This is a genomic window from Paenibacillus anseongensis (assembly GCF_009757995.1).
GTDB classification, from domain to species: domain Bacteria; phylum Bacillota; class Bacilli; order Paenibacillales; family NBRC-103111; genus Paenibacillus_E; species Paenibacillus_E chondroitinus.
Genome location: NZ_WSEM01000039.1, coordinates 1 through 115,343, shown reverse-complemented (window position 1 = coordinate 115,343; position 115,343 = coordinate 1). Strand labels below are relative to the sequence as shown.

At 41.6% G+C, this 115,343-nt stretch carries 115 protein-coding genes and 6 pseudogenes (1 of these 121 running past the window's edge); 91 read left to right on the top strand and 30 right to left on the bottom strand.

Annotated features, from left to right (window positions below; genetic code table 11):
- The 8 genes from GON05_RS35790 to GON05_RS35755 form a co-directional block, all read left to right on the top strand.
- Positions 1-126 carry the end of a 2-keto-3-deoxygluconate permease gene (locus tag GON05_RS35790; protein ID WP_157326257.1) on the top strand. 834 nt of this gene lie to the left of the window's left edge, so the window shows 126 of its 960 coding nt (coding positions 835-960); its start codon lies beyond the left edge, outside the window; its stop codon occupies positions 124-126.
- 33 nt (positions 127-159) lie between these two features.
- On the top strand, positions 160-1,470 hold the full coding sequence (locus tag GON05_RS35785) for a four-carbon acid sugar kinase family protein (protein ID WP_157326256.1): 1,311 nt from the start codon (positions 160-162) through the stop codon (positions 1,468-1,470).
- On the top strand, positions 1,467-2,465 hold the full coding sequence (gene pdxA, locus GON05_RS35780; RefSeq protein ID WP_157326255.1) for a 4-hydroxythreonine-4-phosphate dehydrogenase PdxA: 999 nt from the start codon (positions 1,467-1,469) through the stop codon (positions 2,463-2,465). Before GON05_RS35785 ends, pdxA begins: the two co-directional genes overlap by 4 nt.
- Before the next feature lie 137 nt (positions 2,466-2,602).
- On the top strand, positions 2,603-3,106 hold the full coding sequence (locus GON05_RS35775) for a GNAT family N-acetyltransferase (RefSeq protein WP_157326254.1): 504 nt from the start codon (positions 2,603-2,605) through the stop codon (positions 3,104-3,106).
- Between the two features lie 17 nt (positions 3,107-3,123).
- A complete protein-coding gene (locus tag GON05_RS35770) occupies positions 3,124-4,995 on the top strand; it encodes a heparinase II/III domain-containing protein (RefSeq protein ID WP_157326253.1) in 1,872 nt (623 codons plus the stop codon).
- Between the two features lie 121 nt (positions 4,996-5,116).
- On the top strand, positions 5,117-5,551 hold the full coding sequence (locus GON05_RS35765; RefSeq protein ID WP_157326252.1) for a YciI family protein: 435 nt from the start codon (positions 5,117-5,119) through the stop codon (positions 5,549-5,551).
- Positions 5,548-6,834 (top strand): RNA polymerase sigma factor, encoded by a 1,287-nt coding sequence (locus GON05_RS35760; RefSeq protein WP_181646456.1) that lies wholly within the window; start codon positions 5,548-5,550, stop codon positions 6,832-6,834. The genes GON05_RS35765 and GON05_RS35760 overlap by 4 nt, the downstream gene beginning before the upstream one ends.
- Positions 6,815-7,156 carry a DUF1801 domain-containing protein gene (locus GON05_RS35755; RefSeq protein WP_157326251.1) on the top strand — a complete coding sequence of 114 codons (342 nt, stop codon included), beginning with the start codon at positions 6,815-6,817 and terminating at the stop codon, positions 7,154-7,156. Before GON05_RS35760 ends, GON05_RS35755 begins: the two co-directional genes overlap by 20 nt.
- 59 nt (positions 7,157-7,215) lie before the next feature.
- Here the strand turns inward: GON05_RS35755 and GON05_RS35750 are convergent, their stop codons facing one another.
- Both GON05_RS35750 and GON05_RS35745 read right to left on the bottom strand, forming a co-directional pair.
- The gene (locus tag GON05_RS35750) at positions 7,216-9,018 is read right to left on the bottom strand and encodes an ABC transporter ATP-binding protein (RefSeq protein WP_246239779.1); all 1,803 of its coding nucleotides are present in this window, start codon (positions 9,016-9,018) and stop codon (positions 7,216-7,218) included.
- 31 nt (positions 9,019-9,049) lie between these two features.
- Positions 9,050-10,798 carry an ABC transporter ATP-binding protein gene (locus GON05_RS35745; protein WP_157326249.1) on the bottom strand — a complete coding sequence of 583 codons (1,749 nt, stop codon included), beginning with the start codon at positions 10,796-10,798 and terminating at the stop codon, positions 9,050-9,052.
- Positions 10,799-10,976: 178 nt separating this feature from the next.
- Here GON05_RS35745 and GON05_RS35740 point away from each other — a divergent pair, with 178 nt between their 5' ends.
- A complete protein-coding gene (locus tag GON05_RS35740; protein ID WP_181646455.1) occupies positions 10,977-11,792 on the top strand; it encodes a nucleotidyltransferase domain-containing protein in 816 nt (271 codons plus the stop codon).
- Positions 11,793-11,839: 47 nt separating this feature from the next.
- Here the strand turns inward: GON05_RS35740 and GON05_RS35735 are convergent, their stop codons facing one another.
- Positions 11,840-12,415: a CBO0543 family protein gene (locus tag GON05_RS35735; protein WP_157326247.1), complete on the bottom strand. Its 576-nt coding sequence runs from the start codon at positions 12,413-12,415 to the stop codon at positions 11,840-11,842.
- A 158-nt stretch (positions 12,416-12,573) separates the two neighbouring features.
- Between GON05_RS35735 and GON05_RS35730 the strand changes: the two genes are divergently transcribed.
- Together GON05_RS35730 and GON05_RS35725 are read left to right on the top strand one after the other, a co-directional pair.
- A complete protein-coding gene (locus tag GON05_RS35730) occupies positions 12,574-12,876 on the top strand; it encodes a hypothetical protein (RefSeq protein WP_157326246.1) in 303 nt (100 codons plus the stop codon).
- A gap of 15 nt (positions 12,877-12,891) precedes the next feature.
- Positions 12,892-13,350 (top strand): hypothetical protein, encoded by a 459-nt coding sequence (locus tag GON05_RS35725; RefSeq protein ID WP_157326245.1) that lies wholly within the window; start codon positions 12,892-12,894, stop codon positions 13,348-13,350.
- A 72-nt stretch (positions 13,351-13,422) separates the two neighbouring features.
- Here the strand turns inward: GON05_RS35725 and GON05_RS35720 are convergent, their stop codons facing one another.
- The gene (locus tag GON05_RS35720) at positions 13,423-14,301 is read right to left on the bottom strand and encodes a LysR family transcriptional regulator (protein ID WP_127457218.1); all 879 of its coding nucleotides are present in this window, start codon (positions 14,299-14,301) and stop codon (positions 13,423-13,425) included.
- 135 nt (positions 14,302-14,436) lie between these two features.
- Here GON05_RS35720 and zwf point away from each other — a divergent pair, with 135 nt between their 5' ends.
- The 4 genes from zwf (at position 14,437) to GON05_RS35700 (ending at position 20,544) form a co-directional block, all read left to right on the top strand.
- Positions 14,437-15,960: a glucose-6-phosphate dehydrogenase gene (zwf, locus tag GON05_RS35715; RefSeq protein ID WP_157326244.1), complete on the top strand. Its 1,524-nt coding sequence runs from the start codon at positions 14,437-14,439 to the stop codon at positions 15,958-15,960.
- Positions 15,961-16,006: 46 nt separating this feature from the next.
- Positions 16,007-17,356, top strand: a complete 1,350-nt coding sequence (locus GON05_RS35710) for a glucose-6-phosphate isomerase (RefSeq protein ID WP_157326243.1) — start codon at positions 16,007-16,009, stop codon at positions 17,354-17,356.
- 15 nt (positions 17,357-17,371) lie between these two features.
- Entirely contained in the window at positions 17,372-18,790 is a 1,419-nt protein-coding gene (gndA, locus tag GON05_RS35705; RefSeq protein WP_127457221.1) for an NADP-dependent phosphogluconate dehydrogenase, read from the top strand.
- 122 nt (positions 18,791-18,912) lie between these two features.
- Positions 18,913-20,544 (top strand): hypothetical protein, encoded by a 1,632-nt coding sequence (locus GON05_RS35700; RefSeq protein WP_157326242.1) that lies wholly within the window; start codon positions 18,913-18,915, stop codon positions 20,542-20,544.
- 51 nt (positions 20,545-20,595) lie between these two features.
- Here GON05_RS35700 and GON05_RS35695 read toward each other — a convergent pair.
- The 3 genes and pseudogenes from GON05_RS35695 to GON05_RS35685 form a co-directional block, all read right to left on the bottom strand.
- A pseudogene (locus GON05_RS35695) lies at positions 20,596-21,410 on the bottom strand (ABC transporter permease).
- A complete protein-coding gene (locus tag GON05_RS35690; RefSeq protein ID WP_157326241.1) occupies positions 21,407-22,420 on the bottom strand; it encodes an ATP-binding cassette domain-containing protein in 1,014 nt (337 codons plus the stop codon). The pseudogene GON05_RS35695 and the gene GON05_RS35690 overlap by 4 nt, the downstream one beginning before the upstream one ends.
- An 87-nt stretch (positions 22,421-22,507) precedes the next feature.
- Positions 22,508-23,200, bottom strand: coding sequence for a Dph6-related ATP pyrophosphatase (locus tag GON05_RS35685; RefSeq protein WP_157326240.1), 693 nt, complete (start codon positions 23,198-23,200; stop codon positions 22,508-22,510).
- A 210-nt stretch (positions 23,201-23,410) separates the two neighbouring features.
- On the opposite strand from GON05_RS35685, the gene GON05_RS35680 reads away from it, so the two are divergent.
- Positions 23,411-23,866, top strand: coding sequence for a DinB family protein (locus GON05_RS35680; protein WP_157326239.1), 456 nt, complete (start codon positions 23,411-23,413; stop codon positions 23,864-23,866).
- Between the two features lie 150 nt (positions 23,867-24,016).
- Positions 24,017-24,445 (top strand): HIT family protein, encoded by a 429-nt coding sequence (locus GON05_RS35675; RefSeq protein ID WP_157326238.1) that lies wholly within the window; start codon positions 24,017-24,019, stop codon positions 24,443-24,445.
- Between the two features lie 61 nt (positions 24,446-24,506).
- Here the strand turns inward: GON05_RS35675 and GON05_RS35670 are convergent.
- Positions 24,507-24,650, bottom strand: a pseudogene (locus GON05_RS35670) (SDR family oxidoreductase); the annotation flags it as partial.
- A gap of 97 nt (positions 24,651-24,747) precedes the next feature.
- Between GON05_RS35670 and GON05_RS35665 the strand changes: the two are divergent.
- Together GON05_RS35665 and GON05_RS35660 are read left to right on the top strand one after the other, a co-directional pair.
- Complete coding sequence (locus GON05_RS35665; protein ID WP_157326237.1) at positions 24,748-25,641, top strand: LysR family transcriptional regulator; 894 nt, start codon at positions 24,748-24,750, stop codon at positions 25,639-25,641.
- Between the two features lies 1 nt (position 25,642).
- A complete protein-coding gene (locus tag GON05_RS35660) occupies positions 25,643-26,404 on the top strand; it encodes a spermidine synthase (RefSeq protein WP_157326236.1) in 762 nt (253 codons plus the stop codon).
- Here GON05_RS35660 and GON05_RS35655 read toward each other — a convergent pair.
- Positions 26,367-27,215 (bottom strand): nicotianamine synthase family protein, encoded by an 849-nt coding sequence (locus GON05_RS35655; RefSeq protein ID WP_157326235.1) that lies wholly within the window; start codon positions 27,213-27,215, stop codon positions 26,367-26,369. The genes GON05_RS35660 and GON05_RS35655 overlap by 38 nt on opposite strands.
- A 119-nt stretch (positions 27,216-27,334) precedes the next feature.
- Here GON05_RS35655 and GON05_RS35650 point away from each other — a divergent pair, with 119 nt between their 5' ends.
- Positions 27,335-27,919 (top strand): GNAT family N-acetyltransferase, encoded by a 585-nt coding sequence (locus tag GON05_RS35650; protein ID WP_157326234.1) that lies wholly within the window; start codon positions 27,335-27,337, stop codon positions 27,917-27,919.
- Positions 27,920-27,973: 54 nt separating this feature from the next.
- On the opposite strand, the gene GON05_RS35645 is transcribed toward GON05_RS35650, so the two are convergent.
- From GON05_RS35645 to GON05_RS35630, 4 genes are all read right to left on the bottom strand, one after another.
- Positions 27,974-29,059 (bottom strand): Ger(x)C family spore germination protein, encoded by a 1,086-nt coding sequence (locus tag GON05_RS35645; protein ID WP_157326233.1) that lies wholly within the window; start codon positions 29,057-29,059, stop codon positions 27,974-27,976.
- A complete protein-coding gene (locus GON05_RS35640; RefSeq protein ID WP_157326232.1) occupies positions 29,046-30,125 on the bottom strand; it encodes a GerAB/ArcD/ProY family transporter in 1,080 nt (359 codons plus the stop codon). The genes GON05_RS35645 and GON05_RS35640 overlap by 14 nt, the downstream gene beginning before the upstream one ends.
- Positions 30,118-31,452, bottom strand: a complete 1,335-nt coding sequence (locus GON05_RS35635) for a spore germination protein (RefSeq protein ID WP_157326231.1) — start codon at positions 31,450-31,452, stop codon at positions 30,118-30,120. The genes GON05_RS35640 and GON05_RS35635 overlap by 8 nt, the downstream gene beginning before the upstream one ends.
- Positions 31,453-31,601: 149 nt before the next feature.
- A complete protein-coding gene (locus GON05_RS35630; protein ID WP_157326230.1) occupies positions 31,602-32,027 on the bottom strand; it encodes an SRPBCC family protein in 426 nt (141 codons plus the stop codon).
- A gap of 227 nt (positions 32,028-32,254) precedes the next feature.
- Here GON05_RS35630 and larA point away from each other — a divergent pair, with 227 nt between their 5' ends.
- The 17 genes from larA (at position 32,255) to GON05_RS35545 (ending at position 47,890) form a co-directional block, all read left to right on the top strand.
- Complete coding sequence (gene larA, locus GON05_RS35625) at positions 32,255-33,520, top strand: nickel-dependent lactate racemase (RefSeq protein WP_157326229.1); 1,266 nt, start codon at positions 32,255-32,257, stop codon at positions 33,518-33,520.
- Between the two features lie 156 nt (positions 33,521-33,676).
- The gene (locus GON05_RS35620; protein ID WP_246069324.1) at positions 33,677-34,138 is read left to right on the top strand and encodes a MarR family winged helix-turn-helix transcriptional regulator; all 462 of its coding nucleotides are present in this window, start codon (positions 33,677-33,679) and stop codon (positions 34,136-34,138) included.
- A 43-nt stretch (positions 34,139-34,181) separates the two neighbouring features.
- Entirely contained in the window at positions 34,182-34,553 is a 372-nt protein-coding gene (locus GON05_RS35615; protein WP_246239740.1) for a VOC family protein, read from the top strand.
- Between the two features lie 13 nt (positions 34,554-34,566).
- Positions 34,567-35,010 carry a GyrI-like domain-containing protein gene (locus tag GON05_RS35610; RefSeq protein ID WP_157326228.1) on the top strand — a complete coding sequence of 148 codons (444 nt, stop codon included), beginning with the start codon at positions 34,567-34,569 and terminating at the stop codon, positions 35,008-35,010.
- A gap of 21 nt (positions 35,011-35,031) precedes the next feature.
- On the top strand, positions 35,032-36,339 hold the full coding sequence (locus tag GON05_RS35605; RefSeq protein ID WP_157326227.1) for an ankyrin repeat domain-containing protein: 1,308 nt from the start codon (positions 35,032-35,034) through the stop codon (positions 36,337-36,339).
- A 133-nt stretch (positions 36,340-36,472) separates the two neighbouring features.
- On the top strand, positions 36,473-37,051 hold the full coding sequence (locus tag GON05_RS35600; RefSeq protein ID WP_157326226.1) for a TetR/AcrR family transcriptional regulator: 579 nt from the start codon (positions 36,473-36,475) through the stop codon (positions 37,049-37,051).
- A gap of 80 nt (positions 37,052-37,131) precedes the next feature.
- Positions 37,132-37,950, top strand: coding sequence for an SDR family NAD(P)-dependent oxidoreductase (locus tag GON05_RS35595; protein WP_157326225.1), 819 nt, complete (start codon positions 37,132-37,134; stop codon positions 37,948-37,950).
- A gap of 126 nt (positions 37,951-38,076) precedes the next feature.
- Positions 38,077-38,283 (top strand): hypothetical protein, encoded by a 207-nt coding sequence (locus tag GON05_RS35590; RefSeq protein WP_157326224.1) that lies wholly within the window; start codon positions 38,077-38,079, stop codon positions 38,281-38,283.
- A 677-nt stretch (positions 38,284-38,960) separates the two neighbouring features.
- Positions 38,961-39,866, top strand: a complete 906-nt coding sequence (locus GON05_RS35585) for a helix-turn-helix transcriptional regulator (RefSeq protein ID WP_157326223.1) — start codon at positions 38,961-38,963, stop codon at positions 39,864-39,866.
- A gap of 428 nt (positions 39,867-40,294) precedes the next feature.
- A complete protein-coding gene (locus GON05_RS35580; RefSeq protein ID WP_157326664.1) occupies positions 40,295-41,728 on the top strand; it encodes a DHA2 family efflux MFS transporter permease subunit in 1,434 nt (477 codons plus the stop codon).
- A 101-nt stretch (positions 41,729-41,829) separates the two neighbouring features.
- On the top strand, positions 41,830-42,543 hold the full coding sequence (locus tag GON05_RS35575; protein ID WP_157326222.1) for a glycosyltransferase family 2 protein: 714 nt from the start codon (positions 41,830-41,832) through the stop codon (positions 42,541-42,543).
- 289 nt (positions 42,544-42,832) lie between these two features.
- Positions 42,833-44,191: an ABC transporter substrate-binding protein gene (locus GON05_RS35570; RefSeq protein ID WP_181646454.1), complete on the top strand. Its 1,359-nt coding sequence runs from the start codon at positions 42,833-42,835 to the stop codon at positions 44,189-44,191.
- Between the two features lie 74 nt (positions 44,192-44,265).
- The gene (locus GON05_RS35565) at positions 44,266-45,156 is read left to right on the top strand and encodes a carbohydrate ABC transporter permease (protein WP_157326221.1); all 891 of its coding nucleotides are present in this window, start codon (positions 44,266-44,268) and stop codon (positions 45,154-45,156) included.
- Between the two features lie 14 nt (positions 45,157-45,170).
- Positions 45,171-45,998 carry a carbohydrate ABC transporter permease gene (locus GON05_RS35560; RefSeq protein ID WP_157326220.1) on the top strand — a complete coding sequence of 276 codons (828 nt, stop codon included), beginning with the start codon at positions 45,171-45,173 and terminating at the stop codon, positions 45,996-45,998.
- 141 nt (positions 45,999-46,139) lie between these two features.
- A complete protein-coding gene (locus tag GON05_RS35555; protein ID WP_157326219.1) occupies positions 46,140-46,751 on the top strand; it encodes a class I SAM-dependent methyltransferase in 612 nt (203 codons plus the stop codon).
- A gap of 28 nt (positions 46,752-46,779) precedes the next feature.
- Positions 46,780-47,355: a histidine phosphatase family protein gene (locus tag GON05_RS35550; protein ID WP_157326218.1), complete on the top strand. Its 576-nt coding sequence runs from the start codon at positions 46,780-46,782 to the stop codon at positions 47,353-47,355.
- Positions 47,356-47,359: 4 nt separating this feature from the next.
- Positions 47,360-47,890: a GNAT family N-acetyltransferase gene (locus tag GON05_RS35545; protein WP_157326217.1), complete on the top strand. Its 531-nt coding sequence runs from the start codon at positions 47,360-47,362 to the stop codon at positions 47,888-47,890.
- A 44-nt stretch (positions 47,891-47,934) separates the two neighbouring features.
- Here GON05_RS35545 and GON05_RS35540 read toward each other — a convergent pair whose 3' ends face one another.
- Positions 47,935-48,096, bottom strand: coding sequence for a hypothetical protein (locus tag GON05_RS35540; protein ID WP_157326216.1), 162 nt, complete (start codon positions 48,094-48,096; stop codon positions 47,935-47,937).
- 147 nt (positions 48,097-48,243) lie between these two features.
- A complete protein-coding gene (locus GON05_RS35535) occupies positions 48,244-48,576 on the bottom strand; it encodes a nuclear transport factor 2 family protein (protein WP_157326215.1) in 333 nt (110 codons plus the stop codon).
- A gap of 130 nt (positions 48,577-48,706) precedes the next feature.
- Here GON05_RS35535 and GON05_RS35530 point away from each other — a divergent pair, with 130 nt between their 5' ends.
- The 3 genes from GON05_RS35530 to GON05_RS35520 all read left to right on the top strand — a co-directional run bounded on the left by GON05_RS35530 (position 48,707) and on the right by GON05_RS35520 (position 49,746).
- Positions 48,707-48,805, top strand: a complete 99-nt coding sequence (locus tag GON05_RS35530) for an SRPBCC domain-containing protein (protein ID WP_309491978.1) — start codon at positions 48,707-48,709, stop codon at positions 48,803-48,805.
- A gap of 97 nt (positions 48,806-48,902) precedes the next feature.
- Positions 48,903-49,328: a MarR family winged helix-turn-helix transcriptional regulator gene (locus GON05_RS35525; RefSeq protein ID WP_157326214.1), complete on the top strand. Its 426-nt coding sequence runs from the start codon at positions 48,903-48,905 to the stop codon at positions 49,326-49,328.
- 73 nt (positions 49,329-49,401) lie between these two features.
- Complete coding sequence (locus tag GON05_RS35520; RefSeq protein ID WP_157326662.1) at positions 49,402-49,746, top strand: DoxX family protein; 345 nt, start codon at positions 49,402-49,404, stop codon at positions 49,744-49,746.
- 46 nt (positions 49,747-49,792) lie between these two features.
- Here the strand turns inward: GON05_RS35520 and GON05_RS35515 are convergent, their stop codons facing one another.
- Complete coding sequence (locus tag GON05_RS35515; protein WP_157326213.1) at positions 49,793-50,704, bottom strand: haloalkane dehalogenase; 912 nt, start codon at positions 50,702-50,704, stop codon at positions 49,793-49,795.
- Between the two features lie 120 nt (positions 50,705-50,824).
- Between GON05_RS35515 and GON05_RS35510 the strand changes: the two genes are divergently transcribed.
- The 7 genes from GON05_RS35510 (at position 50,825) to GON05_RS35480 (ending at position 59,902) form a co-directional block, all read left to right on the top strand.
- Positions 50,825-51,790 carry a right-handed parallel beta-helix repeat-containing protein gene (locus tag GON05_RS35510; RefSeq protein ID WP_157326212.1) on the top strand — a complete coding sequence of 322 codons (966 nt, stop codon included), beginning with the start codon at positions 50,825-50,827 and terminating at the stop codon, positions 51,788-51,790.
- Between the two features lie 183 nt (positions 51,791-51,973).
- Positions 51,974-53,518 carry a response regulator gene (locus GON05_RS35505; RefSeq protein ID WP_181646453.1) on the top strand — a complete coding sequence of 515 codons (1,545 nt, stop codon included), beginning with the start codon at positions 51,974-51,976 and terminating at the stop codon, positions 53,516-53,518.
- A complete protein-coding gene (locus GON05_RS35500; protein WP_157326210.1) occupies positions 53,515-55,248 on the top strand; it encodes a sensor histidine kinase in 1,734 nt (577 codons plus the stop codon). The genes GON05_RS35505 and GON05_RS35500 overlap by 4 nt, the downstream gene beginning before the upstream one ends.
- A 110-nt stretch (positions 55,249-55,358) precedes the next feature.
- A complete protein-coding gene (locus GON05_RS35495) occupies positions 55,359-56,318 on the top strand; it encodes an ABC transporter permease (protein WP_246239737.1) in 960 nt (319 codons plus the stop codon).
- A 36-nt stretch (positions 56,319-56,354) separates the two neighbouring features.
- Positions 56,355-57,242 carry a carbohydrate ABC transporter permease gene (locus GON05_RS39580; RefSeq protein WP_157326209.1) on the top strand — a complete coding sequence of 296 codons (888 nt, stop codon included), beginning with the start codon at positions 56,355-56,357 and terminating at the stop codon, positions 57,240-57,242.
- 18 nt (positions 57,243-57,260) lie between these two features.
- A complete protein-coding gene (locus GON05_RS35485; RefSeq protein ID WP_157326208.1) occupies positions 57,261-58,853 on the top strand; it encodes a type 2 periplasmic-binding domain-containing protein in 1,593 nt (530 codons plus the stop codon).
- 134 nt (positions 58,854-58,987) lie between these two features.
- A complete protein-coding gene (locus GON05_RS35480; protein WP_157326207.1) occupies positions 58,988-59,902 on the top strand; it encodes a phosphotransferase in 915 nt (304 codons plus the stop codon).
- A gap of 70 nt (positions 59,903-59,972) precedes the next feature.
- Here GON05_RS35480 and GON05_RS35475 read toward each other — a convergent pair whose 3' ends face one another.
- From GON05_RS35475 to GON05_RS35465, 3 genes are read right to left on the bottom strand one after another with little or no spacing between them, the layout of a single operon-like run.
- On the bottom strand, positions 59,973-60,401 hold the full coding sequence (locus tag GON05_RS35475) for an SRPBCC family protein (protein WP_157326206.1): 429 nt from the start codon (positions 60,399-60,401) through the stop codon (positions 59,973-59,975).
- On the bottom strand, positions 60,398-60,928 hold the full coding sequence (locus GON05_RS35470; protein WP_157326205.1) for an SRPBCC family protein: 531 nt from the start codon (positions 60,926-60,928) through the stop codon (positions 60,398-60,400). Before GON05_RS35470 ends, GON05_RS35475 begins: the two co-directional genes overlap by 4 nt.
- Positions 60,925-61,254, bottom strand: coding sequence for an ArsR/SmtB family transcription factor (locus GON05_RS35465; RefSeq protein WP_157326204.1), 330 nt, complete (start codon positions 61,252-61,254; stop codon positions 60,925-60,927). The genes GON05_RS35470 and GON05_RS35465 overlap by 4 nt, the downstream gene beginning before the upstream one ends.
- Before the next feature lie 146 nt (positions 61,255-61,400).
- On the opposite strand from GON05_RS35465, the gene GON05_RS35460 reads away from it, so the two are divergent.
- On the top strand, positions 61,401-61,664 hold the full coding sequence (locus tag GON05_RS35460) for a hypothetical protein (protein WP_157326203.1): 264 nt from the start codon (positions 61,401-61,403) through the stop codon (positions 61,662-61,664).
- Positions 61,665-61,727: 63 nt separating this feature from the next.
- Here GON05_RS35460 and GON05_RS35455 read toward each other — a convergent pair whose 3' ends face one another.
- A complete protein-coding gene (locus GON05_RS35455) occupies positions 61,728-62,696 on the bottom strand; it encodes a DMT family transporter (protein WP_157326202.1) in 969 nt (322 codons plus the stop codon).
- A gap of 116 nt (positions 62,697-62,812) precedes the next feature.
- Here GON05_RS35455 and GON05_RS35450 point away from each other — a divergent pair, with 116 nt between their 5' ends.
- The 7 genes from GON05_RS35450 to GON05_RS35420 all read left to right on the top strand — a co-directional run bounded on the left by GON05_RS35450 (position 62,813) and on the right by GON05_RS35420 (position 71,710).
- Complete coding sequence (locus tag GON05_RS35450; RefSeq protein WP_157326201.1) at positions 62,813-64,168, top strand: aminotransferase-like domain-containing protein; 1,356 nt, start codon at positions 62,813-62,815, stop codon at positions 64,166-64,168.
- Between the two features lie 70 nt (positions 64,169-64,238).
- Positions 64,239-65,693 (top strand): spore germination protein, encoded by a 1,455-nt coding sequence (locus GON05_RS35445; RefSeq protein ID WP_258567609.1) that lies wholly within the window; start codon positions 64,239-64,241, stop codon positions 65,691-65,693.
- A 24-nt stretch (positions 65,694-65,717) separates the two neighbouring features.
- On the top strand, positions 65,718-66,806 hold the full coding sequence (locus GON05_RS35440; protein WP_157326199.1) for a GerAB/ArcD/ProY family transporter: 1,089 nt from the start codon (positions 65,718-65,720) through the stop codon (positions 66,804-66,806).
- A complete protein-coding gene (locus GON05_RS35435; RefSeq protein ID WP_157326198.1) occupies positions 66,803-67,885 on the top strand; it encodes a Ger(x)C family spore germination protein in 1,083 nt (360 codons plus the stop codon). The genes GON05_RS35440 and GON05_RS35435 overlap by 4 nt, the downstream gene beginning before the upstream one ends.
- 101 nt (positions 67,886-67,986) lie before the next feature.
- Positions 67,987-69,072 (top strand): GerAB/ArcD/ProY family transporter, encoded by a 1,086-nt coding sequence (locus GON05_RS35430; RefSeq protein ID WP_157326197.1) that lies wholly within the window; start codon positions 67,987-67,989, stop codon positions 69,070-69,072.
- Positions 69,073-69,077: 5 nt separating this feature from the next.
- Positions 69,078-70,562 (top strand): spore germination protein, encoded by a 1,485-nt coding sequence (locus GON05_RS35425; RefSeq protein WP_157326196.1) that lies wholly within the window; start codon positions 69,078-69,080, stop codon positions 70,560-70,562.
- Positions 70,559-71,710, top strand: a complete 1,152-nt coding sequence (locus GON05_RS35420; protein ID WP_157326195.1) for a Ger(x)C family spore germination protein — start codon at positions 70,559-70,561, stop codon at positions 71,708-71,710. Before GON05_RS35425 ends, GON05_RS35420 begins: the two co-directional genes overlap by 4 nt.
- 7 nt (positions 71,711-71,717) lie before the next feature.
- On the opposite strand, the gene GON05_RS38945 is transcribed toward GON05_RS35420, so the two are convergent.
- Entirely contained in the window at positions 71,718-71,888 is a 171-nt protein-coding gene (locus GON05_RS38945) for a hypothetical protein (protein WP_181646452.1), read from the bottom strand.
- Between the two features lie 76 nt (positions 71,889-71,964).
- Here GON05_RS38945 and GON05_RS35415 point away from each other — a divergent pair, with 76 nt between their 5' ends.
- The 9 genes from GON05_RS35415 (at position 71,965) to GON05_RS35375 (ending at position 83,399) form a co-directional block, all read left to right on the top strand.
- Positions 71,965-73,476 carry a spore germination protein gene (locus GON05_RS35415; protein ID WP_157326661.1) on the top strand — a complete coding sequence of 504 codons (1,512 nt, stop codon included), beginning with the start codon at positions 71,965-71,967 and terminating at the stop codon, positions 73,474-73,476.
- Positions 73,473-74,660 (top strand): Ger(x)C family spore germination protein, encoded by a 1,188-nt coding sequence (locus GON05_RS35410; RefSeq protein WP_157326194.1) that lies wholly within the window; start codon positions 73,473-73,475, stop codon positions 74,658-74,660. The genes GON05_RS35415 and GON05_RS35410 overlap by 4 nt, the downstream gene beginning before the upstream one ends.
- Entirely contained in the window at positions 74,657-75,775 is a 1,119-nt protein-coding gene (locus tag GON05_RS35405) for a GerAB/ArcD/ProY family transporter (RefSeq protein ID WP_157326193.1), read from the top strand. The genes GON05_RS35410 and GON05_RS35405 overlap by 4 nt, the downstream gene beginning before the upstream one ends.
- Before the next feature lie 150 nt (positions 75,776-75,925).
- Positions 75,926-76,504, top strand: a complete 579-nt coding sequence (locus GON05_RS35400) for an LURP-one-related family protein (RefSeq protein WP_157326192.1) — start codon at positions 75,926-75,928, stop codon at positions 76,502-76,504.
- A gap of 135 nt (positions 76,505-76,639) precedes the next feature.
- Positions 76,640-77,827, top strand: a complete 1,188-nt coding sequence (locus GON05_RS35395) for an epoxide hydrolase family protein (protein ID WP_157326191.1) — start codon at positions 76,640-76,642, stop codon at positions 77,825-77,827.
- A gap of 378 nt (positions 77,828-78,205) precedes the next feature.
- Positions 78,206-78,868 carry a hypothetical protein gene (locus GON05_RS35390; protein ID WP_157326190.1) on the top strand — a complete coding sequence of 221 codons (663 nt, stop codon included), beginning with the start codon at positions 78,206-78,208 and terminating at the stop codon, positions 78,866-78,868.
- Positions 78,858-80,840 (top strand): hypothetical protein, encoded by a 1,983-nt coding sequence (locus GON05_RS35385; RefSeq protein ID WP_157326189.1) that lies wholly within the window; start codon positions 78,858-78,860, stop codon positions 80,838-80,840. The genes GON05_RS35390 and GON05_RS35385 overlap by 11 nt, the downstream gene beginning before the upstream one ends.
- A 13-nt stretch (positions 80,841-80,853) precedes the next feature.
- Positions 80,854-81,843 (top strand): ATP-binding protein, encoded by a 990-nt coding sequence (locus GON05_RS35380; protein ID WP_157326188.1) that lies wholly within the window; start codon positions 80,854-80,856, stop codon positions 81,841-81,843.
- Positions 81,844-81,878: 35 nt separating this feature from the next.
- Positions 81,879-83,399, top strand: a complete 1,521-nt coding sequence (locus GON05_RS35375; protein ID WP_185157270.1) for a hypothetical protein — start codon at positions 81,879-81,881, stop codon at positions 83,397-83,399.
- 206 nt (positions 83,400-83,605) lie between these two features.
- Here GON05_RS35375 and GON05_RS35370 read toward each other — a convergent pair whose 3' ends face one another.
- Entirely contained in the window at positions 83,606-84,601 is a 996-nt protein-coding gene (locus GON05_RS35370) for a DGQHR domain-containing protein (RefSeq protein WP_157326186.1), read from the bottom strand.
- Between the two features lie 19 nt (positions 84,602-84,620).
- Entirely contained in the window at positions 84,621-85,103 is a 483-nt protein-coding gene (locus tag GON05_RS35365) for a DUF6042 family protein (RefSeq protein ID WP_157326185.1), read from the bottom strand.
- 237 nt (positions 85,104-85,340) lie between these two features.
- Between GON05_RS35365 and GON05_RS35360 the strand changes: the two genes are divergently transcribed.
- Together GON05_RS35360 and GON05_RS35355 are read left to right on the top strand one after the other, a co-directional pair.
- A complete protein-coding gene (locus GON05_RS35360) occupies positions 85,341-85,694 on the top strand; it encodes a helix-turn-helix domain-containing protein (protein ID WP_157326184.1) in 354 nt (117 codons plus the stop codon).
- Between the two features lie 55 nt (positions 85,695-85,749).
- On the top strand, positions 85,750-87,150 hold the full coding sequence (locus GON05_RS35355) for a TniQ family protein (protein WP_157326183.1): 1,401 nt from the start codon (positions 85,750-85,752) through the stop codon (positions 87,148-87,150).
- A 165-nt stretch (positions 87,151-87,315) separates the two neighbouring features.
- Here the strand turns inward: GON05_RS35355 and GON05_RS40205 are convergent, their stop codons facing one another.
- Entirely contained in the window at positions 87,316-87,435 is a 120-nt protein-coding gene (locus GON05_RS40205; RefSeq protein ID WP_420819861.1) for a DUF7695 domain-containing protein, read from the bottom strand.
- A gap of 391 nt (positions 87,436-87,826) precedes the next feature.
- Between GON05_RS40205 and GON05_RS35350 the strand changes: the two genes are divergently transcribed.
- From GON05_RS35350 to GON05_RS38940, 4 genes are all read left to right on the top strand, one after another.
- Positions 87,827-89,941 carry an ATP-dependent nuclease gene (locus tag GON05_RS35350; RefSeq protein WP_157326182.1) on the top strand — a complete coding sequence of 705 codons (2,115 nt, stop codon included), beginning with the start codon at positions 87,827-87,829 and terminating at the stop codon, positions 89,939-89,941.
- Positions 89,926-91,866, top strand: a complete 1,941-nt coding sequence (locus GON05_RS35345) for a UvrD-helicase domain-containing protein (RefSeq protein ID WP_157326181.1) — start codon at positions 89,926-89,928, stop codon at positions 91,864-91,866. Before GON05_RS35350 ends, GON05_RS35345 begins: the two co-directional genes overlap by 16 nt.
- Before the next feature lie 557 nt (positions 91,867-92,423).
- Complete coding sequence (locus GON05_RS35340) at positions 92,424-93,068, top strand: transposase (RefSeq protein ID WP_246239735.1); 645 nt, start codon at positions 92,424-92,426, stop codon at positions 93,066-93,068.
- A 546-nt stretch (positions 93,069-93,614) separates the two neighbouring features.
- Positions 93,615-94,577, top strand: a complete 963-nt coding sequence (locus tag GON05_RS38940) for an immunoglobulin-like domain-containing protein (protein WP_181646451.1) — start codon at positions 93,615-93,617, stop codon at positions 94,575-94,577.
- A 101-nt stretch (positions 94,578-94,678) separates the two neighbouring features.
- Here the strand turns inward: GON05_RS38940 and GON05_RS35330 are convergent.
- Positions 94,679-95,884 (bottom strand): annotated as a pseudogene (locus tag GON05_RS35330) (IS110 family RNA-guided transposase).
- A 371-nt stretch (positions 95,885-96,255) separates the two neighbouring features.
- On the opposite strand from GON05_RS35330, the gene GON05_RS35325 reads away from it, so the two are divergent.
- The 13 genes and pseudogenes from GON05_RS35325 (at position 96,256) to GON05_RS35265 (ending at position 104,767) form a co-directional block, all read left to right on the top strand.
- Entirely contained in the window at positions 96,256-97,008 is a 753-nt protein-coding gene (locus GON05_RS35325) for a hypothetical protein (RefSeq protein ID WP_157326180.1), read from the top strand.
- A 24-nt stretch (positions 97,009-97,032) separates the two neighbouring features.
- Complete coding sequence (locus GON05_RS35320) at positions 97,033-97,284, top strand: DUF7660 family protein (RefSeq protein ID WP_246239734.1); 252 nt, start codon at positions 97,033-97,035, stop codon at positions 97,282-97,284.
- 116 nt (positions 97,285-97,400) lie between these two features.
- Entirely contained in the window at positions 97,401-97,862 is a 462-nt protein-coding gene (locus tag GON05_RS35315) for a GNAT family N-acetyltransferase (RefSeq protein WP_157326179.1), read from the top strand.
- Positions 97,863-98,035: 173 nt separating this feature from the next.
- Positions 98,036-98,383, top strand: coding sequence for a VOC family protein (locus tag GON05_RS35310; protein WP_157326178.1), 348 nt, complete (start codon positions 98,036-98,038; stop codon positions 98,381-98,383).
- A 177-nt stretch (positions 98,384-98,560) separates the two neighbouring features.
- Entirely contained in the window at positions 98,561-99,361 is an 801-nt protein-coding gene (locus GON05_RS35305; RefSeq protein ID WP_246239732.1) for an SDR family oxidoreductase, read from the top strand.
- Positions 99,362-99,469: 108 nt separating this feature from the next.
- Positions 99,470-100,033, top strand: a complete 564-nt coding sequence (locus GON05_RS35300) for a hypothetical protein (protein ID WP_157326177.1) — start codon at positions 99,470-99,472, stop codon at positions 100,031-100,033.
- 178 nt (positions 100,034-100,211) lie between these two features.
- Positions 100,212-100,727 carry an AAA family ATPase gene (locus tag GON05_RS35295; RefSeq protein ID WP_157326658.1) on the top strand — a complete coding sequence of 172 codons (516 nt, stop codon included), beginning with the start codon at positions 100,212-100,214 and terminating at the stop codon, positions 100,725-100,727.
- A 152-nt stretch (positions 100,728-100,879) separates the two neighbouring features.
- Positions 100,880-101,875: a serine hydrolase domain-containing protein gene (locus tag GON05_RS35290; protein ID WP_157326176.1), complete on the top strand. Its 996-nt coding sequence runs from the start codon at positions 100,880-100,882 to the stop codon at positions 101,873-101,875.
- A gap of 339 nt (positions 101,876-102,214) precedes the next feature.
- Positions 102,215-102,538: a GNAT family N-acetyltransferase gene (locus GON05_RS35285; RefSeq protein ID WP_246239731.1), complete on the top strand. Its 324-nt coding sequence runs from the start codon at positions 102,215-102,217 to the stop codon at positions 102,536-102,538.
- A gap of 40 nt (positions 102,539-102,578) precedes the next feature.
- A pseudogene (locus GON05_RS35280) lies at positions 102,579-102,934 on the top strand (NUDIX hydrolase).
- Between the two features lie 102 nt (positions 102,935-103,036).
- Positions 103,037-103,486 (top strand): hypothetical protein, encoded by a 450-nt coding sequence (locus GON05_RS35275; RefSeq protein ID WP_157326175.1) that lies wholly within the window; start codon positions 103,037-103,039, stop codon positions 103,484-103,486.
- A 190-nt stretch (positions 103,487-103,676) separates the two neighbouring features.
- Entirely contained in the window at positions 103,677-104,456 is a 780-nt protein-coding gene (locus tag GON05_RS35270) for a hypothetical protein (RefSeq protein WP_157326174.1), read from the top strand.
- A gap of 83 nt (positions 104,457-104,539) precedes the next feature.
- Entirely contained in the window at positions 104,540-104,767 is a 228-nt protein-coding gene (locus tag GON05_RS35265; protein WP_157326173.1) for a hypothetical protein, read from the top strand.
- A gap of 170 nt (positions 104,768-104,937) precedes the next feature.
- Here the strand turns inward: GON05_RS35265 and GON05_RS35260 are convergent, their stop codons facing one another.
- The gene (locus tag GON05_RS35260) at positions 104,938-106,239 is read right to left on the bottom strand and encodes an IS1380 family transposase (RefSeq protein WP_181646450.1); all 1,302 of its coding nucleotides are present in this window, start codon (positions 106,237-106,239) and stop codon (positions 104,938-104,940) included.
- Between the two features lie 138 nt (positions 106,240-106,377).
- Here GON05_RS35260 and GON05_RS35255 point away from each other — a divergent pair, with 138 nt between their 5' ends.
- The 8 genes and pseudogenes from GON05_RS35255 to GON05_RS35220 form a co-directional block, all read left to right on the top strand.
- The gene (locus GON05_RS35255) at positions 106,378-106,650 is read left to right on the top strand and encodes a hypothetical protein (protein WP_157326172.1); all 273 of its coding nucleotides are present in this window, start codon (positions 106,378-106,380) and stop codon (positions 106,648-106,650) included.
- Between the two features lie 47 nt (positions 106,651-106,697).
- Positions 106,698-106,904 (top strand): type II toxin-antitoxin system HicB family antitoxin, encoded by a 207-nt coding sequence (locus tag GON05_RS35250; protein ID WP_157326171.1) that lies wholly within the window; start codon positions 106,698-106,700, stop codon positions 106,902-106,904.
- A gap of 548 nt (positions 106,905-107,452) precedes the next feature.
- Positions 107,453-108,076 carry an IS110 family transposase gene (locus tag GON05_RS35245; protein WP_309491963.1) on the top strand — a complete coding sequence of 208 codons (624 nt, stop codon included), beginning with the start codon at positions 107,453-107,455 and terminating at the stop codon, positions 108,074-108,076.
- A 50-nt stretch (positions 108,077-108,126) separates the two neighbouring features.
- Positions 108,127-108,504 carry a hypothetical protein gene (locus GON05_RS35240; protein ID WP_157326170.1) on the top strand — a complete coding sequence of 126 codons (378 nt, stop codon included), beginning with the start codon at positions 108,127-108,129 and terminating at the stop codon, positions 108,502-108,504.
- A 377-nt stretch (positions 108,505-108,881) separates the two neighbouring features.
- Positions 108,882-109,247 carry a TetR/AcrR family transcriptional regulator gene (locus GON05_RS40200; protein ID WP_157326169.1) on the top strand — a complete coding sequence of 122 codons (366 nt, stop codon included), beginning with the start codon at positions 108,882-108,884 and terminating at the stop codon, positions 109,245-109,247.
- Positions 109,142-109,399 (top strand): hypothetical protein, encoded by a 258-nt coding sequence (locus tag GON05_RS35230; RefSeq protein ID WP_185157281.1) that lies wholly within the window; start codon positions 109,142-109,144, stop codon positions 109,397-109,399. Before GON05_RS40200 ends, GON05_RS35230 begins: the two co-directional genes overlap by 106 nt.
- Before the next feature lie 138 nt (positions 109,400-109,537).
- Positions 109,538-110,386: an alpha/beta fold hydrolase gene (locus GON05_RS35225; RefSeq protein ID WP_157326167.1), complete on the top strand. Its 849-nt coding sequence runs from the start codon at positions 109,538-109,540 to the stop codon at positions 110,384-110,386.
- A 217-nt stretch (positions 110,387-110,603) separates the two neighbouring features.
- Positions 110,604-110,756: pseudogene (locus GON05_RS35220) on the top strand (IS3 family transposase); the annotation flags it as partial.
- A 321-nt stretch (positions 110,757-111,077) separates the two neighbouring features.
- Here GON05_RS35220 and GON05_RS35215 read toward each other — a convergent pair.
- The 4 genes and pseudogenes from GON05_RS35215 to GON05_RS35200 all read right to left on the bottom strand — a co-directional run.
- Positions 111,078-111,389 (bottom strand): annotated as a pseudogene (locus GON05_RS35215) (GNAT family N-acetyltransferase); the annotation flags it as partial.
- A gap of 66 nt (positions 111,390-111,455) precedes the next feature.
- Entirely contained in the window at positions 111,456-112,523 is a 1,068-nt protein-coding gene (locus GON05_RS35210) for a Ger(x)C family spore germination protein (protein WP_157326166.1), read from the bottom strand.
- Positions 112,520-113,596, bottom strand: a complete 1,077-nt coding sequence (locus tag GON05_RS35205) for a GerAB/ArcD/ProY family transporter (protein WP_157326165.1) — start codon at positions 113,594-113,596, stop codon at positions 112,520-112,522. Before GON05_RS35205 ends, GON05_RS35210 begins: the two co-directional genes overlap by 4 nt.
- Complete coding sequence (locus tag GON05_RS35200; protein WP_157326164.1) at positions 113,589-114,908, bottom strand: spore germination protein; 1,320 nt, start codon at positions 114,906-114,908, stop codon at positions 113,589-113,591. Before GON05_RS35200 ends, GON05_RS35205 begins: the two co-directional genes overlap by 8 nt.
- Between the last annotated feature and the right edge of the window lie 435 nt (positions 114,909-115,343).

Genomic DNA, 115,343 nt, shown 5'->3' with positions numbered 1-115,343 from the left:
TATGCTCCGCTTGTACCCTCTGCAACCGCATTGGTAGCTTCTTGCGTGATCGTGACTGCCATCCTTGTGCCAATCGTAACCGCTTGGTATGCCAAAAAAATTGGAGCTAAGAGCCAAATCAACTAAATCGTTCGAGATTTGCATGGGAGGAACTGCACCATGAAACAAATTGCCATCATTGCAGATGACTTGACCGGAGCTTCCGACTCAGGTGTACAATTTGCAAGAAAAGGGCTGCAAACGCAAGTGTTTTTTGATATCGAGCAAATTTCTAAATCACAACAGACGATGGAGACAATCGTCATTGATACCGACAGCCGTTCCACTCTGCAAGAGATCGCGTATGCCAGGGTGAAAGAAGCGGCACGTCATATCGATCAAGCGGCTTTCCCGCATATTTATAAGAAAATGGACTCTACGCTTCGAGGAAATCTGGGCGTTGAAATCGACGCTGTGATGGATGTCATTCCGTATGACTTTGCTGTCGTTGCCCCGGCTTTCCCTACAATTGGCCGTACCACATTACAGGGTGTACATTATCTGAACGGTGTTCCGGTCAGCGAAACCGAAATCGCCAATGACCCTAAATGTCCAGTCAAAGAATCCGATTTAGTGAAATTATTTGCTTCGCAATCCAATCGTAAAGTCGGCCTTATTCCTTTAGAAATCCTACATGCAGGAAAAGATCAGGTGCATCTAAATATTCAATCACTCCTTGAGACAGAAACGGAACTCATCGTTTTTGATGCTGTAACGGAAGAAGATGTCCAGCATATCGCGGAATGGGTTGCCCAAACCAGCTATAAAATACTATGGGCGGGTTCTGCTGGATTGGCTGATTTCCTGCCTGATGCTTTATCGCTTCCTGTTTGTACAAGTGATTCTGCGCCGCAATTATCAGGCGGGACGAAACCTGTGATGTTAGTCGCAGGAAGCATCTCACAGGTGACTCGCGGGCAAGTGGCCGCTTATAACAGTGATCCGCAAGTCATTGCTGTAGAATTAGATACGGTACAAGCGATTGCTTCCGAAGAAGGCTTAAAGGCTGAGATTGAACGATGTGGGAGAGAGCTTCAGACTGCATTACGAAACGGTTTGGATGTCTCCCTATGCGCAAGTTCATCTCCTGATCAGGTTCGATTGACGAAGTCAGCAGGTTTACAAAGAGGATTAGACTCGACGGAAGTATCCAATCAGATCTCGCATATTTTGGGTGCAATCGCCTCAGAAATTATGGAGAGTATCGAGCTGCAAGGGGTTATTTTAACAGGAGGAGATACGGCAAAAGGTGTATGTAAGCATTTGGGCGTATCTTCTATCCAATTGATAAAAGAAATAGAACCAGGTATCCCGTTAGGCCTCCTAGTTCGTAAACAACCCGTATGGGCAGTTACAAAAGCGGGAGCTTTCGGGAAAGAGCATAGCTTATCCAAGGCTAAAAAAGCATTAAAGGGGGAAACATTTCAATGAATAGACCAATTATAGGCATTACGATGGGTGATGGAGCAGGTGTAGGCCCGGAAATCATCATGAAATCACTGAAAGATGCCCAAATTTATCAGACTTGCCGTCCTTTTGTCATTGGTGATGCTAAATTATTAGAGAGAGCGGATCAGTTCGTTCAAACAGGTCTTCGTGTTCGCCGAATTGCCTCTGTGGAAGAAGCGCAGTTTGAGCCCGGAACAGTGGATTGTTATGATCTAGACTTATTGCCGGCTGATCTTCCAATTGGCCAAGTATCCAAAGAAGCCGGACATGCCGCATTCATGTATTTGAAACAGGCGATTGAACTGGCTAATGCGGGAGCAATTGATGCGATTTGTACCGCACCACTGAATAAAGAAGCGCTTCATAAAGGTGGACACATTTACCCAGGCCATACCGAAATTTTGGCGGATTTGACGGGTACCGAGGATTTCTCCATGATGCTTTCCGCACCAAAATTGAAAGTCATTCATGTCACGACTCACGTTGGTATTCTGGATGCTGTACGTATGATCAATCCGGATCGTGTCTATAAAGTCATCCGAATGGCTCACGAAACTTTGCAAAAAGCCGGCTATGTGTCGCCTAAAATTGCCGTCTGCGGGATCAATCCGCATGCAGGAGAGAACGGACTTTTTGGTTACGGTGAAGAAGACGAAAAAGTCGTTCCGGCCGTCAAAAAGGCGCAAGAAGAAGGCATTCAAGTCGTAGGACCTCTGCCTGCAGACACGCTATTCTTCCGTGCAACGCGGGGAGACTTCGATATCGTCGTTGCCATGTATCATGATCAAGGACATGGTCCGATCAAAGTATTAGGCCTAGAAGCCGGCGTAAATATTACCGTTGGTCTTCCAATCATTAGAACCAGCGTAGATCACGGTACGGCGTTCGATATTGCCGGCAAAGGAATTGCTGATGATCAAAGTCTGAAAGAAGCGATTAAGCAAGCGATTGAGTTAGCTCCTAAACGCGAACAATAAGAGTTCGGTTCATAAACCTCTGGATAAGGCCATTGTGCCGTGTTCAGAGGTTTTTTGCCGTTGGATCTTAAAAGGGTTTAATAATGAAATGAAGAATAGTAAAAGACAGGAAATTAGAAGCCAGGAGGAGTCGAGTGATGTATATAAGAGTTTTGGAGGAGTTCGATGCCAGGTTGTATCAAGAATTACGATTAAAAGCCTTGAAACTCAGCCCTGAGGCTTTTGGCTCGACTTATGAAAGAGAAGTGCAATTAACGTTGGATACCTTCGTAGAGCGAATTAAACCAATGGATGGGAAATTTGTACTTGGCGCTTTTGATGAAAACGGATCGCTGGTTGGCAGCGTAAGATTTGTTCGAGATACCGGCATGAAAAGCAACCATAAAGGAAATGTCTATGGGATGTATGTCGCACCGGAAGCAGGCGGGCAAGGTTTAGGAAAAAAACTGATGCTGGAATTGATTAGAAGAGCAAGCAGTTATGAGGGAATGGAGCAAATCAATTTAATCGTTCTGTCTGACAACGTTATTGCCAAGAAACTGTACAAGTCCTTAGGTTTTGAAATCTATGGTATTGAACATAAAGCATTGAAGTATAACGGGCAGTATTTTGATGAGGATTTAATGGTTCTGTACATATAACGTAGAGGATGAAGCCGATGTTAGCAGATCGTTACGATGCTGAAATTGTGAAAGAGGTTTTGCTGTCCAGGGAGCTTTATAAACCTTTTCCAACTAGTGAAGATCGATCAGAATGGTCTGAGCTTCCACAGAATCTGAAACGGTTTTGGATTAATAAGGGCGAAAACAGGCTCAATTATTCATGGCCGACGATGACAGCCTCACAGTACATGGACTTCAGTAGAACTGGGAACCGCGTTAGATATGACACAGTTTTATTGGATCGAAGACAGGATCTTGCTTCTTTGGTTATTGCTGAATGTATTGAGAACCAAGGGCGTTTTATGGACGACATCGTCAATGGGATCTGGTGCATATGCGAAGAAACATTTTGGGGAATCCCTGGACATGGTTATATGATGAGGAGACAGGATCCCCTACCCGATGTATCAGACCGAATCATTGAACTATTCGCTGCTGAAACGGCAGCACTGCTGGCTTGGACGTATTATCTTCTGAAAAATAAACTGGATGCTATGAGTAGGATGGTATGTGAGCGTATACATCTTGAAGTGAAAACCCGGATTCTTGATCCCTATTTACATCGTACTGATTTCTGGTGGATGGGATTCCATCAAGAGAAAATGTTGAACAATTGGACTCCTTGGTGCAATTCCAATTGTCTGATGGCCTTTTTACTCTTGGAAGACGACCAGCAGCGTCGTGAAGCAGCGGTTATCAAAGCGATGTGTAGTTTAGACATGTACATCCAACGACTGCACCCCGATGGGGGATGTGAGGAAGGACCGAAATATTGGATCTTTGCTGGAGGCATGCTTTTAGATTGTCTGGAACTGCTATATGGTGCTACGAATGGAAAGTTGGATGTCTTTCAAGAGCCTCTGATTCAAAATGTGGGTCGTTATATTTACAAGGCGTATATTGATGGCTCCTTTTATGCCAACTTTGCTGATTGCTCTCCTAAAGTTCAAGTTCCAGCAGATCTCATGTACCGATATGGGCTCAGAATTGAGGATGCTAGACTGTCTGGACTTGGGGCTATAGAGTTGAAGAAAAAGCGTGAGAAATCAACATTCGTGCAGTTTTCCATCATGTATCGTCAATTGTCAGCCATCTTTCATTACTCAGAAATGGAGCAGTATATCGGTGAATTTCCTTACCTTAGGGATACTTGGTTTGCCGGGATGCAAGTTATGGCTGCGAGGGAGCAGGAAGGTTCTTCCGATGGACTGTATCTCGCGGCTAAGGGTGGTAACAATGATGAGAGCCATAATCACAATGACATTGGACATTTTATCGTATATTGCGATGGTTCTCCCATGATTATTGATCCCGGGGTAGGGACCTATACGTCGAAAACATTCTTTTCAGAGCGTTACAGCCTATGGACGATGCAGTCTGCTTATCATAATCTGCCGCTTGTGAATGGGGCCCAGCAGCTGGCTGGCAGACCATATGAAGCTGATCAAGTCCATTATCACCAAGAGGCGACAATGGCTTCGATCACGATGAACATAGCAAAGGCCTACCCGGAAGCTGCAGGGATCACTAGTTGGAAACGTGCAATTAAACTCATTCGTGACTCAAATCCGTATATTGAAATTCATGATCAATTTCAATTAACGCACATGTCAGACGATATTACACTAGTGTTCATGACCCCACATTCACCGCAGATCGAGGGGATAGGCAGCATTGCGTTGCAAGATGTGAACAATCATGGATTAACTATCCGATACAATGAAGAATTGTTTGCGATTTCAGTCGACACCATTATTCTGGACGACGAAGTCATGAGAGAGGCATGGGGTAGCCAGTTGTACAGGATCATGCTTAGTGCAAAGACAGCTGTAAACCATGGCGATTCTATTATCAAAATAAGTAAATAAAATTTTTTTTGGTAACGTGTTGATTCTGCCATTTTTAATTCGTCGTTCTTATAGAGTGTAAGATTCTTCCCAGATGTCATGCAGCTGGCAAAACCAATACAAAAATCGGAGGGATACATTTATGAGATTCATGATGATCGTTAAAGCTACAACAGATTCAGAGGCAGGGAACAAGCCAAGTCAAGAGCTGCTTGACGCTATGCAAAAGTATAATGAAGAATTAGTGCGAGCAGGCGTTTTGCTCGCTGCCGATGGCCTGCAGCCAAGCTCTAGCGGCATACGGATTTCTTACCCGGAACCTGGTGGCAAACCGAAAGTGGTTGATGGCCCGTTCACTGAAGCCAAAGAAATGATCGCCGGGTATACGTTAATTGAAGTTAAGTCCAGGGAAGAAGCGATCGAATGGGCGATGCGCATGCCGGATCCTCATGGTTTTGGCCAAGGGGAAATTGAACTCAGACAGGTGTTCGAGATGGAGGAACTAGCGGACAATCCGGAAATACTTGCGAAAGACGCAGCCCTTCGTGAGCAAATACGGGAGCAGCATAAAGCGTGAACTTGTCCCAAACTCATCGAACCCTCGATACCATATGGCGAATCGAATCGCCTAAAATTATCGCGGGATTAACGCGAATGGTGCGCGATGTGAGTCTCGCAGAGGATCTTGCCCAGGATGCTCTGGTGATTGCTCTCGATCGATGGTCCGATCACAATATTCCAGATAATCCGGGCGCATGGCTGATGACAACGGCCAAACGGCGAGCCATTGATCATATGCGCAGAAATAAACGACGTGATCAAAAGTATATGGAGATTGGACACCAGATGGAATTATTTAATGAAAATGAACATTGGGACGGGGAGATCGGTGATGACATCCTCCGATTGATCTTTATGACTTGCCATCCCAGCCTATCGCAGGAAGCAAGAGTTGCACTGACCCTCCGCCTGTTATGCGGGCTTACGACGGGAGAGATTGCGCGATCTTTCCTCGTTGCGGAGTCAACGATTGCCCAGCGAATCGTGCGGGCCAAGAAAACCCTGAGTACGGGAAAGGTTCCCTTTGAAGTGCCGACTGAGGAACTTAAAGACCGTCTGACTGCTGTGCTTGAAGTCATTTACCTCATGTTCAATGAAGGGTACTCGGCAACATCGGGGCAGCATTGGATCCGCCCCTTATTGTGTCAGGAGGCATTGCGGCTCGGACGTGTTCTGGCTGAGATTGCAACGGAGGAACCTGAGGTGCATGGACTTGTCGCCTTGATGGAGATTCAATCTTCCCGGTTTAAAGCACGGGTTAACACCGAGGGAGAACCCGTGCTTCTCATGGATCAAAATCGAGCACGTTGGGATTATTTACTGATTCGACGAGGTTTGATGGCTCTAGAAAGAAGCAAGAAGCTAGGTAAGCCTCTTGGTCCATATACACTTCAGGCCGCAATTTCGGCCTGTCATGCACAGGCGCGGACACCTGCAGAGACGGATTGGGTCCGGATTGCTGCACTCTACGAAGCGCTTTCGAGGGTATCACCGTCGCCGATTGTTGAGCTAAACCGGGCTGTGGCTATTTCAATGGCGTTTGGTCCAGCATTCGGATTACAGATTGTTGACGAGCTGCAGTCGGAGCCATCCTTAAAGGAATACCATTTGTTACCGAGTGTTCGCGGTGATCTCTTGGTTAAGTTAGGACGGGATGATGAGGCCTGCAAGGAATTTGATCGCGCCGCATCCATGACAAGGAATGAACGTGAAAAGGAATTTTTATTGAAACGGGTGGAAGAAATTAAATCTGCAAAGTTAGCAAAGGAGAAGTTACAATATGAATCCGGAAGTAACTGATTTTATTGAGGCGTTGAAAGAGCCGTGGCAGAGGGACATGTCTGTCAAACTGCGACAAGTTGTCCATGAAGTCGTCCCGGACGTGCATGAACGCATGCAATATAAGAAACCACATTTTTTGAAAAATGGCAAATACGCCGCCGTCATATCTACGTCCAAAGACGCTGTAAGCTTCACCATTTTTAATGCTAATGGGTTAACTTTCCCGAACGGACTATTCGACGGTCCACCGGAAAGAAAGACGATGAAGCTGAAGCAAGGGCAAGCCTTTGATCCCGAGCTGTTGTCCTCCTTAGTTAGCCAAGCTGCTGCAGGACTTTAAGCTAATATTGTCAAGAAAACAGCCCCAGGTATGCTAAGCATCCTGGGGCTGTAGTGTGTCTATTCCGCTGCACTTTCGAGATTTTTAAACTGATTGGAAAACATCCGGGAATACGTACCATCTTGGCCCATCAAAACGTTGTGACTGCCTTGCTCGGCGATTTCGCCACGATCAATAACCATAATCGTATCCGCATCCCGAATCGTATTCAACCGATGCGCAATAATGAAACTCGTGCGCCCTTTCATGATCGAGAGGAGGGCTTCCTGAATATGCAATTCCGTCCGCGTATCAATGCTGCTCGTCGCCTCGTCCAGAATGAGAATGGAGGGATCCGCCAGGATGACGCGCGCAATCGCAAGCAATTGGCGTTGCCCTTGACTTAAATTACCGCCGTTCTCGGAGAGCGGGGTGTCGTAACGCTTCGGCAGCCGGCTAATGAAGGCATCAGCATTCGCGAGCTTCGCAGCGGCAACCACTTCAGCATCGCTGGCATCGGGCTTGCTGTATTTGATGTTCTCCTTAATGGTGCCGGAGAACAGATACGTATCCTGCAGCACGATGCCGAAACTGCGGCGTAGACTGTCACGCGTGTATGATTTAATATCGCGTCCGTCAATCAAGATCGTACCGCTTGTAGCGTCATAGAACCGGGTCACCAAATTGACAATCGTCGTCTTGCCTGCGCCTGTTGGTCCGACGAGTGCGAGGCTGCTGCCAGCCGGCGCATCAAAGCTGACTTGATTGATAATCGGCATATCCGGCCGATAGCCGAAGGTGACGTCCTGGAAAGTGACATGTCCGACGGGTTTTACCAGTTCGATCGCGCCGGGCTCATCTTCAACTTCTTCCGCTTCGTCCAAAACTTCAAAAGCACGTTCTGCCCCTGCAACACCCGATTGCAGCACGTTGTACGTGTTCGCGATCTCATTAAGCGGCCTCACGAATTGGCGCGAGTAGCTCAGGAAGCTGGCAATAACGCCGACGGTGATGTGGCCTTTCACGGCTAGAATGCCGCCGACAATCGCAACTGCGGAGAAGCCGATATTATTGATAACGCTGAGGAGAGGCATCAAGAAACCGGACCAGATTTGCGCTTTTAGCCCAACCTCATAAAGCTTTTCGTTCACGTTATTAAATTCATCGATAGCTTTCTTCTCACGGTTAAAGGCTTTAACAACGAGAAGACCGGAAATCGTTTCCTCAATGTGGCCATTCAGCTTACCGAGCTGTGCCTGTTGGCCTTTAAATAACACGCTCGTTCGCCTGGTAATGGTTTTGGCGAGGAAGAACACGAGTGGCACGGTAATAAGGCTCGCCAGTGTCAGGGTAGGGCTTAAGATCAACATCATCACTAACGATCCAACGATGGCTATGGATCCTGACATCAGCTGTGTAGTGGACTGTGAGATCGAGTTGCTCACGTTGTCAATATCATTCGATAGCCGGCTCATGATATCCCCGTGAGAGCGTCCGTCGAAGAAAGCAAGAGGCAGCTTTTGCAGCTTCGCAAACATCGTTTGCCGGAGTCGCTTCACGACGCGCTGTGCCAGCCCGGCCATGACCCAGCTCTGCAGGAAGGTAAGTCCGCCATCCGCAATGTACGTAGAGATGAGTACGATCAGCGTCACATTTAGGACACTATAGTCAACTTGGCCTACAGCCATTGCGTCAACGGCTACACCAATGAGATAAGGGCCGGCCAAGGTTAAAGCGGAGTCGGCAATAATGAACAGAAAGACGATCGTCAGCCATTTTCGTTCGGTGCCTAAATAGGACCATAGACGGCGTAGGGTGCCTTTAAAATTTTTGGGCTTCACGGCAGGAGCGCGGCCTCCCCGACCAATCGGCCCCGTGATCATCGGGACGTCAGGGGCTGGTTGACGCGATCCTTCATTCGGCTTTGACATGATGAGGCAGCTCCTTTCCGAATTGAGATTGGAAAATTTCTACGTAGACGCGGCAGCTCTTCATCAATGTCTCATGTGTGCCGATGCCGACAATTTCGCCATCGTCCATCACTATGATTTTATCTGCGTCCATCACCGAGGTAATCCGCTGCGCAATGAGTAGACAGGTGACACCAGATGCGAAAGATTTCAGAGATTCTTTAATGTTTGTCTCCGTCGTCGTGTCCAGGGCGCTTGTACAATCGTCAAGAATCAGTACATCAGGCTTGCGAACGAGCGCACGGGCAATCGACAATCGCTGCTTCTGGCCGCCAGACAAGTTCACGCCGCGTTGGCCAAGCATCGTTTCATACCCCTCGGGAAACGAAGTAATAAAGCCATGGGCTTCTGCCATTTTGGCAGCTTGCATAATCTCGTCAAGTGTTGCATGCTCATTGCCCCAGCGTAAATTCTCTTCAATCGTTCCACTAAACAGAATTGATTTCTGCGGTACGATGGCAATCTGATCACGCAGCTTAGCAGGATCAAGTTTTCCAATGTCCACTCCGTCTACACGGATCGTACCGGCGCTTGTATCATAGAATCGGGGGATAAGGCTCACGAGACTGCTTTTCCCGGACCCGGTAGATCCGATGATACCAATTGTTTCACCGGGCAGGCAGGTGAAGTTAATATTTTTCAGTACAGGATCTCCAGATGCACCCTCATAGGCAAACGAAACGTTTTCAAAATCAATCTGACATCCTTGACGACCAGTTGGCAGTGCAGCAGCGACGTCCCATGTCATGGTATTGACCTGATCGAAAACTTCGCCGATTCGATTGGCAGAGGCTTTAGCTCGCACGAATAGGTTGAAAACCATGGAAATCGTCATCAGCGCAAACAAAATTTGTGTCATGTAATTGACGAATGCGACGATATGTCCAACTTGCATTTGACTGTTATTCACGCGCCAGGCTCCCAGCCATAACACGGCAGCGATCCCGAAATTGACGCTGAGCAGGATAGAGGGGTTAAAAATAGCCAACAGCCTCGTCACCCTTATGGATTTGTTCTGATATTCGATATTGGCCTGTTGAAACTTTCCCGTCTCGTGATCGAACCGGTTAAAGGCTTTGACGACGCGTACGCCGGATAGATACTCCCGCATTACCCGATTGACGCTGTCCAGCGCCTTTTGCACGCCTACAAACCGAGAAAAACCCACTTTCAAGTTCAACGCAACGAGCACGCCGACAATTGGGACAACGATGAGCAGTACGACGGACAAATTAGGGTTGAGTCGCACAGCCATAATGAGACTCCCGATGCACAGAAGGGGAGCTTTAACAAAAATGCGCATAAGTCCATTTACAAAATTTTGCACCTGCGTCACATCATTCGTCAATCGCGTAATTAATGACGCGCGTTCGAATTGCTCGATATTCGCGAACGAGAGCGATTGGATTTTTTCGAATAAATCCCTTCTTAGCTCCGTGCCGAATTTCTGTGAAACATGGCTTGCCACAATATTGCGCATCGAGGCTGCAACAGCCCCAAACGCGGTGATGATCAGCATCAATCCGCCCATACGGAGCACGTAATCCAGCCGTTTCTCCGCAACACCCACGTCCAAGATGTGGGACATAATTGTTGGTTGCAGCAAATCCGCGAGCGCTTCCAACGTCACGAAAAAGACAGCAACCAGAAATAGCTTCCAGTGCTTGCTGACATAAATCTTCATAAAACCCATCGTGTACACTCCTTTTTCCGTGGTCAACCCTTCACTTGAACATTACTCCGATTTTGGCAAATTGTCATCAATAGTATTGTTAAAACTGGAAAAAGGGCGTTTTTATTTTTCTCTTTATTCCAGAGTTTTCAACCTATATCATAAATTGTGAATGAGAGGTGGGATTGGAGGAGGCACGATGGTACCTGCGTTAGTAGAACAAACCATGCATCAGTTAATTCACTCATTAAACACTCGAACGTCGAACATTACAGCTATTTATTTGTATGGTTCAGTTGCGTTAAAAGATTATATCGAGGGTTCCAGTGATATCGACTTTATCGCTATAGTACGAGAACCATTTTCGCAGACGGATGTTCAAGCCATTATCGAAGCTCATAAAGAAGTTGAAGCTGCGATTCCAAATACGGATATTATGGGGGCTTACATCCTTTTCGAGGATCTCAATAGAAAACAGGGTGACATTAAACCTTTATTGACTTACTTTGATAAGCAAATCCATAGAGATGGCAGGGGAGCGGATTTAAATCCGATAACTTGGTGGATAGTAAAAAAACACGGTATCCGAGTGTATGGCTCTGAAATAACGTTCAATTACGATTTGGATAAGGATACATTGCTCAGTTACGTCATAAATAACTTAAATAGTTACTGGTCTGGTTGGATCACTAGGTTAGAGCAAAAATTGCAGACTGTTCTAGAGGCGCAGCAAGAACTTGAATCTCAGCAGCTCGATCAAGCAATCGAGTGGTGCGCACTGGGCATGTTGCGGCAGCTGTTTACGTTAAAAGAGCAGGATATCTCGAGTAAAGTTGGTGCGGGACGTTATGGGCTTCAACATGTACCGGACAAGTGGCATGGGATCATTGAGGAGGCTATAGCGATAAAGCGACTTCAACCCAATCGGTTGTATTCATCACAAATGGAGCGTTTGACTGATTTAATAGCTTTGCTTAAATTTATTCAATTGGAAGCTAATCGTGTATATGAATAAGACTCTAAACCCTCGACTGTTCAAGAGGCTAGAGTCTTTCTTTTTTACTAGGCTTTCCTAGGATTTCTTTGAAAATAAAGAAACAAATCCGTTATCAGCTTGGCAAGGATCGTAACCAGGAAGTAAAGCAGAAATAAATAAAAGTAATTCATTTTACCGTACAGATGAAATAAATCCACGGTTGATAACAATGGTTTTAAAACAAAAGCGAAGGCGGCGCACATCAGTGCACCAAATAAATAGTAATTTTTTTTATGATTCAGGGTCCACTGATAGAGCAGCATCAGCACAACCGGATTAAAAGCAGCATCCATCGTGATACTTGTTGGCAAGTAAGGCATGATTTTATAGGGAAATCCCCAAATATAATTTCTTTCTCCATACAGATGAATATAGGTAGCCATGACATGTACGCTGAAGCCATAGAAACCGATTTGCAACGCTCTCTTGCGATCGAGAACGAACCAGAGAATGACTAAGGGAATAACGAACATAGCCAAATTGACCCAGAATTCCCATGTCTGAGCGTTGGAATATTGTACCCAATAATCGATCCAGGAGTGGGACAGCGACTTCTCTTTATTTAATAATTCCTCGTACACATGCTGTTGCTCTGGCGTCATAGAAGATCTCCCTGCATGTCTTTTTGTTATTATGCGCGCTTCGCACGATTTTACACGGGACGATGGAAAATTTATCTTTAGTTTCGACACCACCCCCTGAAATCGACAAAATACGACGAATCGTTTAAAAGCTATGCATAATTAAGGAGTGAATCAAGATGGCGAATACTTACAAACGCTTCATTCAAAATCAACTCGAAAAAGCGAAATCTACCGCTTCCGAATTCATTACTTCAAGAAGTGACGAGCAAGATGAAGACACACTAGAACTAAGTCCTGACACATATGATCAGCTGAGAGTAATCGCTAATATGCAGCATACGACCGTACAGGAAATCGTCAATAGCATCATTACTCAATACCTGGAAAGCTCCCCCTATGAAATAACCCATATCTCGGTGGATCAAAAGGAAGATAACCCGCTATTGTATTTGGATGGCATTTGCAAATTAGAGGATTAGGAGTGCTGACGACATATGGATAACCACATGAATATACAGGATGCCATTTTCCTGGATGGTACAGCTTTAGCCGCGTTCATGAACCCTGAAGATCCCAGTTATGCGAAAGCTCGTTCTTTGTTTCTGGATTTTCATGATCTGGAACGTAATTACGTGACGACCAACTCGATTATATTTGATCTTCACGAATGGCTGCGCAATGCGTACAGCTACCAGCGGGCCGAATATTTTCTGAGTGCCATCGATAAAGCCGTGAGTAAAGGCAAGTTGACACTGATCTCCAGCAGTCCTGAATTCGAAATGGAATCGCGCAGATTACTGCTAGACAGGCCCGAACTGCGGTTCTCGCTAAGTGAAGCATTCACTGCTGTGACCATGTCCTATTATCAAGTGAAACGGATTTTTACTTTCAATCGCAATTTTATGATGCTTGTTAATTTGGATAAAAGCTTTCGCATCATCCCTTCAAACTAATCATCTTAAGCGAAAAGAGGCAATCCCAGAGTCATTTCATGACGGAGGGAGAGCCTCTTTTTTGTTTGAACTCTATTGAACCAACTCTATGAACCTTCTTGCTGAAATAGAAAGAGGCATGTTGCGCATCGTCATAATCCCTACATGAGTAGGCGGCAGCTTCACATCCAATTGAATTTCGAAGAGGGAGCCTTCTTCCAGCTCTTTCGAAATAAATTCCTTCGTCACGTAGGATATCCCTAGTCCTTTCCGCGCAAACTCGATGAGAAGCTCCACGCTGCCGACCTCGATTTCAGGCTTAAGCTTATAGCCGTAGCTTTGGAATAATTCCGTAATGGCCATTCGTGCCCGGCTGTTGCGCGAGAATAGAATGACGGGATATTGTAGCAGCATTTCCAGGGATAATGTCTCGCCCTTCAACTGTTCGTAACGCGGCCCCGCCACAAAGCAATCCTTAAGCTGAATGCTTTCCCGTACTTCAAGCTGGGCATCAACAATAGGCATACGAACAACGCCCAAATCAATCCTGCCTTCTTTAAGAAAAGAGATAATTTCCGGTGTAGTCCCATGATTCAAGTGCAGCTTGATGCCTGGGTGATTTTGATGGAATTCTTCCAAATACGGGAGTAAATAATGTTTGAAAAGAGAGTCGCTTCCGCCGATCCGCAGCTCGCCGCTGTCCAGATTTTTGAGCGCCGCCATCTTCTCCTCAGCTCTCGATATGAAGTTCTGAGACTGCTCGATGTAGGAATAAAGAATCGCACCTTCTTGCGTTAAAGCAACACCTTTGGAATTCCTGTAAAACAAAGCGAGACCAAAACTGTCCTCCAGCTGCTTGATGGCGTGGCTAACGCTAGGTTGGGTAATATACAGGGCTTTGGCAGCCTGTGTTAAACTGCCTGTTTTCGCTGCCCAATAAAAAACTTTGTATAATTCGTAATTATTTATCATAGATGAGGTCTATATCTCCTCTGAAATATAATGATTTCTTTTATAGGTGGTAATTATATTATAGTGGAGTTACGAAAAAGAAACCAGAGCTTCTAACTGATTGAGGGAGTTCTGTTGGAAGGAGAAGAGAAGAAAATGGAACCTACTACATTTGTCTTATTTGGAGCGACAGGGGATTTAGCCAAAAGAAAGATTTACCCCGCACTGTTTAATTTGTTTGTCGATAATAAACTACCGGAATCCTTCTCTTTAATTGGTCTGGGAAGAAGAGAGCTTTCAGATGAAGCCTTCCAGGCGAATGTCGAACAATCTATCCATACTTTCTCCAGGCGTAAAACAAACAATCCTGACTTATTGAAAAACTTCTTACGCACATTCCGTTATAGTGTACTTGACATAGATCGTAAAGAAGATTATCAGAAGCTGCTGAAGCTCATTGAACAACGGGAAGAAGAACTCCGCATTGTACCGAATCGCATGTTTTACTTATCCGTAGGACCTGAATATTTCGAAAAAATTGCTGCGAATATCAAAGAAAGTGGTCTAGGTACCGCAGATGGTTGGAAACGCCTGGTGATCGAGAAACCGTTTGGCCATGATTTACAATCCGCTCGGGATTTAAATGAGCAGCTAAGCAAAGCTTTTGCCGAAAATGAAATCTATCGTATTGATCACTATCTTGGCAAACCCATGGTGCAAAAACTCGAGGTTATCCAACAGTCCAATCCAGTCCTTCACGCGATATGGGCTAATAATTACATTGCCAACGTTCAGATTACGGCAAATGAAACCGTTGGTGTTGAAGAGAGAGCAGGCTATTACGATCATGTAGGCGCGGTAAGAGACATGTTCCAAAACCATATGCTGCAATTACTAATGATGCTTACCATGCACCTGCCTAATGTCAGCAACTCCGAGTTGGTTCGGTTTAAGAAGAAAAAAGTGATGGAAAACCTCGAACCGCTGCTCAAACAGGATGTTGGCGCCAATGTGATCCGCGGGCAATACAAAGAAGGATCGATTGGAGGTAAGCAAGTCGTAGGTTATACCTCGGAGCCAGGGATTGCCAGCACCTCCATGAACGATACATTTATTGCCGCTAAATTGCAGATCGACGATTTCTTCTGGCGCGGCGTTCCGATTTATATCCGGACAGGAAAAAGAATGCATGAGAAATCAACACGGATCGTCATTGAATTTAAAGAGCCGAATACGAATCTGACTCAACATCATGACGAAAGCCAAGTGCCAAATCTTTTGGTATTTGAAATTAGTCCAAATGAAAGTATCACACTGCAATTAAATTCGAAAGATCCTTCCAAGAACGGGAAATATAAACCTATCCAAATCGACTTTCACGAAAGTCAGGAGGATGTTCCCGAAGCTTATGAAAACTTGATCTATGATGCTTTGCAAGGAGATCCTACGTTCTTTGCGCATTGGGACGAAGTTGAATTGGCCTGGGCATGGGTTCAACCGATCCTGGACGCTTTCCAAGAAAATCTAGTCCCGCTTCATCACTATGCCGCGGGCACGAATGGTCCCGCTGAATCCGATGCCTTATTGGCGGCGAATGGCCATCATTGGTGGTTTGATTCCAAGATTGAACAAGTAAATCAATCAAGTGAAGAAAAATATTTTGCCCATCATACAAACTAATTGACGATTTATTCCCTGCATGCAGGTCTAAAAGGAGAGGTTCCAGATGGCTATTTCATTTAATTATTCCAGCGCTTTACCGTTTGTTCAGCAGCATGAAGTTGATTACTTCAGTGAATTTGTGAAAGTGGCGCATGACATGCTTCATGAGAAGAAAGGTCCAGGCTCCGATTATCTCGGCTGGGTGAATCTGCCGCTTCAATATGATAAAGAAGAGTTTGCAAGAATCAAAGAGGCTGCACAGCGCATTCGTTCCAATTCCGATGCCTTGATCGTCATTGGCATTGGCGGCTCCTACTTAGGCGCAAGATCCGCGATCGAAGCGTTGTCTCACACTTTTCATAATCAAATGGATGGAAATACACAAGTTTATTTTGCCGGTCAAAATATCAGCTCCACGTATATCACGCACTTATTGGAGCTGCTGAAAGATAAAGATGTTTCCTTGAACGTCATCTCCAAATCGGGAACAACGACGGAACCGGCTATTGCATTCCGCATCCTGCGAGATTATATGGAGAAAAAGTATGGGAAAGAGGAAGCCAAAAAACGCATCTATGCGACAACAGACTCTTCTAAAGGTGCGTTGAAAAAGCTGGCTGATGAAGAGGGCTATGAAACCTTTGTCATTCCTGACGATGTTGGCGGCCGTTATTCCGTTCTGACTGCGGTAGGACTTCTGCCGATTGCTGCAGCAGGGCTCGACATTGATCAAATGATGGCTGGAGCCGCGGCGGCTGCACAGAAATACAATAATGCTGACCTGGCTACCAATGAAAGCTATCAGTATGCAGCGGTTCGAAACGCCCTATATCGTAAAGGGAAAAGCATTGAGCTGTTGGCGAACTTTGAACCGTCCTTACATTATGTTTCCGAATGGTGGAAGCAGTTGTTCGGCGAGAGCGAAGGCAAGGACCAGAAGGGTCTATATCCGGCGTCTGTGGATTTCACGACTGATTTGCACTCCATGGGTCAATATGTCCAAGAGGGCCGTCGCGATCTGATCGAAACGGTGCTTTCTGTGAAGAAGCCGAAAATCGAGTTGACAATTGAAAAGGATTCCGCCAATTTGGATGGTTTGAACTTTATTGCGGGCATGACGATGGACGAAGTGAACAAGAAGGCGGCGGAAGGCACGCGACTTGCTCATGTTGACGGAGGCGTTCCGAATCTGATCGTTGAATTGGATGCACTGAATGAGTATACGTATGGCGAAATGGTTTACTTTTTTGAGAAAGCTTGCGGAATCAGCGGCTTGCTGCTTGGTGTGAACCCATTTGATCAGCCCGGCGTTGAAGCGTATAAAGTCAATATGTTCGCTTTGTTAGGCAAACCTGGTTTTGAAGCGCAAAAAGCCGAACTACAAAAACGTATCGCTGCAACTGAGCAAAAATAAGAGGAGGAAATTACGATGAGCAAACAGCAAATTGGTGTGGTTGGATTGGCCGTGATGGGGAAAAACCTGGCATTGAATATCGAGAGTAAAGGTTTCTCCGTTGCTTTATATAACCGTTCTCCTGAAAAAACGAATGAACTTTTAGAGGAAGCGCCAGGAAAGAACTTTGTAGGTACTTACAGCGCTGAAGAATTCGTGCAATCCCTTGAGTCACCGCGTAAAATCTTAATTATGGTTAAAGCAGGCCAACCTACGGACGATACTATCAATTCACTAATCCCTTACTTAAGCCCAGGAGATATCCTCATCGATGGCGGTAACGCTTATTTCCCTGATACGCAGCGGAGAAATAAAGAACTTCAAGCCAAAGGATTCCGTTTTATCGGTGCTGGTGTTTCGGGCGGTGAAGAAGGGGCTCTGAATGGACCTGCGATCATGCCAGGGGGACAAAGAGACGCGTACGAATTAGTAGAGCCAATCTTGACGGCTATTTCGGCCAAAGTGAACGGTGACCCATGTTCCACCTATATTGGAGCAGACGGCGCAGGACATTATGTTAAAATGGTTCACAACGGCATTGAATACGGCGATATGCAGCTTATCGGCGAAGCGTACCACTTATTAAAGGATGTACTGAACTTAAGTACAAGCGAATTGCATGATATTTTCACGGAATGGAACAATGGCGAGCTTGATAGCTATTTGATCGAAATCACTGCCGATATTTTTGCGAAAAAAGATCCGGAAACAGGCAAACCGATGGTGGATGTGATCCTGGATTCGGCTGGACAAAAAGGAACAGGAAAATGGACAAGCCAAAGCTCATTGGATTTGGGAGTTCCATTGTCCATTATTACGGAATCCGTGTTCGCCCGTTTTATCTCAGCAATGAAAGAAGAGCGTGTAGCTGCAAGTAAACGTCTGAATGGTCCCGCGGCGTCAAGCTATGACGGTGATCCGAAGGAATTCATTGAAGCTGTTCGCAAAGCACTCTACACAAGCAAAATCGCTTCCTATGCGCAAGGTTTTGCTCAAATGAGAGCTGCTTCTGACGCGTATGGTTGGGACTTGAACTATGGTAACATCGCGATGATTTTCCGCGGCGGCTGTATTATCCGCGCAAGATTTTTACAAAATATCAAGGATGCTTATGATCGTGACCCTGCATTGAAAAACTTGTTCCTCGACGAGTACTTCGGCAAAATCGTAGACAACTATCAGGATGCATGGAGAAAAGTTGTTTCGGTAGCTGTGACAAGAGGGATTCCGGTTCCTGCTTTTGCTTCCGCGTTAGCCTACTACGATAGTTACCGCACAGAAAGACTGCCTGCTAACTTATTGCAAGCACAAAGGGATTATTTTGGGGCTCATACATTTGAGCGTGTAGATAAAAAAGGCAGCTTCCATTTTCAATGGATGGAAAACAACGAATAAATCGCATAGTCGTGTGTAAGAAGGAAGCCGCATAATTGCGGCTTCTTTTATTTGCGCAACAATCGGATAGGTACTTACGTCTAATAAGCTGTTAGACAAACACAAAGATGAGGAGCTTTGGATTGGGAAATCGTACCTTATGGAAGTTGTTTACTGTTGTGCCGTTTCTGGCGGCTGTGCTCTTGATCGGAATCATACATACGGTGATGTTGGCCAGAGAACAGGTGATGCCGTTCGCAGAACCTTATGGACGAGCGACTTTATTGCCTGAGCTCGCTTCCCAAGCAGGTCCTGTTCAAATGACCGGGAACCAATCTTTTGCCTATCGTTCAGGAAATGAATTGATCTATGTGAAGATTGACAATGAGGGCCGGAGCAGCTCAGTAGTACGACCTGTGCCGGACACGGAGCTTTTTCAGTCCTATCGCCTTATTGGTGAGGCAGAAGCGGTCTGGATCGGTGCGAGCAACAAGTTGTATGCGAGTGAATGGGATAATGGGAACTGGTCCCCGAGAAAATTGCTGACTGAAACCGAAATGAATGGCGTTCAGACCCTACAGGCAGGAACGGACAAAACTGTACTTCTCACATATAACGATGAGGCGCTCTTTGTAGGTATATCGTCTGGAGGGGATGCTTCAGATTGGATAAAGCTTAATGCAAATGGAATTAAGCAGGTACAAGGTTTTATGGATAAAAACGGCATGCTGTCCGCTGTTTATGCGACTAGCAAGGAAGGGAACACCGCCCTGCACGTTGTCAAGCTGGATACCAAATCCGGGAAAACGGTCGTCATGGAGAAGCTCAAAGATTTGGAGTTGGTTAATAGGTATTTAGAGGATTATACGTTGTATGCAGACAACTCTTTACTCAGGGTCGCCTATACGATCAGCTCAGCTAAGTCAGGGAAGAGTAGTTTACAGATGCTCACATTTCCTTGGGATCAACCTGCTGATGTACAAGATGAGCGAATAGATCTTCCAAGCTCTGAGACCAGTGATTCAGATACAATCTTACAACCTATCTTCTCTGAAACAGATACTGGCGAAGCCACACTTATCGTTTCATCCGTTTATGAAAAAAGTCGACGTATGAGCAGCCAAGAGGTGTATCAATTAAGTTTTCATGAAACTCAGCTGGAATCATCAACAAAAATCAGTCAAAATGACGGATTTGCTCAATATCCTAAGCTTGTGCAAAGTTCGGATACTCGCCTAGCTGTTTGGCTTGATTCAGCGAACGAAGCGTCTTACCGTGTCTACTACGCGACAGATCAACAGCCTTACCGGGAGAGGATGAACCGGCTAACAGCAGATGATCTGCGAACAGCTGCCGAGAATGTTCCGCTACTTTGGGGGATCGGCCTTGTCACATGGTTTCTAAGCTTGAAGTGGATCTTCTTGCCAGGTATCTATCTGCTGGTGCTCAACGCTTTTTGGCAGCATCAATACGATTCCCGCCCTCGGTTGCATTTTTTCATATCACTTGGCATGTATGTTGGAGTTAAGGCGCTTTTAGTTGGAGATTACCGAAAGGCTGCGGCGCTTCAAGTGATGCCGGACGTACTCCAGCCTATCCTAGTCTACTTCAGTATGCTGGTTATTATGGCTTTTCTTGCTTATGTAAGTACGCGGCTATGGCGAAAAGGGCTTGGTGATCGTAATATTGGTTTGGAATTGTTCTATTTTGCGCTTCTCGATATCTTTATGACGAATTTATGGTCTTCCTATTTTATGTCCCCTGCAACTTTCTAACGATGAATAAGGCTGCCACGTAACTGAGTGGCAGCCTTGCTGTATTATCTTTTAAGTTCTGCGCATATAGGCAATTACCGTGATAGGTGCAAAGATGGCCACAATGACAATCGCTCCAAAAAGTGAGATGGTGAGATCCCAGCCGACAGTGCCCGCGTTGGCAAGTTCTCTTACGGCGGAGACGAGGTGAGAGATCGGATTGATTTTAACAAACCATTGAAGCCAACCTGGCATGGTATCCACAGGAACGAAGGCATTCGAAAGAAACGTAAGAGGGAAGAGAACAAGCATTGATATCCCTTGAACGCTTGAGGCTGTTCGGGCAATCACACCGAAGAAGGCGAAGATCCAGCTGATAGCCCAAGAGCAGAAGATGACAAGAAGCGCAGCAATCGCCACATGTCCCAAACCACCCTCAGGACGATAGCCCATGATAAAGCCCATGGAAAAGGTGAGAACTGTAGCAATAGTATACCGGATCGTGTCAGCCAAAACGCTCCTGCCAAAGGCGCAATCCTCGCGATAGGCAATGACTTGAATCGGTCGAAAACGCCTTTATCCATATCCTCCCGCAGCTGGACGCCAGTGACGATGGAGGTCGTGATAACGGTCTGCACGAGGATGCCAGGAATAATGACGGGCAAATAGCTCACCACGTCGCCCGAGATAGCACCGCCGAAGATGTAGGTGAACATGAGCGTGAAAATAATGGGCTGCAGTGTGACATCGAACAATTGTTCAGGCGTGCGCCGAATTTTCAGAAGTCCTCGATAAGCCATCGTTAACGAGTTGCGCACCGATTGGCTAAAGCTTGTATGGTTCTTCAATCTGCGCTCAGCAGGTGGTAGAATCGTAGTGTTCTTCATACGCGGACCTCCTGTCTGCTGTTCGACTCATCCGATAGTTGGGAAGTATCCCCAACACCTTGACCGGTTATGGTTAAAAATACTTCATCAAGCGTCGGTTTCTGCACACTCATCTCCGCCAAATGAATGCCGGCTTCTCGCAAGGAAATAAGCAGGTCCGTGACAAGATCCGCGTTGGTCATGGGTGCAGTAATTTTTCCAGATGTCACCGTAGGGCGTACCTTGAGCACTTGCTCGATGATCCGGCAGGCAACCTCGATATCTTGCGGATTGCTCACGATTAATTGCAAAGATGAGGTGCCTACGGAGGCTTTCAATTCATCCACAGTTCCTTCAGCGACAACACGCCCGCGATCGATAACCGCTACTCGGTCCGCGAGTTGATCGGCTTCTTCGAGGTACTGTGTGGTTAGAAGGATGGTAGAACCTGTGTTCACCAACCGGCGGATCGTGTCCCACATTTGTGAACGCGTACGTGGATCCAGACCTGTCGTAGGTTCATCCAGGAAAATAAGAGGGGGCTGCGCGATTAGGCTCGCGGCCAGATCCAGTCGGCGGCGCATACCACCGGAGAAGTTTTTCAATGGTCGTTTCGCGGCTTCAGTCAAGCCAAATTCCTCCAGAAGTTCTTCTGTTTTGTTCCTGGCCTCTGCACGGCTTAGACCAAGAAGCCGGGAGAAGATCATCAGGTTTTCTGTAGCGCTAAGCGACTCATCAACCGATGCGTACTGGCCGGTCACTCCGATTAATTGACGAACAATCTGCGACTCTTTCACAACATCATGGCCGAATATTTTCGCCGATCCGCCATCTGGCCGAAGTAAGGTTGCCAGCATGTTAATGGTGGTCGTCTTGCCGGCGCCATTAGGACCCAGTACGCCATAGATGGTACCGGCAGGTACGCTCAAATTTACGCCGTCGACCGCGCGGTTTTGGCCAAAAGCTTTGAAGAGCCCACGTGCTTCGACTGCCAGTACTTCAGAATTTCGCTCACTGAATGTCAGTTCCAATGCAATTCCTCCTACATAATGAATTACTGTGGATTATAACTTGCATTTATAAACTGTATATAAACGGAAATTCATGGGAAATCACGACTAGACATGGTCCAGCGTCAAAGGCAAAAAGGCATATTCGCCGTGCGTGATAATCTCACCTTGGTGTACGCTTATGCGTTGTTTGAAAAGAGGACCATCAATGACCGTGGTATGGAATTCGCCACCCTCGCCACAAGGATCAATCCCGCGGGCTACAAGCTCCTCCACAAAAGCTAGGGTTAACGTTCGACCAAGATCATCTTCCCGCATTCCTAACGTTAAATTAACGGTAACAACAATTGAAACAAAACCTAAGCGAATGAATTCCTCAACGGTTTCACGGTGATCCATTTCCCATAGCGGCATACCTAGTTTCAGTCCGACAATGCTCGATACTTTGTCCTGCCAACAACCATGAGCCGTCAACTCGAGATCTCCCGTGACTAGCACCTCCGCACCTTGCTTTTTAGCATCTTCTAAAAGGTGGATAAACACTTCTTCGTAATCAGCCCAACTTGCCGGTGCCGTGTAGACAGGCAAACCAATGGATTCGGCTTGAGCCTGTATAAGATCGGGTGGTGTCCCGTGTGATCTAGAACGTTTTCCTTCCTCCTCCAGCATTACGATCAGGCCAAGAGCTTTTCCTACTTTCATTGCTTTATAAAGTGCCAGGACACTATCTTTTCCTCCGCTAAAAGAGGCGATAAATCGCTGGCCATTAGCGCCATTTTTCCAGTCTACGACCGCTGTCATTCCTTGCATCCCCTTTTGTACACCTAAGTTTTTATTGCCTAATTCTATCATGAGTTGCTCAAAAAGAATGCCAGTAATAGAATTAACAACTATTATAATTTGATATCAGGATATGAGATATTCAATATCAGCATTATGTATTATGCAAGATAGGAGAAGGTATTGTATATTTCTTGAGAATGATTATTCTAACTTAGGAGAGTTGAGCAAATGAGAAACGATTTTATTTTCCATATTTTAGATAAACATCTCGAACAATTCATTGAATTGGTTGAAAGTTGTCCAGCAGACAAACGTAAGGTTGTTCCAGAAGGTTTTGTCAACAGTATACATTGGCACATTGGACATGTACTCACGGTTACTGAATTTCATGTATTCGGTCTTTCTGAGCAACCACTCGTCCTTCCAGCCAATTACCAGGAGTTATTTGCCTACGGCTCGAGACAATCCCATTGGCAAGAAGAACCGCCAGCATGGGACTTCTTAATTAATCAGTTGAAAGAACAGCGTAATCAAATTCATCAGTTGTTGAAGGATAAATTAGAAGCGCCGGTGAAAGACAACTTTTTGAAAGGTGAAAATTTTGGAGAGTTGATTGTTTCAACGGTGCTGCATTTAGTTAATCATCTAGGTATCGTATGGGCAATGTTAAAAGTATTGAAATAATCGTTGAATTCCATACAACAACGTTAGAAGGCAGCCGTCCCAGGTGGATTGGTTGCCTTTTTCAATTGGAAGGCAGGATAGCACGGAAGCAGTGAAGAATTTTATATGAAAAATTTGGCCAAAGGCAGCTTCAGGAGGGAATGAAAGTCGATGAATCATGAATTAGAGTGCTTAGGCTGTAGATTAGCACATGGTCTTGAGCCAACGCATGTCGTATACGAGGATGAGCATGTGACGTGCATCTTAGTCATTGACCCATGCAGTGAGGGACATAGTATTATTTTGCCCAAAAAACATTATGCGGATGTTGACGAGTTGGACTTGGAAACTGCCCAATCTGTGATGAAGGCCTCAGCTAACTTATCGAAAGGATTAAAAACGTTATTCCACCCAGATGGAATCAGCATGATGCAAAATGGGGGAAAGTTTAGCGATTTAGGGCACTTCCACATGCACATCTGGGCTAGATATGAGAATGATGGGTTCTCATGGATTGACCCGTTGGATGTTGGCGCAAGGGAACGATTTACGGAGACAAGAGAGATACTCGCAAGCGCGATTGCTAACTTAGGAAAGTGATAGCAAAGAGCTCTAAGGAATTTCAAATTCTTAGAGCTCTTTTTATATAAACAAATAAAAATCAAATGGTTGACAACGTTCCGCCATCAATCACATATTCGCTTCCTGTAGTGGAAGCTGCACGGTCGGAAACCAGGAAGGCGGCAAGCTCAGCCACTTCTTCCGGCAAGCCCGGACGCCTAATCGGAATGCCTCCGAGGGAATTATTTTTCATGACAATCTCTTCAACCTTGCTTCAATCATTAGCAGTATGTATGATAACAACAGGAATGATAACTATTATGCATTTAGGAGAGGCAATTATGGAGCTTACTCAATTAGAATATTTCCTGAAAGTTGCCAGGATCGAACATCTGACGAAAGCCGCGGAAGCTTTATCCGTCACACAACCTGCACTTAGTCATTCGATCTCAAAGCTTGAAGCTGAGCTAGGCGTACCGTTGTTTGAGCGGAAGGGCAGAAACCTGCAAATTAACCGTTACGGAACCATGTTCGCGAAGCGAGTTGAGAAGATTTTGCAAGAGGTAGAGCGAGGAAAACAGGAGATCGAAGAATGTTCCAATCCTGAGTCGGGGATCATCTATCTTTCTTATTTAAATATATTAGGTGTAGGTTTAATTCCTCAATTGATACGTGAATACCAGAAAGCTAACCCGAAAATCACCTTCGAGTTGACACAGGGAGATAAGGGGGCCATTCTGGAGCAGGTCGAGAAGGGCTTCTCCGATGTGATGATTACCTCGGAAAGACCCGTCAGCGACACCTATGAATGGGTGCCAATCCTTTCGCTGCCGTTGTATCTGGTGGTCTCTTACGATCATCGTTTTGCGGGCAGGGAATCCATCAGCTTAAAAGAAATTACAGGGGAGCCGTTCGTGGGCTTGAAGCATAACTGCTCTTTAAGAGACTCGCTTCTCACCCGTGTCCATCACATGAATTTCACCCTCGCGTCCACCTACGATGCGGAGGATCTTCCAACGGTGGCCGGTTTCGTAGCGGCAGGTCTTGGCGTTTCTGTGCTGCCCAAAACATCTGGATTGCACCTGGAAGGTCTGGAATGGATACCAATCCAAGAGGAAGGTTGGTTATGGGAAGTTGGACTGCATATCAAAAAAGACCGGTTTCTGTCCCCGGCCACGCAGAAATTCGTCAGCTTTCTGAAAGAAAAAGCAGACCAACCAGAAAGGAATCGATAACTTGGAGTTACTTTTCAAAACGTCTAGCCCTAATCATGAGATTTCCGTTTACGACACTACTGAGCTGTATGGTGAAAAGGGAAGGTTTCGAGTCCTGGAGTTCTCTAATAGTGCCATCCAAGGTGCGATGGATTTGAATGATCCGACACATATCTTATTTGAATATCCACGAGCTATTATTCATCTAATTGAATACAACATCCCGTCTATCGAGAAAATGTTTATTATCGGACACGGGATTGGGACGATAGCTGGCTATTTTTCAGAAGAGCAATGCAAGGTAGTAGAAATAGATGAGACCGTGGTGGAGTTGAGTAAAAAGTTTTTTGGATACAGGAAGGATAATGTCAGATTAGGTGATGGCCGTCAAATCCTCGCGAATGAAAAGCAGAATGTTTATGATGCAATTGTCTTGGATGCTTTTACTGAAAAAGGAACACCCACTCATTTGATTTCGAAGCCATTTTTTGAAATTTGCAAAGAAAAGCTTGATCCTTCGGGACTGATCGTCATGAATCTGTTTGGTAAAGGCGACAATGACCAACTCGTGAACGCTATTCATTCAACGCTAAGCGAGGAATTCACTTATATAAAAGCATTTATTCTACCATCAGAAGGCGCAGCTGATATTCAAAATTTCTTGCTTGCAGGAAGTCAAGAGCCGATTGGGTTCCAAGCTCGGCATATGGCAGGCTTTACGCAGATAGAACTAGGTCAAGGATATATCATTCGGGACAAAGTCGATAGAAGCGAGCTGAATTGATCACTCGATTTGCGATCGGCGATGTCCGGCCAAGGAGTCGCCATCCAGCCGCGGCGATAGCTTCCTCGTTGATCGCTTCATACATGAGCTGTCGGATGCCTTCCGCAGTCCGTATAACGACCAAGGCATTCGGATTCGTCCGGCGGATTTGTTCAAGTGTTTTATCCTTCTGCGTAACAAGGCTTGCAATAAAAACATGCTGGTAAGAAGCATAATCGAAGTCCGCACCATCTCCTTGCACGACTTGCACGTTATCGCTTAAATGAATGCGTTCCATCATGGAATGTGCAGCCTCGCAAGCATCCGGATCCATATCCACACAGGTGACGCTCACATTCCATCTAAGATGGAGCAGTATCGCACTCAGCGGCAGAGGCCCGCTTCCGACAAAAACAATCGGCGTAGAAATCTCTTCGGACCGAATGATCCTGCGCAGCTGTTTCAGTTCCTCGCCAACAAGACTGTCATAATTTCCCCAGTTTTTATATTGGAATAAGCTCGCTAACCCGAATTCGGGCTGATCGCAGAGGCGTCGCGAGTCGAACAACTCCATGCCGTACTCAGCTTCGGACAGCTTGGCAAGCAACCCTTTTTGGCGTGTGGCGACTTCAACATTCTCCATCACATACTTGACTTCTTCTGGAGTATATACTTGCCTAAGTGCCTCTGTGAAAATAGAAATCGGTTTCGTGATCGCGGAATTTGAAGGGGTCAGATCCGACTCCCGTTGAAGGACATCATAGGTTTCTTTTACAAGAGCTATCAAATCTGATATCCGCTTAGACGGCTCTGTCGTAGAACAATATTCCATAAGCGTTTACCTCCTGTCCATTTCCGTACAATTGCTTGAACCCAATATATTCGATAAACTCATTATTTAGAAATGAATTCCTGCTTTTAGACAAACCATTCCTATAGGAGGTAATTGCGATGAGTATCAAAGCATCCAGCCCGATTTTATACACGATACCAGAAAGCTTTGAGAGTGAACGTTTGCTAATAAGAGCTCCCTTATGGGGAGATGGTGCGATGGTTAACGAAGCAATTAGAGAAAGTATGGATGAATTGCGTCCCTGGATGCCGTGGGCTAGACAAATTCCCACCGTTGAAGAGTCCGAAATAAACATCCGACGTGCCAGGCTGGAATTTTTAGATCGGACTGATCTTAGATTACTTCTGTTTCTGAAGGAAACCGGTCAACTCATTGGCAGCAGCGGTTTACATCGCATTGACTGGGAAGCTCGCAAATTTGAAATTGGTTATTGGTTGCGTACACCTTTCAGCCATAAAGGTTATATGACGGAAGCCGTAGCCGCTATCACGAATTATGCCATACATGAGTTGCACGCTAATCGTATTGAAATTCGATGTGACGGTCGCAATACAGGAAGTTCACGTGTTGCTGAACGTCAGGGATTCACGTTGGAAGGAATTCTTCGACAAGAGAAGTCTGCGCAAGATGGTACTTTGAGAGATACAATGGTTTTTGCAAAAGTTCGCGGTGTCGAGTTTTAGTTCATCTCAGAAAAAGAAAAAGGAACCTGAGGTCATCCACAGGTTTCTTTTTTGTCATTTCGTTAAATTTGAACGCATTTTGATTAAACCTTCATTTTGGATATCTGTATGAAATTGAAGTTCCATTTTCAGCTGAGGGTAGTATTCGGTTCGCCAATTCTGCAAATCTTTTCTTGGAATGATGGTACGAAAACGCTGCCCAATTCCTAGAATGTCAGCTTCACTCTTTTGGATTTTTGAAAATAGCATTTGAAATCTTTCTGTAATTAGTTTTTCTAATTCTTGTATAATGAGCGTTTGGCTTGGATTTCCTTTTGTCTCCAGGACGACAACTTTCAATTTGATTTGTGTATGCATATAAGGTTTATTGTCAACAAGCTCGCTATTATATTTCATCGAATTACTAACAATTAAGACACTCGCATGATCCATGACCTCGATTTTTCCCTGTGTGCTTTCCTTGTTGAAGGCATTATACAGAAGGGTTTCGTCGGATGTGATCTGTTCAACCATCTTCCCATTTCTAATAACAGATGAGCCTATATAGTCACATGGGGAGGATTGACCTGATTTAATAATAGGGATCGCAATATCATTGGTGTACGAATATATACTACGATAAATTTGCCAGATCTGTGCTCGAGCAATCTGTGGGTTCCAACCCGCATTTTTTTCGAAAAAGTCGTAAACAAACGCTTGTTTGGGGACTGTTGTTTTCTTTTCATTGGCTAAATACTTTTCAATCTCTTCATCGCAGATAACAACGTACGCTTTAAGCGAAATTTCCCCGTTTCTCATGAAACCAGCGATAATATCTTTCAATCCTTGCTGAGCAAGTTTTTTTTCAATAAGAATGACTTTAATATGGAATAAATCGATTTGTTTTTCTTTATTCATACTGATTTTATCTACCGCTTGGCTGATTGTTTTACCAGTTTCACTGATTAAATTCAGTTTTATCATATTCTGATCCAACTCAGGGTCTTGCAGGATGACTTTGTACTCATCATTTTGCTTGCTTATAGCCATAACCAGTGGTAAAGTACGATGATTTATGTCCTTATTATCCCAACAGCCGCTCAGCGTAATTACCATACTTAGAAGTACAATAACTTGCAACGAAGACTTAATTGAGTTCATGCCCCACCTTCCTTTTAAAACGAAGCCCCAGAAAATAAATAGACAACGGAACGGAAACTAAAACAAAAAATCTTAAAGGAGTGTTCCATAGAAATAGATTGCCGACGCTATTCCAATCCGGAATCATTAAACAGGAAACAAAGATAACAACCGAGATCGCGAGCAGTAGATAAAACGGCTTAATGATTGGTAAACACTTGCTTATAATGCGATTGGCCTGCCATAACGTAATGGAAATGAATAGCATGCTGAAAGTAATCAGTGTAAGCAAGAAAAACATGGTCACTCTGTCAAACATGAACCAAGAAATATTAATGGTCTCCACAACAACGACAAAAGGAAAATGAAGAGTTACTGCTGTTGCCTCCCCGAAGGTGAGAATAGGAATATAGACGGAGAAGATAAAGAAGGGAATAAGAAAAAGGGCTGCAAGAAGAATTTTTTTTCTTTGATACGTAATAACAGGTTGAATGAAGCCTAGAAACAAGAAGCCACCTGCGAAGGCAAAAAAGCTTTTAAAATAAGAGGGTTTCGTCAGGAACGAGAAGTCTTGTTCGAAAAGGGGAAAGGAGTAGTACCAATTAATGTTCTGAAACGAAGTGAAACTAATCATAGAAATTAGAGGCAGAAAAATAATTGCCAATAGTACCCCAGTGCGAAAAATGGCTTCAATCCCTTTAGCTGCAAGATACGTTGACACAAAAAGTAATAACATCATGATTGACCATAAAGGGGTATTGGATAAAAAAACGATACAAATGATTTCAGAGTAAGCGCGAACGGCTAGAATGGCGATGATAAAAAAATAAAGTGTAACTGGCAAAAGAAAAATGATAGCAGCTGCTTTTCCTGCATTGAGGTAAATCCGAATAATGTCCCACTTCGGGTAAAAGCTTAGACCTTTCATATAGATTGAAATAACAACAAAATGAACAATAATTCCTATTACAATAGGAATCCAATGTGCGGAGTCTGTACTTCCAATAATATCTTCCGGATATAGGAAAAAAATAAGCCCCAAATGAGTAAGAAGGTACATAAGCATGACGGAAATGCTTTTATCCATGATTGCTCCGATCCTTTGCCACATTGATTTGAATATAGGGAACTCCAAAAGTATTTAGACTTGCCAAGTAGGCGCATACCAGGACTAAACCCGCTAACATGCCTAACACCCCATACATGGCAGCTAGGACTACAATTAGATATTTAAATAAACGGATGGAAAGCGAATTCTGAAATCCAACCACCGTTGAATTCGCAATTGTCGTGGCGGCCAGGATAATCAGGATGAGGTTACTCACTAATTTGGCAGCAACGATAGCTTGACCCAATATAATCCCGCCTACCATAGTAATTGTGGGCCCGATACTTTTGGGTAATCTGACGCTGGCTTCCACAATTAATTCTAGAATAACTAGGATCAGCAGGATTTCTACAAGGGCAGGGTATGGCACACTATCACGGCTTTGAGAGACCGCTAACGCAAGTTCTATTCTCAACACCTCGGGATTAACGGCTACGAGGGCTACATATAAAGCAGGAACAATTAACGTCATCAAAACGCCAATGATTCGCAAAAATCGGACTGACAGCATTAAAGGAAGCGGATAATTGCGATCGTTTTCCATTGCAAACATATCCCATAACAAACTAGGCAGAATAAGTGCTAAAGGTAATCTATCTACAAATAGTACGACTTTCCCCATACGCAAGCATTGAGCTGCCTCCAGAGGAAGTTCTGTCGTTTTAAATTTAGAGAAGGATTCCCAGGCGGAAAATCCCATCGTTTTTGATAAGTTTTGTAAATTGTGAACTTCCTTATCCAGGTTCATTTCGAGTTGACGAACAATATTATTCACCAACTCCATTTGCACATGGTTCTCGCAATACAGAAGCGAAATCTTTTTTTTCTCATCCTTGCCAACATAAACCGATTTGACAAAAAGTTGATCTGTGCTTACTTGTTTCCTGACAATACCAATGTTTTGTTCAATATCTTCGACAAAGGAACTTAGCGGCCCCTGAAGAACGTTTTCATTCGTAGGAGGTTCAGTAAACCGATTAAGCAATTTGGGTATCGGCTGCGACACAACAAATTTGTTGTATTTAGCGAAAAATAGGATTAATTTCCCCTGCAAAATAGATGAGATGAGAACATTAATATCACTCTCTTTGACTTCCCCGAACAAGCTTAATAATTCTTCCTCTGTTATATTTACAGAAATTGCCTTTTCTATGTACATATGCATAGCTTCTCGAGACTCAGTCAAGTCGACCAATGTGTTGAAGCCCATTAAGATAACAGAGTTATTCATAAAATAATCCTGTTGAAGAAAGAAATCATCGTTATTCAGAAACTTAGCTGTAATTTCTTTTATTAATGGATTCATTGTCCTGAGTCCCCTTTATCTTTCAAAACTTTTTGTTATAATTTCCCACCGGCAAGGAATATATACAAAGTTAATCAGCAAATGAAATGACAAAAAACCTCCCGTAAGTAAGGGAGGTTTCCAATCAATTCAATCTATATCACCAAATCTTATTTGGCAGTTTCGCTGTATTTTTTAAAGTTGTCTAGAAACGCTTGCCAGCCAGCTCGTTGCATTTCAACAGGATTTGCGCTTTCAGCATCAAATGATTCAATTACCTTAGTATCGTTATCTTGACGAATAAATGAGATCTCAACTTTTCTTCCATCGCCCATGGTGTAAGAAATGAATTCATGCGTTCTCACTTCATCATAAACGCCGCCTAAGTCAAATCCAAAGCTTCCATCCTTGGCTTCGAGTCTTGTAACAAATGTTCCGCCAACCCTTAAATCATTTTCGGCTCTTGGCGCGTGCCAGTCATCAGAGGCGAAAGACCATTGTGTAATATGTTCTGGTTGTGTCCAAAATGCCCACACTTGTTCAACTGGTGCATGTACTGTAGTTTCAACCGTTACTGTCTGTTTAGCTGTTTCCATAACGATTACCGCCTCACTCTAAGTATTTTGATGAACAATGGTAATTATACCATTAAATAACGGTTAGCCATAATGTTAAAAGTTGTCCGCGGTCGCCAGGGTTGTTCCTGTAAAAATGGAGAAGTCTATGGCTAGTTTTCTATGTTATAATTTTACTATTAAACGCTTTCACAACACTTGTAAGCTATAAAACTGCTCAATTTCATGTTCACGATGGAGGGAAAGTTATGCAAACGACTCTGCTGTACGGTAAAGGAGCTTTATCTGTTAATGTGCCAGACCATTCGATGATTATCGAACCCTATCATATGGAAGGATTGCAAGAAGAGAAACAAGCCGTTCTGGAAGCTCTCAGACATCCGATTGGATCGCCGCCTTTGGCTGAGTTGGTCAAATCTACGGATAAGGTTGCCATTGTCATTAGTGATATTACACGTCCAACACCTAACGAGAAGTTGGTCCCGTGGATTCTTGAAGAGCTGACTCACGTGCCTAAAGAAAATGTTGTCATCATTAACGGTACGGGAACGCATCGCGATCAAACAGAGGAAGAACTGATTCAAATGTTGGGCAAGTCGGTTGTCGACAGTGTCCGTGTGATTAATCACCATTGCCACAACAACGATGAACTTGTGAAGGTGGGGCATAGCCAGTTTGGGTGCGATGTCTATCTCAATAAAGAGTATGTAGAGGCAGATTTCAGAATTGTTACAGGTTTTATTGAGCCTCACTTTTTTGCAGGTTTTTCTGGAGGACCGAAAGGGATCATGCCTGGTATTGCTGGAATCGAAACCATATTGACCTTTCATAACGCCCGAATGATCGGAGACCCATTGGCAACGTGGGGGAATATGGTAAATAATCCGCTGCAGGATATGACCCGAGAAGTCAATCGGATGTGCAAGCCTCATTTTATGCTCAATGTGACACTGAATAAATCGAAGGAAATCACGCAAGTTTTTGCCGGTGAGTTGTTTGAAGCCCATGATCAAGGGTGTGCTTTCACCAAACAGCATGCCATGATCCCGGTTGAGGGACGGTTTGACGTTGTCATTACTTCCAATTCGGGCTACCCGTTAGACCAGAATCTGTATCAGGCAGTCAAAGGGATGAGCGCGGCCCATAAGATTGTTAAAGAGGGTGGAACCATCATCTGTGCCTCAGAATGCTCGGATGGGATTCCGAACCACGGCAATTATGCGGAAATTCTACAGATGCGAAAAACACCCCATGAGATTCTCGACATGATTAACGACGGAAGCTTTCAAAAGTTCGATCAATGGCAAGTACAAAAACAAGCGGTCATTCAGGTCTGGGCCGATGTTTATTTGTACTCTTCATTAGCTGATGAAGACGTCGAAAAAGCGATGTTAAAAACGACTCACGATATTGAAGTTACATTGGAGCAATTGAAAGAGAAGTATGGCGACAAGATGACGGTAGCCGTTTTGCCTTTGGGACCTTTAACCATTCCATATGTGAATGAGGAGTAAGCTTCAATAAATGCTTGATGTTCGTTGCGTTTTGACCTGTAAAATGGTTGATCTATACGGGCGTCAAGCCTATTTGTATAAAATTAGTTGCAATAACATCCTATATGCCATATGATGAAATTAGTTGCAATGACATCCTATTTAAGGAGGAGCAAATTGAACGATCATTGGAAGCCTGCTAACAAGGACAGCACGGAATCACATGGGCAATATATCTCAGCCATCTATCGACACATGCAGATCCTGATCTCATCTGAGCTGCAACCTTATCGCATTGGAAGCGGTCAGTACATCTTCTTGATGTCAATAGCTTTTCATCAGCCCATTACACAGAAAGCGTTAAGCGAGAGGCTACTCATTGACAAGACGACTACAGCTAAAGCGATTGCGAAGCTGGAGGCAGAAGGATATGTTCGTAGGGAAGCCGATCCCGCGGACAATCGCTATCAACTACTCTATTTGACAGAGTCAGGTCGTGAGGTGGTGCCCAAAGTACAAGAAGCATTGAGCCGCGTCAAGAGTAAAACCCGAAAAGGTATTTCGGATGAGGAGTATGACTTGTTGAACGACCTTTTGAAGACTGTTCTTCACAATCTGAGTGAACAAGAAGACGTGTAGTGGCAAGCGCTTAATAGTAAGAACAAAATTAAGGAGGATGTACATGATGATAGCGATCCCTTTTATTGTAGTGGAGAACTGTAAAGACGAAATTAATTACTACCAAAGCATTTTTGGTGGTGAGATTATTATTCTGCGCAAGCAAGGTGAAGTGGTGTTAAACGCGGACCTTCATGTGGGGACGGCAACGCTTAAATTTGCCGATGTTCAAGCGGCGAAACCGGCGTTGAAAGGTGACTATGTGAGAGTTTTCCTGAAAATCGATTCGGAAGAATCGTTCCGGACGATTTATGAAGCATTGGCAACCGGCGGGACAATTCTTACGGAAATATATGAGGCTCCATTTAAAGGTTTACTGGCGATCGTTACTGACCGGAACGGCGTGTGCTGGGTGCTATCCTTTTATCGAGAGTAGAAGGGAGATCATAATGGAACCAGTCATTTTCAATCAAAGAAAAATGGTTACATTGTTCGGCTTTTCTAAAACGCATGATCAACAAAAAAGGTATAGTGATACGATTTTCGAATTGCTGGATAAAGTTTGGAAGGAAGTACGTGAGAAGGGGCTTTCTCATAAGGGAATGAACCACGTAGTTTATGAAAATGGTCACCATGTATTTGCCGGCATTGAGTTGGTTCTTCCTCCGAATGAAGATTCATTACTGGAGAAGAAGGATGTTATTTTAGAAAAATATGCCTATTGCAAACATATCGGATCCTATAGCGAGCTAGATAAAACTTATGAAAGCATTCGTGCAAAAGTGAATGCTTCAGATGAATATCATGAGCTTCCGTTATTGGAAGTGTATGGACATTGGAATGAAGATGAAACCAAACTAGAAACGGAGATTTTCTATAATCTCAAATCATAGTAGAAGAGGAAGGATGCTTACGTGACGGAATCGTTTAATGATTCTCTTCCTAAGGTTGATCTGGACCCGAAGGTAATTCAACAATTCAAGCAGGCGGTTGATCGCAATGACCCCGAAGCTGTAAGACAGATTTTTCAAACCCATCCATCGCTTGTTTCACGGATAGACGAACCAAGCTTTGCCTTTGATACACCAGCGATTGTGATTGCTTCATACAGAGGTAACCGACAGATGGTTGATGTGCTGCTGCAATTCGGGGCGGATATCAATGCCAAGAGCAGCTGGTGGGCCGGCGGATTTGGCGTTCTGCATCATGACCATCATAACTTGTCTCGTTACCTGATTGAACGAGGAGCACGTGTCGATCCACACGCTGCTGCAGCATTGGGTATGCTAGACGTCTTGCAAAAGATGGTGGAAGAAGATCCAGAGGTTGTCAATCAGCGTGGTCCAGATGGACAGGTTCCTCTCCATTATGCCGCCTCATCTGACGTCATCGATTTCCTGCTGGATCACGGGGCTGACATTGATAAGCGGGATATTGACCACTATAGTACGCCTGCTCAATATGCGGTGAATAAACCTGACAAATGCAGACATTTGATTCAACGTGGTGCTCAGACGGATATCTTTATGGCCGTTCAGTTGGGAGACCTTGAACTTGTTCGCAGGATCCTTAACGAGAATCCGAATGCTCTTCAAGCTCAGGTAGGAAAAGGGGAGTTTACCTCCGGTGAATCGAACGGTGGGCACATTTATGAGTACATGATCAGTGCTGGAGCGAGACCGTTTTTCCTCGCGGCGCATCTGGGACATGAAGCCATTACGGAGTTGATGCTGCCGTACAGTTCAGTTGAGCAGCGATTGTTGCTCGCTTGTATGCGGGCGGATACCGAAACCGTCTATAACATGTTGAAGGAGCATCGGAATATCATCCAATCCCTGGATTCGGAATACCAGAGTATGATTGCGAATGCAGCATGGGATCATCGAATAGAGGCTGTGCGACTCATGTTGGATGTTGGTTTTCAGCCAGATGCACGGCGAAATGAGCATTCGATGACGGCCCTTCATCATGCGGCGATCCGGGGTGACAACGAAATTGTCCAATTGCTGCTCGAACGTGGAGCATCCATCGATATTCGTAATGAATATGGGGGAACTCCGCTCAATAGCTGTATGTGGGGCTCTATGCACAATCAAGACCCTCACAGGGACTATGCCGCGGTAGCCGAGAGCCTCATTGCAGCAGGCGTAAGGCTTCCGGAGAAGGCCACGGGCAGTGAGCTTGTGAAGTCTGTTCTAATGCGGCACGGAGTACCGGCATGAAAATAAGAGGTTATTCCATTTTGATGGAATAGCCTTTTTTATATTGTTCAATATGAGAACGTTCGGTAAAAATAATTCTTTACCGAACGTTCTCAATGTGATATAACTATATTCAGAAGGGAGGTGATGTGAAATGCCTCGAGTCAAGGAATTTGATGTCGATATGGCGTTGCTGAAAGCTGTGAGGTTATTTTGGGAACAAGGCTATGAGAAAACATCGATTAATGATCTGGTTGATCATTTAGGTATTCATCGCAGAAGCTTGTACGATACATTCGGCGACAAGCATCAACTGTTTCTAAAAGCCATTGAACGTTACAATGAATACTTGAACGGGCAATTTCAATCAGGCATCACCCGCGCCGATAGTGCTAAGCAAGCTATTCGTTTTTTGTTTGACTTCATGATTGAAGGAACCGACGACAAGCCCCCAGGTTGCTTGCTTGTCAATATGGCTGTAGAGCTTGCTCCATGGGATCTCGAAGTGGATGCCAAGACTGTACAAAGCTTCGATCTAGTGGAGAAGCTTCTCGCTGAACTGATTCAGCGGGGACTGGAAAGTGGTGAGTTCGCTTCGACTCGTAACGCAAGTGAGCTTGCTGAAGAAATGCATAACACAATGCTAGGTTTGCGTGTACTCGCCAGAACCTCTACCGACAAAGAGAAGCTTCACCGCATAGCTGGTTCCGCTATGTCGATGTTAGATATTTAATTGGAGCCTTATTTTTTTGTAAATATTAGAATGTTCATTCTTGATTACTAAAATCGATAGACAAAAAGGAGAAATAAATGATGAGTAAAGTATGGTTTATTACAGGAACTTCGACAGGATTTGGCCGTCATTTTGTGGAGCAGCTGCTTCGAGCTGGGGATAGAGTAGTTGCAACAGCGCGCAAACTTGAAGCTATTCAGGATTTTAAAACAATAGCACCGGATCGAGTCCATCTTGTCGCCCTGGATGTCACCAAATCGGACCAAATTCAAGCTGCTGTTCAAGAAGCTGTAGCAGTATTCGGAAAAATCGATATCGTCGTCAATAATGCGGGATACGGACTGTTCGGGATGCTTGAGGAGTACGCGGATGAACAAATTCGCAAACAATTCGATGTTAATGTATTTGGTGTATTGGATGTTATTCGCGCGACGCTTCCTGTATTCAAACGCCAGGGATCAGGACATTATCTTAATTTCTCGTCTTTCTTCGGAGTTGTTTCCTTTCCGCCGTTCAGCCTATATGCTGCCTCCAAGTTTGCAGTAGAAGGTTTCTCTGAAGCATTCGCGAAAGAATTTGCAAGCTTTGGCATCAAAACGACGATTGTCGAGCCGGCTGTTTTTGCCACCGAGTTTCTCGGACACTCCCTGGAGCAGACGGAGAAAAAGCCAGAGTACATCCCGTACTACGAAGCGTATGAAAAAAACTTATCAAACATTAAAATTGGCGATCCGGCCAAAGCGGTTCAATATATTATCTCCGTCATCAATGAAGGTAATGCGCCGCTGCGGCTTCCGGTTGGGTCCCAATCTGCCTATTCCATTCGCGATGCTTACAACAAACGGATGGAAGAGCTCAACGCGTGGTATGATCGGTCAGCTGAAGCTGACTCGAATTGATTTATATAGAAGAAGGCAGTTCGCTGGTTATAGCGGACTGCCTTTTTTTGTTCTCATGTTCTTGACCCTGACACTTAGGGTAGGGTTTAAAATGAGAGTATCTTACATGAAGGAAGAGGTGCGATAATGGATATTACGGCGCAAGAAGAAGAGATGATAAAAGCTCTGCGTGAGGCTTCACTACCCCCTTTGTATGTGCTTATCCGAATAAGAAATGATATTTTAAATGATACTGTAAACATTGAAGAGAGCAGAAGAAGTGACGTCGAAGAAGCATTAGAAAAATACATCAGCCCGTTATGGGCAGATTACAATCAAGTTAGGAATGAGTGATCGGAGTAAGTTACTCTTACCCTAATTGATGAACGTAGGCGGAGTAACTGGAGTTTCTACTGTTAAAAATGGCGCGGAATAAGACTTATATGAAATAACGGGAGTTTGTACAGGTAATTCAGTCGATTCGCCTCGTTTCTGACGAAACTTGAAGAATTAGCAGGATCATTTCCAGCTACTGCCTCGTACAGAGCAGAAATGAGCAAATTAGCCGCACTAATTCCCGTTATAGTTTAAAGGGATGGTGGTGGGGAAGAGGTTGAGGCGACATCGAGACAGATAAGTAGCGAATTCGAAGGCATACGTTGTATTATATACAACATAATAGCGAGGTTTGACCGCGAAGGTGATCTTTCGTTAAAAAAATACAACCATTTGTTGCGAAAAGGCGTGATGGAAGCGTTTTAACGCGAGATTCGTTGTAAAAAGTACAATAAAAAACCGATCTAAAGCCAAATTACAGTTAAATGATTGCACGAAGTACAACGTAGAATACGGTTACAGTCGTAACTTGGTGATGAGCGTTTGGTGGTAGGTGATGAGGTGAAGAAGAAGCTTCTAAGTAACAGAGTCGAAGTCGAAAGCTAATACGCTTTTTCGGTGTTCCCCTTGAACCAATTGGGCAATTATGGTGTAATAGATACAAACATATGTTCTGAAGTTTAAAGGGTGATGAGATGAAGTTAGAACGATTAATTTCGATTACGTATGCGCTTTTGAATAATGAAGTGATTTCCGCTTCAGAGTTTGCGAACAAATATCAGGTCTCTCAACGAACCATCTATCGAGATATAGAGGCAATTTGTGCGGCTGGAATCCCTGTCGTATCTTATCAAGGTGTTAATGGTGGATATGGAATTATTAAAGAGTATAAAATGGAGAAAACTTTATTGCATGACAACGACATTGAGTCCTTAATCACGCTTCTTCACAGCACGGCGACGGTGTTCAAAGATGAGGGAGCCACGGAGACGATGCACAGGCTTCAAACGATTCAAAAAGATAAAATGCCTAGCTTGACTATGGATTTAGGAAGCTGGCGAGCCAACAATGAATCTCTGCATACGCTTCGAGCAGCGATAACAACGCGCCAAGTCATTCGATTTGAATATATGAATTCTAAGAATGAGAGAGCTCGTCGGATCGTTGAGCCAGTCAGCCTGCTTTTTAAATATTATTCTTGGTATTTACATGGGTACTGTAGAGTTCGCAAGGATTATCGCGTATTTAAACTTACAAGAATGATAGATTTGGTTACTTTGCCCGAAATTTATCCGTGTATCCATTCAGCATTTCTACAAGATCTCTCTTTGGATTATCGGAAAGATGAAATCGTAGGAGCTGTTCTTCATTTCTCAGGGAGATCATTGGCACATGCCTTGGATTGTTTCTATGCGGAAGATAAATATTTCAATGAAGATGGCACGCTTACAATTACCATTATCAATCCTTCAGAAGCAGAACGATTGGTTGAAATGATATTAAGTTTTGGTGAAGATGTGGAGGTTCTCGAACCTCTGTCGTTAAGGCAAATGCTCAAAGTTAAAATTGAAAAAATGTTAAATCGATACCCACAAGTATGACAGACTGCTGTCATACTTGTTTTCGTATAATGAGCTTAAAGCGAAGGAGAAGTCATCCTATTAAGGAATTGGAGGTGTGCGCCTTGCATCATGATCCTTATTTTTTTGAGGAAACGATGAATGAACATAGACAGGAGCTTAAAGCAATTGAAAGCAATGCCTGGAAATGGACGCCGCGAACTAGGACAAAACAAGTCAAACAATCAAAAAAACTGACCGTGCTATCTGGTCTTCTGACACTAATTAGACTAAAATGATGAACAGCACCTCCGTGCGTCATTTGGAGGTGTTTTCTTTTTCTGGAAAGGAGAATATCATTTAATTTATTTTTGCACTTGTATAATTCGACAGACTGTTGTATTTTTAAGCGGACTATAAAGATAGAGAACTATTCAATTAGTTTTCAGGAGAGGGAAGTGAAGAAACAAATGAAGCAATATAATACTAAGGCTATTATGGCGTCGCTGCTGATCTGCGGTTTCGTAGGCATGTTCAGCGAGACGGCCCTCAACATAGCTATTAGTAACTTGATGGATGTGTTCCAGATTTCAGCTGCCACTGCCCAGTGGTTAACGACAGGGTTTTTGCTGACTCTAGGAATTCTGATGCCGATGACTGGTTTACTGCTGCAATGGTTTACAACAAGGCAGCTTTTCATTATGTCGCTCTCAAGCTCGATCGTTGGGACATTAATTGCTGCTCTAGCAGTCAATTTTGAAATGTTGATGGTCGCTCGTGTTCTTCAGGCAGCTGGCATGGGATTATTAATTCCACTCATGTTTAATACAATTTTGGTCGTTTATCCCCCGGAGAAGCGCGGCGCAGCAATGGGTTTCGTTGGCCTGGTCATCATGTTCGCACCGGCAACCGGCCCAACTGTGGCGGGACTTTTAATCGAGTATTTAACTTGGCACTACATCTTCTGGTTATCTCTTCCATTTTTAATTATTGGGCTCTTGATCGGTTTGAGAAACCTGGAAAATGTCACCGAGGTCACAAAACCGCGTATCGATCTAATTTCAATTATTTTATCATCCATAGGTTTCGGTGGCGTAGTGTTTGGCTTCAGTAAAGCAGGCGAAGGAGAGGGCGGCTGGACTAGCGCAATCGTATTAACATCGATCATAATCGGCCTAATCTCTCTGGTGTTGTTTGCGCTTCGCCAGACATCCATGCGTGAGCCGATGATGAACTTGCGCGTCTTCAAATACCCGATGTTTATTATCGGACTGCTTCTTGTGTTGTCCTGTATGATGATTATTTTATCAACGATGATTATTTTGCCGATGTATTTGCAAAATGGTATGAAATTATCCGCGTTTACGACAGGGCTCATGCTGCTTCCGGGTAGCGCGTTGAATGGTATCTTGTCTCCACGTATGGGGCGCTTATTCGATAAGTATGGACCTAAATGGCTTGTAGTTCCTGGTCTAGCTATTGTTGCTGTGATGTTATGGTTTTTCTCGAGTATCACAGTTGCTTCTTCCGTGGCGTTTATCGTCGTCTTGCATATCGGACTCATGGTTGGTATCTCCATGGTATGGATGCCGGCTCAGACGAACGGACTTAACCAACTTCCGCCGGAACTTTATCCGCACGGAACAGCGGTTATGAATACACTGCAACAGGTTGCAGGGGCGATTGGTACTGCAATTGCAATCAGCATCCTGACTAGCGGTATGGAGAAGTATCTAGACAGCTCTTCCAAGCCGAGTGAACCCCTCGAGGCTGCAAAAGCTATGATGCTTGGTTCCCAGAACGTGTTCATTTTCGCTATGATTGTAACACTTATCGGGTTAGCCGTAGCCTTCTTCATCCGCCGTGTCATCGTGAAACATGCGACGATGAATGCCATGCATTAAAATTAGTAAGAAGCTCGCTCAAGCGGGCTTCTTTTTTTTGTTTCACAAATAATGTTCCATAGACGTTTGTTGAATTATTGGTAGGAAAGGGGAGGAAACGAATGGGGAAAAACACGACGGCTGCAGGTGTTTCTATCATTACGTGTACCAATCGTCCACAATATTTCAATCACATTTTGCATAATTTTCAAAGACAACACGACTTGTTAAAAGAACTTATCATTATTATAAACAATGACCAAATGAATCTTGCCGATTATCGCCTTAGAGCGCGTAAAGTTGCCAACGTCCGCGTGTATCAAGTCAATGAGAAGACTTCGTTAGGACAGTGCCTCAATTGCGGAATCGCGAAATGCAAGTTCCCGTATATCGCCAAATTTGATGATGATGACTATTACTCAGCCTTTTATTTAAAAGAGCAATTGAAGGCACTGCGTTTGACGAAAAGTGACGTTGTTGGTAAGCACGCCTGCCTGGTTTATCTCGCGGCAGCTCACAAGCTGCTTATTAGATCGCCTCATGAGCGGAACAAAGAAGTTAACTTCGTGCAAGGAGCCACGATTTTGTTCCACAGACGTGTCCTTAAGAAGGTGCAGTTTCCTGACCGCTCGCTGGGGGAAGATGTTGCTTTTCTCAGAGCATGTAATCAACATGGTTTTAAAACTTTTGCAACGACACCTTTTAACTACGTGTACATCCGTCGTAAAAATAAACAAAGCCATACTTGGCGGGTGAAAGATGATTTTTATCTAAATGGCAGCCAGCTTCTCTCGTTGACGAGAAATTTCCGCTCGATCGCCAAACTGAAAGTATAAAAAAACCGCCGATAGGGGATCGGCGGTGCGGTAAGGGGGAGAGTCTACGTTTACCAATATATTCTTGGATCGATCATATGTCGTAGGTGTACTGCCTAATTTGGTTCCGACAAACAAAGTAAGTTAAAAAGAAGGAGTAAAGACCGTTCTTCTGAAAAATGTCCGCCAGAAAGTGGGCTTTTTGTACGTTATAAGGCGTAATCGTACCTTATGGTGACCTCATTTTTCCCCTACAATCAGTCATGTAAGCGCTACAATTATCTCGAATTTATTACTGGGGGTATTCTAAATGAGGGACTGGACGAAACTCAGCAGCATCGGACTTGCATCAATCATGGCCGTTTCACTTACAGCGTGTGGAACGGAAACGAAAAGTGACGCGGGCTCAAAAGCAACACCGGCAACATCAACAACTCCTGCCGCGGCAACTCCAGCTGCGCCTGCTGCAACAACGGCTGCAGCACCAGCCAATGCGCCTGTTAAGCTTAGCATTTATACCAATCATTTTGACGATGACACATCAAAGCCATATGATTACGCGGTTGCAGAGCTAAAGAAAGAGATGCCAAACATCGAAGTTACGCTAGTCCCTGGTCTGCAAGATAATGGACAGAAAATCAAAACGCAAATGGCAACCGGAGATTTGCCTGATATTATTGACACGAATTGGGATATCATGCAGATCGGCAGCAAGTCGAACAATATTCTGACGTTAGATGATGCTCCAGAAACGGCACAATTCAAGAAAGATTTGAACAAAGGCAACGAGGCGAAACTAATTGCACCAGATGGCCATGTGTATGGCTATCCGTATGCCGGCACTGAATTTATTATTTTGTACTATAATAAAAAGCTTTTTGCTGAAGCAGGCATAGAGGCGCCGATCAAAACGATCGATCAATTGAAGGATGCCGCTAAAAAATTCAATGCGAAGGGGATTATTCCGCTCGCGATCTTCTCCAAAGAGAAATGGATTGGCAACGCATTGTTGCAGGGCTTTATGACTCGCGAGGAATCGAAAGGTTACGGAGCCCTCAACGGCGCGGCAGAAACGCCGGAAGCTCTGAAACTGGCCGCCAAGCAAGTCGAAGAGCTGCAAAAGGCTGGCCTATTTGCTAAAAATGCGACGCAGACGAATTACGATCAAGCTTCTTCGCTCTTTTACCAAGGCAAGGCGGCCATGTTCATTAATGGTCAATGGGAAATTCCAAGCTCACAAAAAAACCTCGGAGACAATGTAGAGTTCATGAACTTCCCAGCGAAAGATGAAGCCACATACGAAAAGGCCAAGTTTGCCATGAATGGGGCAGGGGGCCCAGGAGGCTTCGCCGTTTCCGCCAAAACAAAAAACAAAGAAGCTGCAATTAAAGTAGCAGCATTCATGGCACGTAAATATGCAGAGTACAAGTATACGCAAGTGGGCACACCGATTGTCTCCATCAAGGTCGATAAGCCTATCACGGCGCAAGTGCCTGCCATGCTGTCTCGTCTTGGTAAAGAGGTGATCCCTAATATTACGAGCTTCGCAACCGTGCAGAATGATACAAATGTGAATCTCAGCATCGATGACAACTCGCAGAACTTGATTGTGGCAGGATTTACGGCGGATCAGTTCGTAACGAATCTCAATAAATCGCTGAAGAAATAAATCCTTTCAGTACCTGATGACTCACATCGACCTGTAAGTCGGTGTGAGTTTTTTTCAAGAAAGGGAGCATAGAGATGAAACAATACTTAGGAAACAAATGGGCTATTCTCATTTTTTTAACACCGGCAATTGTGCTCTATAGTGTCATTGTGTTTTATCCCATTCTTCAAACTGTTTATCGCAGTTTTTTTGAATGGGATGGGCTTAGCGAAGCGACTTTTATTGGCGTGCGAAATTATATCGACCTTAGTCAAGATTATTTATTGACGACATCGCTGCGAAACGGGTTTTTGTTCGCTCTGGTCCTAGTCATTTTCCAAATCGGTCTAGGTACATTGTTGGCGCTAATTTGCTCGGATACAACGGTGAAGGGACGCAAAATCCTTAAAACCGCCTATTTCATTCCCGTTGTATTGTCGGTCACGGTCGTGTGTCAACTATGGCTTTCTATGTATGACCCGGTTAACGGAATCATCAATAAATTGTTTCAAGCACTTGGGATCGCTTATCGGCAAGACTGGTTGAACTCACCGAGCGTCTCCATTATAGCAATTGCTTTCGTTAATGCTTGGCAGTATATGGGGTTTCAGTTTGCCTTGCTTTATGCCGGCGCGAAATCCGTTCCAGAACATTATACAGAGGCTGCTCGAATTGATGGCGCAGGTAAATGGAGAGCGCATTGGCACATCACGCTCCCATTAATGAAGGAGACGTTCAAGTTTTGCTTTATTATTGCGATTACAGCTGGGATAGGTGCTTATGTGCAAATGGCAATTATGACGAATGGCGGTCCAGGAACGACAAACTATACGATTACGTTCATGATCATTCGGAATGCCTTCTCGGGTAATCAATATGGGTATGCTTGTGCCATTTCGGTTTTGCTGATTGTGATTAGTCTGATCGCCACCATCATCATCAACAAAGTGTTTGATAGCAGAGAAACTGGATTGGAACAAGGGTAAAGGAGAGTCATCATATGAACAAAATCGTTGGAATCGTCCTGCAGTCCTTTTTATGGGCCTATTTCGTTATTTCCGTCTATCCGTTGATATGGATGGTTTCCTATTCGTTGAAAAACAATGATGAAATTTTCGTAACCAATCCTTTCGGACTACCAACGCACTTCCGATATGAAAATTATGTGAATGCGTGGAACAAATTCAGTGTCCCGACTTATATCACCAACAGTATGATTGTTTCAACGATTACAACGATAGGTGTTGTCTTGTTCGCCGTCATGTTTGCCTATGCGATTGCCAGGCTTCGGTGGAAATTCCGGGAAACCGTGCGAATCTACATGATTATCGGAATGTTTATTCCGATTCAAGTCATTATCATTCCCTTGGCGATTATCGTGAAAGATTTTCACTTGACGAATACTTACGGCGCTCTATTGATCCCTTACGTAGCGTTTGGACTGCCCTTTGCCTCGATGGTCTTTTACGGATTCCTGCGTGGGATCCCGCAAGAGTTGGAAGAATCGGCTTGTATGGATGGCGCTTCGATTTACCTCACTTTCTTTCGTATCATGCTGCCGATTCTCACTCCAGCCGTCGCCACCATCGTTATTCTGCAGTTTATGGGCACGTGGAATGAATTCTTTTTGGCATCGATTTTAATAACAAAAGAGGAATTAATGACTTTGCCGATAGGGCTCATCTATTTTCAAGGACTTCATGCGACCGACTGGGGTGGGATGGGGGCTGTCATGACGATCGCCAGTTTGCCGATGGTCGTATTATATTTGATTTTCACCGAACAAGTGGAAAGCGCATTGACAGTCAGTTCCGCTGTGAAGGGATGAATGGACGAAATAGTTAGGCTGCTGAGCGATAGCCCGGCGGCTTTTTGCATTAACTGGTAGAATTTAGGGAGGAATATTGAAACTTTATTAGATTTAAAGTGTCTAAACAGAGAGACTTGAGGAAGGGAGCGAAAGAAGCCAATGGATACGTATTGGAATCACAATACAGCATTTCATGAAGAGTTGGTGGACAACGCTAAAATTCATGGCGGTCGAGTACTCGACATCGGATGTGGGGACGGGTTATTACTTCAACGCCTCGCGCCCTTCGCTCAGCAGGTTGTCGGCATAGACCCCGATTCGAAATCATTCGAACGCGCACGGACGCGGCTTGCTGCAGTATCAAATGTAACACTCATAAACGGTGACTTCCTTACCATGCCAATCCCTTCTCATGAGGAACGCTTTTCTACTGTCATTTGTGTAGCAACTTTGCACCATATGGATTTAAGAAGCGCACTGGTGAAAATGAATCAAGTACTAGTGCCTGGCGGCCGGCTCCTCATCATTGGGTTAGCAGCAGATAAGTCAATGATCGATTTTATCATCGCAGGGCTGCTGCTTCTCCCAATCCGGATTATGGACCGAGCCCATGGCGGAATGCAGGGTCCAAATGTGCGAATTGCAGAACCCAAAGAATCAATTAAGGAGATTCGTCAAGCTGTAAACGAGATCCTTCCAGGGGCAATTGTCCGGCGCCGTTTCTATTACCGTTATCTACTTTCTTGGGTAAAACCAACGGACACCCATTAAGAATATTGTTAGGAGGTTATGGTTAGTTATGACTACATACATTTATTTTGTACGACATGGTATCGCACCATTTTCACATGAACTGGAACGGGCAGGAGGAGCAAGCCTTTCAGAACAAGGAATAGCAGATGCCATAAGAGTGGCCGAATTGTTAGGCAATGAAAATATAGATGTTTTAGTTTCGAGCTCCTATCATCGAGCAAAAGAAACAGTTACTCCATTGGCAGAGCTGCTAAAACAAGAAATTATCCAATACGATGAACTCATTGAAAGACCCATTGCGAGCTTAAATTATCCAATACCCGAAGAACAATTTCTACTTGGGATTGAAAAATCATTCACAGATATTGATTTTTGCATGCCTGAGGGCGAGACAACAAGACAAGCTCAAGAGCGAGCGATACCCGTTATACTGAAATTGCTATCTGACTATGCAGGTAAAAAAATTGTTATTGGGACACATGGGAATATTATGACCATCATATTGAAGTATTTTGACTCAAGTTATGGATTTGAATTTTGGAAGCAAACAAGCAAACCTGATATTTACAAACTTGAATTCGAAGACAAGAAATTAAGAAGTGTTGAGAGGTTATGGAGGTGAAGAGATGCGAAATTCAATTAGGCTAGTACAACCTTCGGCTGAGTATAAGGATGAATATATTTCGTTTTATGATGATTGGATAGCGAGTAGTGAAGATATTGTTCCATGGACTGTTGAAAAGGAGCCTTATGATTTCACCGCCATGCTGAATTTCCTATACTCACAAGATTCCGAAGAGAAGATAACGGACGGAAGTTTTGTGCCGCACTCTACCTATTGGCTATTAGATGATGAATCTGGAATGATTATTGGCGCTGCAAATCTGAGGCATAGACTGAATGAAAAACTGCTCAATAGCGGTGGGCATATTGGATATGGCATACGGCCGTCAGCAAGAAGAAAAGGGTATGCCACTCAGCTTTTGGCCTTAACATTAGAACGGATGAAAGAGATGGGCCTGAACAACGTACTTCTTGTTTGTGATAAGGGAAACGTGGCTTCTGAAAGAACCATCCTAAAAAACGGTGGTAAGTTTGAATCGGAATATGTAGAGGATCATGGAAATGTGGTTAGACGTTTCTGGATCCAGGTATGAAAAAGAGGCTGCCGGAACCAACGGCAGCCTCTTTCGCTAACTAGTTAAGCTTTCTTTATCGTGTAAAATCCATACTGTTCGATTTCATCTAAAGCTTTACGTCCAAAAGACTCAATGAGTTCATCAGCTCGGATTTTCGTTCCGCCAAGTGTAAGCCCGTCCCAACGTACAACTCTACCGTCTTTAACCAAGAAATAATCATCCATATTGTTGCCTCCCAAATGACATTTTGGAAATCTGTGTGTTAGCATGCGCAGAGTTCATCTGCCTATACGTATTTTACCATTATTTTGATTTCCACGCATCTTGAAAAGCAGGTCCTGCAGGCCCTTTGGAGATATCCGAACAGCAGCTTAATTCCGAAGAAACCAAACCTTAATAATCATATCATCCTTTATTTCATACATGGCCACAGCTTCCAAAATAGCGCCTTCTAATCTGCCGGTTATTTGCTCATGGTCGATGACATATTTGCCATGAATGATTCTTTTATCCACCGTTGCAAACATGTTCGGGAAGGTTTCAAACAATTTTTGATAACGCGCTCTCATTGCAGCCTGGCCTTCCATAGTAAGGGTGTCAGGAAAATCATAGATTTTCACATCTTCGCTATAGCAGCTCATAAATAAATCAATATTTTTATCGTTGTATGCCTGTAATTGTCTTTCTACAACCGAGTTTTCCATGTGTCTTTCCTCCAAAAAATAATGTTGATACAGAAGTATAGTATAAACAAATTAGCCGCATTGTAGAAGAGTAACAAGATACATATGCAATGGATGTCTTTACTCGTATTTGTTATGATTGAACTAATTAGTGAGTCAGATCGATGCTCCACGCGAACTGGTGTTTGATGCTTGGACGAACGAAGAGCAGCTGTCGAAATGGTGGGGGCCGAGAGCGGCAGTAGGGTAAAGTTTTAACTATGCCGCTGGATTTGACAAACAAACGGTTTTACGTTATTTTATATGCTATAGCATATATTAATTTGAGACAGAAGGGAGCGCATAGGATGGAGCTGAATCATCTCACTGGATTTCTCGTACATCGAACCGATCTAAAAATGACTAATTTTTTCACAAAAATACTGAAACAACACGAAGTAACACCGGAACAATGGGGAATACTCCTTGTACTCGATACGGAAAGGGCAACGAGCCAGAAAGAGCTTGCTGAAGCCATCGATCGAGATCAAACCACTGTTGTGAGGATGATATATTCACTGGAAAAGAAGGAAATCGTAAGAAGAATACAGAGTGATGTGGATAAACGATCTCACAACCTGTTCCTTAGTGAGAAAGGAATGAGTCTCAAAACGAAATTGATGCCGATTGTAAAGGCAGCTCACGATCATGTAACCAAATATCTGAGTAACGATGAGATTATACAGTTGCATGTAATACTTAGCAAACTATATTCAACCGTAAAAGATGAATGAGTGCCTTAGTACCTCAAATATATGCTATAGCATATAAAATCAATGATTTATAAACCGAAAGAGAGTGAAAACAATGATAATAGCTATTATTTTACAAGTTATTTTAGGTATTTTCTTCATGATAACAGGAACGAGAATCATTTCAGGTAAAATGGCTAAGGAATTTAGCCGGATTGGCCTTCCGTCCTTTTTTAATTTCGTAACAGGTTTTTTTGAAATCATAGGCTCAATAGGCATGATTATAGGGATATGGTATCCTATTGTAGCCCTATTATCCGGTTTACTATTAGGAGCGACGATGCTGGCCGCAGCCTTTTCTCTACTTGTGATGGCTCGTGATCCATTTACCAAGGCAATTCCAGCCATCATACTCTGTCTGCTGTCATTTGGAATTGCTTTATATCATTTCAACCTCTGAATGTGAAAATAAGTAAGAGGCTGCCATTAGCAACGGCAGCCTTTTTTCACGATTTGGAGGAAACCTCAGCATACCAACGCTGTAGTTCTTGGCCGATAGCATGCGGGTTCTCCTCCACTAAATGATGATATCCCTTGCCAATATCGAAGGTTGTGAAGTTTTGCAGATTTGCTTGGCACCAGCTAATTTGCGGTTCGCGTATGGTGCATCCTGGTGTGGCGTAAAACAGGATTTTCGGCATAGAGGCCTCAGTAAACCATTTGTTACGCAAAAGCACAGCTTGTACGACTTCATTAGGGCTGCCCTCGATAGGTATTTGGTTCGGAAACACCCACATTGGTTTTCTATTATCCTGATCCTTGAAGGGTTCGCGATACTGTTCATGTTCTTCCGGGGTCAAAGTCCGGTTGATGATGATCGTAGGCATACCTTCAACAAACACGCTCTTATCCCGCATCAGCGGCCATCCGAGCTCTGGATCGCGCAGTGTCTGGAAAAGCTCTTTCGCTTCAGCAGGCGTAAACACGGACCAATCCGCGCATGGATACAAGGCTTGCGGTTCAATCATCGCAACTGCCTTCACATTGCCCGAGTGATTAATAGCATACTGCAAGCCAATCGCCATTCCCCAATCGTGCCCGACGATTGTGAGATCAGCAAGACCTAGTTTTTCAATAAACTGGCTAATGTAGTCAGCATGCTCCAAGAAGGTATACCCGACATCTGATTTGTCGGATCTGCCCATCCCGATGAGATCGACCGCGATGCAGCGAGCGGAATTCGTTAGGTAGGGGATGATATTTCTCCACATGTAAGACCAAGTCGGGTTGCCATGCAAGAATAGGATAGGATTCCCCGATCCTTGATCGATATAATGCAAATGCTGACCATTTATCTCAAGAAAACGGGATTCAAAGGGATATTCTTTTCCAATTGGTGCAGTCTCATGATTAGACATACGATTACAACTCCCTTAATATTTATTGTTGAAATACTGGTCAAATGTTCCTTTCTAAGCAGCATCGTTTTGAATTTACTATAGAACAGATAGTTAATTCTTATCGATTGAGGTGATAGAATGGCGATCATTGAGGTATTTCCCAACAGTCAGACGGCCATTCAAGATGCGGTTACGATGGCGAATGAAGGCGACGTCCTATTGGTACATAGAGGCGTGTACCATGAAAGTGTACAGGTATCCAGTGTTAAAAACAACATTCGCATCATTTCCAAGCATAAACATGCTGCGATTTTAGATGGAAGGTGTATGCTGCTTGAAGCATTTGAGTTAAATGGTGTCGCTGGTGTCGAAATTTATGGTTTTAAAATGATAAACTATCTTTATCGCGGTATTCAGCTTCTTAACGCAAAATCAAATCATATCCTTAGCAACAAAATCAGTGATATAGATGGTGGCGTTAATCCGGTTGGTATCTTTATAAATAATTCAATAGGTAATTTAGTCATGAAGAATGTAGTTGAGAGAATTGCAAGCGCAGGATCAGGATCGGGAATTTATCTTCAATCGGTCACAGGCAACTGGGTGATTAAGAATAAGCTGAAGCACAATTCAGCCCAAGGTATAGAGGTCATAGATGGCAGCCATAATGCGATTGTCGGTAATCAGATCTCCCATAATAAGGGTGACGGAATTCTGGTGAGTCGGGTAGACAATAATCTCATATTTGATAATGAGATAACTAACAATGGAAATAACGGAGTAAATGCACAGAGTACAAATACAATTGTATTGGATAGCAAAATAAAAGGGAACCGCGAAAATGGCCTATTCATCGGATTTAATTATAACTTTGCCGGTTTCAATGAAATCAAAGAAAATAAGCAAAGTGGAATTCAAGTTTTCTCTGACTTTAACGATATTCAGAATAATAAGATTGAAAAAAATGAGGATAACGGCGTTTTAATCCATCAACCACATACTGCAAATTTAGTGTTCGAAAATCAATTTAAGCGCAATAGCCCAAATAACATAAAAGATGAAGGAGAAAACAATCATATAATCCAGAATACGATTAAGGAATAATTAGCATCATGGAGCTTGGAGCAAAACAGGTTGGCGCAGTGCTACGCGCGGCAGCCTGTTTCGTATGCAACAAATCATAAAAAAACACAGACGCATAAAAGTTATCACATGGCATGTAGGTTGCAATCCATGTATCATCTAAGTAACCGTTCATGGGTAAATCTGGATGCGGAGGGTGGTTGCGTGTACAAAGCATTGGTTGTTGACGACGAAAGAATTGAACGTGAAGGCATTAAATTTTTAATAGAAACGCTGGGGCTGTCTTTACTAACTGCCGAAGCGGAAAACGGTGTCAAAGCATGGGAGTACTTGCAAGCCCACGAAGTGGACATCCTGTTCACGGATATCCGCATGCCTTTTATGGATGGCCTGGCGCTTGCAGCAAAGGCCAAGAAGCTTCATCCCAAGCTTAAAGTTATAATTGTAAGCGCATTCGGCGATTTCGAATATGCCAAACAAGCTATTCAAATTCATGTTGTTCACTATTTGCTCAAGCCCGTTGAGGTAGCTGAGTTTCTGGAGGTTGTGACCCAGGTTGTCCGATTATGTGATGAAGATCGGGAGCAGAGGGAAAGAACACTTAAGCTTCAACAGGTGTACGAGATAGGAAACCGTTACGTACAGGAACAAACGCTGCTTAACTTATTGCAAGGTACCGCGTCTACGCGCAATGCCTTAGCGGGTGAGACGTTATTCGAATGGCTAGATGAACATGCAAGATATCGAGTGGTTCTAATGGATATGCGGAGAAAGTTTTTTGATTCTGTTAATCATGGATTCGAAGCCGAATTGAAATCAATGCTTCCCTGGGATTGTTTGTATGTAAACTTGAATGAATATCAAAGTGTGCTGTTCTTACATATTGAAAAAAGTTGGGATGATATCACGAGCTTAGAGTCGTATGGGTTACTGCTGCAAGAGTACCTGCTTGTAAAGTATCATGCTAATCATGTGCTTGTTTTCAGCAAATTACTTAACGGCTTTCAGATGCTTCCAACTGAATTTCAGGAGATGGAAAAAGCATTGGAACACAAATTTTTCCTGCCTGCAACAGCCATGATGTTTACCGAACAAGGCTGCACTCCACGGCAGGAAGAACCTGTGTATATTGAGCGTTTACTCGAGGAGATCTCAACTTACATGACCTATGGCGAAACTCTTTTGATTCGGAGTGGAATAGAACAAATGTTCGATGTGCTTCAAAACAGCAATAGCCTTTCCAACATTTATGTAAAATACATATGCTCGGAAATTGCAAAGAAATATATCCAGACGTATAAACGTGAATCCCATGCTTGCTTTCATAGGTTTGTCGAGCAAATCTATACGACACAAAACCTGGTTCAGCTGAAAGAATTGATGAACGACCTGATCGTTGAGCGGGAGAAGCCTGCTACAGAGTCCACCAGAAAGGTGATCGGTGAGGTTCTTAAGTTGATCCACCGCAATTATGGACAGGATATCGGCTTGGATTCTTTGGCGGAGAAGGCTTATTTGTCCCCAAGTTATTTGAGCCACCTGTTCAAGAAAGAGACCGGAGCAAGCCTTGTGAAATATATAACCTGCTACAGGTTGGAAAAGGCGGGTGAACTACTTCGGAGTACGACAAAGAAAATTTCAGATATTTCGCAAGAGGTGGGCTATACCAACTTCGCTTATTTCTGTTCCATATTCAAAAATTATTACGGGAAAACTCCCGCCAAGTATCGGGAAGGGGACACCGCATGAGTCGCTGGCTGGACGTGCTTAAGAATATGCGCTTCAAGCAAAAGCTGATTCTGTCGTACCTGGTTGTTAGCTTAATTCCACTGGCATTGCTTGGCGCTTATTCGTACAATCAATCCAAGCTTTTTCTCCAAAAACAAGCAATCCAAGGCTTGCAGAATACGGTTGGCACGTTAGCAAGAGGGATGAACGATAAGACGGAACAGGTTGAGCGGACCGTGGATTCCGTCGTTATGAATACAGGTTTGCAGCGTATTTTTGCTACGAATTATGCAAGCCTTACGACTCTTTCCGAGGATCTGAGAAACTATGTGAGTCCCTATTTTAGCATGATTAAAAATTTGAATACGGACATTCTGCAGCTCACCGTCTATACATCTGGCAAAATGCCCGAGTATGGTGAGTTTATTCTCTCGTTGGACCGGATTAAGGAAGGGAGTCCGTGGTATAAGGACATAGCCGAACAAAGGAAAACGGGTTGGTATCTTGAAAGCTCTGAGTTGGCCGTTTTCAGACCGTTTCCAACGATTCTGTACAATCAGATGTCCGGTATTCTGTACTTGAAGCTGAACAAGGATCGCTTTTTTGATTCGCTAACTACGACTACGATGACTACGGCACAGTCCGCACACGATGGACTATTTATCTCCGACCCAAATAATCATATTGTTTACTCCAACAACATTGAAGCTGCGGAAATTCAACGACAAATGCTGCAGGCTCCGTTAAAGAACAAGGATATGGTCGAAATCGATGGCCTTCGTTATATCCTGATACAGGAGCCACTTCGCCAAGCCAATTGGACGCTTCATTATTATATACCGGAACAGGACATATCCATGGATGCGACGAGTATTGTCAAAGCGACGATTGCACTCATTCTTACGTGTATGGTCATATTGGTTGCCCTTATTTCAGTATTTTCGCATACCATGATCAAGCGTATTTATCACCTGAATAAATGGATGAAGCAAGTGCAGTTCGGAAATTTGCAGATGGATATTCGAAGCGATAGCAGGGATGAAATAGGGGAATTAACAAATCGTTTCGGTATCATGCTACGCCGGATCAATGAGCTGGTGACAGAAGTATACCAAAACAAACTTATTCAGAAAGAAGCGGAGTTTAAAGCACTCCAGGCTCAAATTAATCCACATTTTTTATATAACACGTTGTCCGTCATTAACTGGAAATCATTGAAGATCGGGGCTACGGATATAAGCCATGTGGTCACGATGTTATCCCGCTTCTATCGGACTGCTTTAAACCGTGGTGAGAGTATGACTTCTCTGAAGGATGAACTGCAGAACACTCAGTCGTTTGTGGAAATTCAGCTGGTCATGCACGATTACAGCTTCAACGTCAGTTACCAAATAGATGAAGATGTCTATCAGTACGATACGGTGAATCTGTCGATCCAGCCGCTCGTTGAGAATGCAATCGTGCATGGGATCGACCAAAAGGAAGAAGGCGGAGGCAAGCTGACGATTAAGGCTATTGCTAAGCAGGATACGATTGACATACATGTAACAGACAACGGGCCTGGTATCGATAAGCAACGACTTGGTGAGATTTTGATTAAACAGTCCCAGGGATACGGATTAAAAAATGTGAATGAGCGCATTAAACTCGTGTTCGGGAAAGAGTATGGCATTGAAGTGATCAGTGAAATTGGGCAAGGAACGACGATGATCATGACGATTCCGAAATATAGAAACACAAAATCGCAATAAATCAATAATTTTCAAAAAAATGAGATAAATCAATGAAATAAACCCTGTGCTATAGTAAATAACAAGTGAATGCGCATTCATTTCAGATTTGTGGGGAAGGAGAGGGTTATTTGCAAGATTCCATTGTCGTAACCCCGAGAGTTGAAACCGTTTCCAGAACAAAAAGTGAATTCAGACGGAAATTGAAAAGCTATCGCGTTCTTTATTTTATGCTGCTTCCAGGCTTGCTTTATTTTCTTGTTTTCCACTACATCCCAATCTACGGTGTTGTGCTAGCTTTTAAAAACTTCAAAATTATGCAAGGCATTATGGCGAGCCCCTGGGTAGGATTTGATCATTTTGAAAAAGTTTTTGCAGATCCGAATTTTTATCGCGTCTTAAATAATACCTTGATTATCAGTTTGTATAAAATCGTCTTTGCTTTCCCGATTCCGATTATTTTCGCCCTCTTATTAAGTGAAATCACGAGAGAACGGTTTAAAAAACTCGTCCAGACGATTTCCTATTTGCCTCATTTCATGTCTTGGGTCATTTTGGCCGGGATATTCATTAGCATCTTCTCGCTGAACGGTCCTATGAATGCAATTGTCAAACTATTCGGTGGCGATCCGGTTTTATTCATGGCTGATGATCGATACTTCCGTTCGATTCTGGTCCTAACAGACATTTACCAAGGGTTCGGTTGGGGATCCATTGTTTATTTTGCAGCGATCGCCGGGATCGATCCGCAGCTTCAGGAAGCAGCCATTATGGATGGTGCCAACCGTTTTAAAAGAATCATTTACATAACGCTTCCGATGCTGTTACCCGTGATCTCCATTATGCTTATCCTTCGTATGGCTCATGTGCTGGATGCCGGCTTCGATCAAATTTTCAATATGTATAACCCCAAAGTGTACGGAGTATCAGACATTCTCGATACTTTCGTGTATAGAAAGGGTTTGCTGGAAACGAACTATAGCTATGCGACAGCGGTTGGGCTCTTTAAATCCGTCGTGGCCCTTGTGCTAATCGTGCTTGTCAATAAAGCCGTTCACATGATGGGAGGAAAGGACCATACCCTTTGGTAATCAGGCTTGAGGGAAGCGGGAAGGAGGAAATTTGCTGTGAATAAGACGAAAAAATCATCTGCAGAGACAATCGGTGAATTTTCGCTTTACCTGGTAATGATTGTGATTACGATCATCACCTTGTACCCTTTTTGGAATCAAGTGGTGACGTCGATTAGTGCTGAAAACACCTTGTATACAACAGGGATGCTGCTTTTTCCGAGCAAGCTTTCCTTTGAAAGCTACTATGTTATTTTTCAATACAAAGCGATCTGGTCCGGTTATGGCAACACCATCCTGCGTACAATTCTGGCCGTAAGTTTAAGCCTGACTTTTACCGCGTTATTCGCTTACCCGTTATCCAAGAAGGATTTGCCTTTTAATCGAACCGTTACATCACTCGTACTGTTCACCATGCTGTTCAGTGGAGGCTTAATTCCCAATTATTTGTTGATTAAAAAGCTGGGCATTTATAACTCCATCTGGGCTCTTGTGCTGCCAAGCATGATCAGTGCGTTCAATGCCTTAATTATGAGGAACTTCTTCCGATCGATTCCGGACAGCTTGGAAGAGTCTGCACGTGTTGACGGAGCGGGATACTTTTTTATTTTTCGCAAAATCATTGTGCCTTTATCAAAACCGGTTCTGGCTACAGTCGCATTGTGGATCGCGGTCCAGCATTGGAACGCTTGGTTCGACGCCTTAATTTATATAACCGACCCGAAGAAGCAGGTGCTGCAGGTCGTTCTCAGAAAAATCATCGTAGATAATAATATGGATCAATTAAACGCTATGCTTTATCAATTTGATCAGAAGGACATGTTCTCTACTCGTCAGCTGCAAGCTACCGTTATTATGTTTTCTGTCATTCCTATGTTAGTGATTTACCCTTTCGTGCAAAAGTATTTTGTTAAAGGGATCATGATCGGTGCCGTTAAAGGATAAACAATAGGGATTGAAAGGGTGATCAAATTGAAAAAGGTTATTCCAGTGACGATAAGCGTCGCTTTATTTGGAGCCGTTCTGGCTGGTTGTTCAACGGGAAGTGGTGTACAAGGGGAACAAACCGCTGCACCAACGGTCGAGAAAAAAATGAAGTTAAGCTATCTGAATCAGAATTTCGATAAAACCGTCAAAGATTCTTATGCGATTAAGTATGTCGAAAACAAGTTCAATGTCGATATTGAACAACTCCCACGTTCGAAAGACAATTATAAGGACGAGCTTCTGCTAAAAGTGGCTTCTGGGGAAATTCCGGACGTTTGGGTGGATTTAGGTTTTCCCGAATATGAGAAACTGGTGAATCAGGGAGCTGTTGCCGAAATTCCACAGGAGATGATTGAGAAGAATGCCCCGCATTACTGGGCTTGGCTGAAGAAGCATCTGGGTGATGACCCCTTGAAGTTATATAAGCGAGACGGTAAAAATTATTCCATGCCGATCATCCAGACGTTGGGGCCGGATCGTACGGTCGTTGGTTTGCGTAAGGACTGGCTGGATCAAGTGGGTATCACGAAGAATCCTGAAACATTGGAAGAGTTTGAAGATGCGCTGCGCAAGTTCCGCAATAACGATCCCGATAAAAACGGCAAAAAAGATACCTACGGTTGGACGGGGCAAGCTGTAGGCGTGAAAGATATTTTCAGCCCAGTGTTCGGTGCGTTCGGTGTATTTCCAGGTACATTTACGGATAAGGACGGGAAAATTGTTCGTGGAGAGATTGAGCCGGGAGCGAAACAAGCGCTTACGCTGCTTAATAAATGGTACAAGGAGGAGCTTCTGGATCCGGAATTTGTTTTAAACAAAGGACAGAACGTGGATGATAAAATCATCTCCAGCAAAGCCGGAATTGTAACCGCTTCCTGGTACCAATTTATTACGAAGGCCGCTTTTTTTGATGGAAAATATTACGATAAACTTCGTGTCAATGTACCGAATGCCAATTGGGTGTTAACCGCTGGACCCAAAGGACCTGAGGGACAACAAGGTACCGTCCAGTTAAACCCAATCGCAAGTTCAGGCGGCCAATTCGGCAAACATATGGAAAAAGACAAGGAGAAAATGGCCAAATATTTGCAGGTTGCGGATGCTACAGCTTTTGATGCGGAGACTTTTGAGAATATTGTGTATGGGGAAAAAGGAAAAACCTATAAGAAGGGAGAGAAAGGAGATTACATATATCTCCCTCCTTACGATAAAGAAGAAGAGCAGATCAAGTTCGGTATCGGTCAGCAGTACACGTTCCTGGGCAAATCGTTTAACGATTACGACTTTCAGACTCCGTATATGACTCTTAACGAGTTGATGTCATTACGTAAGGCTTCCGAGCATATTGGCAAAGGAAAATACGATATCATGCAGCCGATTGCGATTCCAGCTTACAACGAAAATATCGACGCGCTTGACCAATTGACGCTGAAAACTTATATCGATATCATTACCGGACAGCGTCCTGTAAGTGATTTCGATAAATATGTGGAAGAGTGGAAAAAAGCCGGCGGTTCCAAAGTCATGGCCGATGCCCAGAAGAAATATGAAGAAAATTTCAAAAAGTAACTGGGCATGACGATAATATCAAATACACCTATGTTTGTGTGACGGCTTGATGACACAAACATAGGTGTTTTGATTTTTCATGGTATAATTTAGAAGAAATTATTTCTATCTCATTATCCCAAGGGAGCATGTCCATGAACCTATCTGATATTAAAAAACACCTACCATCCATGTCGAATATCTCTGATATTTCACTGGTTACTAAGGGATTTTCTTATGATGTTAAGTACTTTTTATATGAGGAAAGTGGCTCACCTAAATTTGTCTTACGCACTTCACCTAAGCAGCAAATTCACCAAAAAATGCAAGAGTACGAAGCCGTTACTCGTATCTATGAACGGGGAGTCAAAACTTCAAGGCCGATTGAATTCGGTTCGATCGAAGCCTTAGACATTTGTTATATGATACTGAGTTATGTTGAAGGGGAAGATGCTTCTGAAATACTTCCTTCGTTATCCACTGACGAACAATATCAGATCGGTGTTGAAGCGGGCAAAGAACTAAGAGTCATGCATGAAATAGCTGCACCTGTCATGGAAAGTTGGCATGAACGAAGATTATTGAAACATAATCGCCAGTATGAAAGTTACCGGAACTGCGGTGTTAAGCTGCCAGAGGAGGATGCTATTTTATCTTTTATCAATAACAATCTAATACATATGAGGGATCGACCCAATCGATTCCAACATGATGATTTCCATCCGAGCAACCTGATTGTTCATCATCGCCGTTATTCAGGAGTCATCGATTTTAACCGCTTTGATTGGGGAGATCCTTACCATGATTTTTTGAAAATCGCCTATTTCAGTAGAGAAGTAAGCATTCCGTTTTGCATAGGGCAAATCAATGGGTATTTTCATAACGAAGTTCCGCAAGAGTTCTGGAAGTTGTACGCATTGTATACAGCTATGATTATCTTTCCAACGATTACGTGGACTCTTAAAGTTGTGCCGGAGCAGCTTGAATCCATGTTGGCTAGAATTCGCGTTGTGCTGGAAGATCATCAGAATTTTGAGGAAATTGTTCCTCTCTGGTATAAAGAAAACTAGCAGGGAATCAAAAAGGAAAGCAGGACGCGTATAGACATGCGCCGCGTGCTTTCCTTTTTCTTATAGCGTGTTAATGAACTAACGCTGCACGTAAATTCGTGATGCCGTGTTCCAGATACGCCTTAAGGCATGTCAACGTATATACCCAGCCTTCTTTGTTGCCTACAAGTAAAGGAATAGACTCCTTATCGTCTGCAAAACCGTTCTCATTCACTTCAATTATCGTGTTCATTTCGTCCTTTGCCGTGATGGTTATGGTGACGAGGTGTACATGACCGTAATCCCATTCGAATGTAATTTTCTCGTCTTTCACGATGTCTTTAACTCTAATCTCGCCATCCGCATTGTATTCATCATAACGTAGCTTGATCGTTTTACCAGGTGCCCATCTCTCAGAACTGGAAGAGAACCAGAAGTTACCGATCTTCTCGGGATCGACGAATGCTTCGAATACTTCATTTGCCGGTTTGGCAATGGCCATTTTGGTTGCATTGTTCATCGGTTAGTCTCGCTTTCAAACATTTTTTTGAACTCGTCATGCAGCTCTTGCCATCCATAAAGAACAGCGTTGCTTCCAGCCATGGAAGGCATCTGTTTGCCATCGAGGATGCCAGTTAAACCTTTTAAACATAAAGTCCAACCCGCTGCAAGAGAAGGTGCCATATGATAATCTGTGAAGCGATGGCGGAGAATAAGAACTGTGTTGTTACTGCTCGAAGTCAATTCCCAACGTAAAATGTCGTTGCCCCACTTGAAAACAAGCAGGTGAGGGGCTTCCGCCGTAAGCACTTCGCCTTGTCGTTTGACGTTTTCCTCTGAATGGTTCACATGGGAAAGTACGACAGGCCCAGTCGATACAAGGTCTCGATCCGTGGCAAAAGGGCCCCAAGCGGGTAGTTGATCCGATTCAGTTAGAGCAGCCCATACATCTTCTATTGGATGCTTCAGCGTTCGTTCAAGAATTAACACCCATTCTTCATCCGAACGGTTAAGTATGGGCATCAGATCTTCGCCATGTGGTTTCATTGCAGATTCTCCTTTTTGATTCGTTTTTGCCGATCGAGATGTTCTTCCAACTTATCGACGTGTTGATTCCATTTTGCGCGATATGTACTTAACCAATCATCCACACCAGCTAAAGGACTTGCATCCAAAGAATAGATACGGCGCTGTGCATCTGCTTGGACACGTACGAGGCCGCTCTCGCGCAATAATCGCAAGTGGCTGGAAATCAGCGGCTGAGATAAACCCAGCTCTTCTGTTAAATCTTTGACCGTCGCATCCGACCGCAGCAAACAGTCCAGGATTCTTCGCCGAGAAGGCTCGGCAATTATGGTATAAATGTCGTGCAAAATCATCACCTCTTGTCTGTCTGATTACTAGTATAAATGATCGTTTATATAAATACAAATGTATATAAGTGGGCGAGAGGGAAATCTAAGTTCCTTGACGAATTCTAACTAACAGAATAAGGTTTCAACATATAGGAGGTCTCACATTGGCTGAACATGAACGTAAAAATGAACGAATCGTGCTTCCTATTCTGTTCGATGATGATGAGGATGATGTGGGCCCGCTTATTGATGATGTAAGGAGTGACCAAGCGGAGGCTGGTTATTTCATCGAGGCAATGAAACGAGCAGGGGTAGAGCGTGAGAAGATTGCTGAGACTCTAGTTCAGCTAAATAAGATTTATACAATGCCTCCCTATGAGGCGACAAGGATTTATTATGAGTTCAAAGGTGAAAATGAACAGGAATAATTTAATTTTAAAAAGACACCGCGAAGGTGTCTTTTTTTGGTTCACGGACTGGTTAACTAGAATCTAACGGGAATCACTAGTGCGCGAGGACTTGGAGGAGCCTACTCGTCTGCCTCGCCATGTTTTTACATTCGCACCAAGCACACCCACAATAATAACAATTGCACCGATGATGTGATAGTAAGCAAGCTGTTCATTTAATAAGACGAAGCCCCCAACAATTGAAACCAAAGTAGCAAGATGATTAAACACACTTACCTTCGATGCCTCCAATTTGGATAAGGCGAAATTGCTGAGCAAGCTGGAACCGAGCGAAGAGAGGACGCCCAAATAAAGAATAGACATTAAGAACACCGGACTGCCAATTGGCTCAAAATAAAGGGATAGCGTTCCTGATGCCAAATGCTGACTAACCGCCATGAGGTTGAAAACAAGGAAACCGATGATGGTCATCACATAGGTCATGGCAAACACATTCAATCGTAAAGTTAGCTTTCTTGCAAGCACACTGTAACCCGCTAAAGAAAGAGCTGACAAAAGAATGAGCAGTGTACCTTTCATATTCGTTAGATCAATTGTCGTGCCTTTCATGACAAAGATCAATATAACCCCTGCAACAGAGAGTAACGTAGAAAACTGTTGCAACCTAGTTGCACGTTCCTTCAGGAAATGTGCTGCTGCAATCATCGTGAAGATCGGCACGGTTGCATGGATAATGCCTGCTTCAGCAGAAGTGGTGAACTGTAAGCCAAACGCTTGAAAAGCAAAGAACAGCGACGGATATAAGACCGCAAGTGGAAGAATAGCCCGAACATCCCGCGGTTGTATCTGCAGCTTCACCCATCTTAATAGAACAGGAATGGTGGCGGCGACAAGGGAGATCGTAAATCGGTGAGCAAGGCTATCCAGTGGAGAAGCAACTGTTAAAGCTAATTTTCCAAACAGAAATGAGAGTCCAACAATGGTGGAATAAATTACGATGGCTGAGTAGGCAAAGCGTTTTGGTTTGGTATCGATATGTGCGGCTGTCATGAGTTCCTCCTAGTATCTGTACTTGATATGCCTATCGTATCTCACCCTCACTACATGCTACAATATAGAAAACAGCAATCTGTACCGTTACAGATTCCAACTAAGGAGCTTGTCCGATGTACATGTATATGAAGTTAATGAATGAGCTGGAGGAACTGATACGGAAGGAACCATATAAGGATGGACAGAAACTTCCTTCTATTCGCACGCTTTCGGAGCAGTATACTTGCAGCAAAAGTACGATCATTAAGGCACTGAATGAGTTGGAAATGCGTCATCTCATCTATGCGATGCCTAAGAGCGGCTATTACGTGGTCAAAGGGGTGAATGCCGCGCAGGACGAAGCGTCTCCAATTTTGAACTTTTCAGCTGCTGCTCCTGATCCAAATGTATTTCCTTATTTGGATTTTCAGCATTGCATCAATAAAGCGATTGACACCTACCAGAAGGATTTATTTGTATATGGCACTGCGAAAGGGATGTCATCCCTGATCGAAATCGTGCGTAAGCAATTAATGCGCTATCAGGTGTTTACGGACGAGCGGAACATCTTTGTCGTATCCGGGGTTCAGCAGGCGTTATCACTCCTTGCCGCTATGCCATTCCCTAACGGAAAGCAGAAGGTGCTGATTGAACAGCCTAGTTATCATCTGTTTATCGAGTATTTGGAGACGCGTCGCATGCCGGTTATCGGGATAGAGCGCAGCTTTTCAGGAATAGATTTTGATAGACTGGAAAAGATTTTCCAAACCGAGGACATCAAGTTTTTTTATACCATGCCGCGGTTTCACAACCCTTTGGGCTGTTCCTATACGAGCAAAGAGAAGAAACGGCTTGCTAAGCTTGCTGCCAAATATGATGTCTACATCGTTGAGGATGACTACCTCGCCGACTTCGAACAGGACAGCAAGGCTGATCCCATTTTTACGCAGGACGATTCATCACATGTCATTTATTTGAAAAGTTATTCCAAAATCATTTTCCCCGGTTTGCGCATCGGCATTGCGGTTATTCCTGTTCAGCTTGCTGAAACGTTCAGGCTGTACAAGAAACAAGATGATATCGACAGCTCCATGTTGTCGCAAGCCGCTCTTGAAATCTATTTGCGCAGCGGAATGTTCGATCGCCATCTTGCCAAAATCCGGAGCAGATATACAGCAAGGGCGAAGCGGCTCGATGCGGCACTTTCGAAGGAAGCAGACCGCAGTGGAGGTGCCTTCACTTACGAACACTCTAAATATCCATTTATACATACACATATCTTGTTGCATCAAACAATTCCTACTGAGAAGCTTATCGCTAAATTAAAGAGAAACTCGATTCTGCTTGAGTCTATGGACAGGAATTATTTACAGAATTTCGAGAGGAAAAATATAGTGAAGCTAAATGCTACGAACGTGAACGAAGATGAAATTGAAAGAGGGATAGAACGGATTAGCGCCGTCATAGCGGAGTCGATTCGCTTGCATTGATTTTGTATAATTTTCCACTTGATGAGACACAATGAAGTGAGAAATTATATGGCGAAATGAGTGATTACAGTTGAAATCAGTCCCTCCATTATGGAAGGAGCTAAGTCAATCAGCGGATTTCGTATGCTACGAACATCACATGAACACAGCTCCTTTGTACATCGGTTATTTCAAATCACTCATTGAATCGCAGGTCTTACAGCAGCATATCCTAGAATGCTTAAGCAACAGTCCAGATATATCCTCCTTGGAGGATTTATATCCTAAGTTCCCCGTAGCGGAAAAAGAATTTTCCTCTGATTGGGATTTCATCCAAAACAAGATTTATCAAGGATATGTTGCTATTCAATATGGCCATCAAAGCATACTATGCATTTTGGTCAACGCAGCTTCATCCAATGGTCGTAATGTAACCAATCCTGAAGTTGAATTCACCGTGGAAGGGCCGAAAGAAGCTTTTGTTGAATCATTGGACATCAATTTGAACTTGATTCGCAAGCGGGTTCCCAGTCCTGATTTACGTATAAAGGAGTACACGGTAGGGAGTTTAGGGAAGTCAAGAGTAGCGATTTGTTACCTGGAAGGACTAACGAACAAACAATATGTACAGACATTTACTCAGCGCATTGAGGATGTGCAATTTGATCAAATTACAGATAGCTCTTTGCTTCAACAAATGATCGAAGATAATTCCAACTCCATCTTTCCCCAGTCGATCGGGACAGAAAGACCTGACTACGTTGCGTGGGCCTTATCATCTGGGCAAATATGCGCAATGAAGGATGGATCCCCGAGTGCGTTTTTTGCGCCGGTCAATCTGTGGCAATTTTTCATTACTTATGAAGATTATTATTTGCCATGGATTATTGCTTCTTTATTACGGCTGATTCGCATGTGCTCAGTGTTGTTTTCCGTCTTTGCCTCCTCCTTTTATGTTGCCGTAATGACTTATCACGGACAAAGCATTTCCAATGTGTTTTTGCCCACAATAGTTTCTTCGAGGATCAATGTACCTTTTCCACCGATCGTAGAAGTCATCATTATGGAACTTGTTATTGAATTATTAAGGGAAGCTGGCGCCAGATTGCCTACGAAAATCGGACAGACCATTGGCATCGTTGGAGGTATTGTTCTTGGTACGGCGGCAGTTGAAGCTGCGCTTACAAGCAATTTCTTATTGATTATCGTGGCGCTATCGGCCTTGGCCTCGTTCACAACACCTATTTTTCGCATGAGCGCTACCATACGAATTCTTCGGTTTCCCTTTATTATCGCTGCACAAATATGGGGGTTATTAGGTATTTTTATTTGCACGATTGCCTTGGTTGCACATCTGTTGCGGTTAACATCACTCGGGATGCCGTACTTGGTTCCATTTTATCCATTCCGCACTTCCGATTTATATGATACCGTCATTCGTCCGCCATATTCCAAATTTCACCATCGATTAAGTTTTCTCCGAACACTCAATCCCACCAGATTTGATAAGAAAAATGCCAACGCAAAACGAGACATCGATGATTGAAACAGCTCTGGGAGTGACATAACGATGAAATCAAATGAACATCCACGATTTACAATATCACCTTATCTGGTTTTCGTTTTGATACATAGCATGCAGTTCGGACCCGAATATCTGTCCATGTCGAATATTCCGATTCAATTGGCTGGTCAAGATACATGGATTTCTGTTATCCTCTGTGGACTCAGTTTCCACGTCATTATTTGGATGATGTATCGAATTCTTAACCGAAATGAGACGGATCTCATTCAAATCCATCAACGATTTTTCGGGAAATTGGCGGGTGGGGGTCTTAATTTTATCTTTATCATTTACTTCTTGCTCATTGCCAGTTTTCAGCTGCGTTTTTTTATAGAAATCATACAAGTATGGCTATTTAAAGATCTTGAAACATGGTCATTAGCATTCGTTTTGCTCCTGCTTGTCTATTACATTGTCGCAGGGGGTTTTCGAGTTATTGTAGGTATTTGTATGTTTAGCTTATTGCGAATTGTAACCATCTTAGCCATGTTTTTTCCTGCGGATTATTTTCATTTCAACAATTTAACTCCTCTTTTCGATCATTCGTTAAGCGAAATCGTCAAAGCAGGCAAGGAGATGACATTTCCCTTTTTAGGCGTGGAAATGCTCTTTTTTTGCTACACATTCATCAAAACTCCTCAAAAATCTCAAAAATGGGCGCATTTCGCGAATTTCATCACCACAGTATCTTACCTACTCATTATTCTCTTTTCCTTGTTATTGTTTAAACCAGAACAATTATCCGTAGAAATATGGTCGCAATTAACCAAATATAAATTTATACAATTCCCTTTTATTGAGCGATTTGACTATATTGGCGCTGCTGCACAGCTATTGTGGGTAGTTCCTATTTTGTGCTTCTGTTTCTGGGCTGCAAGCCGAGTGTGTAAACTCATGTTTACTGTGAAACAAAGAAGTGCATTGCCGATCTTATTAATTCTCGTTTTTGCGGCGGTATGCTTCATTCCAGATCATTCTCATATTGAAGTCGTTCAAAAAATGCTATACGATATTGGATTTTACCTTATCTATGCGTATATTCCATTTGTATTTTTAGTTGACGTTATCAGAATGAAAGTGAGAAGAACCGTATGATTCGTTTCTTTTACTTCGTAGTGCTCATCGCGAGTTTGCTGTTAACTGGATGCGTAAAGCAAGATGTTATTGACAAAATCACGATTTCATTCACCGGCGCTTTCGATGAAGCACCCGATGATCAAATTGAATTTACGATAGCGGCAACAAAGTTTCAAGCCGATAAATCCCGGACTGTTTCTAATGTTTTGTACTCAAAGGTCGGACATACAAGCAAGAACATTTTGGAAATAATGGATTTGCAATTAAACCGTCCTATTAAACCCGGAAAAATATCAGTCCTCTTAATCGGAAAAGAATTGGCGGAAAGAGGGTTGGCGGATAAATTAGATGTGGTCTTGCGGGACGCTATAGCTTCACGAAGGATGTATGTGGTCATTGTTGATGGCAAAGGAAAGGAAATGTTGCAAGCAAATTTCAGCTCGAATGAAGAAAAAGGGATGTATTTGTATAATTTACTCGACACGAATGTTCGCACTGGACTTGTTCCAAGGCAGAACCTTCACGATTTTGAGTACGCTTATTTGGGCAAAGGATTGGATCCTTTTTTTCCTCTTCTTACTTTGCAGCCGAACGGTCAAGTACAGATTTCCGGTTTGGCTCTATTTAAGGATGACAAATACGTCCTGTCACTGAGCGAAAAGCAAATGCGCATTATGAAGCTTCTACTCGGAAATGTAAGAGATGGCACACTTGAAACTAAGCTGGAAAATGGACCGTACATGGCAATCAAGAATATCGGTTCAAAAGTGAACTATCGCGTTGGTAAAGAATCGAAAAGTCCGAAAGTGACAATAAATCTGAGGTTAAACGCGGAAGTTATCGACTCAAAAGGGATTGCGTTAACGCAACAAGAGCAGCAGAGAATAACAGAGAGTTTCGAAAAGGATATAACTACAACCGGATTGGAACTCCTACAATTATTTAAAAAAGAAGAGATTGATCCGCTCGGTTTAGGTGATTTCGTGAGAAGCAAAACGCGAAAGTGGAACGAAGAGGCGTGGAAAGAAGAATATCAAACGATGAACGTTAAATTGAATGTGAGAGTAGATCTAACGGAGATCGGAATTAGGAAGTGAACGAGAAATATAAGTGCATAATAAATGTAACAATGGGATAAATTACAAAAGATTCTATTCGTCATAACTGACCATTCATAGCTGCATGTGAGGAAAATAATATGGACGGAACACAAGGAAAAATTGGGATTATATCCATCATTATGGTCATGATGCTGTTCAATGGTTTGACTAGTCATGTAATTGTTAATCCGATGGTTTTGGATACATCAGGTAGAGATGCTTGGATTTCTGTTCTAATGACGGCTGTTCTTTACCTGCCGTGGTGCGCACTTCTTGTTTATATAATGAGAAAATCAGGTCAACAAGAGCTGCGGACATGGTTGGCAAAGCAAACAAGCCCTCTTATAGCTTGGTTCATTATAGCTCCGATTTGCGTGGAATTGTTCTTGATTGGAGGCATGACGGTTATCCAGACGGAGGTATGGACCGTCACCAACTATTTGCCTGCAACTCCTCAATATATTTTAATCATTACGTTAGTTTTGGTTTGTTATTACTCGGCCTATAATGGCATTCGCACGATAACAATAGTTGCCGGTATCTTACTTCCTACGGTCGTCTGCCTCGGATACTTCGTTTCCATAGCCAATATGCCGGAGAAAGATTACGCGCTTCTCAAGCCTTTTCTTGAACATGGTTGGCAGCCGGCTTTGAACGGTATGGTTTATACAGCAGGAGCATTAGTGGAGATTATGCTGCTGCTATTGTTCCAACACCGGTTTAAATCGAAGATGCGGGTCTGGCAAATGCTGTTGCTCGGTGTGATTCTCGTATACATTACATTAGGTCCTTTGGTAGGGGCAATCACGGAATTCGGACCTCAAGAAGCTGCCAAGCAGATGGTATCCCCGTATGAGCAATGGCGCCTTGTCAAAATCGGTTCATATATCGAGCACGTCGATTTCTTGTCTGTGTACCAATGGTTGGCCGGAGCAACTATTCGAATTAGTCTTTCTCTTTATTTATTATCGGAATTAATCCCAGTTAAAACGAGAGAAATGCGACGTTGGTTCATTCTGTCAATATCGCTCTGCACCATTATATTTTCAATGATTGTAACACACCAAAATTCGTTCTATTTATGGATGTATAAAATTTATTTTCCTGCAACTTTGATTTTCACTCTAATCATAACAATTGTTTTAGCCGTTATTGCACGGATGGCCAAACCCACCAAGGAGTGAGCAGCATGAGCGTTAGTGTTACGCAATCTGGCGATGTAACGAAAGAGCAGATGGTTCGACAATTGTTCGCAAACTGTTCTGACGTTCAAATTCAGACTTACTTATTTGGTGAGGATGACCCGTCATCCACAATTATGATGATCTATGCCGAAGGTTTATGTGATGCCGTTCAAATAGGGAAAATTGTCCTGCCGGAATTGAATTATGTTTATAAAGAAAATGGCTTCGAATATCTGCAAAACGGATATGTGCTTGGCTCTTTACCGCTCATTTCCTTTGATGGAGAAGCAACAGAGCAAGAAATGACAGATTGCGTCTTTCAAGGGGACCTTCTCCTTGTTTTTGTAGGTTCGGATGCAATGTATAAGCTTAATATTTGCAACCGTCCTCAGCGGGCACCTGATGAATCAAGTATCGAGATTTCGATCAAAGGGCCGAAAGATGGATTTGTGGAAGAGTTTTCGACGAATATTGCCTTGATCCGCAAACGAATTCGGAGCAATTCCTTATGTTGTGAAACGTTCATACTCGGAAGAAGAACGAGAACGAAGATCGGACTTATGTATATTAAGGACATTCTAGCTCCTAATATCTTGGAGGAAGTTCGTTCACGCTTAAATAATGTCGATGTCGACGGCATTTACAGTATCAGCCAGGTGGAGGAAGCACTTACCGATAAGAAATTTGCACTATTTCCTATAACGGACTTCACGGGCAGACCTGATTATGCAGTCAACTGCTTGTTATCCGGACGGTTTATTCTTATCGTCGACGGCAACCCTTTGATTTTAATTGCACCAGGGACGTTTTCGTTGATTATGAAATCCCCGGAGGATATTCATTTCAGTTTTCAATATGTGACTTTTGCTCGCTTGATCCGTTTTTTAAGTTTCTGGATTTCGATTCTCTTGCCTGGTTTCTGGGTGGCCCTTACTGCATTTCACCAAGATCAAATTCCATTTCGGCTCATGGCGACCATATCGGTAGCGAGAAGCGGTTTACCTTTATCTGCACAGATGGAAATGTTTACTTTGTTGTTCCTCCTAGAGGTTTTTCGAGAGGCCGGAGTGCGATTGCCTAGCTCCATTGGACAAACTCTGACGGTCATCGGCGGGTTAGTCATTGGTGATGCCTCCATACGCGCAGGTTTGGTTTCGCCTTCGGTGGTGGTGGTTGGGGCGATTACCGCAATTATGGGAGCTACGCTTGTTAATCAGACCTTGGGCACAGTTGTAAGTGTGATCCGGTTGATTATTTTCCTAGCTTCAGCCGTCATTGGTATGTATGGGCTCATATTGGGTATGGTTTTGTTGGTGATTCACATGTCCAGAATTAAATCGTTCGGGATCCCTTTTTTATCCCCATTGTCCCCGCCTAATTACAAAGACCTATTTAAGAGCTTTTTAAGGTTTCCATGGGCAAAAATGCGATTTCGTCCGCAAGAGCTGCATACGATCGATTCAGACCATAAAGGGAAAGATGCCGAATGAGGAAAATCGGTCTTTTTCTAATCATCTTAACCTTTCTAATTCTCCAAACGGGTTGTTGGAATTCCAAAGATATTCAAACCATGGCTTATGTAACAGCGATTGGATTGGATTACGAAGATGGAAAATATATCACCTATGTACAGGTGCTCAATTTTGCCAATGTGTCCAAAACAGACTCATCACAGCTAGGGAAAAATATCCCCATATGGATTGGGAAGGGGAAAGGGGAAACGGTCACTGAGACGTTTAACGCAATTTATGCGACTTCCCAACTAAGAGTTTATTGGGGACATGTGAAGTCAATAGTGTGCACAGAAAGATTTTTAAAGAATGGTAAAAGAGTCAAAGAAGCTTACGATATGATAAACCGTTATCGAGAAATCCGTTATAACGTTCTGTTGTATGGAACAAAAGAGTCGTTAAACGATTTATTTCAGCAGAAGTCAATTCTGAATCTATCTCCGACAGATTCCTTACTGGACAATCCGTCACAAATCTATTCTCAGCGCTCGTATATTACGCCGCATTACGGTTTCAAGATTATTTCAGAGATAAATGAACCAGGGCAATATGCCATGCTTCCTTCGATCGCTCTTGACAAGGAAGAATGGACCGAAGATAAACAGCCCAGATCGATGTTTAGAATCGATGGGGCGTATTATCAAAAGGGCAGCCAAACCCTAGGGTGGATGTCCGAAAAAGAGATGGAAGGTTTTCGATGGCTACAAGAAAAACTATCGCGTTCCCCGATCAACATTCCGGATACGAAGAAGCCTGTCGCGGCAATTGTAATCATTGAGCCGAAATCGCGTATTTTGCCTTCAATTCGAAATGATAAGGTGTACTATACGATTAAATTAAAAGTGAATGCCTATGTAGATGAAATGGTTGAGGATATTTCTCCAGAAGATATGCGGAAACTTGCTGAGAACGTGATTGAAGATCAGCTCAGAAAAACGTATGAGATAGGGCTTAGCAAAAAAATTGACGTGCTGCAATTGGGCGAGCGGCTTTACAGAAACTACCCGGAAAAATGGCATGAACTCAACCAGCGCAATGACTTCAATTTGGATGCTGATTCCCTTGATAAAGTGGAGGTCAAAGTTAAACTGCAGCACACTGGCAAGTATAAAGCTAGAGCGCATTAACCCCATCTCATTGCCGTTTCAATTCCTTGAATTTCTGAATGAAATGCTTTCCCTTTAGATGATACCAAACGATAACAGGGGCGAAGAAGTTGATGCCCAGCACACTGCCAACAACAATCCACATAAACCACTCCGTGTTTAGGATAGACAGATAGATGGGGGAATGATAAAAGTCCATTCAAGCTGCTCCTCTCTATGATTGGGGATTTTTGTATTAGTGTAGCCAGCGACGGGGGGTGACATCCGTGCAGGAAATGAAGCAAGAACGCGTAAAGTTAACTTGGTCTGACAAAACCGCGGCTATTGAGGAATTGTTAGGCCATAGTGTCGATCTGCAGCGACGTGATTTTATGTTTTGCGGTAATCCGGAATTTCCCGGGTGCTGCTTCTATTTAGAGGGACTGGCGGATGCGACTGTCATTGACACAGCGCTCAAAGCGCTCGTCGTCTCGGGCAACGAACTGGTGGAGGAACCAGAACTACTGGCCACGGCGGAGGAAATCATCAGCAGCTTAATGTTCAATGCATCAATCCGTGCCTGTGGTACATTGGCATTAGGTGTGGAAGGGATTCTGACCGGCGACACACTCTTCCTGATTGATGGCGTGGAACAAACGCTGCTCGTCAGTTCGAAAGGATGGAAGGATCGCAGCGTAGAAGAGCCTTCCTCGGAAAACAACGTCCGCGGTCCACGCGACGGCTTTACGGAAAGCATTCGCACAAATACCGCGCTTGTCCGCAGAAGGATTAAGGATCCGATGCTGCGGATGGACGGGATGGTCATCGGGACAAGATCGAAGACGGATATCAACATCGCTTATATCCAGGACTTGGTCAAAGAGGGGCTTGTTGATGAGGTGAAGCGGAGGCTTTCTCACATAAAGATCGACGCGATTCTCGAAAGCGGCTATATCGAGGAAATGATTGAGGACGCACCGTTCTCTCCATTTAATACAATCCAGAGCTCGGAACGGCCGGATAAAGTTGCTTCTGCCTTGTTAGAGGGGAGAGTAGCCATCTTTACAGACAATACGCCGGTGGTTTTAATTGTGCCCACATTTTTTTGGCAGTTCATTCAAGCGCCGGATGATTACTATAACAGGTACTGGGTAGGTACTTTTTTTCGCATTGTGCGTTACCTGGCTTTCTTAATATCTTTGATGCTGCCTTCCATCTATGTGATGCTTGTTTCCTTCCATCATGAGATGATTCCGACTGCGCTTGCGCTAACGATTGCTTCCGGGCGTGAGGTGGTGCCATTCCCCGTACTGCTGGAAGCCGTCATGATGGAGCTTGCTTTCGAACTCATGCGCGAAGCCGGGCTTCGCATGCCGAAGCCGATTGGGCAAGCCGTGAGCATTGTCGGCTCGCTTATTATTGGCCAAGCGGCGGTGCAAGCAGGATTGGTTTCGCCCTTCATGGTCATCGTTATCGCCATTACCGGGATTTCCTCCTTTGCGATTCCCAGTTATTCTTCATCGCTTGCGCTGCGCATTTTCCGTTTTCCTTTGCTCATCGCTTCGGGAACTCTGGGGCTGCTAGGATTCTCCGGCATGTTCTTCATCCTTCTGCTTCACGCACTCTCAATCCGTTCCTTCGGGGAATCGTATTTGTCGCCAGCCAGTCCTTTCCGCGAAGTGGATCAGCGGGATATGATGCTCCGATTTCCGCTTTGGATGCTTGATCAGCGGCCGGCATTCGCCCAAGATACACAGCGGATGAGCGATCAACAGAAGCCGCATGTGCCGGAGGAACAAGAGACATGAGAAGATTAGTTTGCTTACTCCTAGCGATCCTGCCTATGCTGCTTACAACATCTTGCTACGGTTTGCGGCAGATCAACGAATTGGCGATCGTCACAGCAGTCGGTCTAGACGTTGGCAAAGAACCCGGCAGCGTCAAACTATCCGTGCAGATTATTCGTCCAGCGGATGCTCGAGGGCAGACGGGCGCGCCTTCTGGCGGTACGGGAGAGCCGATTTATTCCGTCAGCGCCGAAGGCAAAAGTATTTTCGAAGCCATTCGCAATCTGGGGCACTTTACTTCACGTCGCGTCTATTGGGCGCACAATTTCTTGATTGTGATGCACGAAAGCTATGCCCGCAGAGGTATCGCAGATATGATTGATTTTTTCACCCGCAACCATGAACTTCGCATGAATACATGGGTCACAGTAACGCCAGATTCACCGAGTGAGGTTATCTCGACGATTACAGGCTTGGAGGTTGTGCCCGGCGAGGCGGTTGACCGCCTGTTCCGCAACGTGCAAATCGTAGGACTTGCTCCCGCCAGTAATATGATGAATTTGGAAGAAGCCTACTTGAGCCGATCCGTGGAACCAGTCGTTGCTCAAGTACGGCTCGTACCTAGGGGGATATCCAATAAGAGGCCAGAGCAGCACGGTTCGATTAAGCAAGTTGATTTGGAGGGAGCAGCGGCTTTTGTAAATGACAAGATGGTCGGATGGCTCTCACCGAAGGAAACCAAGGGCTTAATGTTTTTCTTGCAAAAGCTGAAAAGCGGTATTGAAGTGATTCCTTGCCCAAATAATCAAAATAAGATTGTGACAATGGAATTTAAAGATATTGCCTTCAAAGTAAAGCCATCCTATTCGGATAAGCTTCCTAGCTTCCATATTCGACTAATGATCAAGGCAGATGTAGTGGAGAACAACTGCGGGGCTCCCATGACGGATATACGCGAAGAGACCGAAGAAGCGCTTGAGGCTAAGCTGAATTCCGAAATTCAAAGCGTCTTGACCAAAGCACAGCAGCAATACCATTCCGACTTTCTGAAACTCGGAGACGTATTTCGCAACAACTTTCCGATGGAGTGGAAGCAACTCGGCTCCAACTGGGGGGCTGCGTTCTCCGAAGCGCAAACAACCGTTGAGATCAAGACAACGATTAAGTCAACCGTGCTGAAAGCAGCAGAGCAGGGGGTTAAATGAGAAAACTACAGATTACCAACGGTATGTTCATTGCTATGGTTGTCAACGTGATCTTCGCCAAGGCGATCGGTGTAACGCAAGGCGTTCTGGCACGTGCCATCGGCCAAGACATGTGGGTGGCAACGCTGCTAGGAACACTCCAAGGCGCGGCCATGATGTTTGTGACTTACATCGTTCTGCGCAGAACTCCGCATCTGAATTATATTGAACTCAGCGCGCTGCTGCTCGGCAAATGGTTCGGCAAAATCATAGCGTTATTGGTCTTCGTCTTCTTCTTGGGGGAATTCGGACCGATCATGATTACTTTCGTGTATCATTTGAAGGACTACTTTCTCCCTGAGGCGCCGGTCTGGCTTTTTACGGTATCTTCGTTGATCGTTGGCGCGATCGGCTGCTACTACGGCCTCGAAGTGATGGGGCGTATTGCACTGATCGGTCTGCTTTTTATTTTTCTGTTGAACACACTGATTATTCTCGGCTCAACCAATGAATTCGATATTCGAAATTTGCTGCCGTTTCTCGAGCATGGCTTTCTCCAGACAGCTGCCGCGAGTCTGCACTTTGATGTGGATTGGGCGCTTGCCGTCATGCTCGGCGCGCTAATCATCCCGTACGTAAACGGTACAGCAGCACGTGGTGGACAGCTAAGTGTCATTAGCGTCATCAGCATTCTTGCGAGCGGCATGCTGGTCATCATCTGGGCAATTCTTGAGGGTGCGGTCTTATCTGCGGAGGTAACGAGTCAATACACAATCTCCTGCATGAAATTAGCGAGGAATGCGCATATCGGTAATTTTTTACAGAGATATGAAATGATTATGATTGCGCTTTATTCCGTTTCGGTTCTGTTCGAAGTCATGTTCTGTATCTATGGTTCGTCAGTTAGCCTCGCCAGCATCCTGGGATTGAAGAGCAATAAAACGATGATCCTGCCTGTTTGTCTCATTCTTGGTGTATTCGGGACATGGATAGTAGAGGATCATTTTCGCGCAATTGATTATTTGGAACACGTTTGGCCAAAAATTGCGCTGCCTATCGCAGTAGGGTTGCCGCTAATTCTGCTGGGTCTAAGGCTGCTTCTTCGAAAGAAGCTTGATGGCGTTGCTTCATCCTAATTTGCTTTGCGAAAGCACCTTTGGTGGCTGCACTGAGTCGTCATTTTAAAATCTTAAAATGAAAATGAATTCGGATGCAAAAAGGAATCCTCCCTAATTCTGTCGAAATTTAATACAGTAGAGAGTCTAGAGAGAGCAGGGGGCCAATCATTGAATCCGAAATTCAATCATCATAAATTCGTGGTTAGAAAACAAATCCTTAGCCTAGTTGGAGCTAAAATCGATATTTTTGATATGAATGAAAAGCCAATTCTGTTCTCGAAGATGAAAGCCTTTAAGTTGAAGGAAGACATCCGAATATACGATGACGAAACCATGCAAGAATGTTTAATCAGCATTCAAGCTCGAAGCGTCATTGATTTTTCCGCAATTTTTGACGTAGTTGATGTAGAAACCGGGATCAAGATAGGTTCTTTGAGACGCAAAGGGGTGAAGTCGATCTTCAAGGATGAATGGGCGATTTTGAGCCCAAATGAGTCGGAGATCGGATTGATTAAGGAAGACAACGTGCTTCTTGCTCTTTTGCGAAGATTCCTGACGAACTTGATCCCTCAGCATTACATTGTGGAGATGAATGGGGCTAAAGTCGCAGAGTACAAACAGAATTTCAACCCAATCGTACAAAAACTAATCCTTGATTTCTCTGCAGACCACAACAACAAACTGGATCGCCGTTTGGGCCTCGCTGCCGCAGTGCTACTGATTGCTGTCGAGGGTAAACAGGGATAGAAGGATTATAAACGTCACCACAATGTGGGTGGCGTTTTTTGATATTCTATTCGCGTTGATTATCAATAATAATTCGAGTTTTACCATCATATAAATCGGGGAAAGGCTACCATTTGAAACAAAAGGAGATTGTCAATGAGAGACAATACCGCCATTCGACCGTTTAGACCTGGATACGTTCAAGAGTCAGCGCTTATGGACCTGCGCCAGCGACTTGCCGCGACAAGATGGCCCGATAAGGAAACAGCTACGGGTCAGGTGCAAGGAGTTCCACTTGAGACAATTCAAACCATCGTGCGTTATTGGTCAACCGAATACGACTGGCGCAAATTCGAATCATGGCTGAACGCCATTCCGCAATTCGTGACGGAAATTGACGGTTTGGATATTCAATTCATTCACGTTCGGTCGAGTCATGAGGGGGCGATCCCAATAATTCTGACGCACGGTTGGTCGGGCTCGATTGTCGAACTGCTGAAAGTCATAGATCCGCTGACTCGGCCGACGGAGTATGGGGCTTCGGCTTGGGACGCGTTCCATGTTGTAATTCCTTCATTGCCAGGTTACGGATTCTCCGGCAAGCCGAGCAAGCCCGGTTGGGATGTTCCACGAATTGCGCGGGCCTGGGGTGTGCTCATGAACCGGCTAGGTTATACGAAATACGCGGCCCAAGGGGGGGATTGGGGCGCATTAGTCTCGGACATGATGGGGGTTCAGCAGGTTCCGGGGTTGTTCGCTATTCACAGCAATATGCCCGGCACGGTACCTCCCGCATACGAGACGGCGATCATTAATGGGGAAGAGATGCCCGCCGAATTCACACAAGAACAGAAGAATGCCTGGATGCAGATGGATTTCTTTTATCAACATGTCGGTTACTCCGCAATTATGGGAAGGCGTCCGCAAACGCTGACAGGGTTAGCGGATTCGCCGGCGGGTCTCGCAGCATTCAATGTCGATCATGATGTGAAAAGCCTGGATCTTATTTCGGGTGCTTTCTTCGGACACCCCGGGGGCATTTCGAGGGATGATTTCCTCAATAACGTAACACTCTATTGGCTGACGAACACGCCGATCTCTGCGGCACGTCTCTATTGGGAAAACAAACTCCCGTTTTTCTCGGTCAAAGGCGTCAATAATATCCCGGTCGCCATCAGCGTCTTTCCCGACGAGCTCTATCAGGCTCCGCTTAGTTGGGCGAAAGATGCGTACCCGAAGCTGTTTTATTACAACCGTGTCGCTAGTGGAGGACATTTCGCAGCGTGGCAGGTACCGATGCTGTTCTCCGAGGAGCTTCGCACGGCATTCCGACCTTTTCGTTAGCGTTGGCGGGAAGCGTGTTTTCGAAGACAAGAACGAGCTAATTATTAACGAGCTAAATAATATCCGCCTAAATGGCGGTTTTTTCCGTAAAACGAGAGTTGGCTGGCTCAGGCGGCGTTCAATCCGGAGAGTGGCAGAAACAGAAATGCAATGCAACTGCAACTACAAAACCGTGCAGCCGCAGTGTACGGTGAACATAAGTAGGTTGCATTAAAGCCCTTGATATTCAGGGCTTTTTTTTGATTGCAACCACTTTTACTTCAATAAATTAGTGAAGTAAAAGTGGTTGCATAAAATATTATTGAACTAAAATAGGTTGCATAACGTACGGCGACATTGTAAACTATTACCATACCATTTGATTGCGAGGAGATAACAGTGGATTTTATACCTATATCTATTACTCAAGCAGACAAATACAGGCGTGGACATTGGGATGGAATTAGTATAAAAGTAAATAGGAATATAGATTTATTAGGTGACTTAGAGTATGATCATTGGATTTATGTAGAAACTGACCCTAACATTAAAACGTTTTGTGAGAGACCTAAAAAAATTGAAGGTTTCATAAATGGGAAGAAGATTGAATCAATTTTTAGCATGTGGGTTAAAGATGAAAGTGGTGTAGAAACTTTTCTGAAAGTCAGATACGCATCTCCATATCGGACAAAAAAAATAAAAAGCACAATATCATCGGCAGAATTGCTTGAAAAATGCTGGTGTGAAGAAAATAATTTTAATTATAAAGTAATTACGGATTTAGATATTAGGAAGAATCCAATAGAATTGTCTAATAAAAAGCTATTACTATCTTTTATAAAAAATAGGCCTTTACCCATTGATACTGACAAACATTTGATTGCAAAGAAAATAACAAAAAGGATTACAATTAATGAACTTCAAACTAATTTACTAGGTGTAATACCACCATCACGAGTTACTGAATCAATAAGCTGGATGATTTATTCAGGAGAAATTCAAAGTAATATGCATGAAGTTGCATTTGGATCCAAGATGGAGGTATGGAGCAATGGCACATAGGAGAATTATTGAGAGTGAAGAGTTTTCTGATCGTATTGATACTAGTTTATGGCCAATAGTGTTAACCGATAATTTTAGTTCGGAGTTAAAGGAGATATATGAAAAACGGAAGTTAGCCGTTGATTTGTATTTAAAAAATTTATCAAACAACGAAATATTGGAATTAACTGGGATTCATAGAAATCACTTAAGCAAATTTATTAAGCGGTGTCTTGATTTTGATGAGAATGGAGTTATTTGGGGATACAGAGCACTAATACCTCATAAACACTTAAAATCGTATAAAAGTACCAATACGCCAGATACTGATCCCCACAGTCATACACCTCCTAGCATGAATGGTGCGTTTCAATTTTTACTTGCATGTTATCCAGAACTTAAGACATTAATTGAAAATCTATATTTTAAGCAAAGTTCTCGATCTGCCTCAGACCCTATTATAAGAGGGAAAGAAATCCACAGAAAATTCATAAAAAAATGCACTGAACTTGGAATTAAATCCCCTACACAATACCCCTTTAATACTGTTGAACTAGCCAGAAGAAGTTTATATGAATATTTAAAGAAGTTAAATTATGCTCATTTCGAAAAGGCTTCTGAAAGATATGGAGAAGATGCTGCCCTTATTGCAAATACAACGGGGCAAGGAAGTGTTATTAAAAAAATTATTAGACCCTTTGAACAAGTCCAATTCGATGGACACCGGTTAGATGTAATAATTGCTTTAGTTCTATATACTCCTGAAGGAGATGAAATTGTAACGATTATTGATCGCATTTGGTTATTAGCAATAATTGATGTTGGTTCAAAGGCAGTCTTAGGTCATTATGTAAGCTATAACAAAGAGTATACGCCAAGTGATGTTTTGAAGTGTATTAGGAATGCAATAATTCCATGGAAACCGAAAAAATTTACAATTCCAAATTTGAAATATCCAGAACAAGGGGGATTTCCATCAGGTGTTATTGAAAAAGCACAATGGGCTTTATGGAATGAACTTTTATATGATCAAGCCAAAGCTAATCTAGCTGAAATTGTAAAAGATCGATTAAAACAGACAGTAAGATGTACTGTAAATTCGGGAAGAATAAAGTCGCCTGTTAAGAGAAGCCATATTGAAAGATTGTTCGGGCTTATTGAACAAAATGGTATTCAACGATTGCCAACTACAACAGGAAGTCACCCTGAAGATCCTAAAAGAAGAAATCCCGAGAAACAAGCCGTTAAATATAGAGTTTCTGCTGAACATATTGAAGAATTGGTAGAAGTATTATTTGCTGAGTATAACGGAACCCGTAGTGAAGGGATTAATTTTTCTACACCTTTAGAAGCTATGCTTAATAGATTAAAACGCTATGAGGTGAATCAGATGCCAGAAGAGCAAAGAAGCAATCTTAATTTCTTATCATTGAAAGCTACCAGAGAAGTTCAAGGTAGTATTAAAAAAGGTAGACGACCCTACATTCAATATGAAAATGCCAGATATACAAATGATATATTAGCTCGTTCTTCAGGCTTAATTGGTAAGAAACTCGGCTTACTTGTTAATATCGATGATCTTCGAGTAATTGAAGCTTTCCTTCCAGATGGTTCCGAACTAGGAAAATTAAGAGCTTCAGGTCGTTGGGGGATCACACCTCATTCATTGCAAGTACGAAGAGAAATTTATGCATTAAAAAGACAAAAATTGCTGGACTTTACTGCATCAGATGATCCAATAGAAATCTACCAAAAGTATCTAGAATCCACATTGAAAACTAGGAAAACTAATAGAAATAAATATTTAGAATTAACAAGAAAAAATAGTGAATCGGAGGGTAATGATAACATTGAAATTATTCATGAGGAAACTCTCCAAGAAAAAGTAAATGAAGAAATCATAGAACTTGCTCAAGTAAAACGAAGAACAGAAGAAGTTTCAAAGGTCGAAGTGCCAAAGCCTAATAAAATTCGTAGGACTATCGTATTTTAAGGATGTGAAAACCATGGAAGAAACAATAGAAGAATTACCAATTCAAATAACTTCAATTAACCGTCCCTTAATTGTTCAAGGATCTCACCCAGTATATACTGGAAGGTATTTACTTTCGACGAATGAAATATCTAAATTATATGAAAAGTTGAAAAAATGTATTCAAAATCGTTTTCCTGGTGCAATAATACACGGTAGGCCAAGGTTGGGTAAGTCGAGAGCAATAAAATATTTAATGAATATATTACCAGATGATTTCGGAAACTTACCCATTTATGTGTTATTATGTCGAGAACATACAAAACCAAATGAAGATGTTTTTTTTACTGAAATTTTAAGAGATATTGGACATAGTCTGTCCACAACGGGTAAGGCGGTTGCAAAACGTGAGAGGCTACTTAAGTTTCTTGTACAGCAAGCAAAAAGCGTTGGATTAAATCGAATCATTTTTTTTATTGATGATGCTCAAAGATTACATGTAATTCAATATGGATGGCTAATGGATATTTGTAATGAACTTGACAGTGTAGGTATAAGTTTAACGGTCTTTCTAGTAGGTCAAGAGGAATTAATCAATCAAAGAAATGTATTTTTTGAAGAAGGTAAACAACAAATTATTGGTAGGTTTATGGTTCATCAACATCAGTTTTCAGGTGTCAAAACGATTGATGATTTAAAAGAATGTTTGGTAAGCTACGATGAGGAATCATTTTTCCCTGAAGATAGTGGTTGCTCATTTACTAGATATTTTTTTCCAAATGTCCAGAATTTTTCCTTAGCAGCTTTTGCAAAAGAGTTATTTAACATTTTTTCAGAGATGCGTCTTGAGGCTGGGATAAGAACAGAATTCGAAATTCCAATGCAATATGTAACATTGACAATTGAATACGCTTTGAGAACGTTTGGGGTAGAAGGCGAAAACTTAGATGTAATTACGCAAACCAAATGGAGAGAAGCGATAGAAAGTTCAGGTTATTTAGAAGCAGAGGCTTCCCATCTTTAGCAGTTGAATTAGGGGTGTTCGATTTGGTCTTTCGATTGTTAACAGAAACAGATAATGAAGTCACAGAAAAGTTATGTTGGAATGACCAATGGATATCTCCTTATGAATCTGCTTGGGGTATTTTTGAAAAGTTCAAGTATGCCAACAATGCAAATTCCAGGGATATTATGTCCTTGTTTGGTGATGAGAAAGTAAGAAATCAAAAGAATAAGAGCAAAAGCAAATACGATCTTTTGAACTTCATGAAGTTTGATCTTAATTTAATTAGGGATGGTTTAGGAATTGATTTTTACCATAAAAACAAAATTGAAATAGCACACATGCTAGGACCTTTAACAAAAAAATCATATAAAAATGAACCGATTTATGATTACTCATTTTTTTTTAGAGATACAATAGCTTATTGTCCTACTTGTATGGAAAATGGTTTTCATAGTATTTTTTTTCAGTTTAAATTAATTAAAAAATGCCCTTATCATGACATTCTATTATTGAAGGAGTGCCCGGCTTGTTTTGCAAAAATTCCTTATGAACTAAGTGACTTGAATACGCTTGAGCCCTTTCAATGTAAATGTGAATATCGTTTTTTTAAACCACAATCAAAATTACTTTTTTCTAACGAATGGGTATCAAGTAATCTAGATAGAATTACTTGTAACAATGTAAATAAATATCTTAATCTAACTACTGGTGATATGCTCAGACTCAAAGATATGTATTTATTTAAAGAGATTGAATTAGATGCTTACCCTAATGTTTTGGAGAATATTATTTCAATATTAGATTTCAAAGATTCACAAGTTGAAGATAATGCACATTTCATTGTGACAAGTGCACCGAATGTTAAAAAAATACGAGGTGAGAAAGAGAAATACGAAATACAAAAGTATACAAAGGTTAATTTCCCAGGAATAAATGAAGAAGCCATTAGAAAACTTCGATTTCATGAATTTCAAAAAGAGATTTATCAATCTTATACGGCTACAATAACTGGAGTTGCTGGTCAATTAAGAAAAACATTATTATCAAAGCACAGGACTTGTATTAATAGATTAATTAAAAATCCTAATGATAAAATGCAAATTTGTCCATATGCATTTGCATATGTATTTTGGAGGGAATATTCGCAAAATTTTAGTAATCACACAAGTGTTGATAATTATGGAAGCCCAAAGAGGCTAGTTAAAAATCATATTGAATTCCCCCAATTTGATGTGGAGGTTATGCAGAATCTTTATGAGTTTTTAGGAAGTGATATTGAAGATATTACTCTAGAAAGTAGGGCTGCGCTAAAGTGGTTTCTTAATCGAGTAATATCTCATCTTTCTATAAACCATTTTAATAACATGTTAAGCGCTTCACAAAGTTATATAGATCGAAGAAAGTTCCCAAGTACACTTCCTTATACAAAATATGATAAGATTCCATTCTTTGTTGCTATCCGCCCTAAAGATAGGAATAAACCTTTAGAGTTTCATTGGTGGGGGCAACAATTGATTATAAGTAATTTAAATTGTCCATTTAACACTGTGAAAAGTAAGAGAGCCCAATCGTAAACAAAACACTCAACATGACAGAGAATTAAATAAACATCAATATGTATTATCATAATGTGATTTTACTGTTTAAATACTCTGTATTAGTATATTTATTATTTTTATAAAATTAGAATGCTACTTAAATTCTCTTTCACAAAGTTAGTCTTAGATTCACCCGCGGCAATCAATAAAAATAAGGTAGGACCAGTAAGGTCCTACCTTATTTACGAAAGCATTCGCTCTTCAAGATCTAACGCCAAGCTCTTGGATCCGCTCATTCCCTTGATATATTTAAATGGTCCAGTGGCGGACCAGTCAATCTTCCCAAGTTTCTTAACAGCTCTTGGGATACCACTATAGTCGAATTGACGTTTGGATTCCGTTGAACAATTTGCCAGTACAGTAGATCCAGCAATGGAAAGTGCATCTAAACAAACAATATGTGTTAATCTGTGACTGCTGTAATCAAGCCACTCTTGTGGAAAGCTTTCTTTCACAGCATTGTAAAAGGTCAACGCCATTGTTAGTTTGTCTTCCCGAGAATAAAAAGAAATTTTACTGTTTTTAGTAAGTAAGTGTAAGGTTCGATATAAATTTTGAAGTGTGATATGTCGTCCTTTATTTCTTTTTCCAATAATGCTTCCAATATTATAAAATGGACTTTCAGATCGGATGAGCAGCTCGGTAGCAATCCAGCTCATGTCGTCAGAATCTCTACGAAGATATTTACTTAAAGAGGAGCCAATTCCTTTTGCCTTAGTATTTATAGTATCGAATAGGCGAACTTCCTCATCTTCATCTAAAGAATGAAAGGCTAGGAAAGGAATATTGATTTCTGCATTTGTTTCCTGCGTATATCTTTTAATTCCACCTAATCTGTGTTGGCCATCCATTAAGGAGGCTTTTCCATTACAGATGATTCGACCAAAAGTAGGACGTTGTTTATCGTATGCTGAAAATTCCCATTGACCTCCAGCATTGAGCAATATGGGAGTAAACAATGCATCTTCTCCCTTAGATAAATATATGGCAAAATCATTACATCTTTTTGGATCTACGGGTCTTTGATAACCTTTACCGGATGGATCATCAAAAGGTTTAACGAATGTTAGGTTTAAAGCTATTGTTGAAGGGACATGACTTTGATAAGCAATTTTTCCGCGAATTTTACATTGGATAATGTTTTCAATCACAATTGGACTTGCTAATGTGTTGTTCATGATGTATTTACTCCTGTGATTATGTGTATTTAAAATGATCAGATACTTTTGGAAATGGACGTATTATCAAATCGAGTGTTTTATTGCCAGAATGATTAATGTTTTGTAATAGGAAGCCAAGCTGAAGAAATAATTCGATCACTTCTTCCATGGTACTTGGATAAAACATACCATTTTCTTCTAATTTTATTTTTATTGAATATTCTCGTGAGTAAATAAGGAAGAATTCATTTCTTTGGAAATCAGTGATAAAATTTCTATTTATTTCTTCAAAGTTTATAAAGAGTTGCTCGGCATTGTGTGAATGCAGATATTCAACAGTGGCATCTCTTGTAAGTCCTTTTGAGACACAATAACTAATTTGAGGTAAAGTCGTAATATTGGCTAAAGGAAGCCACTCCGCCCAGCCATAATCATAAAAACTATTTGGTAATATACATTGATTACTAGGTATTAAATTAAGTTTGGAAAGCAATCCAACCGTGATTTTCCCTAGATCCATCTAAAGAAAACCACCTTCCTCTTGATATAATAAATATATTTGCTCAGTTACTGGCACAAAAGGCAAAAAGTAAAGTAGGTATACGTTATTTGAAATTTTAATGTTAAGAGTACTCAACAAAAACTCTCACCTCGGCAACAATATTGGCAATGAATACTTATATTATATCACTTAAAAGGGTTATTAACAATTAATTATATAACTTATTGGAGATAACAATAATTGGGAGGGATCTGGATGACTAGTTTGCAAATGATTGTAGGAGAAAAAATAAAAAATTTCCGAAAGATAAAAGGGATGACGCAGCAGGAGTTAGGATTCAAAGCTAATTTAAAACAAGGATACCTAGGCGATGTAGAGAGAGGGGCTAGAAACATATCACTCGAATCGTTAGAGAAAATAATAAATGCTCTTGGTCTAAGACCAGGCGACATTTTTGGATATCATGAAGTAAATATCAATGATGTAAATTATGAATTAGAACAAATTATTCAAAAGCACAGCGATTTTCTGAGAACAAAAAAGATAAAAGATGTAAAAATGCTCCATAAAATCTCATTAGAGATATTTGATTCTCTAGAAACTAACTAGTATTGCTGGACTTATTAGTCATCCCATTAAGTAAAATAATTCTAGGGAGAATTCTATGTTCTGTTGGAATAAAAACTGGATACAAACTTACGAATCACCTTGGTCTTTATTTGAGAAATTCAAATATGCCAATGAGATTAATTCTATTGAACTGCTTAGAACCTTAGGAACTACTCAAGTAAAGATGATAAAAACAAGATTGAGAGGACGTGGAATAAGAAATTTGTATACTTTGGAAGGATTTGAAGAAGAATTGTTAACCTCAGCCTTTCAAAGTAACATAGTTGAAATCAATAAGAATAATTTGGATAAGATCACATCTGTGTTAAATTCAAGAGATTCTCATTATAGGTTGCATTTTAATGATAACTTTGTGTATTGTCCGATGTGTTTGCAGGAGGGATTGCATAGCCTATTTCATCAATTTAAATTAATACATGAATGCCCTTTTCATCACATTAAATTAGAGAATGTATGTTTAAATTGCCGCATGATTTTTCCTTATGAGTTGTGGTACGATAAAGATATTCCGCCTTACACGTGTCAGTGTGGCTATACTTTTTTTTCATCAACAGTTGCGCATTTGTTTGAATCATGGTCAAAAAGCAAACAGATAAATGCTGTACAACTTAGTAAGTGGTTGCAACATGCTAGCTCTGGTTATAAACTATTTTTCTTTAAGAAAAGAATATTTAATTTAGAAAATGGTATCGATTTAGCATTAAGTGCTTTGGAACAAGTTCGAGATGAATCCCCAGTTTCATTACTTATTAATGGTAATATTAGGTTTAATTGCGAACATTCAATGTTGACTCAAAAAAAATTAGTTAGTGAAGGAATGCGATTTAATGACGAAATCTATGCAACTGTTTTAGAAGTGTTCAAATCAATAGATCTGAATATAAAAAAAAGAGTCAGAACTAATCATAAGAAATGTTTACACGTAACGAGAAAGTTTCTATTTAGAAACGACTTTAAGAGGACATGTGAATTTTCGACATCATACATGATATGGCGGAATTCTATTTTGACTAATAGTGAAGATTATAACAAAATAGTCAATTTAAGTGCAAAACCAACCAAATACAATTATATACTTAATTTCCCAACTCAATTGATTAAAAAAGAGTTGAGCGATTTTATTCATTATTGGAGAATTAATCAACCAGAGGATAGACAATATGCCGCGACGTTGAAATGGCTAATAGCAAAATTGGCAGCATCCCTAATTTTAAAATACTGGGATATTTGCCAAGAAGCTATAGTCTTTAATAGGTGCAACGGTGATTTACCAACCATTGAATATTTGAGAGAAAGATTAAGTGTTGCCGCTCCCACGTTATTTATTACTCTACCACGGAAAGATATTTCATCTGACGTTCATCGGTTTTTAGAATTTAAACAACGAGATTGTAAATTGCAACTGGATAGTAAATTAAAATGTCACACAAATTGAGTGAATGTCCAGTTCAGTTATAATGATTTACAGTAAAGGGGCTTGAATTGAGTCTGTTTTTTAATATTACTTGGGAACTTTCTATCAATTATATATGAAACAAAGTTCCCTAATTCATTAAAATTTGCTATTTTGAAAACTTAGTATTGAAAAGGTGATTTCATCTTAAATCCATTCCACTAACTCTACATAATCTTCCTTATTGCCTGAACGTTGTAGATTATTAAGACCACCATCAACCCCGACTTTTCCACACTTACATAAACTTAAATCATTTTTATCAATTTCTCAGGAAGAGGGCGGCGCTAAGTTTCGCTTTAATTTCCATCAGGCAGCCGCACCATCGGCACGTTGTACCAAACCGATGGTCATTACATTTCATACATTCGGCGATGCGGCGCTCATAATCAACCTCCGTTGTCAACTCCAAATTACGGATTTGGAAGTTTCGCCGAATAGTTTGGCGATATCCTCTGACATATCGTGCACGGTGGTGCTGCAGCCGTTGCATTCGAAATAGATAAGTTCCTTATATTTACAAGTCAAAGAAAATAATTGTAATATATATACTATATATAGTGTATTAATTTGGAATGTTTCGCTTAAATTTGTAGAATTTATGTTGGGAACAAAGACTATTTTCTAATTAAATAAGTAAATGAGGGTGGATGAGCCTATGTTAAGAATTAAAAAAATAAAAGTGAAAAATTTTAGAAAGTTTCATAATACAGATCTTCAAATGGATGCTACTTTAACTGCAATTGCAGGGTCGAATAATGCAGGTAAGACCTCAATTGTCGAGCTTATGTCAAGTATTTTTACACCAGGAAAGTCTCTAAGTGTTGAGGATATAAGTTATAGTGCTCGGAAAGATGATATTCAAAGAATACAAAGTATTTTTAATGATGAGAGTATTTCAGATGATGAAAAATTAGAGAGGCTACTTGAAGTTTATAGTTTTTTAAATAAGATCACAGTACTTGTTAGTATAGAATATGATGATGACGATAATTTGCACTTATTTTCAGACTATTTATCTGATTACGATCCTCAAAAAAAAAATTATTACTTCATTATTGAATTTGAATATAAAATAGCAAAGCTTAAAGAAATACAAGATGTAATTATTAAAAATAAAAACGTAGAGGAATTATTCTCTTCTTTGGAATCTATAATTTATTACTGCGATGAGAATGGTGAAGACAGAATAAAGATAAAAAACAAAGATGTATTTTATAATTTATTTAATTTTCACTGTGTATATGCTTTAAGAAGGTTATCAGATACTTCAGAAGAAAAGCAGAGTTTTTTAAGTAAACGTTTACTTAAAACTGTAGAAAATAATGAGAGATGGAGTAATGGATTAGATAAACTAGTAGAAGACATTAATGAATTGCTAATTGAAAAAGATTTATCTTCTCAAATGGATGCACTTACAATAGATACAATTAAGCAAACCTTATTTGAGTTCTCAAAAACTAATGGTGGAAATACAGGGAAGCTAGGAATTGATTTTAGATTAGAAAATCAGGATATACATAAGGTAATTCTTGAGTTTTCAAAAATTTATTTTGAACAAGACGGCGGTGGAAAAATAAAAGAGCAAAAACAGGGATTAGGATATAGTAATCTGATTTACTTATTGCTCGAAACACAAATATTCAAAGATAAGATGGATAGTGCTAAGGTGAATTTATTAGTATTTGAGGAACCCGAGGCACACTTACATCCCCAAATGGAAAATATTTTCATTCAATATTTGAATCGAATTAATGGTTCGGAGGAAAGTAAAGAAGCTAACCATTTAACAGCATTGACTGCAATTTCGTCTTCGTACAATTTAATTAGTTCTTATAATTTTGATGTTTATAACGAAGTAGCTACAGCCTCTTCAATGGAAGAGGTTAATAAGGAGAAACCGCAACTATTTCAATTATTTATTACGACACATTCGAGTGAAATGGCCAAGTTAATAAAACTATCACGTGTAAGAGTAATAAGACCTCAAAGTCATATCGAATCATCTGTGTTCGATTTAGAGCAGTTCTTAATAGGTTTAGAACCTGATGAAGTTCAGTTTTACAATAAATTTTTTCAATTTAATATGATAGAAATGATTTTTGCTGATAAAGTAATACTTTTTGAAGGTGATGCGGAAAGACTTTTAATAAAGTATTTAGTTGCTACTGATAAAAATTATAGAAGTCTCGCTTCACAGTACATATCATATATACAAGTGGGTGGGGCATACGCTCATAACTACTTAAAAATAATTAAGTATTTAAAAATAAAAACTCTTTTACTATCGGATCTTGATTATGAATATGAAGATGATGATTTGAAGAAAGAAGCTTTATCTTTAATTGGGGAAGTTCATCTAAGAGAAGTATCAAACCAAACAATTATTACAATAACAGGCCATAAAATTGTGAAGGATATTTACAATTTTCAAATTAGTAAAAAAGGTGTATTTGATGCTAATAATCTAATATGCTTAAAATTTCAAACTTTTAAAGATGGGTATGCTCGCACATTAGAAGATGCTATTCTGGTTAATTTATTTGACAAGAGAACGGTATTTACTAAAGTGACTAGGGAAGAAATGAATTCTTTAATTCAAACCAATAAATTATGCTTAGCAGGTTCAAAAGGATCAATAACTTCAATTAGAGATCGAATTGCAAAGCTAAGTAAAAAAACGGATTTCATGTATTCATTACTTGAAAATGAAAGGTTAAGTAAAGCGATACCTAAATATATCGAGGAGGGATTGATTTGGTTGCAGGCTTAGAAATAAAAAATTCATTTACACTGGTTAATGCTCCGGCTGGAAGTGGTAAGACGACGGCAATATCAAAGCTTGTTAAAGTCCTTCTCCGTTCCTCTGAAAAAAAAATATTATGTATTACATTTACAAATAGAGCTACAGAACAACTGAGGTTAAAAATCGATGACGAACAAGTTGAGATAAGCACCATTCATTCATTTATATCGAATTTTATGCTTCCATTTTTTAATAAAGTCGGAATCAAAGAGTATTATGGAGAGGTTTTTGCATTAAATATTGAGCAAATTTTAAGTGGTTCTGATCCAACTAACTTAGAAAAGATTGAAAAGTTTAAGCTGCGAAACAATATTAGTCCTGATAAGTTATTGGACAGGGAATTTGTTATTGGAAATATGCAGAAGATATATTACAGTGAAACGCAGTATTCATCTTATTTATATGGTGGCTTGTCTCATGATGATTTGTTATTGTTTTCAAGAGATGTGCTGAGTAAGTTTACAAAGATTAATAATTTGATATCTCAAAAATATTCTTATGTTTTCATAGATGAGTATCAAGATACTAACACAGAAATTTTAGAGTTGTTTCATAAAGCCACACAAAGTACTAAAACTAAATTAGTGCTTCTAGGTGACGAGATGCAGCAAATATATGCCGATAGAGGGGAAGGCTTTGAGCCTGTACTAGAAGAATTTTTTGAAAAAGATAGATCTCTTAAAAAAAATTGGCGTTCAAATGAACATATTGTCACTATATTAAATAATTTATATTTTGACCCTTCATATTCTCAAGATCCTCAGATAATGGGAGGCCAAAAGCCGCAGTTACACCTCGTAGATAGTGTAGATAAGGTAGAAACGGAAGAAGATGTCATGCAATTGGTATTATATAATAGCGACCTATTCGATCGAATCGGTGCTGGAAATCTTTACAGAGCATTTCTTCAAAAATATTCATTTAACGACAAGCATACTTCAAAACAAGTTCTACTGGATTTGACAGATAATCCGGACGAATTAATGAAGCTCTTTATATTTATTATGGAGACAACATACTATTATTCTAATAAAAAATATGGAGAAGTTTTAAAACGAATTGTAGGTTTTAATTACTTAAATGAACAGAAGTGGAGAGTTAATAAGCATTCAGATAAATTACGTATAAATATGTACTTACAAGAGATTAATAGTAAATTTAATGAAGATATTACCATATTAGAGTTAATTGATTTTCTTCAAAGAACTAAGTTGTTTGATGCAAATTACTTAGAACAAATTATTAATAATCTAAATGAGAATGTAAACTTTAAAGAAAGAATTGCTACAGTTAAATTAATCGAATTCAAGAGATGCTATAATGAATCAAAAATTCAAACAACATCCACTCAACACGCTGTAAAGGGCGAAGGACATCCCAGTATTGCCCTTAAAATTACAGATGGAGCGCATAGTCCCAATGTTCAAATGTATTTATTTCTTGAATTGATTGCTAAAGATATGTTTAATTATACAGAATTGAAGGAAATTGTTCCTGATATAAGGGCTTTAAAAGAAAATTATACAAAATTAGTTGGATTTAAGATCTCAAGTAGTATTACAAAAGACAGTTATGAAGCGAATAAGGTTAATCTAAATAATTATATAATTGAGCTCGATTCCAGAATAATGCGACATAATCATTTATATTCAATCATATTTCAAACTGTCTTTGTAGCATACTTCTCAAGTTCTAATGTATCTAATTTCAAAAAATGTTTATCTGCAATTAATAAAATAGAAGGTATTATACTTGCATATAAACTTTTTTATGTTGGCTGTTCTCGTGCAATGAATAAACTAGATGTTTATGTTTCGCTTGATAAAGTAAATAACTTCAAAACAGAGTTTGTTTCTAAAATGCAATCAATCGGTTTTGATGTAGTAGTATAATAATTGATTGGAGTTTTTTAGAGTGATGAGGCAATCTAGTAGATTACACGTGAAGGGCAAATTGGAAACCACTCTACATGTAACGCTGATTTCTTAAGAAGACCTAGTGATTTTGATACAACAAGGGAGTTATTAGGGGATTAATCAAATTTTTAGGGTTTCAAAAAGACAAGTCTTTTATAGACACAAAAGAAATGTCAATGGGACTTCAGTCTCGCCTAAAGAAGTTATGTCAAAATAAATAAAATGCCATGAGATAATCCTGATAGTGAAACAAGACCATTACCACCGATTAAAACTCAGTGGTAATTTTTATTTTTAGAATTTTGAGTTAGTACAACATCCACGGCTTAAACTTTATTTTTATATAAGTACATGCGTTCGTTATAATTTGTATGGGAACGTATTATGCAGAAGCAAATCCTAGCCATACTTAATGAGTTTCCGATGGCAAGTCAACATCATTCCGTTAAGGGGCTTGGCCCTAGTCTGCCATCCAAATGCTAAGCCTTAATCTACTGCCACTTGAGCTTGTTTCTGTGCCAGACTAGACATTGATGCAGCATTTAAGAGAAGCTGCAAAGCGCGGGCTTGGTCTAGGTCGAATACAGAATCTGAAGGCAGCAGCGAGCCGTTCTGTTGGCATCAAGCAAGGCTCCGAGTTGGCTAAAATGGAGTTAAAGTTTTTGCTGACACATTACGAATGGCTTAAGAACAAACTTGAAGAATTGGAAGCAAAGCTGGATGAACTACTACTGCAGATCCCTCATGTAGAGCAAGTATTGGCTATGAAAGGGATAGGCCGGGACACTATCGCTGGCTTTCTAGCTGAGGTAGGGGACATTGGCCAGTACCGACATCCGAAGCAGGTCACGAAGCTCGCTGGACTGAACTTGAAAACAAATTCATCCGGCACACACATAGGACAAACCAGGATAACAAAGCGGGGCAGGAAACGGCTTCGTGCTTTGCTCTTTAGAGTGATGATACCGCTAGTCGCTAAAAATTCAGCCTTTCGAACCTTACACGAGTATTACACCAAACGGCCAGTGAATCCATTAAAAAAGATGCAGTCTCTCATTGCGTTATGTAACAAACTCATACGCATTCTTTTCGGTATCTTGCAGAAGGGCCATGAGTTTAGTGAAGAAAAGATGATTCAGAATATCCCTCGATTTACGGAGATGCCACAAGCAGCATAATGATCGCTTTTATTAGATGATGACCTAGGTTAGAGTAAGATAACAAGAAGCACGGATGAGTCGGAAAGGCACTATCCTTACGGACAAAGATCCTGTCGGGCAGCATATCTGACCTCCACCTCATGGACAGGTTGAATGAAGGAATGTGGGAGCGTAGACTCTGCGAGATGTGGGAGGGTTGACCGCCATGAGCACATGTGGAGATCCAAAGGTGCAACCATAGATTACCATACCATCCGTTATTTACAACAGGTGGTTTAGGTAGAGAGTTTTTTGCCCATCAGCATATCCATAAATTTCTTCCTCTACAACTTCATACCATTGAAATGTTATCTGCTAAAAGGTATTAATGGTCAAAGACTGAGAAAACGAGAGTATTTAAGAGCAAAGCGTTTCTCCATAGAGGGAGGATTAGGTGGTATTAATTTAGAATTATTAGATAGTAAAAAAATTACAAACATCTGAATTCAGGAGTGTTAAGAGCCCATGAAATATTTTAAAGATTTGGACGGGCAGTTATGCTCATAACTTAGTGAGGGAGGTTTTATGAATAGCAAAAAAATATTATTACTAGGTTTCGGAATTCCGTTGTTACTGGTAGTTGCGATAGCATCATTTCTAATTTTACCTTGGCTTCTGATATTCATAGGCATTTATTTAGAGCCCAATCCACCTACGCCTATGAATAAACATGGGGAATTTCCGTTTCATTTGGTCTATGAAGTAGATGACAAACAATATACGATTGACGATACAATCATTTGTGATTATGCCGGAATTGGTATGGATGAGGGACATGGAAAATATATAAAATGGGACGAGCACTTAGCCAACGGAGAAAAGATTACACAAAAATTAATGTCCAATGAAGATCAGTTTAGCATTACATTATTTAATGGTTTTGTTCAAGGTCAGGGGGGTACATTCATAAATTATGATCTCGGGAATCCTCAATATTATTTAGGATACAAAAAATACACAAGTTATAACCCGGGACGTGTAAGTATATCAAGCTCGACTGCTAGCGGGATTATCAGTGAGGATGAACTTTGGAATAAATACAAAATAAAAATAATTGAAGCGAAGTTTTCTCAGCCAATGGTTGGAAATAGCATTTCGACATCGTCTAGTTATAAAGATGTTGCTCAGAACGCAGCAAAAGGCGTTACGGTGATTTCACAAGAATCTTCATATTCTCCTAATACAAAGCTAATTATTTTTACATGGAAAAACGATACAGATAAACAGTTAACGTATGAAGATAGTTTTTACATCCAAGAGAAAATTGATGGTAAATGGCAGGACGTATATCGCGAAAAAGCAGTTGGCTTTTCTCAAGACAAGATAAGCTTTGACCCTCATACTCAAATCACATACACATACGATATAAGTAAATATACGAATAATATACCATCAGGAAATTATAGGGTTGTCTCTCCAGTACTGGTACCCTTGAAGGAAAGATCCTATGAAGCTCATGTTTTGTGTGGAGAGTTTACAATAAATTAGTAACTAATAAGCAATATTGAACTAACGAAAGAATGTTTGTTCAATAAGAAACCAAGACGAGGCTGTTGGAAAGTTTTTCATTGATTTCGTTAGATTTCCAATCAAATCAACTCAAGGTATGCTTCTTTTCGTTTAAGCATGGCAAATATCCAATGTAGTAACTTGTTCACACATGCGATAGTCGCTACTTTGTGAGGTTTTCCTTCGGCCATTTTTTTGTCGTAAAAAGCTTTGAGCTTCTTACTCCCAGTACGCCTCAACCCTCAGAGAACAGCCATGTACAAGGCGTGCCTGAGTCTGCTGGAGCCACGTTTTGTGATCCGATTAATCGTAGCCGTAAACTTTCCCGAGATGTGAACACTGGGATCTACGCCAACAAAGGCAACGAGCTTTTTAGGATGATTAAACCGATCAATCTCACCAACTTCAGAGATAATCGTTGCCGCGATTTTCTCACCGATGCCGGGGATGGATTGGATAATCTCATATTCTTCAACTTCATTAGCGAGTGCATCTATTTGCTTTTCTAGGGTCGATAGATGCTCTTTATAATGGAGGAGCATACTAATGTACATATTCATACTAAATAAGTGACTTTGATATGGCGCTTTTCGGAACGGATTTCGAATTGCAGCTGCCATGAGCTTCTGAGCCTTTTCTTTAGCCCATTTTTCGGAACGACCTACACATAAAACTGCTATCCTTTCGGTTAATTTAGCTTCACCGGCACTGAGAACGTCCTCAGACGTTGGAAAAGATAACAAGGTTCGTAGAGACACCGCAGAGTACAAAGCCCCGAAAACGCCTCTAAACTCCGGAAATACCTGATCTAATACTGCCTGAAATTGAAGTTTGATCTGAACGAATTGTCCCGTTACCGATCCATGCTGTCTTGTGAGATTACGCAGGTTTAGTAATTGCACACCTCTAGTCTTATGATGATCAAATTCCTCCTTGTAAAAGAATTCGCATAATGCATAGGCATCAATGGCATCTGTTTTTACTTTACGTAAGCTCGAAGACTTTTTCGCTTGATAAGACAGAATCGGATTAACAACAATGTAGAAGTAGTTCTGATCATCTAGAAACTGGGTGACAGGAGCATTGTAATGACCTGTAGCCTCTAAAATAACTGTAGGTTTTTGTCCAGTCGTGGCTTCAAGATCTTTTAAAAGCTGATGGAAAAGCTGCAGTCCCTCTCGTGTATGAATGATCGTAAAGCTCTTTCCGTAGGGCTGTCCTTTATCCAAGAAGGCCTGGCCCTGACTTTCTCCTTTTGCAATATCCAGACCAATTACTGGATTCATTCTTCAATCCCTCCTAAAACTGAATTTGTCGGTAGCCCCTAGTCCTTCTTGCAGTGTAATAGCTTCGCTTGTTATTCGAGATCGTTGTCTCAACCAGCCTCAAACATGTTTCTACAAGTAGGGGGTGAACAGTTTACTTCACGGGATCACGGTCCCACGGGCAGTGACGTTCGACCCCGGCTACAGTTACTAAACCTCTAAAATACAAAAGAGGTCAACCAGTAAAAACTGGTTAACCTCATAATACGAACGGGCAGTTTTCTTCAGTAAATGGTAAAATTATTGGTACAATTTATGTTATTATGCAAACCAAATTGAAAAGCTAATGACTATTTAAATTGGCATACCAACAAAGTTAAGGTGGAGTGGATATGAGTACAAACGTCCAAAAGCTGGTTTCTGATTATTTTAATGGAGCGCTAAAACAACAAAGTGCTTACCCCTTTATTTTAAAAGCTTTGGATACTGCTTTAATTTTAGTAACGGGTAGTTATTCATTTGGAATGTCTGACGAAACATCAGATCTTGATATTGAATTCATTGTACCTGATTCGCAACATACTACTTTAATCAAAGAAGCTGGCGGAGTCCAATACCTGTGGGTTCATGATGAGGATCATCACCCCTTAGTTGATATAAAAATCCGGCCAATGACTTGGCTCCAAAACCGTTTAACTGGCCGCGATCCAAAGGTTCTTTGGATATACCAACACGCGATTTCTGTTCAGGATAGAGAACAGATCCTAGCAAAACTTCTCGATGACGCAACCAAACGTTTCCAAATGGTAATTTCAGATTCCATTACACAGACATATAAAGATTTTAGGACAGGAGTAACGGTCTCAGCGGCTAGAGAACCTCTTGGTAAAACAATTATGATGAGCAAAACAATTGAAGCTGCATTAGTTTTACCTTTTCTATCTCGGAATGAACCATACCCGTATCCGAAGTGGCAAAGTATCTGGTTGAAAAACAATCACAAACAAGGAGCGATTATTGTATCGCTATGCGAGCAATGGTTAGCTGGTGAAACGGTGTATAATTCGTTAAGAGATGAAATTAATGCAGTTTTGATTGAGGCAGGTTACCAGGATTTGATAAAGCACTTCTGGCGAAGGATCTAAGCCAAGCTTAACGGGAGACTTTAGTTGAATCTTAATAAAGAAGGAGGACCTGATAGCTTGAACTCAAAAAATGTATCAACAAAAAAAGACTTGATAACATTTCTTAATACATTGAGACATGATTTAATTGAGAATACTGCGAGCTGGGAGAACCAAACGCTAGAGAGTTTCTTGGAAGCAATGGAAGCTTGGTTAAGTGATTCTAATTCCGCTTCTAGTACGCCTACCTGGAGTATCTTTGCAACCTCATTATTGGCTGGGAAGGCATACGAGTGAACTAAGTCGTTACGCTAACGCAGAACGATAGCTTAATGCTATACAGTAGAAGCTGCCGCGAGACCGTACTGGTAGTTTCTTAAATATTCATAGACCAGAGCGAGGAGGATGAGAGAATGGCAATTGTACGATTAGCAACATTAGACGATGTAGATGAACTTGTTCAAATGCGTTGGGACTTTTCTATAGAGGATTATGGAGTTAGTACGGTTAGTTTCAATGAGTTTCATCATACTTGTAGCGAGTTTCTAGTTAAAGCGTTTGAAAGCGGGGATTGGTATATTTGGTTAGCAGAAGTTGAAAAAAAGATAGTTTCACATATGTACGTACAGTTAATACATAAAGTACCGAGACCGGGGAAAACTCGAGATCCTTACTACGGATATGTTACTAATGTCTATACTCGTCCAGCTTTTAGAAGCCAAGGCATTGGAACAGAAATACACATGAAAATGGAAAAATGGTCCAAGGAAAATGATGTAGAGTTTCTTATTCTTTGGCCAAGTAGCAACAGCGTAGAGTTCTATGAAAGAAATGGATTTGCTCGATGTGAAGAAGTAATGGAAAAACATTGGTGATTACATACTAAGCATTAAAGTAACGGATACTATAGTGGAAAGCTAAGGGAGCAGTTTGCCGAGACCGGCAGCTGTTCTTTTTTCTTTTAACCGTGAGCAGAATTCCTCAACAAGAATTTGGGTAATTATGTTATTATTTTAGAATGACAGTTGGTTAAAAATGGAGGATCTCAATGAACTTAAATGAAACCGGAATCATTATATTTTGTGAAAATTATGATGTGGCATTAAAATTTTATTCTGAAAAAGTAGGGTTACATGTTCGCAAAAAAGGAGAGCACTTATCCGTATTAGACTTCGGAGGTAGTTATCTCATGTTAGAGGATAACGGGGTAGCTTCGGTAAAGGAAAAAACACGGGCAGAGAATCCTACAGTTATTCGTTTTAACGTAAATAACTTTGAAGAGGCCGTATCAGAGTTGATACAGCGTGGCGTTTCTGTTGATGTAAAGAAGCATAGTTGGGGAACGATTGGAGTAATTATAGACCCCGAAGGAAATCGGATTGAATTAAAGGATTAGGCTCTGATTTCAAAACGTGGGATTAGTGGAAGAGCTGGATATTTCCCCAACGGAGAACATTTGTTCAATAAGAGGGTTAATTATAAATTAGTAGAGATCTTTGCCTTTTGGTCAGTGGCAATAGAAATACTGATTACTAGCTGATATAAACTAATGAATGAAGGAGTAACTTTCTAGTTGAAAGCAGGTGTTATTTTGACCAAAAGATTCGATGGTCGTATAGCGATTGTTACTGGAGCAAGTCGTGAACAAGGAATTGGAACTGCAATATGTAGAATGCTAGCGGCTGAGGGAGCAGATATCTTCTTTACCCACTGGAGTCGTTATGACGAAACTGTTGGATGTGGTGCGGAATACGATTGGGCAAACAAACTATGTTCGGAATTAACGCATTTTGGCGTGCGTGCGGCTCAAATGGAGGCTGATTTGACTGATCCAGCTCTTCCGCAACTAATACTTGAACAGGTTAATAATAAACTTGGAGCCCCCTCTATACTCATTAATAATGCTTGTTATAGTGTTAATAGTGGGTTTAGGGATCTATCTAGTACAATACTTGACAAGCATTATTATGTGAATATTCGAGGAAGTTCTATTCTCAGCGTGGAGTTTGCTAAGCATTTGGAACAAAATCTTAAAGGGCTAGTTCCTGGGAGAATAATATATCTCGTTTCTAAAGGTCCTGATCCAGACAATCTTGCTTATATTGCAACGAAAGGTGCTCTTATTGCTTTAACCGAGCCCTTGTCCGTAGCACTTGCACCTTTAGGAATTACTGTAAATTGTGTTGATCCTGGTCCAACTGATACGGGATGGATGAATGATGAAATCAGGACATATCTACAACCATTATTTCCAATGGGGCGTATCGGACTACCGAAAGATGCGGCAAATATAATTTCCTTACTTTCCAGTGATGAAGCTCAATGGATTACAGGTCAGTATATTAAATCAGAAGGTGGATTTACAGGTAGATAGAAAATGAGGAAATTAAAATCTAACAGGAAATTGAGAAGATTATTTTGTAATTCAACAGTTGACCGCTCAACCAACGGGGAACGATAGTTCAAAACAAGGGAACAGAATATGGTAACTAAGCGTGATCAGATAAATCATAAAAGAGTGATTCCAAGCGGGGGTTATTTCTTGAAAGAAATTCTCGATTTAATTAAGTACAGCTGCATAGATGAAATTTATTTAACTGGTTTCGTAGATACAGATAATGCAGGAGTCACTGAATTTACGGCTCTTATGAGATACCTGTTTTTTGAATTTAATAGTAATCTTTTAAAAATAGAATCAATTGAGCAATATTCGAGGTTATCGATTTCTCAAACTAAATCAGTCCAATTAGATATTGATCTGGAAGATGTCATCCCAGCAAAATCAAGAATCAGCAATATAATATTTAATAATCCATTAATAGATAATAAAGTTGCAGAAATCGAGTTTTATAACTTACAAGTAAATAATCTTAACGAAATATTATGTGATGCATTGAAAATAACACTTCAAAATAAGCAAGAAATATTCTTGGACCCTTCATTTTTGGGGATCAATATTGGTCCATCAGAAGTAGAAAAATTGTGGAGAGATAATCAAGCAGATGACTATGTAGATACTCCTACTCGAATTAATTTTGAAACTTAACAATCAGGATTAGTCATTAATTGCGAAGAGTGGTTCAACTAATTAAAGAATGATAGTTCAATTAATAAAGACGGATCGACTACCTTTCTAATTTAGCAGACAAGTTAGTCCTGGAAGGATATTTAAGCAGTTTAACAGAAATAAGGATTAACAACTTTTACAAAAAGCGGTGATCCGTCTGAAAAATAACATTCCAAATAAAATACATATTATTGGCTCAGTGGGTAGCGGTAAAACCACACTTGCTAGAAATTTATCTCGTAAGTACACCGTTCCTTACTATGAATTAGATAACGTGGTTTGGATAAGACATGGGGCCGAAGATATTAGAAGATCTGACGTAGAAAGAGATCAGTACTTAGAAAATATTATTCGTTCGGACCGATGGATTGTAGAAGGTGCTCACAGTCATGCTTGGGTTTTCAAAAGCTTTCAGAATGCTGACTTAATTATTTTCTTGGACACCCCGTATGCACTAAGAATAATTAGGATTACAAAAAGATTTATATTGCAAAAACTAGGGGTTGAAAAAGCAAACTACAAACCAACATTTAATATTTTTATGAAGATGTTCAAATGGAATACTGGATTTGAAAAACAAAGTAAACCGATGATCTTGAATATGCTCACTCAGGATAACATTAACTCATTGATTTTAAAGGACAACAGAATGATAGACCAATACTTTAAATAAGTCAGAGAACAAGTACAAGTGCACATTAAATTGGCTTTCCTTACCACTTTGTACCGTTGAGCTAACGGCGAACGTTAGTTTATAAATAACAATCAAAATGGGGCTGCCGGCATGATCGGCAGCTTTTGCTCAACTAAAGGGGAGGTTTTTGTATGGTTAATGTTGGGGATGAAATAAACAAGATAGTTGAAGATTATAAAATAGAAAACCATTTGAGTGGCACTTTACTAGTGTCACAAGATGGTAAAGTATTATTTGAGAAAGCATATGGCAAGGCTAATATGCAGTTCGGTGTTGAAAATACTCTGGATATGAAGTTTTTTATTGCATCAGTAACAAAAATGTTCATAGCTGCCGCTGCTATTAAACTACATGAAGAAGCTGCAATTAATCTGCATGCACATCCAGGAATTTATATTGATACGCTCAAACATATGCATCATAAAATCACATTACACCAACTAATATCTCATACCTCTGGATTATATGATATTTATGCGATACCGAACATTCGATTTGAAATGAGCAAGTTGAACAACGAAAAAGGTGATTTTCTTAATTATTTGAGTAATCAGGAACAACTGTTTGTCCCAGGTGTAGGATGGAAATATAACAGTACAGGTTTTATTATGATGGGGTATGTACTTGAGGCAGTTACAGGAAAAACATTTGAAACCTTACTAAATGAATTATTTTTTAATCCACTAAATATGAAAAGTACCGGACTTCATAATCCCAGACAAATTGTTGTTAATCGCGCGTATGGATACACGATTGAAAACGGAGAATTTAGGAACGCAGATTACGATAAATTGGTTGAAATTGAAGCACCAGGTGAATTATATTCAACTGTTAGGGATCTCAATTTATGGTGTGAAGCTATTTTAAACGAAACAATTCTATCAGGAGCTTCTAGAGATATTATGTTTACACCATATGCATCTGTAGATTTTGATCCTAAATTTAAGTATGGTTATGGTTGGTTTTTGGGGAATAATTTTAGGTGGATTCCTGGAGGATCTCCGGGATATAAAGCAGACATTTGGCAATTTCCTGAGAAAAAAGTGAATATAATCATGTTGTGGAACTATGAGAAGGTAAATTCATATGTGTTGTTTGAGAGAATAAGAGATCTGTTGAATTTATAAAAAGTATTATGTAACTCATCGTTAATGAAAACCCTAATTACACATAGGAGAATATTGAACCACATTGAACTAACTGGGAACATTAGCTCAATAAACCACTTAGATGAAGCTGCCACGGCAATCGGCAGCTTCATTACGTTAACGAGCAGGAAGGATACATCAACATCAATTGTCGAATTCTTTGTTCGTGCGAATATATTTATTAACGGGAGGTAGGGAATGGAAATTAAGATACGGGAAATTGCAGCAGACGATTATAACGAAGTTGTTGTCTTATGGAACGATGTACTTGGAGTGCGCACGGTCACAAATGAGAACTTTCGCGTTTCGATGGAATAGATGAACAAAGCCGGTAATTACAAAACGTTTGTAGCGTTACTTGAGAATCATGTTGTTGGTTTTATATCTATCGTTCATGCACTAGCTGTAGGGACTAGGAATGGTTATATGCATATAACTGGACTTGCTGTTAATAAAGACTTTCAGCGTCACAGGGTGGGAACTGAACTTCTTCGATATACTGAAAATTATGCGAAAGATTGTGAGATTTCAAGTATTATTTTATGTACCGGGATGAAGCGAACCGGTGCCCATGCTTTCTATGAGCATAATGGCTATGATAAAGATTCATACTGCTTTGATAAGACTATTAAACTTGACTAATAAATAACCTGTATGTGTCAATACTGATAGACACTTACTTATGGTCCTACAGCGTAAACCAGAAGAAGAGAAACGATGGTCGGTGCCATCAGGGGGCAAAGAAGAAAATGAAACACTAGAAGATTGCTGTATTAGGGAAGTTTATGAGGAGACAGGTTACCGCTGTAAAATTAACAGAGAAATAAAGGGTAAGTCAGGCGCATTTGGTCCAGTTGAATTTCAAGTTACATATTTTGAGGTTGAGATTTTAGGTGGCCAACCAACAATTCATGACCCTGATGGACTGATATATGAAATTGCTTGGAAGACCTCTGAGCAACTGAATGACCTCATTTTTCCTGTCCAGAAGATAAAGAGTTCTTGCTAAAGTACATCGAACAAAGAGCTTTGCGCTAACGGATAACGTTTGTTCAATAAACAGCAATGGGTGGCTACCGGCACGAAAGGTAGCCTTTCGCTCACCTAATGGACAGAATTCATAAATAGAAAGGAGTCAAAATGAGTACTATTACAGTTCAGGGTATGCTCCCTTCAGAGTTTATAAGTACCTATAAAACAGATGTAGTTTTCAAACAAATCAAAAGATATAAGGATAAAATAAATCAAGAATGGGATGAGGTTATCCATGATTTTTTAAAATTGGATTATGAAGCTGAAAACTTAATTTATGCTTTTGTCTCATTTGTGGAACAAGAAATTGATATTGGCCAAGAATTTAACCATTATTGTTACAGGAATGATCCAAAAGCAATTAAAAAAATTGAATGCAGAATTTGTACAATTATAAACCCTCTTGTATATTTACCCGTGGATAAGATTGGAAAAGGGCATAAAGCGATATGTGTATTACAATTTAACCCAACAACTAAAGAAAGATTTCAACTTCCTGTGATTGACGGGTTTCATATGAATAAAAATGGGAATGAAGTAATTCTATTTAATGAATAGCTGGATTCGTGAAGACAACTCGTTTTTTATAGGGGATTCAACTAACGGGAGAACTATACTTAACCACTTACAGGGAGCAGATTGCCGTAGGGCATACCCCCTTTTTTATGATTCGGCTTAACAACCACAATATTCCACTAATGTGATATGCTATAGAGAAAATTAAATATTAAAGGTGTAATGAAATAAAATGAATATAAAAGAAATACTTGATTTCATGAATACTGTTACACTCAATCAATTGTTGACTGATCAGACCATTATAGAATTAAAACAGAAAAAACAGGATTTGTCCCAGAGTGATAAGCGTTTTTTGCTGAAAAAATTAAGTGAGTTTCGCAAATATGATGTTCATTCCATATTTCATGTCATTTTAGCCTATTCAATTTGGTGTCCCGATGAAGCAATCGAAGAAGCACGGAAAAAAGGAGTATTTAGATACAAAGCGTGGGGGTTTAAAAGTAACTGTGCTGAATTCCTTTTACGGCAAGTTCAAAATACCTATTCACTAATAACCTATTTGGATAAAACCAAACAATTTATAGCTAGCAAACTTTTGTTATCGTGGATGTTTGATTTTTATAAAAAAACTGAAGAAGACTTGGTCAAGTATATTAATGAGCATCATCGTAATCGAAGAAGGATTCGAGTTGGGGATATTTTTGTTGAAGAAGCCTTGTTTAAAGAGCTTCTTGTCTACGCAGATTTAGTGTTTTACTCAAATAATCGTTCTCACGAGTATACTAACAAACATAACCTTGTAGGATATGGTCATGAAGAAATTTGTGATAGTATTTCTTATATCATCTATTTATATGATACGACTATTGGTATAAAAAACGACAGCCACTATAATGTTTCGGCACAGTATGTTTTATCTAATGAAATTGAAAATATAATTTTAATGGGCTGCAAAGTTAATCAACTACAAGAATGGGAAATAACTGTAGATTATTTTAACTACAATTAAAGACAATTCAAAAAAAGTATACAATTTATGACGATATACAAATTTTTGAAAAAAGTATTAGATTAGGTTATGTTCGGCGAAATATGCAGGAGGAGCTCTTTTTTCGAGAGAACATAAAACTCTCAGAAGATTTATCATTATCTGAACTTGGCGATTACATAAAATCAAAATTGGAAGGACATTTGATAAAGGAAGTAGGTACAGGCGGGCTATCAAGGTATCGCTTTGAGTTTCCTGAACCTCTTTTTGATCCCTTTCAGGATCCAGATGAGTTTCAAGGTAAGTACTTCAAAGAAGAAATATTATCCTGAATTACGAAAGTTCTTCTTCAACTGGTAGTGCCCTAGAAACATATTAGGAAGCTGATGGTAAAAATGGTTGTTCAAATATCGAAATTCAGAAATTAAAACTTCTCAGGGTAGACTTTCCCCCTCCCCATTAGAGCGGTCTACTCGTTTTCCAGTTTATATTGTACACAGTTTTATTCCAGTAAGACGACCTTATCAGCGATTCGTTGCCATGAATGCCGATTAAAAAAGTCATCTACAAGTTTCAGCACAATTCTACGACTGTGTTGAACCATGACACCAGCGCATTGGAAGAATTCCAATCGAAAACGAGCAATGGTATACCCTTGCTGAATCGGTTCACAACAATCCTTCTTAAACCGTTCATAAAGGTTGTACGCCAACAATTTGGTTTGCATATCGATCTCGTTGGCTGCAAAATCATCGGTTACGATACGGTCGATTGCAAATCCATATTTGGCTTCCTTGATGTTGTTTTCCATGCAACAACGCTGGTTATAAAAGCGCCAAATATCAATCGGCTCCCACTCTAGATTCGTTACGATAGCTTCATATTGCCAATCCGATTCCAGCAGCATTTGTGTCTGATCACCATAGAACTGCTGTGCTTTACGAATAATAATGACGCGTCTTGGCTTGTTCCATGAGGTTGCTTGGTAAATGAGAGTTATGCCTTCGATGACCCATTCTTCATCTACAAACCGTTTCCAATAACGGCACTGCTTGACTTCGGCTTGCAAACGCTTCGTCCATTTCATCTTCCCGACATAGCCGATCTTTCGAAGTTCCCATAGACTATAGAATTCTTCACCTCCAAAACCTTTGTCGAACCGAGCGTATTTGACCCTTCGCTCACCAAGCAAGTCTAAGGTTTCTTGCACAAAATCCCCTGCATTACGCGAGGAATGAACGTTTCCTGCGCGAAGAACTGCATTTAAACACAAACGGGATTGACCTTCAAAGGCGAGGAGGGGATGCAGACTTTTTCGTCCTGGTTTATGTGAATTGGCTCCGACCGCAGCCCCTTCTTGATTACCGTAAACAGTCTCAACCGTTGAGTCCAGATCGAGAATTATTTCGGTGGGTAAGCTCGGTGCAATCACTTGTTGATTGAGCTTCTTTAGATTAGGAATAAGGAAAGGATTAGTTTTACTGAGACGTTTCAACTCTTTATTCAGAAGGGTGTGATGAGGACAACGCCCTCCTAACAAACGCTGGATTAACGAATCGTTTTGTAATTTCCGAAAATGAAAGAGCCGCTGGCAACCGAGCATCCAGCCTACAATGAGAAACAGCAGAATTCGGTGGACAGGAAACACAGCGTTCCAATGTTTGCTGCAATGGAGATCCATTAGGGCTTGGGAAAATTTGATTTTTTCTAGATAATCCAGAAAAATCTTTATTCCTCCGTTGGAGGTTGCGTTTTGAAGAGAAAACTCGGTCTTGATTTTAGATACAGATGTGATAGACTTCACCTAAAGGGTGCTCCTTTCTTGGGACAATGTGGTCTTCGCAAACTCCATTATACCAAGGGATCGGGCACCTTTTTACTATGTTTAGGAGATTTTACTTTCGTAATTCAGGATTAATACTAAAACATGGAGTTGATAATGGTGAGCAAAAAAGAGCGTGTAATTTACATAACAATTTTAGGGATAGTAATACTATTTCTCTTTTTTCCTTCTCCTACAGCAAATATTGAAGTAAGAAAACACATTTTATTTACTGGGCATCCAATACTCGCTGTTACAACTGAATTGAAAAATCAAGGAAAAAGGGGATCCGAAGGAAACTTGTTCTATGCTAGTGATCTAAGCTCCAGTTATATTTATGTTAAAAAAACAAGATTAGGATGGATTGCCGATAAATCAGGGTCAGGTCCTTAATTAAACTGACGGATAACTATAGCTTAAAGAAGAACGAGGCATGGACAATGAACACTAAAGATATTAGTTACTACATGACACTTCCTTATAATATGATTGTAGAAATTGTTGAAAGCAATCCCCCATTTTATTTTGGAACCATACAGGAATTACCAGGTTGTTTTGCTAATGGCAAGACTGAAATTGAATTAAGAGAGAAGATGGAAAAGCCAAAAATAAGTATTTCGATAAGTTATTTCAGCAAGAAGAACTAATTCATGAGCCTGATTAATCGCGACAGTTGGAATGTATTACGGAAAACGAAAAGTTAGCTAAGAATATTATTACCATGAGATTATACAGCAGATTTCTATTCGCCGCATTCAACAAGCGTATTCACCTCTTTGGTGAATGCGCTCTTTAAATTTAATACTGTGATGACCCGTAGAATGACGGAGAAGTACAACTCAAAAATAACAACTAAATGTGGCTGCCGATATGGCAGCCACATTTGAATGAACTTCTGAACTCACAATCAAAGATATTAGCAGAGCAGTCTTTAATAGTGACATTACGAAGACAATTACTTAAGATAACACCTTACTCACACTACGGGGCACCGTTGCACTATAGTGGAGCATCAAGCTAAACATGCTGTTAAGGCTAAGAAATGGGCTTTGTCAAAAAAGGAGCGTCTCGGTATGATGGGTTTGTCGACGGGTTCGGAACCCAATCCCATCAAGGAGGCGCTCTTACTTATGAAGTTTAAACAATCTGACGGACAATACAACGAGTAGAACGAATTACTACATCTCATCTGGTCGTGGGTATTGACATCGCAAAGGATACTCATGTCGCACAAGCAACAAATTTTCGTGGCATAGTGCTTTCAAAGCGGCACCTATCTTTTTCATATACAATCGAAGGCTTCGAAAAATTAATGCAATGGGTTGAGGGAATTGGGCAAAAAAATTGTTTGAAAGGACTCGTTATTGGTATGGAGCCAACAGAACGTTACGGATTTAACTTGGCGAATTGGCTCTCCACAAAGGGTATAAGCATGGTTATGGTGAACCCGGCTACCACCAAACGAAACAAAGAGAACCGCGATAATTGCCAATCTAAAAATGATCCTAAAGATGCATTAGTTATTGCTGATGTGATCAACCGAGGTTTCTACTATGAGTACTCACGACAGGCCGTTGTCTTTCAAAGGTTGCGAACAATTATGAGTGATCGAGATTACTGGGTGACGAACAGTGTACGGCTGCAAAACCGAATCATCCGTTGGATAGACTTTCACTTCCCTGAGTATTTTTCTGTGTTTAAAGACTGGACCTGCAAATGTTCTATGGCTACACTTCGGGAATTCATATTCATTATGAGAATAATAGATCTCAATAGCTGTGCTGTTGTTAACCATGGCCGATGGCCAAGCGATGGTTAAAAGCTCATAGTAATAATTCACATATATAAAACGAAAATGGAGGAGATTGGATGTCATCTATTCAGGAACTGATCGTTAACAATATAATTCGCGCTGCTGAAAAAATAGCTGGCAATCTATACACACATGTGGAGACAGACCATATGAAACGCTTCGAATCCGAGATCTCTTTTGGGTTATTCAACAGCGTTGGTAGTTATGAACGTTCGAAATCGACTGATCTTGCAGAAGAAATCAAGTCTTTAAAGGCTCTCTACGATAATCGCGGCCAAAAAATGCTTTTGTTGACTTACTCATATGATCATGATGAGGCTATCGAACAGGCGCTAAGTGCTAATGATATGAAGCCCGTTGAGGTTATTTACGGACAAGGGCTGTTACTCGAGGGATGGCATTCAGAGGCCGGTAATGAATGGTCTGGAGGTTAGGGCTGTTAGCGAACCAGAAGAGCTGGAAGCGTTCAGACGGACCATCCTGAAGGGATTTGGCTTCTTTGAGTCGATGGCGGACATTTTCAGTTATTAGACTCTCACCGACGGCGCTGAACTAACGGGCAGCCTTACGTTTACAAGTAAGTATTGGTTTCACCTGTTTGTTGGTTTCAAGGTGCTTCTATCCGGGTTAGTACCACCTGGAGTTGATTGCAAGCATGACAAGAGCAGTAAAACCAGTTTAAATTGAGAACGATAAGTAAAATATATATTTACCAATCGTTCTCAATATGATATAACTATTTTCGAGGGGGGGGTGCAGGGAAAATGTTCAGGGTTAAGGAATTTGATGAGATGAAGTTCTGTTAAAGGTAATGCGATTATTTTGGGAACAAGGCTATGAAAAAACATCGATTAATGATTTAGTCGAGTATATGGATATTCACTTAAGAAGCTTGTATGATACGTTTGCCGGTAAGGATCAACTTTTTCAGAAGGTATTGAAACGCTATAAGAAATTCCTGTATGGACATATTCAATTCATCATTACTCCTACCAAAAGTTCTAAAGCAGCTTTGAGATCTCTATTTGATTTCATTATTGAAAGGAATGATGAGGCCAATAATTATCTAGGATGCTTATTTGTGAATACGGCTGTAGAACTTGCACCACGAAGTTCAGATTCAAACTCTATGGTAAAGAGAACTTCGACATCATGGAAGAGTTTATCGCAGAATTAATCTCGAAAGGACAAAAAAGCGGTGAAATTAATGAAAAGCTCGATGCAGTTGAGATCACTGAAAATATTCATAACTCGATGATTGGGTTGTGCGTCTATGCCCGTACAACGACTGGCAAAGAGAAATTAAACCGAATTGTTAATTCCGCTTAATATTAATTTTTTTACTCTAATAAGAACGATAGTTCTCGTAAAAAACTACTGCAAAACGGTTTTTTATTGTTAATTAAGAATACTATGCGTAACAAAGCAAGCAACGAAAAAAATGAAAATAAGGGGAGAAATAAATCCATGTCTAATTACACTGCACCTAACTTGACTGTCACTTCAAGCAATCAAACCACTTTCACTTATCGCCGTTTCGGCAAAGCCGGTACGACCCCGGTTGTATTCCTACAGCACTTCCGCGGAAATATCGATAACTGGGATCCAGCGCTTGTTGATGATATCGCAGCTGAACGTGAAGTCATCCTCTTTGACAACGTAGGAGTTGGAGGTACGACAGGGTCAACACCGCGCACCATTACTGAAATGGCTCACGGCGTTTTAGAGTTCATTGACGCACTAGGACTGACAAGTGTCGATCTGTTCGGCTTCTCATTGGGAGGCTTTGTTGCTCAAGAAGTTGTACTCCTTCGTCCGCATATGGTACGACGTCTGATTCTTGCCGGGACTGGTCCGCAGGGCGGCCGCGATATGCACGGCTGGAACGACGAAGTAAATAGTCATGCATACAAGGATGTCCAAGGCGCTGAAGACATATTCTATTTGTTCTTTGCTCCGACATCGACCAGTCAGGCCAAAGGTCTTGAATTCGTAGGACGTATCTTCACCCGGACAGAAGATCGTGATGAGATGCCTTTGTTGCAAGTACGCGATGCTCAAGCCGAAGCGATCATCGATTGGGGCATTCCGGATCTGAGCAAACTGGCACGTCTTGCAGGAATTAGCCAGCCAACGCTTGTCGCGAACGGTAACAATGACATTATGGTGCCTACTGTCAACTCCTACCTGCTTGCTGGACACATTCTAAATGCAGAGTTGATTATTTACCCGGATGCGAATCACGGTTTCTTATTCCAGTATCCGCATGAATTCGCCATGGAAGTTAACGCCTTCCTGAATAAAAAAATGATCTAGACTTGTAGATTGCAATCAACGGAGAACTATAACTTAACGAATTAAAAACTCAATTAGGAAATGAGACTATGGACTATCTTTTCTTTCTTTACCGAGAATGACGTTAAGGGGTTTTATAAAGGGTTTGGTGCAGTAGTTGTGGGAGAATCCATTTCGACTGTGAGACCTGATATGAAGCTCCCAGTAATGAGACTGCAACTTAAGCAGGCACTAGGCTCAGTTTGAAAGTGTGGATCACTTCAAGCAAGAATTAGCGCGATACATGGATTACTACAATACAAAAAGTATCAAATCAAAACTAAAAGGCATGAGCCCGGTACAATACCGAGCTCATGCCCAACAGGTTGCATCAAACATTTGTTTAACTTAAAGGGGTCACTTCATTCTGAGGCTGGTTGTCGTCGTTTCATGATTGAGCTATCGTATCCTACAGCTGATAAGGACTTTGTTAATCAGTCTTTTGCTTGTTCTGGACCACGTTTATTTTGAACAGCTTTCGTAATTCAATGGACGAATTTATCTAGCTCATGACATTCATTGTTAAACTTTGCACTCAACGAGTTAATCAATTCTGTGTGATCGAAAAATGTAGAAGTTGAATCCGATGTTACGTCCGATCCACTAACCTTTAAACTTCATCCTAAAATTATATGACCAATATATACCTGAATCCGTTGTCTCCATGAATTGATTATTTAATGATCATTTCGTATTTAATAACGGTAATTGGCTCTTCTTCAAGTGTTAGGATATGTTCTTCTATCTGCTTAAAGCCACTCTTTGAATAGAAAGTTCTCGCCATCTCATTATCCTTTTTTACAATAACAGTTAAAATGTCCCCAGATTTCATCGTTTTATTAAACTCATTTAAAAACGATGTGCCTATTCTTTGTTTTTGCAATCCTGGTTTTATATATATTCGATATAATTCGTATTCAGTATTACCTAATTGGATTAATTGTGCGTAGCCTACAATTTGCTTATTATCCTCGGCCACTAGAAACGATGACTTTCCTAAACCTCCAAGGCGGTTTTCTTTTGGTCGGAAATAGAGTCAACATTAATATTTCTAAAGCTTCAAATCCCCGGTATTTCTGATATTCACCACGGTATGGTAATCAAATTCCAACTTCGGGTAGTACTCCTGTTCCCATCGATCGACTTGGTCTTCAGCCAGCTTGCTTCTGAACATCAAACCAGTCCCCAATATATCACATTTATCTTTTTGTACACGGTGGAATAGGTTGTGATAACGTTCATCGAGCAACTTTTCCAACTCTTTCTTTAGTGCTGCCGTGCTGATCTTGTTTCCGGATTGCTTTGTGGCTGAGACCATACAATCCATCTTCAACGTAGTGTGCAGGACTGGGATGCCTGCGCGCCATTCCTTGCTGTAGTCCAGGGTGGTACTAAGAATCTGCATGCTCGCGGACGGCGTAACTTCAATAATCCCGGCCATCCCATGGCCATGAAAGGCACTGTAGAGAAGTGTATCATCTGATGAAATCACGCCTGTCATTCGATCATCCCGCATAACTGCTGAACCGAGCACTTGGAATATGGATTTGTTTCCTTTTTCAAGATAAGGAAGAGCCATATCAGTCGTGTCCGAAAAAACATCACGGAACGCTTCCCACAAATAAGTTAGAGCTACACTAGGATCCCATCCTGAATGGGAGCTAAAAAAGTCTTGAATACGCGTGGTACTCCCTTGATTCTCCTCGATTTGTGCGATTAGGTCGGCCGCATTGCCCTTTACGACTCCCAGTTTAGCCCTGGACTTCAGTTCGCGGGTCCGGAATGCAAACTCTAGCACATCATGTATTCCCGCTTTGGCTAGTGTGTGACCGATTAAAATCAAGTCCACATGCACGATCCCAATGCCCCGCTCTTGATTCATCTTCATCTGGTCGATCGCTTCGCTAATTGTCTCAGCTTGACCTTCGATGCTATAGCTGCCCCCGTTAGGATGAGGAACCAGCAATCGCACGACGTATTGCTTCCCGTTATCCGTCTGATCTATCCCCATCACTAGCGGCATCAACTGTTTGTCAATCGATTTAGAATCCCAGCAGCCTGTAAGGATCGTGCCTAGTAACAGGAGGATTCCGGTTTTAACTATGTTGCGCCATTTCATTGCGCACGCCTCCTTGCTGTAAGCTTGCCGATGACAGAAGCTAATAAGGGAATGATCGCTTCGCTGTATAAGCGTAATGGAGTATCCAGTTTGAGAATATTCTGCGCGATATGCCAGTTTGGCACAAGCAAAGCGAGGGAAAATGCGAGTGCGGCAAGCAAGCATGACAAAACGGACTTGGAAACAGGAAGGAACAGATCTCTAAGCAGTTCTGCATTCATCCTAATCAGCAAAGCGCCGAAGATATAAATAAAAGTAACGGAGCCGACCACGTAAAGCATGGTAATGCGATCCAGCATCAGCCAGTCAATATTGACGGTATCAAAAGCTGCCGTTAACGGGTAACGAAACTTGTTCGCATTGCCCGGCGAAAAAATCAAAAGCGGAATATAGACCGCCAAAAAGTAAAAAGGAATCAACGTCGCCATAGCCACATATAAGCTTCTGCGCACGCATCTGGCGGAAAAATCCCACTTGGCAGAGGCCATCCCTATAAATAAAAAGCAGGAATGAGATGCTAACCCATTCAAAAAATTTTGGCTGTGCCAAAATGTTAAATTCGGTGTAAGAGGCATCAAATAACGTGCATCTGCATTTAAAAAGCAAGCTCCCAAGGAAAACAACAAGATGGGCATCAAGAGGATCAGCAATGTAACCGTAGCTCTTGAAAGACCGCGGAGACTTATTAGCGAAGCCTGCAGTGAGAGTAAAACGAGCACAAATAATACTGCCCATTCGGGTGTGCGGGGCAAAAACATAATGATTAACGTCTCCGCATGTATGCGAAAGCCCACCAGGAGGCTCATGAACCAATATACGGATAGGGGAAAAAGCAACAATCTGGCTGTCCACGCCCCCCAGTTGCGGAATAAACCGGTCAAAGAAGAGCCAGGCGCGGCGGCTAAACCGGACATGAGCAGCCAGAGAAAGGCAAATTCGAGCGCTATTCCGGCTGAAATGTATGCCCAATGTCCGAAGTGTGCGATTCCGATCATTTTGTCTGGATATAAGAAAAAAATTAAACTTAAATGAACCGCGAAAAACAACGGAGCTAAGGCCCAATTCTTATTCATAATCCTCACCTGCCGATTCGCTTGGGATACGCAGATAAGGTCTGCGGAAGGTTGTTATCCTCGCCATATAGAAAATAAAAAATACCAAGCCCGTCAAAATGCCAACTAATCCGAGAATAGCTCCGAGCACTACATTCAAGTATTTGAAGAGGCGAATTACTAACGAGTTCTGTATGCCGATCATATTAAAGTTGGAGATGATGGTGGCGGCCAGCACGATCAGCAGCAGATTGCTGACCAATTTCGCTTGTACCGCGGCTTGTCCGAGAATTATGCCGCCAACCATGGTGATAGTTGGCCCAATGCTCTTAGGCAGGCGAATACTTGCGGCAACCATTATATCGATGATGATGCTCATTAGCAACATCTCGATCAACGCCGGATAAGGAACCCCTTCGCGGCTTCGAGCAACGGCGAGCGCTAAGTTGATATCGAGAAGCTCCGGATTGATGCTGACAAGTGCAACGTAGAGACCGGGGACTATTAAGGCCACGAGAATTCCAATCAATCGCAAAGCAACGTTTAAGACAGCTAGCAGCCCGGGAATATTACGGTCGTAATACGCTGCAAACAAATCGACGATATAGGGAGGGGTAATTAGCGCATAAGGATGCTGGTCTAGAAACAAAACGATTCGTCCTCGCATCAGAAAGCTGGCGGTTTGCTCAGGAAGCTGAGTTGATGTAAACATAGAAAAAGGGCCCCAACGCCTTTGTCCCAACGCTTTGGCCAAATCATGAATGCTCAAAATGTCCATATCGGTCGAAGACAGCAAGGCATTCACTTCTTGAGCTAACGATTCTCCGTCCGTGTCCCGCATGTAACCGATAGAAATGTATCGCTTTCGAATGTTGCCCAAAGCTACGGTAGATAAGACCAGGTTCGAGCTCTGAAGATGGGTACGGAGAATGCCTAAGTTAGTGATGGCGCTTTCCGTAAAAGAATCCTCAGAACTCTCGATGGAACTCTCGCTTTGAGGGCTATCGATAGATCTGGATACGTTCCGGGTTTTCATTTGCAGTGACATATTGCCTTTTGCATGCACCACAACGACTCGATTACCCAGAATTTCATGCACGAGTTCTTCTTTAGAAAGATTGCTTTTGCCTTCTACGGAGGTATAAGTCTCCGGCTTGTCCCAACGTAAGCGTTTTAGGTGAATCGCGATTTGCGTGGAATCCACCAAGCTGGCTAAATAGAAGACCACGAATGATGTTCCTGATTCATCCTTAAGCTCTTCGATCACAAAGTCGGTACCATGTTTGAATTTTTCCTTTAAATAAGCGATCATATCGACGTGAGCGTTTGGCATGAGCAGTGATCACTTCCCGATTCCATTTGTTGAAATAGAATTCCCATGTCAAGCTATTTTATTCATTCAATTATGAGCACAACCGAATTTGCGTTTAATTCCATGAGCATTTGTTGATTATCAGCCATTTATGTTTAAAAGGAAGTAATACTTCTCTGATAGGCACGACATACGAGAATGATTAGTAAAAAAAGTTCTTTACCAATCGTTCTCAACATGATATAAATAAACAGATCACATACAAGAGAGAATAAGAGAAAACGAACTACTCGGAGCTTATAGCTAAAAAATGTTACCATTGGTAATTGCGATTCATTCCCGCCCTATAGGAGGCGCATTGCAGTATAGTATACTCGGTAGCTTATATGTATTAGCAAAAAAAAACTACAGCGGAATAATTATACAACTGAAGGTTTTCGCCCTCTGTTTATCGAA

Bases quoted from the DNA above. Each gene is read 5' to 3' on its own strand.
- GON05_RS35785 (WP_157326256.1), top strand. From the start codon at position 160: ATGAAACAAATTGCCATCATTGCAGATGACTTGACCGGAGCTTCCGAC.
- pdxA (WP_157326255.1), top strand. From the start codon at position 1,467: ATGAATAGACCAATTATAGGCATTACGATGGGTGATGGAGCAGGTGTA.
- GON05_RS35775 (WP_157326254.1), top strand. From the start codon at position 2,603: ATGTATATAAGAGTTTTGGAGGAGTTCGATGCCAGGTTGTATCAAGAA.
- GON05_RS35770 (WP_157326253.1), top strand. From the start codon at position 3,124: ATGTTAGCAGATCGTTACGATGCTGAAATTGTGAAAGAGGTTTTGCTG.
- GON05_RS35765 (WP_157326252.1), top strand. From the start codon at position 5,117: ATGAGATTCATGATGATCGTTAAAGCTACAACAGATTCAGAGGCAGGG.
- GON05_RS35755 (WP_157326251.1), top strand. From the start codon at position 6,815: ATGAATCCGGAAGTAACTGATTTTATTGAGGCGTTGAAAGAGCCGTGG.
- GON05_RS35750 (WP_246239779.1), bottom strand. From the start codon at position 9,018: ATGATCACGGGGCCGATTGGTCGGGGAGGCCGCGCTCCTGCCGTGAAG.
- GON05_RS35745 (WP_157326249.1), bottom strand. From the start codon at position 10,798: ATGGGTTTTATGAAGATTTATGTCAGCAAGCACTGGAAGCTATTTCTG.
- GON05_RS35740 (WP_181646455.1), top strand. From the start codon at position 10,977: ATGGTACCTGCGTTAGTAGAACAAACCATGCATCAGTTAATTCACTCA.
- GON05_RS35735 (WP_157326247.1), bottom strand. From the start codon at position 12,415: ATGACGCCAGAGCAACAGCATGTGTACGAGGAATTATTAAATAAAGAG.
- GON05_RS35730 (WP_157326246.1), top strand. From the start codon at position 12,574: ATGGCGAATACTTACAAACGCTTCATTCAAAATCAACTCGAAAAAGCG.
- GON05_RS35725 (WP_157326245.1), top strand. From the start codon at position 12,892: ATGGATAACCACATGAATATACAGGATGCCATTTTCCTGGATGGTACA.
- GON05_RS35720 (WP_127457218.1), bottom strand. From the start codon at position 14,301: ATGATAAATAATTACGAATTATACAAAGTTTTTTATTGGGCAGCGAAA.
- zwf (WP_157326244.1), top strand. From the start codon at position 14,437: ATGGAACCTACTACATTTGTCTTATTTGGAGCGACAGGGGATTTAGCC.
- GON05_RS35710 (WP_157326243.1), top strand. From the start codon at position 16,007: ATGGCTATTTCATTTAATTATTCCAGCGCTTTACCGTTTGTTCAGCAG.
- gndA (WP_127457221.1), top strand. From the start codon at position 17,372: ATGAGCAAACAGCAAATTGGTGTGGTTGGATTGGCCGTGATGGGGAAA.
- GON05_RS35685 (WP_157326240.1), bottom strand. From the start codon at position 23,200: ATGACAGCGGTCGTAGACTGGAAAAATGGCGCTAATGGCCAGCGATTT.
- GON05_RS35680 (WP_157326239.1), top strand. From the start codon at position 23,411: ATGAGAAACGATTTTATTTTCCATATTTTAGATAAACATCTCGAACAA.
- GON05_RS35675 (WP_157326238.1), top strand. From the start codon at position 24,017: ATGAATCATGAATTAGAGTGCTTAGGCTGTAGATTAGCACATGGTCTT.
- GON05_RS35665 (WP_157326237.1), top strand. From the start codon at position 24,748: ATGGAGCTTACTCAATTAGAATATTTCCTGAAAGTTGCCAGGATCGAA.
- GON05_RS35655 (WP_157326235.1), bottom strand. From the start codon at position 27,215: ATGGAATATTGTTCTACGACAGAGCCGTCTAAGCGGATATCAGATTTG.
- GON05_RS35650 (WP_157326234.1), top strand. From the start codon at position 27,335: ATGAGTATCAAAGCATCCAGCCCGATTTTATACACGATACCAGAAAGC.
- GON05_RS35645 (WP_157326233.1), bottom strand. From the start codon at position 29,059: ATGAACTCAATTAAGTCTTCGTTGCAAGTTATTGTACTTCTAAGTATG.
- GON05_RS35640 (WP_157326232.1), bottom strand. From the start codon at position 30,125: ATGGATAAAAGCATTTCCGTCATGCTTATGTACCTTCTTACTCATTTG.
- GON05_RS35635 (WP_157326231.1), bottom strand. From the start codon at position 31,452: ATGAATCCATTAATAAAAGAAATTACAGCTAAGTTTCTGAATAACGAT.
- GON05_RS35630 (WP_157326230.1), bottom strand. From the start codon at position 32,027: ATGGAAACAGCTAAACAGACAGTAACGGTTGAAACTACAGTACATGCA.
- larA (WP_157326229.1), top strand. From the start codon at position 32,255: ATGCAAACGACTCTGCTGTACGGTAAAGGAGCTTTATCTGTTAATGTG.
- GON05_RS35615 (WP_246239740.1), top strand. From the start codon at position 34,182: ATGATGATAGCGATCCCTTTTATTGTAGTGGAGAACTGTAAAGACGAA.
- GON05_RS35610 (WP_157326228.1), top strand. From the start codon at position 34,567: ATGGAACCAGTCATTTTCAATCAAAGAAAAATGGTTACATTGTTCGGC.
- GON05_RS35600 (WP_157326226.1), top strand. From the start codon at position 36,473: ATGCCTCGAGTCAAGGAATTTGATGTCGATATGGCGTTGCTGAAAGCT.
- GON05_RS35595 (WP_157326225.1), top strand. From the start codon at position 37,132: ATGAGTAAAGTATGGTTTATTACAGGAACTTCGACAGGATTTGGCCGT.
- GON05_RS35590 (WP_157326224.1), top strand. From the start codon at position 38,077: ATGGATATTACGGCGCAAGAAGAAGAGATGATAAAAGCTCTGCGTGAG.
- GON05_RS35585 (WP_157326223.1), top strand. From the start codon at position 38,961: ATGAAGTTAGAACGATTAATTTCGATTACGTATGCGCTTTTGAATAAT.
- GON05_RS35580 (WP_157326664.1), top strand. From the start codon at position 40,295: ATGAAGCAATATAATACTAAGGCTATTATGGCGTCGCTGCTGATCTGC.
- GON05_RS35575 (WP_157326222.1), top strand. From the start codon at position 41,830: ATGGGGAAAAACACGACGGCTGCAGGTGTTTCTATCATTACGTGTACC.
- GON05_RS35570 (WP_181646454.1), top strand. From the start codon at position 42,833: ATGAGGGACTGGACGAAACTCAGCAGCATCGGACTTGCATCAATCATG.
- GON05_RS35565 (WP_157326221.1), top strand. From the start codon at position 44,266: ATGAAACAATACTTAGGAAACAAATGGGCTATTCTCATTTTTTTAACA.
- GON05_RS35560 (WP_157326220.1), top strand. From the start codon at position 45,171: ATGAACAAAATCGTTGGAATCGTCCTGCAGTCCTTTTTATGGGCCTAT.
- GON05_RS35555 (WP_157326219.1), top strand. From the start codon at position 46,140: ATGGATACGTATTGGAATCACAATACAGCATTTCATGAAGAGTTGGTG.
- GON05_RS35550 (WP_157326218.1), top strand. From the start codon at position 46,780: ATGACTACATACATTTATTTTGTACGACATGGTATCGCACCATTTTCA.
- GON05_RS35545 (WP_157326217.1), top strand. From the start codon at position 47,360: ATGCGAAATTCAATTAGGCTAGTACAACCTTCGGCTGAGTATAAGGAT.
- GON05_RS35540 (WP_157326216.1), bottom strand. From the start codon at position 48,096: ATGGATGATTATTTCTTGGTTAAAGACGGTAGAGTTGTACGTTGGGAC.
- GON05_RS35535 (WP_157326215.1), bottom strand. From the start codon at position 48,576: ATGGAAAACTCGGTTGTAGAAAGACAATTACAGGCATACAACGATAAA.
- GON05_RS35525 (WP_157326214.1), top strand. From the start codon at position 48,903: ATGGAGCTGAATCATCTCACTGGATTTCTCGTACATCGAACCGATCTA.
- GON05_RS35520 (WP_157326662.1), top strand. From the start codon at position 49,402: ATGATAATAGCTATTATTTTACAAGTTATTTTAGGTATTTTCTTCATG.
- GON05_RS35515 (WP_157326213.1), bottom strand. From the start codon at position 50,704: ATGTCTAATCATGAGACTGCACCAATTGGAAAAGAATATCCCTTTGAA.
- GON05_RS35510 (WP_157326212.1), top strand. From the start codon at position 50,825: ATGGCGATCATTGAGGTATTTCCCAACAGTCAGACGGCCATTCAAGAT.
- GON05_RS35500 (WP_157326210.1), top strand. From the start codon at position 53,515: ATGAGTCGCTGGCTGGACGTGCTTAAGAATATGCGCTTCAAGCAAAAG.
- GON05_RS35480 (WP_157326207.1), top strand. From the start codon at position 58,988: ATGAACCTATCTGATATTAAAAAACACCTACCATCCATGTCGAATATC.
- GON05_RS35475 (WP_157326206.1), bottom strand. From the start codon at position 60,401: ATGAACAATGCAACCAAAATGGCCATTGCCAAACCGGCAAATGAAGTA.
- GON05_RS35470 (WP_157326205.1), bottom strand. From the start codon at position 60,928: ATGAAACCACATGGCGAAGATCTGATGCCCATACTTAACCGTTCGGAT.
- GON05_RS35455 (WP_157326202.1), bottom strand. From the start codon at position 62,696: ATGACAGCCGCACATATCGATACCAAACCAAAACGCTTTGCCTACTCA.
- GON05_RS35450 (WP_157326201.1), top strand. From the start codon at position 62,813: ATGTACATGTATATGAAGTTAATGAATGAGCTGGAGGAACTGATACGG.
- GON05_RS35440 (WP_157326199.1), top strand. From the start codon at position 65,718: ATGAAATCAAATGAACATCCACGATTTACAATATCACCTTATCTGGTT.
- GON05_RS35435 (WP_157326198.1), top strand. From the start codon at position 66,803: ATGATTCGTTTCTTTTACTTCGTAGTGCTCATCGCGAGTTTGCTGTTA.
- GON05_RS35430 (WP_157326197.1), top strand. From the start codon at position 67,987: ATGGACGGAACACAAGGAAAAATTGGGATTATATCCATCATTATGGTC.
- GON05_RS35425 (WP_157326196.1), top strand. From the start codon at position 69,078: ATGAGCGTTAGTGTTACGCAATCTGGCGATGTAACGAAAGAGCAGATG.
- GON05_RS35420 (WP_157326195.1), top strand. From the start codon at position 70,559: ATGAGGAAAATCGGTCTTTTTCTAATCATCTTAACCTTTCTAATTCTC.
- GON05_RS38945 (WP_181646452.1), bottom strand. From the start codon at position 71,888: ATGGACTTTTATCATTCCCCCATCTATCTGTCTATCCTAAACACGGAG.
- GON05_RS35415 (WP_157326661.1), top strand. From the start codon at position 71,965: ATGAAGCAAGAACGCGTAAAGTTAACTTGGTCTGACAAAACCGCGGCT.
- GON05_RS35410 (WP_157326194.1), top strand. From the start codon at position 73,473: ATGAGAAGATTAGTTTGCTTACTCCTAGCGATCCTGCCTATGCTGCTT.
- GON05_RS35405 (WP_157326193.1), top strand. From the start codon at position 74,657: ATGAGAAAACTACAGATTACCAACGGTATGTTCATTGCTATGGTTGTC.
- GON05_RS35395 (WP_157326191.1), top strand. From the start codon at position 76,640: ATGAGAGACAATACCGCCATTCGACCGTTTAGACCTGGATACGTTCAA.
- GON05_RS35385 (WP_157326189.1), top strand. From the start codon at position 78,858: ATGGCACATAGGAGAATTATTGAGAGTGAAGAGTTTTCTGATCGTATT.
- GON05_RS35380 (WP_157326188.1), top strand. From the start codon at position 80,854: ATGGAAGAAACAATAGAAGAATTACCAATTCAAATAACTTCAATTAAC.
- GON05_RS35370 (WP_157326186.1), bottom strand. From the start codon at position 84,601: ATGAACAACACATTAGCAAGTCCAATTGTGATTGAAAACATTATCCAA.
- GON05_RS35365 (WP_157326185.1), bottom strand. From the start codon at position 85,103: ATGGATCTAGGGAAAATCACGGTTGGATTGCTTTCCAAACTTAATTTA.
- GON05_RS35360 (WP_157326184.1), top strand. From the start codon at position 85,341: ATGACTAGTTTGCAAATGATTGTAGGAGAAAAAATAAAAAATTTCCGA.
- GON05_RS35355 (WP_157326183.1), top strand. From the start codon at position 85,750: ATGTTCTGTTGGAATAAAAACTGGATACAAACTTACGAATCACCTTGG.
- GON05_RS35350 (WP_157326182.1), top strand. From the start codon at position 87,827: ATGTTAAGAATTAAAAAAATAAAAGTGAAAAATTTTAGAAAGTTTCAT.
- GON05_RS35340 (WP_246239735.1), top strand. From the start codon at position 92,424: ATGCAGCATTTAAGAGAAGCTGCAAAGCGCGGGCTTGGTCTAGGTCGA.
- GON05_RS38940 (WP_181646451.1), top strand. From the start codon at position 93,615: ATGAATAGCAAAAAAATATTATTACTAGGTTTCGGAATTCCGTTGTTA.
- GON05_RS35325 (WP_157326180.1), top strand. From the start codon at position 96,256: ATGAGTACAAACGTCCAAAAGCTGGTTTCTGATTATTTTAATGGAGCG.
- GON05_RS35315 (WP_157326179.1), top strand. From the start codon at position 97,401: ATGGCAATTGTACGATTAGCAACATTAGACGATGTAGATGAACTTGTT.
- GON05_RS35310 (WP_157326178.1), top strand. From the start codon at position 98,036: ATGAACTTAAATGAAACCGGAATCATTATATTTTGTGAAAATTATGAT.
- GON05_RS35300 (WP_157326177.1), top strand. From the start codon at position 99,470: ATGGTAACTAAGCGTGATCAGATAAATCATAAAAGAGTGATTCCAAGC.
- GON05_RS35290 (WP_157326176.1), top strand. From the start codon at position 100,880: ATGGTTAATGTTGGGGATGAAATAAACAAGATAGTTGAAGATTATAAA.
- GON05_RS35285 (WP_246239731.1), top strand. From the start codon at position 102,215: ATGAACAAAGCCGGTAATTACAAAACGTTTGTAGCGTTACTTGAGAAT.
- GON05_RS35275 (WP_157326175.1), top strand. From the start codon at position 103,037: ATGAGTACTATTACAGTTCAGGGTATGCTCCCTTCAGAGTTTATAAGT.
- GON05_RS35270 (WP_157326174.1), top strand. From the start codon at position 103,677: ATGAATATAAAAGAAATACTTGATTTCATGAATACTGTTACACTCAAT.
- GON05_RS35265 (WP_157326173.1), top strand. From the start codon at position 104,540: ATGCAGGAGGAGCTCTTTTTTCGAGAGAACATAAAACTCTCAGAAGAT.
- GON05_RS35250 (WP_157326171.1), top strand. From the start codon at position 106,698: ATGAACACTAAAGATATTAGTTACTACATGACACTTCCTTATAATATG.
- GON05_RS35240 (WP_157326170.1), top strand. From the start codon at position 108,127: ATGTCATCTATTCAGGAACTGATCGTTAACAATATAATTCGCGCTGCT.
- GON05_RS40200 (WP_157326169.1), top strand. From the start codon at position 108,882: ATGCGATTATTTTGGGAACAAGGCTATGAAAAAACATCGATTAATGAT.
- GON05_RS35230 (WP_185157281.1), top strand. From the start codon at position 109,142: ATGCTTATTTGTGAATACGGCTGTAGAACTTGCACCACGAAGTTCAGA.
- GON05_RS35225 (WP_157326167.1), top strand. From the start codon at position 109,538: ATGTCTAATTACACTGCACCTAACTTGACTGTCACTTCAAGCAATCAA.
- GON05_RS35210 (WP_157326166.1), bottom strand. From the start codon at position 112,523: ATGAAATGGCGCAACATAGTTAAAACCGGAATCCTCCTGTTACTAGGC.
- GON05_RS35205 (WP_157326165.1), bottom strand. From the start codon at position 113,596: ATGAATAAGAATTGGGCCTTAGCTCCGTTGTTTTTCGCGGTTCATTTA.
- GON05_RS35200 (WP_157326164.1), bottom strand. From the start codon at position 114,908: ATGCCAAACGCTCACGTCGATATGATCGCTTATTTAAAGGAAAAATTC.